The sequence below is a fragment of the Shewanella sp. SW24 genome (genome assembly GCF_025653395.1).
GTDB classification, from domain to species: domain Bacteria; phylum Pseudomonadota; class Gammaproteobacteria; order Enterobacterales; family Shewanellaceae; genus Shewanella; species Shewanella oncorhynchi.
The window spans coordinates 1-115343 of sequence record NZ_JAKKSH010000003.1 but is presented as its reverse complement, the minus strand read 5'-3'; the positions used below and the strand labels follow the sequence as shown (position 1 = coordinate 115343).

General features: G+C 46.1%; 101 protein-coding genes, 3 tRNA genes and 3 pseudogenes (1 of these 107 running past the window's edge). 38 read left to right on the top strand and 69 right to left on the bottom strand.

Going from position 1 to position 115343, the window contains the following annotated elements; all coding sequences use genetic code 11:
- Both L5M17_RS04600 and L5M17_RS04595 read left to right on the top strand, forming a co-directional pair.
- Positions 1 to 117, top strand: the 3' portion of a protein-coding gene (locus L5M17_RS04600) for a response regulator transcription factor (protein ID WP_131523983.1). 558 nt of this gene lie to the left of the window's left edge; only the last 117 of its 675 coding nucleotides appear in the window; its start codon lies off the left edge, out of view; the stop codon is at positions 115 to 117.
- Positions 114 to 1442 (top strand): ATP-binding protein, encoded by a 1329-nt coding sequence (locus L5M17_RS04595; protein WP_263145536.1) that lies wholly within the window; start codon positions 114 to 116, stop codon positions 1440 to 1442. The genes L5M17_RS04600 and L5M17_RS04595 overlap by 4 nt, the downstream gene beginning before the upstream one ends.
- A 100-nt stretch (positions 1443 to 1542) precedes the next feature.
- Here the strand turns inward: L5M17_RS04595 and L5M17_RS04590 are convergent, their stop codons facing one another.
- From L5M17_RS04590 to orn, 27 genes are all read right to left on the bottom strand, one after another.
- Positions 1543 to 2346, bottom strand: a complete 804-nt coding sequence (locus tag L5M17_RS04590; protein ID WP_263145534.1) for a DUF1338 domain-containing protein — start codon at positions 2344 to 2346, stop codon at positions 1543 to 1545.
- Positions 2347 to 2556: 210 nt separating this feature from the next.
- Complete coding sequence (gene astD / locus L5M17_RS04585; RefSeq protein ID WP_263145532.1) at positions 2557 to 4017, bottom strand: succinylglutamate-semialdehyde dehydrogenase; 1461 nt, start codon at positions 4015 to 4017, stop codon at positions 2557 to 2559.
- Positions 4018 to 4026: 9 nt separating this feature from the next.
- Positions 4027 to 5046 (bottom strand): arginine N-succinyltransferase, encoded by a 1020-nt coding sequence (gene astA, locus L5M17_RS04580; RefSeq protein WP_105250266.1) that lies wholly within the window; start codon positions 5044 to 5046, stop codon positions 4027 to 4029.
- A 127-nt stretch (positions 5047 to 5173) separates the two neighbouring features.
- Positions 5174 to 6391, bottom strand: coding sequence for an aspartate aminotransferase family protein (locus L5M17_RS04575; protein ID WP_263145529.1), 1218 nt, complete (start codon positions 6389 to 6391; stop codon positions 5174 to 5176).
- A 308-nt stretch (positions 6392 to 6699) separates the two neighbouring features.
- Positions 6700 to 7611: an alpha/beta hydrolase gene (locus L5M17_RS04570; RefSeq protein WP_263145527.1), complete on the bottom strand. Its 912-nt coding sequence runs from the start codon at positions 7609 to 7611 to the stop codon at positions 6700 to 6702.
- Positions 7612 to 7665: 54 nt separating this feature from the next.
- Positions 7666 to 8811 carry an HDOD domain-containing protein gene (locus tag L5M17_RS04565; RefSeq protein WP_263139774.1) on the bottom strand — a complete coding sequence of 382 codons (1146 nt, stop codon included), beginning with the start codon at positions 8809 to 8811 and terminating at the stop codon, positions 7666 to 7668.
- Positions 8812 to 9016: 205 nt separating this feature from the next.
- A complete protein-coding gene (locus L5M17_RS04560; RefSeq protein WP_263145525.1) occupies positions 9017 to 11497 on the bottom strand; it encodes a prolyl oligopeptidase family serine peptidase in 2481 nt (826 codons plus the stop codon).
- A 179-nt stretch (positions 11498 to 11676) separates the two neighbouring features.
- The gene (locus tag L5M17_RS04555) at positions 11677 to 12261 is read right to left on the bottom strand and encodes an anthranilate synthase component II (RefSeq protein WP_263145522.1); all 585 of its coding nucleotides are present in this window, start codon (positions 12259 to 12261) and stop codon (positions 11677 to 11679) included.
- Positions 12262 to 12439: 178 nt separating this feature from the next.
- The gene (locus tag L5M17_RS04550; protein WP_105250272.1) at positions 12440 to 12877 is read right to left on the bottom strand and encodes a ClpXP protease specificity-enhancing factor; all 438 of its coding nucleotides are present in this window, start codon (positions 12875 to 12877) and stop codon (positions 12440 to 12442) included.
- Positions 12877 to 13506 (bottom strand): stringent starvation protein SspA, encoded by a 630-nt coding sequence (sspA, locus tag L5M17_RS04545; protein WP_006080065.1) that lies wholly within the window; start codon positions 13504 to 13506, stop codon positions 12877 to 12879. Before sspA ends, L5M17_RS04550 begins: the two co-directional genes overlap by 1 nt.
- A gap of 96 nt (positions 13507 to 13602) precedes the next feature.
- Positions 13603 to 14301 (bottom strand): cytochrome c1, encoded by a 699-nt coding sequence (locus L5M17_RS04540; protein ID WP_105250273.1) that lies wholly within the window; start codon positions 14299 to 14301, stop codon positions 13603 to 13605.
- Positions 14301 to 15515, bottom strand: coding sequence for a cytochrome b (locus L5M17_RS04535; protein ID WP_105250274.1), 1215 nt, complete (start codon positions 15513 to 15515; stop codon positions 14301 to 14303). Before L5M17_RS04535 ends, L5M17_RS04540 begins: the two co-directional genes overlap by 1 nt.
- Positions 15515 to 16105 (bottom strand): ubiquinol-cytochrome c reductase iron-sulfur subunit, encoded by a 591-nt coding sequence (gene petA / locus L5M17_RS04530; protein ID WP_006080059.1) that lies wholly within the window; start codon positions 16103 to 16105, stop codon positions 15515 to 15517. Before petA ends, L5M17_RS04535 begins: the two co-directional genes overlap by 1 nt.
- A gap of 370 nt (positions 16106 to 16475) precedes the next feature.
- The gene (gene hflC / locus L5M17_RS04525; protein ID WP_113939145.1) at positions 16476 to 17369 is read right to left on the bottom strand and encodes a protease modulator HflC; all 894 of its coding nucleotides are present in this window, start codon (positions 17367 to 17369) and stop codon (positions 16476 to 16478) included.
- A gap of 3 nt (positions 17370 to 17372) precedes the next feature.
- Entirely contained in the window at positions 17373 to 18512 is a 1140-nt protein-coding gene (hflK, locus tag L5M17_RS04520; RefSeq protein ID WP_263145520.1) for an FtsH protease activity modulator HflK, read from the bottom strand.
- A 36-nt stretch (positions 18513 to 18548) separates the two neighbouring features.
- On the bottom strand, positions 18549 to 19856 hold the full coding sequence (hflX, locus tag L5M17_RS04515) for a ribosome rescue GTPase HflX (protein ID WP_028761769.1): 1308 nt from the start codon (positions 19854 to 19856) through the stop codon (positions 18549 to 18551).
- Positions 19857 to 19879: 23 nt separating this feature from the next.
- Positions 19880 to 20152: an RNA chaperone Hfq gene (hfq, locus tag L5M17_RS04510; protein WP_006084207.1), complete on the bottom strand. Its 273-nt coding sequence runs from the start codon at positions 20150 to 20152 to the stop codon at positions 19880 to 19882.
- 93 nt (positions 20153 to 20245) lie between these two features.
- Positions 20246 to 21172: a tRNA (adenosine(37)-N6)-dimethylallyltransferase MiaA gene (miaA, locus tag L5M17_RS04505; protein WP_263145517.1), complete on the bottom strand. Its 927-nt coding sequence runs from the start codon at positions 21170 to 21172 to the stop codon at positions 20246 to 20248.
- The gene (gene mutL / locus L5M17_RS04500) at positions 21165 to 23078 is read right to left on the bottom strand and encodes a DNA mismatch repair endonuclease MutL (RefSeq protein ID WP_263145514.1); all 1914 of its coding nucleotides are present in this window, start codon (positions 23076 to 23078) and stop codon (positions 21165 to 21167) included. The genes miaA and mutL overlap by 8 nt, the downstream gene beginning before the upstream one ends.
- Before the next feature lie 13 nt (positions 23079 to 23091).
- Positions 23092 to 24549, bottom strand: a complete 1458-nt coding sequence (locus L5M17_RS04495) for an N-acetylmuramoyl-L-alanine amidase (RefSeq protein ID WP_212599647.1) — start codon at positions 24547 to 24549, stop codon at positions 23092 to 23094.
- Between the two features lie 8 nt (positions 24550 to 24557).
- A complete protein-coding gene (tsaE, locus tag L5M17_RS04490) occupies positions 24558 to 25016 on the bottom strand; it encodes a tRNA (adenosine(37)-N6)-threonylcarbamoyltransferase complex ATPase subunit type 1 TsaE (RefSeq protein WP_263145513.1) in 459 nt (152 codons plus the stop codon).
- A 102-nt stretch (positions 25017 to 25118) separates the two neighbouring features.
- Positions 25119 to 26603 (bottom strand): NAD(P)H-hydrate dehydratase, encoded by a 1485-nt coding sequence (locus L5M17_RS04485; RefSeq protein WP_263145510.1) that lies wholly within the window; start codon positions 26601 to 26603, stop codon positions 25119 to 25121.
- Between the two features lie 268 nt (positions 26604 to 26871).
- Complete coding sequence (locus L5M17_RS04480) at positions 26872 to 27327, bottom strand: hypothetical protein (protein WP_028761762.1); 456 nt, start codon at positions 27325 to 27327, stop codon at positions 26872 to 26874.
- Positions 27328 to 28114: 787 nt separating this feature from the next.
- Positions 28115 to 28190, bottom strand: a tRNA-Gly gene (locus L5M17_RS04475).
- A 42-nt stretch (positions 28191 to 28232) separates the two neighbouring features.
- A tRNA-Gly gene (locus tag L5M17_RS04470) sits at positions 28233 to 28308 on the bottom strand.
- Between the two features lie 42 nt (positions 28309 to 28350).
- Positions 28351 to 28426: transfer RNA gene (locus L5M17_RS04465), tRNA-Gly, on the bottom strand.
- 189 nt (positions 28427 to 28615) lie between these two features.
- Positions 28616 to 29161 carry an oligoribonuclease gene (gene orn, locus L5M17_RS04460; protein WP_131523968.1) on the bottom strand — a complete coding sequence of 182 codons (546 nt, stop codon included), beginning with the start codon at positions 29159 to 29161 and terminating at the stop codon, positions 28616 to 28618.
- Positions 29162 to 29273: 112 nt separating this feature from the next.
- Between orn and rsgA the strand changes: the two genes are divergently transcribed.
- The 5 genes from rsgA (at position 29274) to L5M17_RS04435 (ending at position 36176) form a co-directional block, all read left to right on the top strand.
- On the top strand, positions 29274 to 30338 hold the full coding sequence (rsgA, locus tag L5M17_RS04455; RefSeq protein ID WP_105250279.1) for a small ribosomal subunit biogenesis GTPase RsgA: 1065 nt from the start codon (positions 29274 to 29276) through the stop codon (positions 30336 to 30338).
- Between the two features lie 62 nt (positions 30339 to 30400).
- A complete protein-coding gene (gene asd / locus L5M17_RS04450) occupies positions 30401 to 31279 on the top strand; it encodes an archaetidylserine decarboxylase (RefSeq protein WP_263145508.1) in 879 nt (292 codons plus the stop codon).
- 6 nt (positions 31280 to 31285) lie between these two features.
- Positions 31286 to 32167, top strand: a complete 882-nt coding sequence (locus L5M17_RS04445; RefSeq protein ID WP_263145506.1) for a DMT family transporter — start codon at positions 31286 to 31288, stop codon at positions 32165 to 32167.
- A 68-nt stretch (positions 32168 to 32235) separates the two neighbouring features.
- Positions 32236 to 35439: a mechanosensitive ion channel domain-containing protein gene (locus L5M17_RS04440; protein WP_263145661.1), complete on the top strand. Its 3204-nt coding sequence runs from the start codon at positions 32236 to 32238 to the stop codon at positions 35437 to 35439.
- A gap of 14 nt (positions 35440 to 35453) precedes the next feature.
- Positions 35454 to 36176: a glycerophosphodiester phosphodiesterase gene (locus L5M17_RS04435; RefSeq protein ID WP_168827369.1), complete on the top strand. Its 723-nt coding sequence runs from the start codon at positions 35454 to 35456 to the stop codon at positions 36174 to 36176.
- Between the two features lie 20 nt (positions 36177 to 36196).
- On the opposite strand, the gene L5M17_RS04430 is transcribed toward L5M17_RS04435, so the two are convergent.
- Positions 36197 to 36532 (bottom strand): DUF3392 domain-containing protein, encoded by a 336-nt coding sequence (locus L5M17_RS04430; RefSeq protein ID WP_113939153.1) that lies wholly within the window; start codon positions 36530 to 36532, stop codon positions 36197 to 36199.
- 92 nt (positions 36533 to 36624) lie between these two features.
- Between L5M17_RS04430 and L5M17_RS04425 the strand changes: the two genes are divergently transcribed.
- A complete protein-coding gene (locus tag L5M17_RS04425; RefSeq protein WP_263145502.1) occupies positions 36625 to 37560 on the top strand; it encodes a D-2-hydroxyacid dehydrogenase in 936 nt (311 codons plus the stop codon).
- 106 nt (positions 37561 to 37666) lie between these two features.
- Here the strand turns inward: L5M17_RS04425 and L5M17_RS04420 are convergent.
- Positions 37667 to 39241: pseudogene (locus L5M17_RS04420) on the bottom strand (PAS domain-containing methyl-accepting chemotaxis protein).
- 259 nt (positions 39242 to 39500) lie between these two features.
- Between L5M17_RS04420 and L5M17_RS04415 the strand changes: the two are divergent.
- Positions 39501 to 39692, top strand: coding sequence for a bacterioferritin-associated ferredoxin (locus L5M17_RS04415; RefSeq protein WP_076498521.1), 192 nt, complete (start codon positions 39501 to 39503; stop codon positions 39690 to 39692).
- Between the two features lie 275 nt (positions 39693 to 39967).
- Here L5M17_RS04415 and L5M17_RS04410 read toward each other — a convergent pair whose 3' ends face one another.
- The gene (locus L5M17_RS04410; RefSeq protein WP_263145499.1) at positions 39968 to 40624 is read right to left on the bottom strand and encodes a thiopurine S-methyltransferase; all 657 of its coding nucleotides are present in this window, start codon (positions 40622 to 40624) and stop codon (positions 39968 to 39970) included.
- 102 nt (positions 40625 to 40726) lie between these two features.
- Positions 40727 to 41068 carry a hypothetical protein gene (locus L5M17_RS04405; RefSeq protein WP_105250285.1) on the bottom strand — a complete coding sequence of 114 codons (342 nt, stop codon included), beginning with the start codon at positions 41066 to 41068 and terminating at the stop codon, positions 40727 to 40729.
- A 249-nt stretch (positions 41069 to 41317) separates the two neighbouring features.
- Here L5M17_RS04405 and L5M17_RS04400 point away from each other — a divergent pair, with 249 nt between their 5' ends.
- Complete coding sequence (locus L5M17_RS04400) at positions 41318 to 43126, top strand: protein kinase domain-containing protein (protein WP_263145498.1); 1809 nt, start codon at positions 41318 to 41320, stop codon at positions 43124 to 43126.
- A gap of 19 nt (positions 43127 to 43145) precedes the next feature.
- Here L5M17_RS04400 and L5M17_RS04395 read toward each other — a convergent pair whose 3' ends face one another.
- The 3 genes from L5M17_RS04395 to L5M17_RS04385 all read right to left on the bottom strand — a co-directional run bounded on the left by L5M17_RS04395 (position 43146) and on the right by L5M17_RS04385 (position 51009).
- Positions 43146 to 45554: a zinc-dependent metalloprotease gene (locus L5M17_RS04395; RefSeq protein WP_263145495.1), complete on the bottom strand. Its 2409-nt coding sequence runs from the start codon at positions 45552 to 45554 to the stop codon at positions 43146 to 43148.
- 128 nt (positions 45555 to 45682) lie between these two features.
- Entirely contained in the window at positions 45683 to 49399 is a 3717-nt protein-coding gene (locus L5M17_RS04390; RefSeq protein WP_173496262.1) for a response regulator, read from the bottom strand.
- Positions 49400 to 49614: 215 nt separating this feature from the next.
- A complete protein-coding gene (locus L5M17_RS04385; protein WP_105250289.1) occupies positions 49615 to 51009 on the bottom strand; it encodes a PhoH family protein in 1395 nt (464 codons plus the stop codon).
- Between the two features lie 406 nt (positions 51010 to 51415).
- On the opposite strand from L5M17_RS04385, the gene rapA reads away from it, so the two are divergent.
- Both rapA and L5M17_RS04375 read left to right on the top strand, forming a co-directional pair.
- Positions 51416 to 54322 (top strand): RNA polymerase-associated protein RapA, encoded by a 2907-nt coding sequence (rapA, locus tag L5M17_RS04380; RefSeq protein WP_263145492.1) that lies wholly within the window; start codon positions 51416 to 51418, stop codon positions 54320 to 54322.
- Positions 54323 to 54545: 223 nt separating this feature from the next.
- A complete protein-coding gene (locus L5M17_RS04375) occupies positions 54546 to 55448 on the top strand; it encodes an alpha/beta hydrolase family protein (RefSeq protein WP_263145658.1) in 903 nt (300 codons plus the stop codon).
- Positions 55449 to 55483: 35 nt separating this feature from the next.
- On the opposite strand, the gene L5M17_RS04370 is transcribed toward L5M17_RS04375, so the two are convergent.
- Positions 55484 to 56290 (bottom strand): crotonase/enoyl-CoA hydratase family protein, encoded by an 807-nt coding sequence (locus L5M17_RS04370; protein WP_263145490.1) that lies wholly within the window; start codon positions 56288 to 56290, stop codon positions 55484 to 55486.
- A 562-nt stretch (positions 56291 to 56852) separates the two neighbouring features.
- Here L5M17_RS04370 and L5M17_RS04365 point away from each other — a divergent pair.
- A complete protein-coding gene (locus L5M17_RS04365) occupies positions 56853 to 57848 on the top strand; it encodes a response regulator (protein WP_028759518.1) in 996 nt (331 codons plus the stop codon).
- 18 nt (positions 57849 to 57866) lie between these two features.
- Positions 57867 to 58841, top strand: a complete 975-nt coding sequence (locus tag L5M17_RS04360) for a sensor domain-containing diguanylate cyclase (RefSeq protein ID WP_113939163.1) — start codon at positions 57867 to 57869, stop codon at positions 58839 to 58841.
- 82 nt (positions 58842 to 58923) lie between these two features.
- Here L5M17_RS04360 and rraB read toward each other — a convergent pair whose 3' ends face one another.
- The 6 genes from rraB to L5M17_RS04330 form a co-directional block, all read right to left on the bottom strand.
- Positions 58924 to 59331, bottom strand: a complete 408-nt coding sequence (gene rraB, locus L5M17_RS04355; protein ID WP_263145488.1) for a ribonuclease E inhibitor RraB — start codon at positions 59329 to 59331, stop codon at positions 58924 to 58926.
- A 43-nt stretch (positions 59332 to 59374) separates the two neighbouring features.
- Positions 59375 to 60118 (bottom strand): 1-acylglycerol-3-phosphate O-acyltransferase, encoded by a 744-nt coding sequence (locus tag L5M17_RS04350; protein ID WP_219234754.1) that lies wholly within the window; start codon positions 60116 to 60118, stop codon positions 59375 to 59377.
- Between the two features lie 162 nt (positions 60119 to 60280).
- A complete protein-coding gene (locus tag L5M17_RS04345) occupies positions 60281 to 61081 on the bottom strand; it encodes a metal ABC transporter permease (protein WP_168827353.1) in 801 nt (266 codons plus the stop codon).
- A 4-nt stretch (positions 61082 to 61085) separates the two neighbouring features.
- The gene (locus L5M17_RS04340; protein ID WP_263145484.1) at positions 61086 to 61994 is read right to left on the bottom strand and encodes a metal ABC transporter solute-binding protein, Zn/Mn family; all 909 of its coding nucleotides are present in this window, start codon (positions 61992 to 61994) and stop codon (positions 61086 to 61088) included.
- On the bottom strand, positions 61978 to 63162 hold the full coding sequence (locus L5M17_RS04335) for a hypothetical protein (protein ID WP_105250297.1): 1185 nt from the start codon (positions 63160 to 63162) through the stop codon (positions 61978 to 61980). Before L5M17_RS04335 ends, L5M17_RS04340 begins: the two co-directional genes overlap by 17 nt.
- A gap of 81 nt (positions 63163 to 63243) precedes the next feature.
- Complete coding sequence (locus L5M17_RS04330; RefSeq protein ID WP_219234755.1) at positions 63244 to 63534, bottom strand: ABC-type zinc uptake system zinc chaperone; 291 nt, start codon at positions 63532 to 63534, stop codon at positions 63244 to 63246.
- A 288-nt stretch (positions 63535 to 63822) separates the two neighbouring features.
- Between L5M17_RS04330 and L5M17_RS04325 the strand changes: the two genes are divergently transcribed.
- A complete protein-coding gene (locus tag L5M17_RS04325; RefSeq protein WP_105250299.1) occupies positions 63823 to 63948 on the top strand; it encodes a hypothetical protein in 126 nt (41 codons plus the stop codon).
- 146 nt (positions 63949 to 64094) lie between these two features.
- Here L5M17_RS04325 and L5M17_RS04320 read toward each other — a convergent pair whose 3' ends face one another.
- A complete protein-coding gene (locus L5M17_RS04320) occupies positions 64095 to 64424 on the bottom strand; it encodes a hypothetical protein (protein ID WP_263145479.1) in 330 nt (109 codons plus the stop codon).
- Between the two features lie 235 nt (positions 64425 to 64659).
- On the opposite strand from L5M17_RS04320, the gene L5M17_RS04315 reads away from it, so the two are divergent.
- Positions 64660 to 66318, top strand: coding sequence for a mechanosensitive ion channel family protein (locus L5M17_RS04315; protein ID WP_263145476.1), 1659 nt, complete (start codon positions 64660 to 64662; stop codon positions 66316 to 66318).
- 84 nt (positions 66319 to 66402) lie between these two features.
- On the opposite strand, the gene L5M17_RS04310 is transcribed toward L5M17_RS04315, so the two are convergent.
- Positions 66403 to 68115, bottom strand: coding sequence for a formate--tetrahydrofolate ligase (locus L5M17_RS04310; RefSeq protein WP_263145474.1), 1713 nt, complete (start codon positions 68113 to 68115; stop codon positions 66403 to 66405).
- Between the two features lie 344 nt (positions 68116 to 68459).
- Positions 68460 to 69290, bottom strand: coding sequence for a MaoC/PaaZ C-terminal domain-containing protein (locus tag L5M17_RS04305; RefSeq protein ID WP_081729006.1), 831 nt, complete (start codon positions 69288 to 69290; stop codon positions 68460 to 68462).
- Between the two features lie 727 nt (positions 69291 to 70017).
- Here L5M17_RS04305 and L5M17_RS04300 point away from each other — a divergent pair.
- The gene (locus tag L5M17_RS04300) at positions 70018 to 70791 is read left to right on the top strand and encodes a methyltransferase domain-containing protein (protein WP_198571971.1); all 774 of its coding nucleotides are present in this window, start codon (positions 70018 to 70020) and stop codon (positions 70789 to 70791) included.
- A gap of 33 nt (positions 70792 to 70824) precedes the next feature.
- Here L5M17_RS04300 and L5M17_RS04295 read toward each other — a convergent pair whose 3' ends face one another.
- A complete protein-coding gene (locus tag L5M17_RS04295) occupies positions 70825 to 71727 on the bottom strand; it encodes a TraB/GumN family protein (protein WP_263145471.1) in 903 nt (300 codons plus the stop codon).
- A gap of 48 nt (positions 71728 to 71775) precedes the next feature.
- On the opposite strand from L5M17_RS04295, the gene L5M17_RS04290 reads away from it, so the two are divergent.
- Together L5M17_RS04290 and L5M17_RS04285 are read left to right on the top strand one after the other, a co-directional pair.
- Positions 71776 to 72084, top strand: coding sequence for a prephenate dehydrogenase (locus tag L5M17_RS04290; RefSeq protein ID WP_105250305.1), 309 nt, complete (start codon positions 71776 to 71778; stop codon positions 72082 to 72084).
- Positions 72085 to 72249: 165 nt separating this feature from the next.
- On the top strand, positions 72250 to 74007 hold the full coding sequence (locus tag L5M17_RS04285) for a GGDEF domain-containing protein (protein WP_168827332.1): 1758 nt from the start codon (positions 72250 to 72252) through the stop codon (positions 74005 to 74007).
- A gap of 43 nt (positions 74008 to 74050) precedes the next feature.
- Here the strand turns inward: L5M17_RS04285 and L5M17_RS04280 are convergent, their stop codons facing one another.
- Positions 74051 to 74575 carry a DUF3016 domain-containing protein gene (locus tag L5M17_RS04280; RefSeq protein ID WP_219251030.1) on the bottom strand — a complete coding sequence of 175 codons (525 nt, stop codon included), beginning with the start codon at positions 74573 to 74575 and terminating at the stop codon, positions 74051 to 74053.
- 278 nt (positions 74576 to 74853) lie between these two features.
- Between L5M17_RS04280 and L5M17_RS04275 the strand changes: the two genes are divergently transcribed.
- Both L5M17_RS04275 and L5M17_RS04270 read left to right on the top strand, forming a co-directional pair.
- Positions 74854 to 75162 (top strand): hypothetical protein, encoded by a 309-nt coding sequence (locus tag L5M17_RS04275; RefSeq protein WP_105250308.1) that lies wholly within the window; start codon positions 74854 to 74856, stop codon positions 75160 to 75162.
- Between the two features lie 135 nt (positions 75163 to 75297).
- Positions 75298 to 75612: a hypothetical protein gene (locus L5M17_RS04270; protein WP_168827330.1), complete on the top strand. Its 315-nt coding sequence runs from the start codon at positions 75298 to 75300 to the stop codon at positions 75610 to 75612.
- Between the two features lie 13 nt (positions 75613 to 75625).
- On the opposite strand, the gene L5M17_RS04265 is transcribed toward L5M17_RS04270, so the two are convergent.
- Positions 75626 to 76135 carry a DUF4240 domain-containing protein gene (locus L5M17_RS04265; RefSeq protein WP_212599624.1) on the bottom strand — a complete coding sequence of 170 codons (510 nt, stop codon included), beginning with the start codon at positions 76133 to 76135 and terminating at the stop codon, positions 75626 to 75628.
- A gap of 127 nt (positions 76136 to 76262) precedes the next feature.
- On the opposite strand from L5M17_RS04265, the gene L5M17_RS04260 reads away from it, so the two are divergent.
- The 4 genes from L5M17_RS04260 to L5M17_RS04245 all read left to right on the top strand — a co-directional run bounded on the left by L5M17_RS04260 (position 76263) and on the right by L5M17_RS04245 (position 78940).
- Positions 76263 to 76643, top strand: coding sequence for a hypothetical protein (locus L5M17_RS04260; RefSeq protein WP_105250311.1), 381 nt, complete (start codon positions 76263 to 76265; stop codon positions 76641 to 76643).
- An 82-nt stretch (positions 76644 to 76725) separates the two neighbouring features.
- Entirely contained in the window at positions 76726 to 77523 is a 798-nt protein-coding gene (locus L5M17_RS04255; protein WP_263145466.1) for a response regulator, read from the top strand.
- 159 nt (positions 77524 to 77682) lie between these two features.
- Positions 77683 to 77955 carry an HU family DNA-binding protein gene (locus L5M17_RS04250; protein WP_006079990.1) on the top strand — a complete coding sequence of 91 codons (273 nt, stop codon included), beginning with the start codon at positions 77683 to 77685 and terminating at the stop codon, positions 77953 to 77955.
- Positions 77956 to 78247: 292 nt separating this feature from the next.
- Positions 78248 to 78940: a TorF family putative porin gene (locus tag L5M17_RS04245; protein ID WP_263145465.1), complete on the top strand. Its 693-nt coding sequence runs from the start codon at positions 78248 to 78250 to the stop codon at positions 78938 to 78940.
- A 59-nt stretch (positions 78941 to 78999) separates the two neighbouring features.
- Here L5M17_RS04245 and rimK read toward each other — a convergent pair whose 3' ends face one another.
- From rimK to L5M17_RS04225, 4 genes are all read right to left on the bottom strand, one after another.
- Positions 79000 to 79905, bottom strand: coding sequence for a 30S ribosomal protein S6--L-glutamate ligase (gene rimK / locus L5M17_RS04240; protein WP_113939182.1), 906 nt, complete (start codon positions 79903 to 79905; stop codon positions 79000 to 79002).
- 179 nt (positions 79906 to 80084) lie between these two features.
- Positions 80085 to 81800, bottom strand: a complete 1716-nt coding sequence (locus L5M17_RS04235) for a putative bifunctional diguanylate cyclase/phosphodiesterase (protein WP_263145462.1) — start codon at positions 81798 to 81800, stop codon at positions 80085 to 80087.
- Positions 81801 to 81809: 9 nt separating this feature from the next.
- Entirely contained in the window at positions 81810 to 82244 is a 435-nt protein-coding gene (locus tag L5M17_RS04230) for a response regulator (RefSeq protein WP_105250317.1), read from the bottom strand.
- Complete coding sequence (locus tag L5M17_RS04225) at positions 82241 to 84394, bottom strand: CHASE domain-containing protein (RefSeq protein ID WP_263145459.1); 2154 nt, start codon at positions 84392 to 84394, stop codon at positions 82241 to 82243. Before L5M17_RS04225 ends, L5M17_RS04230 begins: the two co-directional genes overlap by 4 nt.
- Before the next feature lie 324 nt (positions 84395 to 84718).
- On the opposite strand from L5M17_RS04225, the gene L5M17_RS04220 reads away from it, so the two are divergent.
- Together L5M17_RS04220 and L5M17_RS04215 are read left to right on the top strand one after the other, a co-directional pair.
- Positions 84719 to 84895: a PA3496 family putative envelope integrity protein gene (locus tag L5M17_RS04220; protein ID WP_006079984.1), complete on the top strand. Its 177-nt coding sequence runs from the start codon at positions 84719 to 84721 to the stop codon at positions 84893 to 84895.
- 541 nt (positions 84896 to 85436) lie between these two features.
- Entirely contained in the window at positions 85437 to 86792 is a 1356-nt protein-coding gene (locus tag L5M17_RS04215) for a flavohemoglobin expression-modulating QEGLA motif protein (protein WP_263145456.1), read from the top strand.
- Positions 86793 to 86860: 68 nt separating this feature from the next.
- On the opposite strand, the gene L5M17_RS04210 is transcribed toward L5M17_RS04215, so the two are convergent.
- The 4 genes from L5M17_RS04210 to L5M17_RS04195 form a co-directional block, all read right to left on the bottom strand.
- Positions 86861 to 87004, bottom strand: a complete 144-nt coding sequence (locus L5M17_RS04210; protein ID WP_173496252.1) for a hypothetical protein — start codon at positions 87002 to 87004, stop codon at positions 86861 to 86863.
- A gap of 10 nt (positions 87005 to 87014) precedes the next feature.
- Positions 87015 to 88454: an MBL fold metallo-hydrolase RNA specificity domain-containing protein gene (locus L5M17_RS04205; protein ID WP_105250321.1), complete on the bottom strand. Its 1440-nt coding sequence runs from the start codon at positions 88452 to 88454 to the stop codon at positions 87015 to 87017.
- Between the two features lie 117 nt (positions 88455 to 88571).
- Complete coding sequence (locus L5M17_RS04200) at positions 88572 to 89441, bottom strand: DUF2927 domain-containing protein (RefSeq protein WP_263145450.1); 870 nt, start codon at positions 89439 to 89441, stop codon at positions 88572 to 88574.
- 338 nt (positions 89442 to 89779) lie between these two features.
- Positions 89780 to 90016, bottom strand: a complete 237-nt coding sequence (locus tag L5M17_RS04195; RefSeq protein ID WP_263145448.1) for a thioredoxin family protein — start codon at positions 90014 to 90016, stop codon at positions 89780 to 89782.
- Between the two features lie 567 nt (positions 90017 to 90583).
- Between L5M17_RS04195 and L5M17_RS04190 the strand changes: the two genes are divergently transcribed.
- Entirely contained in the window at positions 90584 to 92221 is a 1638-nt protein-coding gene (locus L5M17_RS04190; protein WP_263145446.1) for a lactate permease LctP family transporter, read from the top strand.
- A gap of 215 nt (positions 92222 to 92436) precedes the next feature.
- On the opposite strand, the pseudogene L5M17_RS04185 reads toward L5M17_RS04190, so the two are convergent.
- The 5 genes and pseudogenes from L5M17_RS04185 to L5M17_RS04165 all read right to left on the bottom strand — a co-directional run.
- Positions 92437 to 92778, bottom strand: a pseudogene (locus L5M17_RS04185) (radical SAM protein); the annotation flags it as partial.
- Positions 92779 to 93284: 506 nt separating this feature from the next.
- Positions 93285 to 93611, bottom strand: a complete 327-nt coding sequence (locus tag L5M17_RS04180) for a putative quinol monooxygenase (RefSeq protein WP_263145443.1) — start codon at positions 93609 to 93611, stop codon at positions 93285 to 93287.
- Between the two features lie 99 nt (positions 93612 to 93710).
- A complete protein-coding gene (locus L5M17_RS04175) occupies positions 93711 to 94166 on the bottom strand; it encodes a GNAT family N-acetyltransferase (RefSeq protein ID WP_131524255.1) in 456 nt (151 codons plus the stop codon).
- Between the two features lie 162 nt (positions 94167 to 94328).
- Entirely contained in the window at positions 94329 to 95957 is a 1629-nt protein-coding gene (locus L5M17_RS04170; protein WP_263145440.1) for a DHA2 family efflux MFS transporter permease subunit, read from the bottom strand.
- A gap of 1 nt (position 95958) precedes the next feature.
- On the bottom strand, positions 95959 to 97017 hold the full coding sequence (locus L5M17_RS04165; protein ID WP_263145437.1) for an HlyD family secretion protein: 1059 nt from the start codon (positions 97015 to 97017) through the stop codon (positions 95959 to 95961).
- A 94-nt stretch (positions 97018 to 97111) separates the two neighbouring features.
- On the opposite strand from L5M17_RS04165, the gene L5M17_RS04160 reads away from it, so the two are divergent.
- Complete coding sequence (locus tag L5M17_RS04160; RefSeq protein WP_263145434.1) at positions 97112 to 98056, top strand: LysR family transcriptional regulator; 945 nt, start codon at positions 97112 to 97114, stop codon at positions 98054 to 98056.
- Between the two features lie 203 nt (positions 98057 to 98259).
- Positions 98260 to 98670 carry a large-conductance mechanosensitive channel protein MscL gene (gene mscL, locus L5M17_RS04155; RefSeq protein ID WP_105250328.1) on the top strand — a complete coding sequence of 137 codons (411 nt, stop codon included), beginning with the start codon at positions 98260 to 98262 and terminating at the stop codon, positions 98668 to 98670.
- Between the two features lie 76 nt (positions 98671 to 98746).
- Here mscL and L5M17_RS04150 read toward each other — a convergent pair whose 3' ends face one another.
- The 7 genes from L5M17_RS04150 to L5M17_RS04120 all read right to left on the bottom strand — a co-directional run bounded on the left by L5M17_RS04150 (position 98747) and on the right by L5M17_RS04120 (position 106862).
- A complete protein-coding gene (locus L5M17_RS04150; RefSeq protein ID WP_113939195.1) occupies positions 98747 to 99070 on the bottom strand; it encodes an antibiotic biosynthesis monooxygenase family protein in 324 nt (107 codons plus the stop codon).
- 170 nt (positions 99071 to 99240) lie between these two features.
- On the bottom strand, positions 99241 to 102465 hold the full coding sequence (locus tag L5M17_RS04145; protein WP_263145431.1) for an efflux RND transporter permease subunit: 3225 nt from the start codon (positions 102463 to 102465) through the stop codon (positions 99241 to 99243).
- Positions 102466 to 102494: 29 nt separating this feature from the next.
- A complete protein-coding gene (locus L5M17_RS04140) occupies positions 102495 to 103760 on the bottom strand; it encodes an efflux RND transporter periplasmic adaptor subunit (RefSeq protein ID WP_263145428.1) in 1266 nt (421 codons plus the stop codon).
- 10 nt (positions 103761 to 103770) lie between these two features.
- Positions 103771 to 105264, bottom strand: coding sequence for a TolC family protein (locus L5M17_RS04135; protein WP_263145425.1), 1494 nt, complete (start codon positions 105262 to 105264; stop codon positions 103771 to 103773).
- A gap of 328 nt (positions 105265 to 105592) precedes the next feature.
- Positions 105593 to 106015: a hypothetical protein gene (locus tag L5M17_RS04130; RefSeq protein ID WP_263145655.1), complete on the bottom strand. Its 423-nt coding sequence runs from the start codon at positions 106013 to 106015 to the stop codon at positions 105593 to 105595.
- A 235-nt stretch (positions 106016 to 106250) separates the two neighbouring features.
- Positions 106251 to 106460, bottom strand: coding sequence for a DUF3012 domain-containing protein (locus L5M17_RS04125; RefSeq protein WP_113939200.1), 210 nt, complete (start codon positions 106458 to 106460; stop codon positions 106251 to 106253).
- Positions 106461 to 106496: 36 nt separating this feature from the next.
- Positions 106497 to 106862 (bottom strand): STAS/SEC14 domain-containing protein, encoded by a 366-nt coding sequence (locus L5M17_RS04120; protein ID WP_105250333.1) that lies wholly within the window; start codon positions 106860 to 106862, stop codon positions 106497 to 106499.
- 136 nt (positions 106863 to 106998) lie between these two features.
- Between L5M17_RS04120 and arfB the strand changes: the two genes are divergently transcribed.
- From arfB to L5M17_RS04100, 4 genes are all read left to right on the top strand, one after another.
- The gene (gene arfB / locus L5M17_RS04115; RefSeq protein WP_011787977.1) at positions 106999 to 107430 is read left to right on the top strand and encodes an alternative ribosome rescue aminoacyl-tRNA hydrolase ArfB; all 432 of its coding nucleotides are present in this window, start codon (positions 106999 to 107001) and stop codon (positions 107428 to 107430) included.
- Positions 107431 to 107717: 287 nt separating this feature from the next.
- Positions 107718 to 108158: a type II 3-dehydroquinate dehydratase gene (gene aroQ, locus L5M17_RS04110; RefSeq protein WP_028759381.1), complete on the top strand. Its 441-nt coding sequence runs from the start codon at positions 107718 to 107720 to the stop codon at positions 108156 to 108158.
- Positions 108159 to 108194: 36 nt separating this feature from the next.
- Positions 108195 to 108644, top strand: coding sequence for an acetyl-CoA carboxylase biotin carboxyl carrier protein (gene accB, locus L5M17_RS04105; RefSeq protein WP_263145420.1), 450 nt, complete (start codon positions 108195 to 108197; stop codon positions 108642 to 108644).
- Between the two features lie 81 nt (positions 108645 to 108725).
- Complete coding sequence (locus L5M17_RS04100) at positions 108726 to 109403, top strand: SDR family NAD(P)-dependent oxidoreductase (RefSeq protein ID WP_263145418.1); 678 nt, start codon at positions 108726 to 108728, stop codon at positions 109401 to 109403.
- Between the two features lie 54 nt (positions 109404 to 109457).
- Here L5M17_RS04100 and L5M17_RS04095 read toward each other — a convergent pair whose 3' ends face one another.
- Both L5M17_RS04095 and L5M17_RS04090 read right to left on the bottom strand, forming a co-directional pair.
- Positions 109458 to 110681, bottom strand: coding sequence for an MFS transporter (locus L5M17_RS04095; RefSeq protein WP_168827296.1), 1224 nt, complete (start codon positions 110679 to 110681; stop codon positions 109458 to 109460).
- 130 nt (positions 110682 to 110811) lie between these two features.
- Positions 110812 to 111609: a hypothetical protein gene (locus tag L5M17_RS04090; RefSeq protein ID WP_263145414.1), complete on the bottom strand. Its 798-nt coding sequence runs from the start codon at positions 111607 to 111609 to the stop codon at positions 110812 to 110814.
- Between the two features lie 159 nt (positions 111610 to 111768).
- Between L5M17_RS04090 and ubiD the strand changes: the two genes are divergently transcribed.
- From ubiD to L5M17_RS04070, 4 genes and pseudogenes are all read left to right on the top strand, one after another.
- On the top strand, positions 111769 to 113250 hold the full coding sequence (ubiD, locus tag L5M17_RS04085) for a 4-hydroxy-3-polyprenylbenzoate decarboxylase (RefSeq protein WP_263145412.1): 1482 nt from the start codon (positions 111769 to 111771) through the stop codon (positions 113248 to 113250).
- Between the two features lie 114 nt (positions 113251 to 113364).
- On the top strand, positions 113365 to 114075 hold the full coding sequence (fre, locus tag L5M17_RS04080) for an NAD(P)H-flavin reductase (RefSeq protein ID WP_063883664.1): 711 nt from the start codon (positions 113365 to 113367) through the stop codon (positions 114073 to 114075).
- A 536-nt stretch (positions 114076 to 114611) separates the two neighbouring features.
- Positions 114612 to 115127: a hypothetical protein gene (locus L5M17_RS04075; RefSeq protein WP_263145408.1), complete on the top strand. Its 516-nt coding sequence runs from the start codon at positions 114612 to 114614 to the stop codon at positions 115125 to 115127.
- 76 nt (positions 115128 to 115203) lie between these two features.
- A pseudogene (locus tag L5M17_RS04070) lies at positions 115204 to 115343 on the top strand (IS4 family transposase); the annotation flags it as partial.

Genomic DNA, 115343 nt, shown 5'->3' with positions numbered 1-115343 from the left:
GAAAAAGAGAGCAATGTGGTCGAGGTTTATGTCACCCATCTACGCAAGAAACTGGGTAAAACCACGATCGAAACCCGTCGCGGCCAAGGTTACATCTTCCACGGCATTATTGAATGATCTCGATCCGCACTAAGCTCAGTTTATGGTTAACTGGCTTACTCGTGTTAGGTACTGTAATTGGACTGATACTGTTTGAGTCCATGCTACGTCAGGCCTTCCACGACTCTATTATCAATCGCTTAGAAGAAGATCTCGAACATATCATGCTGGCAACCCATATCCATGATGGGGAGATCAGCATAGATCAAAGCCAGCTTTCCAGTTTCTACAAGCCCGCCTATTCAGGCCGTTATTTTCAGCTTAACCTGCCAAATGAAGTGATTCGCTCACGCTCCCTGTGGGATATGCAGTTAGATATCGAGCCACTAGCACCGAATCAAACCCGCGTCTGGCAAGCTAAAGGGCCAAAAAATAACGATATGCAGTTATTATCACTGGGATTAAATTCCAGCAGTGCCAATGTCAGCGCCACCTTAACCGTTGCGCAAGATTTGAGTATCGGTAGACGCGTGTTTAGTGAGGTTTATGGCACTAAGCTTGGTGTCAATCTGGCGATGTTAGTTGCTATGATCGCGGGGATATTCTTGATCCTACGTCAATCCTTTAAGCCAGTTAAGCACATACAGCACGCGCTTTCTCGGCTAAGACAAGGGGAAATTAACGCACTGGAGCTCAATAATATTCCCCCTGAAGTACAACCATTAGCAAAAACCTATAATGAACTACTTGAGTACACAGCCAAGCAAATTGAACGTAGCCGCAATAACTTAGGTAATTTGAGCCATGGGCTCAAAACGCCACTTGCCGTGATGCAGCAACAGGTTGAAGCTCTTGGCCTCAAAGATCCTGAAACTGCCATTGCCCTGCAGCAGCAACTTGATTCGATTCACAAGATGGTCGAGCGTAAACTGGCTGCGGCGAGGATCACTGGCGACATGCTCCCCGCAGCGCAATTGGTTATCCCTAGGGATTTACACAGCCTAGTCAACACACTAAATAAGGTTCACCGCAACAAATCCATTGAATGTGATTTCGAACTCGATCCCAATATTCTTAGACTGCCTATTCACAGGGAAGATGGTATGGAGCTCTTAGGCAACCTGCTAGACAACGCTTTTAAATGGGCCCAGAGCCGAGTCAGCATTCAGCTATCGCGTCAACAAGAGCGTCTCTGCCTTTGTATTGATGATGATGGTCCAGGGGTTGCTGATGATGAGCTAGATAAGCTCACACAAAGAGGAACAAGGCTTGATGAGTCTGTGATGGGTCACGGTTTAGGATTATCAATAGTGAAAGAAATTGCCGAGCAATACGAGATTGAGCTGCAGTTTAATCACAGCACTCGCTTAGGTGGATTGAGGATCGAGCTGACCTTTAGCTAGCCCCAGAGTATGCCAATCGTATTAAATGCCTTGTTTGAAATATCCATAAAAACGCCATCGAATTGATGGCGTTTTTTATGCTCAAAGCAATTTGAGGACGTTAGGCTTTATTCACATTGGTGCTTTCAAAAATCTTGTCGGCAGACGCCGCCACAAAGCCTGTGTAGAGCTCGCCATTAGCCATAGGATAACGTAGCGCAAACTCATAGAAACAGCTTGGGATTTCCACTGTCGCGTCAGTAAATTCAACACCAATCTTATCAGCCATAGTCGAAGACTGTTCTAACAAGACTTCTGGCGAACCTTTGATCTCGCCACCTGAACTATTGAGCACAAAGCCCGCTTGCTTCAGAGCTTCATTCACTGACTCTAAAGTCTCAAAACCATCGAGGTGATTGATAGACACAGTGAAATGGTTAGCGCGATAACCAAAAGCTGCTACCCAAGCTGCATATTCACTCTCAGTTAATAAGTCCTGATAGGTTTTAGCATCTAAAGACCAATGACGGCCTGAGTAAATAAAGCTGTCCGCCGTTGTCGCTGCAGCATCCACTTGGGCGATTAAGCCTTGAATAGTTTTTTGCAACGCAGGGCTAAATTCTTCAACCAACAGCTCAGAGATAAACACTTTAGGCTGAGTCGAATCTGGATGTTCAAAATGCTTAGCGATCAGTTTTTTCTGTTCAAACTTATAATCACCGCAAGGTACATAACCTAACGAAGTGAAATGCTTAGCGAGTACGTCCAAATTCACCTTAGCGATATTGAAAGTACGCAGGGCAATATGGTCGTTGATGATCGGCTTACCATGACCCAACAACGCGTGCACTTTTGCCGCAGAAGGGGTCATTTGAATATAGTCTTGCCACAGGGCGGCAAATAACGCGTTGATGTCGGTATGCATAAAAACTCCTTTTATTGTGCTGCGGTTATTGCTGTTATTTTGCCGCAAACACTAAATGTAACGACCTAAATGCCACTGTTGTAGCGTCACACATACCCACAGTAGAAACTCAAGTAACGTTACTGCTTGTTATTAAAAAGGAAGAACATTAGTCCTTCCTCCTCTTTCCCACATAATTATTTACCGCATAAAAGTCAAATCTCTACCCGCTTACAAGCTCAAACCTGGGCTTAATGTCGCGGGTAAACTCACGGCATCAGCCTCGACCGAAGCGACCGGATAAGCACAGTAATCGGCTGCATAGAAAGCACTCGCTCTGTGGTTACCCGAAGCCCCAACACCACCAAAAGGTGCCGCGCCAGATGCGCCAGTGATTTGTTTGTTCCAGTTAACAATGCCAGCACGAATACGCGCGAGGAAATAGTCATAATCTTCACGGCTATCGGCAAGTAATCCCGCAGACAAGCCGTAACGCGTTTGGTTAGCCAATTTGATCGCTTGATCGAAATCACTGTAACGCACTAGCTGCAGTAGAGGTCCAAAGTATTCTTCATCCGGCAATGCATCGATCGCTGTCACATCGATAAGGCCAGGAGACACTAAGCCTGTACCCGCTTCTAGATGGGTCAACTCGACCAAAGACACACCGCCTAAGTTCAGCAAATTCGCCTGCGCCGCAACCATACCCTTAGCGGCTGTTTCAGAAATCATTGAGCCCATAAAAGGTTGTGGCTGCGCATTCCAAGGACCGACTTTAATCTGTTTAACCGCATCGACTAACATGGCAATCAGCGCATCGCCCTGCTCGCCTTGCTCGACATATAAACGGCGCGCACAAGTGCAACGTTGACCCGATGAGATATAAGCCGACTGCAAAATATCGTGCACGGCAGCCTTAATATCCTGCACACCTTTGATGATCAGTGGGTTATTACCCCCCATCTCAAGTGCTAAAATCTTGCCCGGATGACCCGCATATTGTTGATGTAAAAAATGACCCGTGCGTGAGCTACCGGTAAAGAACAGACCATCGAGCTGTGGGTGAGAAGCCAGTGCCTTACCCGTATCCACCTCACCTTGAACTAAGTTAAGCACGCCAGTAGGCAGACCCGCTTTATCCCATAGGCTAACCATCAGCTCAGCGACTTTAGGCGTCAATTCAGAAGGTTTAAAAATCACAGTATTCCCAGCCAGCAGCGCAGGGACTATGTGGCCGTTCGGCAAATGACCAGGGAAGTTGTAAGGACCGAACACCGCCACAACACCGTGGGGCTTATGGCGGATAACCGCACGTCCTGCTGGCGTATCATTGGCTTCTGTGCCCGTACGTTTATTGTAAGCCGCGGCCGATAAAGCAATTTTGCCTATCATGGCGCCGACTTCGGTCGCAGTTTCCCACTGAGGTTTACCGGTTTCTTGGGCAATCGTTTCTGCCAGTTCCGCTTTATTGGCTTCGAGTTGGCTGCGATACGCTTCAACTATGGCTAAACGCGCATCGAAACCTAACATAAACCAATCAAACTGTGCGGCGCGCGCGGCATCAACGGCGGCATTAACTTGTTCTGCAGTGGCCGTTTTACCTGTCCAAATAGATTGTGCATTGGCAGGGTTAATTGAGGTCACGTCATGACCTTTGCCAGCATGCCACTGACCTTGAATATAATGTGTCATTTGTTATTCCTACATTGCCAAAATACGGATTTGATCGCCTTTTGCGAGTAACAAACCCGCTGCCAGCTCAGGGCTGATAATGATGTGTTCGGATTTGTCGTCCACGGCCAGTGCAGCAGACGTCGCTCGGTAATTGGCTAATTGGGTATTTGAGATAATAAATTGAGTGTCGGCTTCGACCATGTCACCAATATCGACGGTCAATAAACGACTTTCACGCACGCCGCGAATGTCCGATAAACGACACTCTACCGTTGGACCACCATCAAAAATATCCACGTAACCGCGGCATCTAAAACCTTCGGCCTGCAGCAGACTTAATGCCGGACGGGTATTGGTATGCACTTCGCCAATCACTTTCTGCGCTTCTTCCGGCAACAGACAAACGTAGACAGGATTTCGTGGCATCATTTCGGCCATAAATGCCTTTTTACCTAAGCCAGAAAGATAATCCGCCTGAATAAAATCTATGCCCAAAAAGTGTTTTTGCAACCAACCATAAAAAGGTGAATGCCCCTCGGCGTCGCTTACACCGCGCATTTCGGCAATCACAGTTTCGCCAAAACGCTTCGCATGTTGAGCTAAAAACAGAAATCGACTGCGGGATAACATGCGGCCATTGTTGCCCTTGCGATATGCTTCACGCAAAAACAGCGTACACATCTCAGCAGCGCCAGTGTAGTCATGGCAAAGGGTGAGTGTTTCGACCTCGTTACGCACGTCAATTTGCTCAGAATGATAGACTTCGGTACCGAGTCGATAATGGTAGAACGCATCTTCCATTCCCACCGCCGCTTCGATGGCGCACGTTCCCACCACTTCACGGGTATCGGTATCTTCCAGCACCATTAGATAACCTTCATCGAAGGGAGTCTCTACGGCTTTGACGAATGAGGCTTCTGCTCGAGCAATTTTATGTCTGAGCAGATCCGCATTCACAGGTAATGACGTAAAACCATGACCAGACTCTTCGGCAATTTGATATAAGGCCTCAAAATCACCAGCCTGAATAGGACGTATGATTAACATCTTAGTGTCTCCTCACTTTGGCTTACCGTGCATCAAGGCACCTCTCTTCAAAAAGACAGGTAGTGATGCAGGTAAGTATTCCCTGACAAAAAAGGAGTGCGAATAAATTCAGCACTCCTTTGGTCATTTAGGCGGCAGCTATGGTCGCCACAGCACGTTCAAAACGAGCTAGACCTTCAGCAATATCTGCCTCAGGGATCACCAGAGAAGGAGCAAAACGCACCACGTTAGCACCCGCCATCAGGCTCATTAAGCCTTCAGCGACAGAGGCCACCAAAAAGTCGCGTGAACGACCTTGGTATTGTTCATTAAGAACGGCCCCTAAGAGTAAACCTTTACCGCGTACTTCTGAAAAAACATGATATTTTTCATTGATTTTGTTCAAACCATCACGCAATAACTGCTCGCGATGTTTTACGCCATCTAACACTTCAGGTGTGTTCACTACATCTAACACTGCATTACCGATAGCGCAGGCTAATGGGTTACCACCATAGGTAGAACCGTGAGTGCCCACTTTTAAATGCTCGGCAATCTCAGCCGTTGTCAGCATAGCTGCGATAGGGAAACCACCACCGAGCGCTTTAGCTGTGGTTAAGATGTCAGGCACGATTTCAGTACCCATGTAAGCGTACAGTTCACCAGTACGACCCACACCTGTTTGGACTTCATCAAAAATCACTAGTGCATTGTGCTTGTTCGCTAATTCACGCACGGCTTTTAGGAATGCAGGATCGGCATCGATAATACCGCCCTCGCCTTGCAGCGGCTCAAGCATGATGGCGCAAGTCTTATCCGTTACTGCGGCTTCTAAGGCGGCAACATCGTTAAATGGCAGGTGAGTAATGCTCTGCGGCTTAGGACCAAAGCCATCGGAATAGGCAGCTTGTCCACCGACACTGACAGTGAAGAATGTACGGCCGTGGAAAGCTTTATCGAACGCTATGATTTCATCTTTCTCAACGCCATGTTTTTCTAAGGCATAACGACGGGCAAGTTTTAATGCGGCTTCGTTGGCTTCGGCGCCAGAGTTGGCAAAATACACTTTGTCGGCAAACGTGCTATTAACTAATTTAGTCGCTAATGCCAAGGCAGGCTCATTCGTCATTACGTTTGACAAATGCCATAATTTTTCACCTTGTGTCTTAAGAGCATTCACAAGGGCTGGATGACAGTGACCTAAGCAATTTACCGCAATACCGCCAGCAAAATCGATAAACTCGTTGCCCTCTTGGTCCCAAACTCGGCTTCCTTCGCCACGAACAGGGATTACGGCAGCAGGCGCATAATTAGGCACCATCACTGCGTCAAACTGGGCACGGTCCAACTTCATATCAACGCTCATTCTTCTTCGTCCTTTGTGTTTGTGTAACGGCGCCTTGCACCGTCAGAGTCCCATAGGTATCTTTATCTAGAGTTAGTGATACTGGGATTGCTTGTGTCTATTAATAACCATTATTAGCGAAAATGTGATCAAAATACCAGTTTTTCACAAACATCAATCCACGCACTTCCACCCAAAGTGCATAAAGATTGCAGTTTAAGAACTATACAAGCGTTTAAGCCCGTGGCTTGCAGCATAATTAGTCAGAAAAAAAGTTATTTACCCCTCATTTTGCTAGCTATTCACTGAATGTGAATAACTACACCATTTTAACGAATCAAGTGTGAAAGCACAAAATGGCCAATTTTCGACCTCACTTCAAGGGCTTCGGGTAATAAATTGAACAGAGGAAACACATGGGGCATGTTAGGGTAAAAGCAGCCCGTTATTTCACCACCACAGGCTTTTATTTGGGCGACTAAACGTTCAGAATCCTGTAATAATAACTCCCGCGTACCCGCAATCACTAAGATGGGCGGCAGATCTACCAAGTTCCCTTGTAAGGGGGAAACTTTTGCCGACATAGGATCGGCCCCAGCAAGATAAGCGCCACGTAAGCGCAGCAATGCCTCTATGGTGAAGAAGGGATCGTCGGCTGCGAGTATCAACTCAGTATCCCCCGTAAGCGCCAAGTCTAACGCGGGCGATAGCAAGATACAGGCGGTCGGTAAAGGCAGGGCTAAACGTTTTAATTCCAGCAACAAACTCAGTGCTAAATTGCCGCCCGCCGAGTCACCCATGAGGATCAAATTCTTCGTGCCTTTCAGCTCAATTAACCGCCTATAGGCTTCAAGCACATCATCAAATGGTGCGGGGAAAGGATGCTCAGGAGAGAGACGATAATCAGGAATATAAGCATCTAATTGACAGCGCTGGCAGATATCTGCGACCAATCTTGCATGGGCATGGGGCGTTTTAAAACAGAAGCCTCCGCCACGGATATAAAACAGACTTCCAAGGCGAGAAGGTTCGTTGAGAAGCACATAATGTAACAAGTTTGAGTGTTGTAAGGGGATGGTAGCGCTGACTAACTTATCCGGCCAAGGGAGCCAACGTCTATCAAGCTCAAGCAACTTTTCACGCACTTGCGCTAAGGGCATTTTGGCCTGTCCACGACTGATGGATGGCCTAGCGACATAGGATAAAATGGTATTTAGTACAGATGCTTGCCAGCTTGGCATATCCCTTCCTCTACTTAAACGCCGCAATCATGGCGCTACGTAGCAGACCGAGGATTACAGCAGATCTAACTTCCTATAGTTTTGTGCTTTTAAGCGCAGTACTTCTTGCTCATTTAACTCATAATAATCAAACATTAAGCGCTTTTCTTGGGGATCGATTTGACGCATTTCTTCGAGCAATACCACCTTAGCATAACAGTTTGCCCGCGCGACTAATGCCGACTGAGGCGACAATTCTCGATAGCTTAAGGTTTGGTCTAACTCCTTTAACAACCGAGTTAAGGGACTCGCTTCAAACTTAAGTAACTCTAATAATTGCCAATTAAGTTTAAGACCATGGCTTAGCACTTGTTCAAATACGGCCTTAGCAGGAAACTCAGTGGCAATCACCGCATCATACACTTCCTTATCACGGCTGCTACTGGCTTCTCTTATCCAAGATCCCCATGTTTGGTCGAATAAACGGGCACTTAAACTCAATACAACGGATGTACCTAACTGATTAAGTAAGGCACTACTATAAACCAAGGCTGAGTCAGTATTATGAAGCTGAGCTAAAGCATTGGCCGCTATGCCACTGACTATGCTGTAGCGCCATAATTTACGGGTAGTCCATAACAACTTAGCATTGCCACTAGGAAGCCAATTTCGCAAACAAAAGTAAGGGATAATGGTGCGAAGGTTTTCGATACCGATGTAATTCATCACTAATTTGATATCAGTGACCCGCACATCTGAGCTCTGAGACCGGCGAGCGCGAAAAGATGGGCTGTTGACCATGTTGGTTAAGTCGCGGCACAACCAACTTAAGTTACTGATCAGTGGCCTTAATCGCGTTGCATCGAGATTTTTTGCCAGCAATAATTCCAGCAAGAGGATTTGCGACTCATTGATATCTGACTTAGCCAGAACAGATTCAGGGGACGCGAGTTGATGCTCGATGGCGTTAATGACAGTTTCATGCAACTGGCTCGATACGGCTTCAAACACTTCTTTAGCTTTAATTTGTTTCATCAAACGCACCAAAATGGCTTCGCGTTCAACATCTAACTTATTTGCATCGGCCTCTAATTCAAGGTCGAGTTCATCCAAAAGAGTCGGGCTCGCTTTTTGCTTTCCGAGGATCAATTGTTGATAGAGTCTATGTTCTATCTCTATAATTTTGCCGGGTCTTACACCGCCCGCAACCGAAATCGCCACTATAAATCTTTCCTATATCGCTAATGCCCGAGTGACGTCAACACAATCAAACTCTCAAAATCATTACAATTTCAGCACATACACTTAATCTTAGCAATAATGCAAAGTCGCAGAACGCAAACAAAGAGTTATATCGGATATTTCCTAGTCAGTTACCCAATAAAAAGGCCTCGACTAGGAGACCTTTAACAGAAATCGAACTGATTTATTTAAGTTCTTGTTCAAATAACTTATAGATGCGGCGGTATTCATCTAACCAGCTAGAAGGTTGACGGAAACCATGGGGCTCAACAGGATAAATCGCCATTTCAAAGGTTGGTTTTTCCAATTCAATGAGGCGCTGTACCATACGTACACTGTCTTGGAAGAAAACGTTGTCGTCCATTACTCCACTCATTATAAGTAGTGGTTTAGTTAATCCTTGGGCATGCTCAATCGGAGAGCTGCGCTCATAGGCGATAGGATCAACTTCAGGCGTATTTAAGATATTAGAGGTATATGGCGCATTATAATGTGCCCAGTCCGCCACAGGACGCAATGCAGCTCCAGCTTGGAACAAGTCCGGCGCGGTAAACAAAGACATAAAGGTTAAGAATCCACCGTAAGAGCCACCATAAGTACCGACACGCTTAGTATCGACATGGGTATGAGTCGCCATCCACGTTACGCCATCCTTTAAGTCTTCCACTTCTGGATGACCCATATTGCGATAAATAGCGGTGCGCCAATCTCGGCCGTAACCTTTAGAGCCACGGTAATCCATGTCCATCACAACATAACCTTGTTGAGTCAGCAGGTTGTGGAACATAAACTCGCGAAAATAACCGCTAAAACCATAATCGGCATTCTGCAGATAACCTGCGCCGTGATTGAAAATCACCGCAGGATATTTCTCAGCGCGGGACTTATCATAGCCTTGCGGCAGATAAACTCGAGCGTACGCATTGCCAGCACCATGATTTGAAGGTACTGCTACCACTTCTGGCGCTTGCCATGGGTAATTTTTGAAGGCATCACTGGTATAAGACGTCAGCTGCTTTAACTCGCCGCCAATGGGTTGAACATAAAGCTCATTTGGCTGAGTACGGCGTGAAGCATTGAGTAATAGCTGAGTGCCATCGGGGCTTAAGCTGTAATCTAAGTTGCCATCCCACTGGGTTAGTTGCTCATTTTTACCTGTGGCAAGATTCACGCGGTGAACGTTATAAATGCCGGGGTGACTCTGGTTCGCTTTGTAATAGATGTAATTGGCATCCGGTGACAGCGTAATATCACTCACCACAAACTTGCCTTGGGTTAACGCACGCGGCTTTTCGCCTTGAGCTTTAATATAAAGCTGCGAATAACCGGACTCTTCTGACAAGTAATACAAGGTATCCGTATCCGGTAACCAACCGAATTGGTTGTAGTCGTAATTCACCCATGCATCATCATGCAAACGATGTTCGGTAATGAATTTACCCTTAGCAAGATCGACACTGGCGATCCAGCGATCTTTGTTATCAGTTGCTTCTAGCATCAGGGCTAATTTATTTTCCGACTCATGCCATTGAATCGCACTCTGAGTCCAGCCCCAATCCTGCATCAACTGAATTTTACGTGGCGATTTAGTGCTTTGATAAGTTTCGCCTTTTGCTTTAGCATTTTCAGCTTTCACTTTGGCTAGCACATCTTCATCAAAACCAGTAAGGCCCTCGATTGTGATATCGACTTTTTTATGTTGGTTTAAATCAAGCACCACAAAACGTTGCCCTGGTGGCGTATCTTCAGCCACGCGCGCGCGCACTGGCACTGGGTCGATATAACCTTCGCTACCTAAGTAATTAGGCATGATGTCGTGTTCGCTGCTACCTGTGTAATTTTTATCTGTAAGCGCGACTAAAATATAGCGGCCATCGGGTGATAAACTCAGCTCTGACACCACTTCGCTATCGCCTAAATACCAAGTGCTGGCGGCGAGCGTTGGATCGTTTTTTTGTAATTCATCTTGGTACTGCGCTTTAGCTTTAGCATTTTCTTGCTGCAGCGCTACATACTGAATCAATCTGTGCTGTTGTTTCGCAATATAAGACGTCGGCTCTTTTACCGCTTCTGGTGCTTTCGCCATTTTAATTTCAGCAAGTTGCTCGACTAAGCCTGAATCTTGATGAATTTGGAAAACATTGTCGCCCTGCCAATAGGCGATATCGCCATTATTGAGATAACGCACACCATCGATGGCGCTACGCTGGCGAGTCAGTTGGCTGATTTTACCCGTGCTTAATTGCTTAACAAAAATGTTGCCTTGATATAGGTAAGCCTTGTGGGACTTAGTGCGATCAAACACGCCAAACTGCTGATCTGCCGCATGTAACTTATCGAGAGCTAGCTCGACGGCGCGGCTGTCATTGATGCCTTGCTGATAATAGCTACGCAGAGGTGAAGCACTCGCTTGGCGGGCAAACAGCACGCTTTGGCTATCGTCGCTCCAGTAAGCCTCTTTGGCAAAGATCCCCATCCAATCAGGATTTGCCATAATTTGATTAAGCGTAAGCGCCTGTGAAACTTGTGGCGGTTGGGCTAAGGGAACTTGGAATGCTGGCGGAGCTATTACGGGAGTTGCAGTTTCAGTCGATGTCGCTGCGCACCCTGCCAATACGGCAACCGCTAACGCACTAAAACCCAAATTTCGCATTACGCTTCTCATTTATCCTTCCTTTTATTGTTATCGCAATGGCTAAATGACCCAGTCTACTTATCTGCTGGTTTCGCCTATTCGCGTAGTTTTGCGGCAGTTATAGCATAGTTAATCGCTAAACTTGCTTAAAAGAAGGATAAATCTTGTAACAGAAATTGATAGTGTGGAGAGTTTTTAAGGCGAGGAAATTATACGGACACAGCCGGTTGCGCTAAAAAATTGGCTAACAGTTCGAGACCTTGCTCAGTAAGAATTGATTCGGGATGAAATTGCACCCCATAAAGCGGTAAGTCTTGATGGCTCATGGCCATGATTTCTCGGCCGTGAATTGCATCGTCAAACCAAGCATCGAGTACAAAACCTTCAGGCACAGCATCAACCAGTAACGAGTGATAACGTGTCACGGTTAAAGGCTGATTTAATCCCTTAAATAACCGCTGTCCAGTGTGCGTAATTGCACTGACCTTGCCATGCATTACCCGTTCGGCACGCACTACATTGGCACCAAAAACCTGTGCCATCGCCTGATGTCCCAAACAGACACCTAAGATTGGCATGCGCGCAGCAAAATGCTCAATCGCCGCAAGGGAAATTCCCGCCTCATTGGGAGTGCAAGGGCCGGGCGAAATCACCAGATGAGTAGGCGCAAGTGCCTCTATGTCGGCTAGGCTAATTTCATCATTACGTTTAACTACTATCTCTTGCCCTAGCTGCTGAAAATACTGCACTAAGTTAAAGGTGAAAGAGTCGTAATTATCGATCATTAGCAACATACAAGATCCATTGGTCTAAATGGGTAAAGGTAACGCATATCTAACGGATGAATGCGGGCGCAAATGCTATCACACCTTGTACTTAAGGTTTAACCAATTACGGCGATAAAATACAGCGACAAAAAAGCCAGTCATTAGACTGGCTTAGTTTTTAAACGACTTGGGCATTTCACCACAGTTATTTAACCACAGTTAAATGACTGCGACGCTTAGGAGGCTCATCTGTCGGTTCAAACGCTTTATCTGTTGTTTCAACAACAGATAAAGATGAATCGACTTCATCGTCCATCAGGTAAGCATCTTCGATATCGAAGACAGTGCCAGCACCGTTTTCACGGGCATAAATAGCGACAATCGACGCCATTGGCAACATCACCTGCTGAGGAACACCACCAAAACGCGCATTGAACTCCACACACTCATTGCTAATTTGCAAATTGCCCACTGCGCCAGCAGCGATATTCAACACTATCTGGCCATCCTTCACGTATTGCTGTGGTACTTGAGTGCCTTCAACAAAGGCATCAACCACAACGTGAGGAGTCAATTGGTTGTCCATCAACCAATCATAGTAAGCCCTTAGTAAATAAGGACGATTTGGAGTCAAAGGTTTCATTACATACCCATGCGCATTTCGCGTTCGGCTTCAGTTAAAGAAGCTTTAAACGATTCACGCTCAAAAATACGTGTCATATACGCTTTGATATCTTTAGCTACACGGCTATCTAGCTCAATACCTAATACAGGTAAGCGCCACAACAATGGGCCAAGGTAGCAATCCGCTAGACCAAATTCTTCGCTCATGAAGTAAGGCACTTCACCGAAGATAGGCGCAATTGCGATCAGGCTTTCAGTCAACTCTTTACGAGCCGCTTCAACACGATCACCTTTACGGATACGGTCAACGAGCGAATACCAGTCAGTATCGATGCGGTGCATCATCAAACGGCTTTGGCCGCGAGACACTGGATAAACTGGCATCAAAGGCGGATGAGGAAAACGCTCATCCAAATATTCCATGATAATACGTGATTCGTATAAAACGAGTTCACGGTCTACCAAAGTTGGCACTGAGTTATATGGATTTACTTCGAGCAAATCCTCAGGCATTTCGTTAGGGTCGACCTGTAAAACATCAACAGTAACCCCTTTCTCAGCTAACACGATACGTACTTGATGGCTATACAGATCATCAGCACCTGAAAACAGTGTCATGATAGAGCGTTTGTTGGCAGCAACAGCCATTGATACCCTCCAGAATCGAAATAAAACAAAAGTAAACGAGGGGCAAAGCCCCCCGTTTACACTATGCGGATATTACATTTTACCCGTTATTGGTGCCTAGTGTACATCTTTCCAATACTCTTTCTTCAAGAGGTAGGCCACAATAAAGAATATAAATAGGAATCCGAGTACCCACCAGCCCATAGCTTGACGCTCTAGCTTAACAGGTTCAGCCGAATAAACTAAGAAGCCAGTGATATCACGTACTGCTTGGTCGTATTCTTCCGCATTCAATTTACCGCCAGTCACCACAATAGTGCCATCTTCTTGTTTAACTGGTGTGCCTTGTAACTCTTCGAGTACATGTGGCATACCAACAGATGGGAATACTGTGTTATTCACACCAAATGGGCGACTTGGATCTTTATAGAAGCCTTTCAGATAGGAATAAACCCAATCTTCACCACGCACACGAGCAACTAAAGTTAAGTCTGGCGGTGTAGCACCAAACCATTTAGCAGCATCTTTAGGTGGAATAGCGTTTTGCATCAACTCACCAATTTTAGCATCGGTGAACATATACTTATTACGCATATCATCCGCAGAGATACCGATATCGGTCGCTACACGTTCATAACGTTGATACTGAGTGCTATGGCAACCAGAACAGTAATGTTGGAACAGGTCCACACCACGCTCTAAAGAAGCTTTATCATGCAGATCAACATTGGCATCTTCTAAATGAATTTTATGTCCGCTCGCGGCCATAGCCAACGTCGGCAACAAGGTAACTAATGCAATCAATAATTTTTTCATTAGTGTGTCAACCTCGCTGGAACAGGTTTAGTTTTTTCATTCTTGCTGTATACCCACAGCGCTACAAAGAAACCAAAGTAAGTGAAAGTAAACACCTGTGCAACTATCGTCAGCGTCGGCGTGGCAGGCACTACCCCTAAATAACCCAATACTATGAAAGATATAGCAAATTGAGCAATGTTCAGCTTATGTAGCGTACTACGGTAGCGAACTGACTTCACTTTACAGCGATCTAACCAAGGCAATACGAACAGTACTGCAATCGACAGACCCATCATTATCACGCCACCCAATTTATCAGGCACAGCACGTAAAATGGCGTAAAAAGGAGTGAAGTACCAAACGGGTGCAATGTGTTCAGGTGTCTTCATCGAGTTAGCCGCTTCAAAGTTTGGCTTTTCAAGGAAGTAACCACCGCCTTCAGGAATAAAGAACAACACATAGCAGAACACTATCAGGAAGCCCGCGACGCCCATGATGTCTTTTACAGTGTAATATGGGTGGAATGGAATACCGTCAACTGGCCAGCCATTTTCGTCTTTGTTCTTCTTAATTTCGATACCGTCAGGGTTGTTAGAACCCACTTCATGCAGCGCAATTAAGTGTAAAAACACGAGTACGACTAATACTAGCGGCAGAGCAATAACGTGCAGCGCAAAGAAACGGTTCAGCGTTGCGCCAGAGATCACGTAGTCACCACGGATCCACAGGGTTAAGTCGTCACCAATAACTGGAATCGCACCGAACAGAGAGATAATTACCTGCGCACCCCAATATGACATTTGACCCCATGGCAGCAAATAACCCATAAAGGCTTCGGCCATCAACACGAGGAAAATTAACATACCGAACAGCCACAGTAGTTCTCTAGGTTTCTGATATGAACCGTAAATTAAACCACGGAACATGTGCAGATAGATCACGACGAAGAAGGCTGATGCACCCGTTGAGTGCATATAACGCAGCAACCAACCGTATTCAACATCACGCATTATGTATTCAACAGAGGCAAATGCGCCTTCTGCTGTTGGTACATAGTTCATCGTCAACCAGATACCTGTCAGTAATTGGTTAACCAATACCAACATCGCTAGCGAACCGAAAAAATACCAAAAGTTAAAGTTAGTTGGCGTAGCGTACTGGCCCACGTGACGGTTATAAGTCGCCGTCATTGGGATACGCGCATCAATCCAATTAATTAAATTCTTAACCATTACGCCACTCCTTTATCTACACCGATAATCACGGTGCCATCATCAACGTATTGATGTGGAGGGATAACTAGGTTCAATGGAGCAGGTACGCCTTGGAAAACGCGACCAGCCATATCGAACTTAGAGCCATGACATGGACAGAAGAAACCAGAAGTGACACCTTCAACTTGCTCACCAAATGAATCTGGCAAATAAGTAGGTGAACATCCGAGGTGGGTACAAATACCGACAGCAATAAAATACTCTGGCTTGATTGAGCGCAAAGGATTTGTTGCATAATCAGGCTGCTGCATCTCAGCAGAAGCAGGATCTCTTAACTTATCATCATGTGTTGGCAGTTCATTGATCACAGCATCTGTGCGACGGACAACCCATACAGGTTTTCCACGCCACTCAACACGGATCAGCTGACCTGGCTCTACTTTACTGATATTTACTTCGACCGGTGCACCTGCAGCTTTCGCTTTGGCACTCGGATTCCATGACTTGATGAAAGGAACCGCTACAGCGACGGCACCAGCACCACCTACTACGGCGGTTGCGGCTGTCAGGAATCTGCGACGTCCGGTATCGACTGGCGCATTGCTCATCCACTTATCTCCCAGAGGGTGTTGGAATTTTTATATTTCAAAGACTTTCAGCCCTTAGTCATCACTAGGGTCAAAAATCGAAGTTTGAAGCGGGGCTCATTATAGCTAAAAATTAGAAGCAGATCATAGTGAAAACACGCAAGTAAGTTAGGGAGATTGCGTGTTTTTTAAAAAAAGCCTAAAAAAGACCCAACTATTAACCCATTTTAATTCATTTGGATCATATTTTAAGCTTCTTGTCTGTGATATCGGCATAAAGCATGCATCGCTAATATAAATTAGCCCAGACTTTTCAAACTAAGTTAACAATCGCCAGATAAAAAAATAGGCCCTGAGTAACAGGACCTATTAAATCAATACTTTTAATGCATTACTTCTTGGGTGCAGTGCTCTTCATATACTTGAAGAACTCGCTATCAGGCTCTAACACCATAATATCGGACTTGCCTGAGAAGCTGGCTCGATAAGCCTCTAAGCTACGAACAAAACCGAAGAACTCAGCATCTTTGTTGTAAGCATCAGAATATATCTTCGCTGCTAACGCATCTCCTTCACCTCGAATGGTTAAGGCTTTACGTTCAGCTTCGGCAATCTTCACCGTCACATTGGCATCTATCGTTGCACGAATAATTTCAGACTGTTCTTTACCTTGCGCTCTATGCTCTTTTGCCACAGCTTGACGCTCTGCACGCATACGCTGGTAAATACTGTTACTGACGTTAGCCGGTAGATTGATTTGCTTTACACGCACATCAACAACTTCAATACCTAAGTCTTTTGCACTTTCTGAGGCATTGGATAACGCATCATTTTGCAGTTCATCACGCTTACCAGAAACAATCTCTCTAATAGTGCGACGACCAAACTCTGTGCGTAAATCGTTGTTGATCTTACGTTGTAATAGCGATTCTGCATTCGACTTAATACCACCGTTTGTAGACAGGTAATATTTTTCGAAATCCATAATGCGCCACTTCACATAGGAATCGACCATAAGGTCTTTCTTCTCTGAAGTTACAAAACGATCAGCTGCACCATCAAGTGTTTGAATACGAGCATCGAGTAATTTTACTTTATCGATCACAGGCACTTTCATGTGCAGGCCTGGGCCGTAGACGCGGGTGACTTGCTTACCGTCAACGTCGTCTTTTAAAATTTCACCGAAACGCGCCACAATAGCGCGCTCGCCTTCATTCACCACCATTAAAGATGACAAACCAATACCTAAGAGCACGGCGATAAGAATAACGCTTAATCTACCCATGGATTACTCCCTCCCTTGGCGAGTACGATCATCGCGGGATGGACGTCCACTCAAAGGCTCATTCGCGCGAGTCGTTGATACAGATGAAGAATTAACATTTTGCTGTGGCTTAGCTTCCAGCTCATTTGTCGCAGGCTTCTGCTGAATTAACTTATCTAGCGGTAGGTACATTAAGTTGCCGTTGTTCTTAGCATCAATCAGCACTTTATTCGTATCTGTCATCACTTGCTGCATTGTATCAATATACAAACGCTTACGAGTCACTTCAGGCGCAGCTTGATACTCTGGTAATAACAACTCAAAACGAGCCACTTTACCGCGAGCTTCTAAGACTTCACGCTCTTTGTAAGCATTAGCTTGTTGCGCCATACGTTCAACTTCACCACGAGCTTTTGGTTCAATTTCACGGGCATAAGCTTCAGCTTCACGAATAAAACGTTGTTCATCTTCTTGGGCAGAAATCGCATCATCGAAGGCGTCTTTCACTTCTTCTGGCGGACGTGCCGGTAAGAAGTTAACGTCAACAACAGCAAGACCCAATTTGTACGGTTCAAGAATGCGCTCTAACTCTTTCCACGTATCGCGACGAATAGCATCACGGCCCGTAGTCAGAATATCATCCATCTTGTTATGTCCAATGACATAACGCAGTGCACTGTCAGTCGCTTCACGCAAACTGGCGTTCGCATCGACGGCACTAAATAGATATGAGTAAGCATCTAAAATACGATACTGAACATCAAGCTCAACTTTCACGACGTTTTCATCGGATGTCAGCATGCTACCAGACGCAGGAATAGAGCGAACCGATTGAATGTCGACGGGATAAATTTGGTCGATAAATGTGGCTTTCCAATGAAGTCCAGGGCCAATTTCGCCAGCGTGTTTACCAAATCGCAGTGCCACACCACGCTCAGCTTCTTTAATTGTATAAAAACCCGAAAGTCCCCAAACAACTACAGCAACAGCAAGAATGATGATTAGGCTAAACGAACTAAAAGACTGGCCTGAGCCATTTCCTTTGCCGCCAAAGCGCTTTGAAAGATTACGAAAAACCTCGTCAAGGTCCGGTGGTCCTTTGTCGTTACCACCTTTATTTCCCCAAGGATCATTACCCTTGTTACCGGGCTCGTTCCAAGCCATTTAGCACTCCATAAGTGGATGAAATAAATTAGATTATTAACAAACAGCTTCATCTATCGAATCTTCGAAGATGAAGGTTTCTAACTCACCCTGACTCTGTTTTGTTAATCGGCGCCAATCGGCGTCCGATAAACGAACAGACAAAATACAGTTCCCCAGATCGTCGTACTCTTTCTGCTGTATCGCATCCAGTCGATAAAACTGGCCAAGATAATGTCCAGCAGTTGCCGGAATTCTAAGTGTTAGCTCTTTAATCACCTCACCAATAAGCTCAGTGATGGCTTTCAATAGCAAATCAAATCCTAAACGCTTCTGTGCTGAAACCCAAACTCGAACGGGTTTGCCTATGTCGTTATATTCAATTCTTGGCGTCACATCTTCGAGTAAATCGATTTTGTTACAGACCACGAGTTGCATTACTTCATCGGCTTGGATGTCTTTCAGTACAGATTGAACCTGATCAAAATTATCCGCCATGTTTTCATCTGCACAATCAACTATGTGTAGTAATAACTCAGCTTGCCTTGTCTCTTGTAAGGTTGCCTTAAATGCAGCAACGAGATCATGGGGCAAATGACGAATAAACCCTACAGTATCCGCTAATATCACGGCACCATCAGGTAAATCTAACTTTCTTAGCGTAGGATCGAGTGTGGCAAATAGCTGATCTGCAGCATAAACATCAGATGATGTTAGGGCATTAAACAGCGTTGATTTACCCGCGTTTGTGTAGCCGACTAATGAGACTGTCGACAAATCACTACGCTTACGTGCACGTCGACTCTGTTCACGTTGCTTATCAACTCGCTCTAAGCGTTTGTTGATATTTTTAATCCGTCCTCTGAGCAAACGTCTATCGGTTTCGAGCTGGGTTTCCCCTGGACCACGTAAACCAATACCGCCCTTTTGCCTTTCAAGATGCGTCCAACCACGGATCAGGCGAGTCGACATATGGCGCAATTGCGCTAGCTCCACCTGTAACTTACCTTCGTGAGTTCGCGCTCTTTGGGCAAAAATATCGAGAATAAGTGTCGTACGGTCGAGCACTCGACACTGACACACTTGCTCAAGATTACGCTCTTGGGCTGGACTCAATGCATGATTAAAAATCACCACATTGGCTTCAGTCGCCGCCACTAATGCAGCTAACTCTTCGGCTTTACCAGAACCCACAAAAAATTTGCGATCCGGTGAACGTCGACTTCCAGTAATCACCCCGACTGATCTTGCCCCAGCTGATTCTACTAATAGCTGCAGCTCGACTAAATCTTCTCGGCGTTCCTCATCGGAAAAGTCGATATGGACAAGAACCGCAGTTTCTCCCGCCTCATAACGATCAAACAAGAAGCAAACTCCTCAGATAATACTTATTCGCCACTAGGCGCATCATCTTGAGCACCATATCCGCCTTGGGCATTTTGGTGACCAGTAACGTTGAATGGGCGTGCTGGCACGACAGTAGAAATAGCGTGTTTATAAACCATTTGGCTCACTGTATTTTTCAACAGAATGACAAATTGATCAAACGACTCTACCTGTCCTTGGAGTTTAATGCCGTTAACCAAGTAAATTGATACAGGAACGCGCTCGCGACGCAATGCGTTCAAAAATGGGTCTTGTAAAGATTGCCCCTTAGCCATTTTATTATTTCCTTTTTTAATTTATATAAAATAAATCGATATCAGTGATAGTTTTTTGTTTAGTTTTAGTATTATACAGCAAGGGCTAATAAGCTAGCGGCATTGACGCATAAGTATAACTAAATTCCCCTCAGCACCACTTTCAAGCCAATTCAACTCTGGCCAACTCCGCAACCATGTTAATTGACGCTTAGCCAATTGCCTAGTAGCAGCAACCGCTTTTTCGACCATAGTATCATAGTCAAACTCACCATCTAGGTATTGCCAGCACTGTCGATAACCGACACAACGCATTGAAGGCAAGTCTAAATGCAAGTCTCCACGGGCTTTTAGCTCTGTGACTTCCTCAATAAAGCCCTGTTTGAGCATAAGCGCAAAACGTTGCGCTATTAAGTCATGTAACACTTTGCGCTCGCGCGGTGCAATAGCAAACTGCACTACGTCATAGGGCAAGGGGGCTGACTTGGTCTGAGTCAACTCAGTCATGCTCTTGCCGCTTATTCTATAGACTTCCAGCGCTCTTGAAAGTCTTTGTGGATCATTAGGATGAATTCTTTCTGCCGACACGGGATCTATCTCCCTTAATTGGTCATGCAGTGCTTCCCATCCCTTTTCATCCGCCTCCGCTTGGATCTCGGCCCTAATGGCCTCGTCCGCACTCGGTAAAGGTGACAAACCTTCGAGTAACGCTTTGAAATACATCATGGTTCCGCCAACTAATACTGGCGTTTTCCCCATGCTGACAATCTCTTCTATCTGGGCTATTGCATCGGCTCTAAAGTCGGCTGCCGAATAGCTTTCACTGGGATCACGAATATCAATTAATCTGTGCGGCCCACGAGCCAGTTCGTCTGCTGAAGGCTTGGCACTGCCAATGTCCATACCACGATAAATTAATGCCGAATCGACCGAAATGATTTCACAGTTATGCTTTTCGGCCAATTCTAATGCTAAAGCTGTCTTACCTGAGGCCGTTGGCCCCATCAAAAATAACACTTTAGGCTGTAATTCTTTATTCACTTGCTTGCTCTTCTAGCCACGATTGCCAAGGTAAGAATATCGCTTTGTTGGCAATAAGCTGTTTTTTCTCTTCAGCTAACTGCGAAAATGCTGCCCAGACTTCTGGTGCCGAAACGAATCCCGTTAAACTGTGTTTTGCCAACCAAAACGCCAATGCGCTCGGCGCAGGTGTTTCAAAACGTAGTGATTGTAGCCATTCAGGGATCACTTTGGCTAACTGGCTCTCTCTGATATATGGGGGCACTTTTTTAATAATCAACTGCTGGTAACGAATTGTTAGTTCTAAACCTAATTGGCGGATCAGCGTGTCATGTTCAGTGAGCACAGCCTGCCAATCCGCATCAGCCGCGACAGACACAGGCATCAATAAAGGCTGACCAATTAACCCAGTCGCTAGCTTAGCTTCAATCTCTTGGCATCGCGTCGCCAATGCTACTGATTTTATTGATAATAAACTGAGTTTATCTTCCGACGTCATCACCCAATATTGCCCATCTAATATCGATGGCATAGGTAACACAGACTGATAATCTTGATCTTTTACACTGTAAGAAGGGGTTTGCAGTAAAGCACCATAACTTGCTATTGCCGCCTTTGACGGTAATTCAGTACGTTGTCGAGATTCACCTACAGAATAACTGCCACGGCTGCTGTCTCTTGGCATTGTCATGCTGCCAAAAGCATTGGTTTGAGTGCCAAAACTGGCGCCTTCTCGTCCTGCGCCTACAGACTTTACTTGAACTGCTGGGGCTACTGAATCTTGAGCAGACTCAAGTGTATCAGTTTGCGCATTAACTAGAGCTGAATCAGCGCCAAGTGCAAAAGGAACAGATATTTCAGCTGCGCTTGTTGGGGCATCCACAAACACATCTTCAACCTCATCCAAAGAACTAGAGTGAACGAAGTTAAGCTCTCCTGCTTCTTCCAGCGCCGATTGCAATGCTTGCAGAATATAATCATGCACATAGCGACTCTGATGGAATCGCACCTCATGCTTAGCGGGATGCACGTTAACATCCACTTGATGGGGATCGATATCCAACATCAGCACGTAGCCGGGTTGTTCAAGTTCTGCTTTTTGAGCAAAGGCTTGACGCACTGCATGATTGACCAAGCGATCACGGATAAGGCGTCCATTGACATAAAAGTAATGGGTATCGCTGATAACTGGTGACCAAGGTGACTGCAAATAGCCACTGAGGCGTAAATCATCGTGTTGGCATTCAATCTTAAGCGCTTGCTCGGCAAATGGACGGCCACACACTTGCGTCAAACGCTGTAAATACTGGGCTTCATTCATGGCAGGACGATAATTACGTACTGTCTTGCCGTTATGCGTCAACGTGAAATGAATATCGCCGCGCACTAATGCAATGCGCTTTAACCATTCATCTATATGGGTAAATTCGGTTTTGTCACTCTTTAAAAAGCGTCTGCGAGCCGGTGTATTAAAGAATAAATCCACCACTTCAATCGTCGAACCTACTGGATGCGCGGCGGGCATCACTTTAACTGCCATGTCGGCACCTTCAGCATGGGCTTGCCACGCTTCGGTTTGCTCAGCCGTGCGTGAAGTTAAAGTTAAACGTGAGACTGAGCTGATACTGGCTAGCGCTTCACCACGGAAACCAAAACTAAGGATCGCTTCAAGATCGTCTAAAGTGTGCAGCTTTGAGGTCGCATGGCGCGATAAGGCCAGCGCGAGTTCATCTTTAGGTATACCAGAGCCGTTATCGCGAATTTTAATCAGCTTGCTGCCGCCTTTGTCGATTTCAATATCGACTCGGCTCGCTCCTGCGTCGAGGCTATTCTCGACCAATTCTTTGACTACGGAAGCGGGTCTCTCAACCACTTCCCCCGCCGCAATTTGGTTGGCTAATTGCGGAGGCAGGATCTGAATGCCCATAATGCTTTCCTATTTAACTCTGGGGTATGACTAGCGTTTGCCCTAACTGCACCACATCGGACTTCATTCCATTCGCTTGTTTGATGCTGGACATAGGCACACTGTAACGTTGCGCGATTGCAGATAAAGATTCTCCGCGACGGACCTTATGTTTAACCTTTGTCGATACCGCATCACCAACATAGGCTGTAGGCGTTCTTTCTGTTGAGGTTCTTTCTGCTGATGCTTTTGCTGTGGTTTTGGCCGGCTTAGCACTGCTAGAGCTTCCTCCCCTTCTTTGGGCAAGCAAAGTATCCGCTGGCGGATTGTTGTGATAGTAACGGCTCACACCCTTATAAATAGCATTGGCAATGCTCTCTTGATGGCGACTACTCGACAGTAAACGCTCTTCTTTAGGGTTTGAAATAAAGCCCGTTTCAACCAAGATTGAAGGAATATCCGGTGACTTCAGCACGGCTAAACTCGCGGACTCAGGGCGACTTTTATGCAATTGAGTCACGCCACCTAAATCTTTTAAAATATCCCCCGCTACAGAATGGCCAATTGCCATCGAACTGTTCATTGACATATCGAGCAGCGTCATAGCCAAATACTGTTCATTATCCGTGTTTTGGATAATCTCACCCGCGCCGCCCAGCAACTCAGAATGCTTCTCTTTTTGCTCTAACCAACGACCAATTTCACTATTAGCACGACGCATTGATAGCACCCATACGGAGGCGCCACGTGGATTGGGCGAGGTAAAGGCATCCGCATGGATAGAAATCAGCAGATCTGCCTTACTGTTGCGCGCCAGTTCAGAGCGTTTATTTAAATTCACAAAATAATCACCAGTACGGATCATCACAGCACGCATGCCTGGCGTGTCATTGATTTTGCTGGAAACACGTCTGGCGATTTCTAGGGCGACCTTTTTTTCATAAACACCAGAAGGACCAATGGAGCCAGGATCGTCGCCACCATGACCCGCATCAATAGCAATGACAATATCGCGGGATGATTGCGCCGCTTGGGTGACAGTTTTGACGGGTGTAGATGACACGATAGCCGTTGCCGTAGTTAACGTTTTATCTTCTAAATCAACCACTAGACGATTGCCATAGGGTGCAGTAACAGGCAAAGAAAACAAGCTTGCATTCAATGGCTTTACGAGATCGATCACTAAGCGCAAATCACCTTTAGTGGGTGACTTACTGATCCGCACGCCCTTAACTAACTTACTGTTGTTTTCAAGATTTTTAAGCACAACTTTAGCAGTAGTCTTTTTTAAATCCACCACTAAACGATTAGGGCCATCTAAAGAGAAATAGGTGTAATCAGGCACTCCACTCAAGTCAAACACGATTCGAGTTGACTCAGGCGCGGCCCAAATACGTACGCTTTCTAACTGATTAGCAGCATGGGCCACCACAGAGAAAAAAGAACATAAAGAAAGAATAATAATTTGAAAATACGGGTTATTTTTTATCATTTTAGTTTTTATTTTATCGCTTTTAATAACTTTTCACCTAGCTCAGACAAGGCCTCTATACGTATTTCTCGCCCACTATTTTGATAACTTAAATGCATATGGACATCGGCAGCGGGCAGTAAACCCTCTCCCTTATCTGGCCATTCAACAATGCACAGACTCTTATCCGTAAAGTAATCACGGATCCCCATAAACTCGAGTTCTTCTGGATCGTTTAAACGATACAAATCAAAATGATAAACTTCGACATCTTCTAGCTCATATGGTTCAACTAAAGTGTAAGTCGGGCTTTTAACGGCACCTTTATGGCCCAATCCCTGAATTAAGCCACGACTCAGCGTCGTTTTACCGGCTCCTAAATCACCCGTAAGATACAGAGTCAAAGGCGCTTGGACATGGCGGGCTAATTTTTGCCCAACCGCAATAGTGTCGTCTTCGTTGTCTAAGAAAAAAGTTAACTCTGTCATATCCGCTTATATCACTGCTGTTATTGATGGAGAAGCGACTCAATCCTAAAAAGGCACAGGGCACATAACAAAGTCCAGCCCCGCTTGAGTCTCACATTCCGCCTAGAGTAAATCACTATTCACTAATTGGCGAATAAAAGGCATTAAATCGCTCGCTAACATACCCCGTTCTCCCTGTATTGCCGCAAGATCAGCGGCGCAACCATGTACGACTACGCCAAGCACAGTTGCCTGCATATTATCCATTCCCTGAGCCATGAGCGCGCCTATAATACCAGATAACACATCGCCACACCCACCACTGGCAAGCCCAGGGTTGCCGACTGGTGCAACTACCATTTGCTGACCATCAAAAATGACCGTTCCTGCGCCCTTTAGCAATACAACGCCGCCGTACTTTTGCTGTATAGCGCGAACAGCGGCAAATCTATCCAGTTCAATATCGACCACGGTACAACCAAGTAAACGCGCGGCCTCGCCCGGATGTGGTGTTAGTACCCAATTCGCTTGGCGCCTTGGTTCATTACTGAGCAGATTCAACGCATCGGCATCTAAAACACAAGGCTTATCGCTCAAGCCCACGGCTTTAAACAAATTATACCCCCAGTCATGCTTACCTAAACCAGGGCCAAGCACGATAACCTGCGCCCAACCAAGGCGCAGATACACTTCCATATCGACTAAATCACAACCCCAAAACATCAGTTCAGGACGGGAGACATTCACCGTCAGTTGATGCTCAGGTCGACTGATCACAGTGACTAATCCCGCGCCTGCACGTAAGCAAGCCTCACTTGCCAGTCTCACAGCCCCAGCCATGCCTATATCACCGCCGATGACAGTGACTTTGCCCGATTGGCCTTTATGGCTATCCCGTGCTCGGGCGGCAAAATAGTCCTTAAGAGTCTCTCTTCCAACTCTTTGTGCGCTCGCTTCAGCAAAGAAAGGCGTTAATCCTAAATCTGCAAATTCAAGCTCGCCACTGTAATGCCGCGCCTTACCTGTTAACACACCTTGCTTTACACCACCAAAACATAAGGTAATATCCGCCATCACAGCAACACCTACTACGGCGCCTGTATCAGCAATGACTCCAGAGGGTAAATCAAGGCTCAATACCCAAGCCGAATTGTCATTGATGGCACGGATATATTTAGCCATATCGTCGCGCACAGCATCACGTACACCCGTACCTAACAGACCATCGACTATGATTTTCGCTGCGAGAATAGGTTCAACCTCTAACGGCAGTAATTTTCCACCTTCAGCAAGATAATGGGTCAATGCTTGCTGACACTCAGGCGTGCCTGCCGCTGACGTCATCATCACAGAAATGTCCATACCACTGGCACGGGCTAGACGAGCGCACACTAAGGCATCGGCACCATTGTTACCGCTGCCAGCAAGAATTAACACAGGTAAGACTTTGGAGCTATGTTTCGCTAAACACTCAAAAGCCGCCGCGCCAGCACGCTCGACCAATTCATAGAGACTAGATACTCCCTGAGACACTGCACTCAGTTCCGCTTCGCGAACTTGTGTTTGGGTGTATAGAGCTTTGGGAAATTGCGATAGATCTTGTGCCATGAAGGATCTCCTTAGACACCAATGACTCCATTTCACAATGAGTAATCTCACCATAGAAGTCTTGGCAGAATTGAGCAAGGCCAATAAAAATCAGCCAATAGATCAAGAAAGTAGCAAAAAAAGCAGCGAGAAATTATGACGTAAATCAGTTCAGGCGCAGAAACCCGCCCAAATGGAGCAAAGTAGAGTAAAAGTTGCCGATACAAAGTCGACATAAAAACCAAAGCCAGCGCTGGGCTGGCTTTGAGAATCAAGAAGAAATGACGGTTTAGATATCGTCCATCCGAATCGTACTGTGGACTAGACGTTGCTGCTGAGTTTTCTCTACTCGGATCAAATTGGCTAACGCATTGCGCGCATCTTCCGCCGTGGTTGAGTTAACTGTTTTTTCTAACAAACCAATCAGACGATTCTCTAGGTCTAAATGTAAGTTGAGCACATCATCTTCATTCATGTTTGCGGGCAACATAGTATCTTGGCAACGCTTAGTAAAGTCTTCAAAAGTGAAGTCTTTATACCAAGTATCAAGAATACGATGTGGTGCTTCATCCATATAATCACGCAGTTTTTCTGCCATGGTTTTTTGGTGTGATTCAAAATACTCCAACATCATTTTCACACGAGCCGAGTCAGCTTGATTGTTGAGTCGGCCATAGAGTTGCGCCATATCTAAGCGGCAATTTGCCACATACTCGAGTAGATCACGTAATTGTTGAATACGCATATAATGCACTCCATTGTCAGGCCAACTACTTGGCGCTATTAATTTTGTCTAATTCCATTATGTGAGTAAAAGCGTTACGAATATTTGAACAAGGTCATAATTTAACTTTCACGCAGCTATCTAATTTAGGAAAACTTGAAGAAACACGCTATAGATCACGCATCTTAATCCTATCACACTGTTTTGTATAAAAGAGAAAAGCCAAAAGAGATCTCAACGCACTTTTCCCAAAGGGTATTCGTAAGTCTTTGGTTGTGCATGGTGAATCTGAGATAGAGTGCTTGAAGTAGATGGCAGTGAATCAAGACAAATATAGATGAGCCAATTGAGGGAATGACACGAAAAAGTCATTGTTAGAGAGTTTAACGGAAGTACAGCGAAATGATTTTGATAGGGAGAGATTCGAGCAATGATCTATGCCTTAGTCAACGGCTAAGCATTGTAAGTAATAGCAATATGAGCTACACGATTGAAATGATCTTAGCTAAAGTAGTTTTTGGGGGATTTATTGAAATTGGAGCGACATGATTTTGATCAAGAGCGGTTTGAACCGATAACCTATACCTTGGCAAAAAAGAAGGTATCGCCATATCAAGTCCGCAACTGAGCTAATCCCAATTGAGTAATCTGATAGTGGAATATTTAGGAAATTGGAGCGACATGATTTTGTTCAAGAGCGGTTCGAACCGATGACCTATACCTTGGCAAAAAAGAAGGTATAGCCATATCAAGTCCGCAACTGAGCTAATGTCAATTGAGTAATGTGATAGTGGAATATTTAGGAAATTGGAGCGACATATCGGGTTCGAACCGATGACCTATACCTTGGCAAGGTATCGCTCTACCAACTGAGCTAATGTCGCATAATCTGTATTAATGATTTGGTAAATCACTAAGTTTTAATTTGGAGCGACATATCGGGTTCGAACCGATGACCTATACCTTGGCAAGGTATCGCTCTACCAACTGAGCTAATGTCGCATAATCTGTATTAATGATTTGGYAAATCACTAAATTTTAATTTGGAGCGACATATCGGGTTCGAACCGATGACCTATACCTTGGCAAGGTATCGCTCTACCAACTGAGCTAATGTCGCTTTTTGCATCGCTGCTACATTTACCTTCAACATTAACAAAGGTATCGCCTTTAACCTTTATCAACTGAGCTAATGTCGCATTCAATCTAAATGACCGAACATCTCTGTTCGCATCAAAAAGTTGAGGCCGCATTATATGAAAAATTCATGCGGCTGCAACCCCTTCTTGCATATTTATCTACTGATCGGTCAAATTTTAAATACTTTGCTGCGATAATACTGCAATTCAGCGATCGACTCTTGGATATCCTGCAGTGCTTGGTGAGTATTTTGCTTCTTAAAACCGTCCATCGTTTCTGGACTCCAACGCTTCACTAGCTCCTTAATCGTACTGACATCCACATTGCGGTAGTGGAAATAATCTTCCAGCTCGCGCATATAACGATTTAAAAAGCGTCTATCTTGACCAATGCTGTTACCACACATTGGAGAAGCACCCTTAGGAACATACTGTTCTAAGAAGGCAATAGTCTTAGCCACGGCTTGCGCTTCGGTTTCTTGGCTAGCACGAACGCGATCAATCAACCCAGACTCACCATGATGCTTTTGATTCCAATCGTCCATGGCGGCCAGCACATCATCTGACTGATGAATCGCGATAACCGGACCTTGACCGATAATATTGAGTTCTTGATCTGTCACTAAAGTGGCAATTTCAATGATCCTGTCGACGTCGGGCTCTAACCCTGTCATTTCCAAATCGATCCAAATGAGATTATTTACATCTGCCGTCATAAATCAGCCTTATCATGTCAGTTAGCCTAAATTCAGGCTTTTTTATTCAAGAGCGTGTATCATACTGCTTTTTTCCGACACAAAAAATCACCTAATTGACGAAGACGAATCAGTGAGTAAAAAGAAACCCCTAAGCCAAGGTCAATTACGCCGTATGCGCGCTAATCACGAGAAGCGACTCAATCGTGACAGTGGCGATAAAAATACGCCAGAGTTACAGGATAGTTCATTGGGGCAAGAACAGCCCGGTACTGTGATTTCACGTTTTGGCCAACATGCCGACATAGAAACTGAAAGCGGCCAAATTGTGCGCTGTAATATTCGCCGTGCCGTCACAAGTTTAGTGACTGGCGATAAAGTGATCGTACGCTTAGCCATTGAGAGCCAAGCCAATAGCGGCATCGCAGGTATTGTTGAAGCCGTTCATCCACGTCGCTCATCACTTACACGCCCAGATTTATACGATGGCGTGAAAATCATCGCCTCGAATATCGACCAGATTTTGATTGTCTCCTCGGTATTACCCAGCTTTACCACCCAGATCATCGACCGTTATTTAGTGGCTGCCGAAGATACCGATATTCCGCCTATCATCATTTTGAATAAAATTGACTTGCTCAATCCCGATGAAGCGCAGGCAATCGACGAAGCGCTACAGCGCTACAAAGACATTGGCTATCCGGTTTATAAGGTCAGCAGCAAGCTTGGCGATGGTATCGATACCATCAAAGGCATACTCAAAGATAAAGTCAGCGTGTTTGCCGGCCAATCTGGTGTGGGGAAATCATCGATCATCAATGCATTACTACCCGATGCAGAGCTTATTATCGGCGATGTTTCCGATAACTCAGGTTTAGGTCAACACACTACTACCACTGCTAAGCTGTTGCACTTGCCTAGTGGCGGCGATTTGATTGACTCCCCAGGCGTGCGCGAGTTTGCCCTATGGCATCTTCCTGCACAACGTGTCGGCTGGTGCTTTATCGAGTTTCGCGAGTATCTTGGCGCATGTAAATTCCGCGATTGTAAACACGGTGACGATCCCGGCTGTGCACTTCAAGAAGCCCTGAGCCAAGGTAAGATCAGCGCAGATCGCTTTAATAATTACCATAAAATTATCGCCAGCTTAGATGAACAACGTCATGCCCGCCATTTCCGCGCGGCCACTGACGAATAACGACTTATTGATAAATAACAACAGTCTCAGCAAAGATTGAGCAGTAAGAAAAGGAATTGAAATTGGATAAAGTCAAAATAGCGCTGCAGTACATGCTGCCAAAACACTTGTTATCTCGTTTAGTGGGTAAACTCGCTGCAGCCGAAGCTGGCGCCTTAACCACTGCCGCCATCAAGTGGTTTATCAAACAATATAAAATCGACATGAGCGAAGCGGCGCAGAGTGAGCCTGAAGCTTATAAAAGCTTTAATGCTTTTTTTACCCGCGCCCTTAAACCCGGTATTCGTCCGTTAGATATGGACGCCGATATCATGGTGCATCCCGTCGATGGTGCGGTAAGTCAGTTAGGCCCCATCAAAAACGGTCGCATCTTCCAAGCTAAGGGTCATCACTATTCATCGTTAACTTTGCTTGGCGATCAAACCGAAGATGCTAAACGCTTCGAAGGCGGTGATTTTGCGACTATCTATCTGGCGCCTAAAGACTATCACCGTATCCACATGCCGATTAAAGGCACGTTATCAAAAATGACCTATGTACCTGGCGAACTGTTTTCGGTGAATCCGTTAACAGCGAGACACGTACCCGGTCTGTTTGCCCGTAACGAACGCGTTGTGGCGATTTTTGAAACCGAATTAGGTCCACTGGCTATGGTGTTAGTTGGCGCAACGATTGTTGCCAGTATTGAAACCGTCTGGGCAGGCACAGTCACGCCGCCGACAGGTAAGCAAGTCTTCACTTGGGAATATCCAACCCAAGGCCCAGATGCCATCACCTTAGACAAAGGTGAGGAAATGGGTCGCTTCAAGTTAGGCAGTACTATAGTGATGTTGTTTGCTAAAGATGCTATCGCAACATTTGCTGAAGGTGTTGAAGCCGAAGCAGTAACGCGTATGGGACAAGCCTTCGCTAACCTGAAAGACGTTAAGCAAGCGGATTAAGCTTTCTTGAGTTCTGCTAAACCTTCGGGATTAATTGAATTGCATCTGGCTGTGCTGCTATTTGGCGGCACAGCTTTGTTTTCTAAATTAATCCCGCTCAGCGCCCTCGACATCACCTTCCTACGCTGTATCGTCGCAGCCACAGTGTTAGGTTTGCTAGTCAAATTCAGCCGCAAACGTTTAACGCTGGCAAGCAAACAAGATTATCTAGTCGCAATCGGGCTTGGGGTTATCGTAAGTCTGCATTGGGTGACCTATTTTGCGGCCATGCAATTATCGTCGGTCGCCATTGGCATGATTGCGTTTTTCACCTATCCGGTGATGACAGTGATTGCCGAGCCGTTGCTGACAGGTAATAAGATAAAATTACACGATATGATCAGCGGTGTATTAGTGCTGATTGGGGTGATATTACTGATCCCTGAGGCCAATTTAGGTAACGACACTACGCTGGGCATTACCATCGGCATAGTGTCCGCCATCTTGTTCACCGCCCGTAACTTATTGCACAAACGCTACTTTTCCCAGTACAGCGGCCCCCATGCCATGTTCTATCAAACTTTGGTCGCTGTGGTGTTCCTGATGCCTTGGCACCAAACGGAACTGGACAGTATCTCATTAGAAGTGTGGGGATTAATTATTTTACTCGGCGTTGTCTTTACCGCTGCGCCACATGCGCTATTTACTTCTGCGCTGAGGCAACTCAGCGCCAAAACGGTTGGGCTAGTCTCTTGCTTGCAGCCCTTTTATGGCGCCATGTTAGCGCTGATTATTTTAGGTGAAGAGCTCAATCTCAACACCTTAATTGGTGGCACTATCATAGTCGCTACCGCCATCTTCGAAACCCATCAATCGCACCAGTCACAGCGGCGAAAAAAGAACGCCTGAAACATACCAATCTCAACGCAATTTGGCTAATATGGAGCGTCTTTCGCCCCTAAATGTCTTTAGCCTATATGCCACGTATTTTATTGTTCATTATTGCTTTTTTCACATTTTCCGCACTTGCCAATTCGCCTTTGCAGTTGGACAAACGTCTTGGCATGAACAAGCAAGATCAGCAACAAAATCTCAGCATTGACGAACAAATTAACGAACTAAAAATTAACATAGAAAAACTCGCCGCCAACGCAGCCAGTTTCCAACAAGCTCAGATTGATTTTGAGCAACATAAGAAGCGCACTAACCAAGCACTGAAAGACGCCTATAAGCCTTTATCACTAGAAAAAGGTACTGACCTCAGCCAGCAGGCTTCCATGGCCTATATTCGCTTGTCTGAACTTAAAGAAAGCGAATCCACCCTTGGCCGACAAGTTAACGATTTATTGCTACGTCACAATGACTTACCTACAGTTATCGCCAGCGCGAGGCAAACTGTCGCCCAAAACAAAAAAGCAGAACTCGCCCCGCTAGATACCCCAACGGGAGAGTTACAGCAAACTCAACGACTCTTCTTTGAACAAAGCCTTGCCACCGATGAAGCAGAACTTGCCAGCAGCCAAAAACGCATTGAACTGACGCAATTACAATTGCAGCTAGTCCGCCAACAACTGGTGCAGCAAGAAGCCTTGATCGAAACCATCAACAAGGCAATCAATAAACAACGTCAGCAACAAACGGATGCTACCCTAGCCAAAAACTTAGTTAATACCGAAAAAGTCATCGATCCTATCACCCGTAATATTGCCGACACTAACCAGATTTACGGCCAAAAGCTGCAAACGTTAACTTTGCAGATCAATAATGTGGTCGAACAGCAGGAACAGGCAGAAACCCAATATCAATCCCAAGCTAAACAACTGGCAAACATCCAAGAGCAGATCACTTGGGTCAAAATGAACTCCGCCTTTGGTGAGCGCTTTTTGCAGATGTTGCAATCACTGCCTAAACCACCGAATCACGAAAAACTGCAAACGCTGATCGCCGATGCGCGCTTAGACAGATACCATTTAGAGCAGCAACAAGCCCTCAATGAGCAAGAATTAGAACAACCCGGCTTATACAATGAGCAGCAGATTAAGCTCTTACACTCGCAACAGAGTTTGATCTCGCAGTTGATGCAAAGCTATGACCAATACTTGAGTGAATTAGGCAAGCTGAAGGTCAATTACCAACAACTGAGTCAACAGAATCTCACCCTAAAAAATACCCTTAACGAACATTTGTTCTGGGTGCCTAACGCTGCAAGTATCAGTAAGTTATGGCTTACGGATCTTGAGCGCAGCACGGTTTGGCTTGTGCAACAAGCACAGTGGGATGAACTGGGAAAAGCCTGGGATGAACAAAACGATTATTGGTCTTGGTGGATCATATTGCTGGTACTGTGTTTAGTCGTACAGGACTTAATCACGCCTAAATTCAATCGCTTGCTAAATCATTACACCACTTATGTGGGCAATGTGACCCAAGATAAATTCATTTACACTCTCAAAGCGCTCGCCTGCAGTATCAGCTATGCGTTGATAAAACCTTTCCCAGTGATCATGGCGGGATTGATTTTCTATCATTCCGATCGCAATTTTGTGCAAGCAGTGGGTATGGGCATACTGGCGATTGGTTTAGTGTATCTCTTATATCGCTTCATCTTTATTCTGACGCTCGACAAAGGCGTACTCGTGGGCCATTTCAAACGCCCCTCAAAACTCATCCAAGCGGGACAATCACGGCTCAGACACTTTGTGCTGATTGCTAGCCCATTATTGGGTCTGATGGGCTTTACCGAAATGCTCGACACATCACTAGTGCGTAATAGCATAGGCCGCGGCGCATTCATTATTTTCTGTATCGTTTTATTCTTGTTATATAAAGATATTTTAATCCTCAGCCGTAAAAACTCAGATGCCAAGAAAGACGGTAAAAACAAAAAACTTGTTCAGAAAATGCTCTGGACCTTGCTGATTTCTGTGCCGCTTTTAAGTGCAGGCTTAGCCTTTAGGGGTTACTACTTCACCGCTTTCCAAATGCTGTTACAACTGCAATTGTCGATCGTACTTGGTCTCGGTTTCTTGCTGTTATACCAACTGATCAAACGGTGGATGTTAATCGAACGCAGGCGTATCGCCTTCGATCGCGCCAAGGCAAAACGTGCCGAACGCTTAGCCCAAAGAGAGAAAGGCGAAACCCATCATCTCTCCGCCGATGGACTCGATACCTATGAAGAACCCGTGGTCGATCTGGAAACCATTTCGAGCCAATCCCTTGGCCTAGTGCGTTCACTCTTATTATTGGCCTTTTTAGCCAGTTTGATTGGTCTGTGGACTCAAACCCATACGGCGCTGTTTTCTTTCCTCGATGGCATTACGCTGTGGACGACTAATACCAGTGTGAATGGCTTAGAGCAACAATTGCCCATTACCATGAAATCACTGATGTTTGGGCTGATAGTGGTGGGTTTCTCGTTAATGATTGCCACCAATTTACCCGGCCTACTTGAGCTAATGATCCTGCAAAGGCTTGATCTCTCGCCCGGAACGGGTTTTGCGATCACAACCGTCAGTCGTTATCTGGTGGTTTTCCTCGGACTATTAATCGGCTTCTCTAATCTCGGGATGGAATGGTCTAAGTTGCAATGGCTGATTGCCGCACTATCGCTCGGTTTAGGTTTTGGTTTGCAAGAAATTTTCGCCAACTTTATTTCGGGTCTGATCATTTTGTTTGAGAAACCCGTGCGTATTGGCGACACAGTGACAATTCGTGATTTAACAGGGACTGTCAGTAAAATCCAAATTCGGGCGACAACGATTATTGATTGGGATAGAAAGGAAATTATCATCCCTAACAAGGCCTTTATCACAGAGCAGCTGATCAACTGGTCCTTGTCAGATCCTATTACTCGGGTCATTGTTTATGTATCGGTGGCGCGGGATTCAGACCCTGCCAAAGTTGAAGCGACCCTGTATCAAGCGGTGCAAGAGTGTGAAGATGCACTTGCCAGCCCAGAACCTGAGGTCTGGTTTGCCGGCTTTGGTAAACATACCCAAGATTATGAAGTGCGCGCCTATGCAAAAGATATGTCGGCACGCTGGCCACTGCGCCATGATTTACATAAACGAGTGACTAAAAAACTCAAAGAAAACAATCTCGAACTCGCCTACCCGCAGATGGAAATCCATATTAAGAATGGTCAAAATCGCGAGCAACAAGGCATTATTAGAAGCTAATAGGATCGCAGACCATGCTTATTTTTGCTCACCGCGGCGCCAGCGGTTATCAGGCCGAAAATACCTTAGCCGCCATGGCTAAAGCGTTAGAATTGGGTGCACAAGCCGTCGAACTCGATGTACATAATGTCGAAGGTGAGTTAGTCGTGTTCCACGACAGACGACTCGATAATAAAAGCTCGGGCACGGGCGTCATTCACTTAGTGAGCAAGGACTACCTAGCAAGCATCAATGTGAAAGGTGAATCCATTCCGACGCTATGGCAAGTACTTGAGCTGATTGCGGGGCGCTGCATAGTCAATATAGAGTTAAAAGGCATTAATACCGTCACGCCATTAATCGACTTATACCCAAAGGCTATGAGTCAGCTTGGGTTTACCAAGGAGCAGTTACTGATTTCCTCCTTTAACCACCCCTATCTGCATGAACTTAAACAGGCGTTGCCGGATGTGTTAGTCGCACCATTGCTTGCCAGTATTCCACTCGATGGGGCTGGCGTGGTAAGCGAACTGAATGCCTATTCATTGCATTTAGATGTGAGTTTTATCAGCCAAGCGCTAGTAGATGACGCCCATAACCGAGGTGCCAAGGTTTATGTTTATACTGTCGATCATATTGATGATATTCATGCGCTTAAGCAGATAGGCGTCGATGGCGTGTTCAGCAATTACCCCGATCGCGCCATGCAAGCCTTAACTCAAAAGGCAATGGCCGATTACTCTGGCTACTTTGAGTAACGGCAAAAATAATAACGCTATTAAGCTTGGCTATTTCGCTGAGCCCAATAACCGATAAAAATAAACATGGCCACAATTAACAGAAACATCCAATGGGATGGCATAGCCACTATATGTCTTGCCACCCAAGGCGTGGCTTTCACGATCAATAGTCCATAGCCAAAGGCATTCACAATAATAAAAACAAATGTTCGCAGCACAAAAGAATGCCCCAACAAATGACGCCTTAAGATACGATTTACATCCGCTGAAAAAACCAAAATAAGACACACCACCATAGCGGTAGCAATATCGAAGGCCCAAGGGCGAAGCATATTGCCTAACTGGGCAATAATGGCGACTAATTGATCAAACATAGACTTAACCTAAAAAGATGCAGCGCAATCCATCTGAGTGGCCGCGACAGCGTATTGAAAAATAACAATAACCAAGCATAAAGGGAGACGCCATGGGGCACAAGTTACTCTTGCTAACAAAGGCAAATCAACAGTACCGCGACTTGATTGAGGCGCAGAGTCTCCCAGATTTAACGTTACTCGATGATAATCCAGCGAGCATAATTGATGCAGATATTTGGTTAGCCGAACCTAAACTCGCCGCGCCCCTATTACCCCATGCTAAAAATCTGCAATGGTTACAATCAAGCTTTGCTGGTATAGATGCTCTGATGAGTCCAAGGGGCAGAAAAGACTATCAACTCACCAATATTAAAGGCATTTTCGGCCCGCTGATGAGCGAGTATCTATTCGGCTATTTACTCGCGCATATCCGCGGCCATCGTTTTTATCGCCAGCAACAAGGACAAAAACAGTGGCTGATTCAACCCCTGCAGCGCCATTCAAGCCTACAGGGAATGCGATTACTCTTACTCGGTACTGGCTCAATTGCCCAGCATCTCGCGAAGACGGCAAAGCACTTTGGCATGCATGTCACAGGGATCAATCGAAGTGGTAATACCGTAGAAGGTTTTGATGCCATAGAAGCTATGTCCAATTTAGGCCAAGTGTTGACACAGGCCGATGTGGTTGCAAATCTACTGCCAAGCACTCCTGCAACGCATAATCTTCTCAATGCTGACATGTTAGCTATGTTAAAAGCTGATGCAGTGCTGTTTAATGTTGGCCGCGGTGATGTACTCGATCTCGATGTGCTAAATACCCAGCTGATCGCTAATCCTAGTCAGCAAGCGATCCTCGATGTATTTGCTCAGGAACCTTTGCCCAATAGCCATCCTATTTGGGAACGGGAAAATGCCGTGATCACGCCGCATATTTCGGCGCCAAGCCATCCTGCACAAATCGTCGATATCTTTAGCCAAAACTATCGCCGCTACATCATGGGTGAACCACTGCAGAATAGAGTCGACTTTAGTAAAGGCTATTAAGTTAACGATCAGGAATTGATTCAGAGAGCAGAAATTGAGTTAGAAATCAGAAAAAGAAAAGGCAATAGTCAGACTATTGCCTTTTTTTATTTTAAATTTTAGGCAGTTAAATCCTAAAGCTGCGCTTTAAGAATTGCTCGACTAATACCGAGTGAGAATCCATCTCGCGAGTCACTTCGTCATTCAAGCCGACCATTTCACTGCCGAGTTGATGACTAGAATGGGTAAATTGCGACACATTCACCACGCTGCGATTCATCTCATTTGCCACACTCGATTGCTCTTCAACCGCGCTGGCAATATGGTGCGTCATATCGGTAATGGTCGAAATGGCCTCACGAATCGTACGTAATGCCGTACCCGCTAAATCCGCCGTTGAAATACATTCGGAAGCGGCAACCACTCCTTGCTGCATACTGATAACAGCTTTATTCGTTCCCTGCTGCAACAGATTAATCATACTGTGGATTTCTTTGGTGGCATCGTGAGTACGTTGTGCCAGCGCCCGTACTTCGTCAGCAACGACAGCGAAGCCACGACCTTGCTCACCCGCTCGAGCCGCTTCAATTGCTGCATTCAATGCCAGCAAATTCGTCTGCCCCGCAATACTCTGAATCACATCGAGCACTGTGCCAATATCTTTACTGTGGGCTTCTAACTCAGTAATAACTTTTGACGTTTGTTGCAGTTGCTCCGCCATAGCTTGAATCGAGCGAATAGTACTCGACACCGTTTTATCACCATTAATAGTTTCAGCGGATGCCATTTGCGTGGCACTCGCCGCATCGGCACAATTGGAGGACATATCGCCTAATGTGGCGGTCATTTCCTGCATCGCTGTAGCAACTTGTTCTATTTCAGATAGTTGAGCCTGACTGGTACTCTGGATTTGTTTGCCCTTGGCGGCAGATATTTTGGCCTGTTCTGACACGTTATAACAGGAATCCGATGCACGCCCAAGAATCGACTTAAGCTCTGAATTCTGCATTTGCAGTGCTAAATCAATCGCGCCAAGATCATCACTGCTTCCACTATAAATATGCGCCATCAAGGGGTTATCGTAGATATGCTTCGCCTTAGTCACTAAAGCATAGTAACGACTCAGCACCAGATTACCGCCCACCAGCAATACTAGGACACTTATCGCTAGGGCAATAAAGCCCATTAAGCCAATTTGCAGAGCAAGGTAAAACATAGGTAGCATGGCAACCAATGCGAGTAACAGCAATTTAACTGGCATATCCAAGGTACGTTTTAACGCACTGACGCTGCCCTTTTTGTTCAACTCCGCATAGGCTATTTCTGCACGCTTAACCTGATCGCGTGTGGGTTTAGTGCGTACAGATTGAAACTCGACGACTTTGCCATTAACTGAAATCGGTGAGACATAGGCATCGACCCAATAGTGATCGCCATTGGCGCAGCGGTTTTTCACTATCCCTTTCCAAGGCTCGCCTTTTTTGATACATCACCACAGATCTTCAAACGCTTGCGGAGGCATATCTGGATGACGCACCATGTTGTGGGGCTTGCCTAGCATGGCATCGAGGTCGTAACCGGCAACGGTACAGAAAGATTGATTGGCGTAAGTGATATGACTTTGAGTATCCGTGGTCGACAATAAAATCCAATCCGCTGGATAATCATATTCTCGCTGTGTAACTGGTAAATTAGTTCTCATGAAACCTTATGGATCTTTGATTAATTCTTCGTTATTCATCCATGAGTTATCCATCCGTGAGGCATCATCACCCTGACTCTGTATTCCTAAACCCTTCTAAAACTGCCTAGCTTTTTAATGCTAAAACACACCTAGCATAGACGATAAAACGTGCGCCATGTAACAAAAACGTTAAAGTATGAAAATCACCCAAAAAACATGATTGCATTTGATAAGCGTTTTCATTTAGAATTAGCGCAATTCGATTGGAGACTAATATATGTACGTTTGTCTTTGCCATGCGATCACTGATACGCAAATTAAAAACGCAGTAAGCCAGGGCGATAGCTCGCTTGCTGACGTAAAAAAGCGCTTAGGTGTTGCCGATCAATGTGGTAAATGCGCCAGAATGGCAGTGCAGATCATTCAGAATCAACTAGAGCTTGAGCCTAATTATTACGAAGTCGCATAGAGTTCATCGCGAATAGCATGGTAAAGGGTAATTCACTCACGAACAAACTTCCGACAAGCTAAAACCACGCTGACTCAAGCAAACTTAATCCAGCTCAAGCAAACTCAATCCAAAAAAGTCCCGCGACAACAAAGCCTTCTATCCGCCACTTCGTCTTAAATAATCTTGCCAGTTTAGACTTTAGATATGATGTTTTAATGACAAGCCCACTGAACGCCAAGCTCGAAAGCCGCGAATAATTCAATGGGGTTACAGATCCAACTTCCGAGTCAAGCCTACTTACGTTTCAACAAATAGGCCGCTTCATTAAGCCAAGGCACGGCTTTCTTAATAAAACGGGGATTGTCGGCCAACACATCTTGTGACGCTAATACTTCAATATCAAAATCCTCACTCAGATGCTGCTCTACCCAAGTAGGGGATACCGCAAAAGGTGGGCCGATAAGGGATTCTTGCGGATAATCTAAAGTCACTAATAAACCGACACTGCCGCTAGGTAATAAGCTCGCTAAATGCTTGGCATATTGTGCACGCATACTTTCTGGCCATGCGATCAAAGCCGCGCGATCATAAAATGCCGTCACTTCTTGAGTGATAGCCTTAGGTAGGATGAAAATATCACCCTGATACAAGCTGATCTGTTCGGTTTGATAATGCTGATGTTCACCCACGGCCGTTTTCGTCATCTCGAGTTGGTTATCGCTAAAAAATTGCTGTACGGCCAATTCATTTAACTCACAACCTATGACCTGATGCCCCTGTTCTGCAAGGAAACACATGTCTAGCGACTTACCACATAAGGGCACAAAAATCTTGGTATCTGCGGGTAATGCAAGCTGCTGCCAATACTTAACGAGGAAAGGATTGATGTCTTGCTGATGAAAACCTATCTGTTGCTGCTGCCACTTTTCATGCCAAAAACCGGGTTCCATGGGTTTATCTCTATTCGCTAATGTTGTCCTTACTCTAATGACATTTTAAAGTGGATGCAAAACCTCCTGCCATTCGGCAAACTCAGCAATGTAAAGACTCACTTACTGATCTAACGTGGCTTGCACTTTACGCAGCCAAACACAGTTATCGCATTGGCATTGACGGCGTGATAAATGATGTGGGCTTAAAGATGAGTCGATAAAGTCCACGGCGATCAACAACTGCTGTTTTAACTCGGCAATCGATTTTTCGTTCACGGCCACCAGCTCGTCATTCTGGTTCATCCAGATGCATTCCATGCCCTGATGACAAGTTAAACATTGCTCGTCTCTATCATTAAAAAATACCGCATGCGGGCAATGGGTCACTTCCATTGACTGTAAAATACGCTTACGCGGATATTCCAAAAGTTCGATCAACAAGGCTTTATATTGGGTGGGCATACGCCCTCCTTAGCTGCACTTTGTCTGTGGGTTAATTAATAAAAATTGATTCCATCTAATGCCCCAAAGATTACCTATAGTCGCGAGGATTTAATTTGATGTAAGTCAAAGTCAGTGACGAAATGATCGTATAGGTAAGCCGCGCCTGACGCTGATCATCAATGCCATTCAAAATACTAAAATAAAGCCACCCGCTATTTGATTATCTCCCCCGCTTACTGGTTAAATGAACAAAACAAGGAGCACAATTTGCAAACACCTCAGCTGCAGCATTTTTATATTTCTGAAGAGCAATCTATTTACTTGCTCAAAGCAAATGATGCCCGTAAACACAAGGCGTGGATCCGCCTCTGTAAACAACAGCTGAGCAAATTAGGTTATACCGATATCGAATTGGTCGGCAAAGGCGCCTACGGTTTCGTGTTTGCGGGTATCAATCAAGCTGGCGATGCCCATGTGTTTAAGTTTTCACGGATTAATTTGCCACAACACATTCAAGATCGGCTCGAAGAAGAAGCCTTTATGCTCTCCTTACTCAAGCACCCTAATGTGCCGGGGGCGATCAAATTTGAGCGAGTAGGTAAACAAGGCATACTCGTGATGGAACGAGCAAAAGGGGAAGATCTCGACCAACTTTGCCGCCGCATGGGCGCCCTACCGACCGCTATGGTCATGAGCATCGCCCGCCAACTCGCCGATATCTTGTATTACCTGCGCACGGGCAAGCCTTTAGTGCACGGCGATATCAAACCTTCAAATCTGGTTTACGATATTGAACAACAACACTTATCGTTAATCGATTGGGGCTCAGCGGTATTTGCGCAGCGGGATGAACATAACAAACCCGTCGAAGACAATGTGATGGCGTTAATGTCTAGCGATCAACAACATACCAACGCCCGCATGGGTGATGTGTATTTTATCGGCGAAGAGCAACTCAATGGAGCACTCTCCAGCCCGCGCTTTGACGAGCAAGGAGTTGCCGCGACTCTGTATGCCCTCGCCTCTGGGCAAGCAAGCCGCTTCGGTGCACAGGTGATCTCGCCCACCAGCATTGGCTTACCGATAGAATTAGCCCGTACCTTAGAGGGCATGCTCAGCACAGATCCTGAGCAGCGTAATATCGCCGGCGATTATTTTTTAAAAAGTATGCGCCACAGCCACAGACTGCACTTACCTGAACTGCCCAAAGCTGATTTACAGGGTGAAATTCCTGTTTGGGTACAATCCCGCGACAAAGATGTTGAAACCGTCAGCTACAGTTCGCGTAAATCCTTTTTAAAGGAACACAACGCCCAAGATCCCATCGCTAAGATGGATGATATTCAGCTCGAAAAATATTACCGCAACTTCCTCGCGGGCATGGGTGATACCGAAAAAGGCTTTATCGCCGCAGTGGGTCGTTTAGCGCAATATCCGATCGTGGGTGGTCTGGCTATTCATTGGCAGGAAACCGGCGTGTTTATCGACTCCAATCTTGCGATTTACGATGCAAAGCAAAAAAGTGCGTTAATCATTGCAGTCAACAATATGGTGGATCTCGCGCGGGGAATTAAACGTATAGGGGTGTTTAAAGCCTGTTTCTTTAACGCCAAAGACACACTGCATATCGAACGAGCTGACACCAGCGAGCCTTTTGTCGCCAGTGCCGCACTGCAGTTGCCATTCGAAGTCGGTGACGTACCCACCTTAGAAGATAAGTCGCGGTTACATTCTTATTTTGAAGACGGTAAAGATCCCGATGAGAACCTCGAATTACCCCATGAAATCATGGAAGAATTAGCCCGCATCAACCAAATTCACCACACAGGCTGCATCATTTTTGAGGCGCTGCCGAATCACTTAAAAATTCACAGTTACTTGAAGCTGCTCAATCCGCGTAAGCAAGCGGCGTTTCGCGCGAGCCTCGATCGCATCTTGCATCATGTCGGAAAAATCCAAGGCCACGGCGTATCGGGCTTTATGAAACTGCCCTACAAAAACACCCGCCGCTTTACTCATCTAGAGCGTAAAGCCGAGCACTTTTATCCGAAAAACCCAAAAGAAATAGGCGCCTAATGGCGCCTTGTTCATCGGATTAAATCGGCGATCCCGGCGGTAAGGTTAACGGCTTAGGAATAAGCTTAACCTTAGCATCGGTCAAACCCGCAGTAAGACCCTGTTGCAACCAAGTATAGTGCGCCGCAAGACTCACATTCGCTCGATTCGACTTCGCTTTCAATTGCTTAATCACAAACTGAGCGCGATCGTTGATCGCAGCCCTCACTTCTGGTGAGGTTTGAGGATCGTGCAGCGTTGCCAGCACTTCATCAATCACCACAGCGTTCACTCGCATCCATACGCCTTCGACCAGCGCGAGCTTATCCTCTTGATACAAGGTCGCCGCAAATAACTTATCCAATAATGTCGTCACCGATAACTGCTCACTATCTGCCATGGATGCTTGGCTGACACGATTCAAGCGTTTAGGCATCAATAGCAAGCTCACAGTATGACGGCTAAACACTTCAGCCATACCGAGAGGGTCGTTAATTGCACCTAGACCTGAATCGAAGGATTCCCGCGTAACATGATAATTCCCCGCCTTTGGCACTAAACTGTCGAGCAAGGTTTGTGGCACAGTTAAACTCGCCGCATCGAGTGTGTTAAGTAGCGCGTCTAAGCCCGTTAACTGCAACTGCGGCGCAATATAGCTCCAGCGGCTGCCTTCACCAATAGATTGATAGTTATAGTCAGTGCCGCCAATAAACTTAGCGACCGCATCGATTTGATAACGCGTCAGCAAATAAATTGGCGCAAAGGCATCGGCTAGCTCGCCCAGTGGCTCATTGGGTAACAAGGCCGCACTGGAGAATCCCGCAATCGCCTTAGTGCGAATTGTATCTAACTTACCCAGCTGGTCGATCGGATTATCACCACTATCCCACAAACTGGCATAGGCCTGACTCGCATCCTTTTGGCGAGAATCAGCCTCACCGATATAACGTAAGCCACGTTTCGCCACATCGGCCAGCAAGTCGACTTGCAGTGCTTGTTGGGTACGGGCATCGCCTTGTTCGCTATAGCCATAGGCGATAGCGAAATCATCCCAAGGGCCAACACCTGTAGTGTAAGGTGCTGAAATATCAATATCATTGCCCTTCAACTGGATTTTCGGATGGGGATAATCCATCACAGAGGCATCCTGATTAGTCGAAGCGGCAAAGTTATGATCTAGCCCTAAGGTATGGCCGACTTCATGGGCAGCCAGTTGGCGAATACGCGCCAGCGACAAGGCTGTCGCCGCTTTCTCGGCCGCCACTCTATCCTGCCAGCCTGCGGTTAAACCTTTAGCAATCAAGTAATCCTGACGCACACGCAAGCTGCCGAGCGTGACTTGACCCTTGATGATTTCACCGGTGCGAGGATCGGTCAGTGCGGCGCCATAGGACCAACCCCGCGTCGCCCTGTGCACCCATTGGATCATGTTGTAGCGAATATCCTGCGGATCGGCATCTACAGGTAATAACTCAACTTTAAAGCCGTTGATAAATCCCACCCGAGTAAAAGCCGTCTCCCACCAGCGCGCGCCATCGAGCAACGCCGACCGTATAGGTTCTGGCACGCCAGGATCGAGATAATAAGTAATAGGTTTAACGACTTCGCTTGGCGCTGGGCCTGGATGCACTTTCTGTAAACGGTGGCGCAGGATAAAACGCTGCACTAAAGGTTGGTTAAAGGGCGTGGCATAATCGCGATACTCATCGGACAAATAACCACTCATAGGATGATAAGCCCGAGGCTGGTAATCCGCATCGGGAAGCTCAACAAAGGAATAACGCATCCGCACCGACATTAAGGTGCCATCGGGTGTTACCTGTGCAACCTGTGCGCCTGCTGCATCGCCTTTGAACGTCAGTTGCACATCCACATCGGCGTTTTTCTCAAAGGATTTAATCCCTTTGGGTAAGATGACAGAACGGCTCAAATCGAGCTGATAATTGCCCTGCTCTGTTTGTTGCAATACGGAAGACACTCCGTGTAAATCATTGAGTACCAGATCGTTGATCGCTACCAAATCTGGCTTGCCCTCAATCACTTTGCCTTGCCATAACACAGAATCGGCAAAGGCTTCTTCAACCGCTCTTTGCTCGGCGGCATCAGAGGTATTCGCACGATATTGGGTATTGAGTTGCTTAAGTAAAACATAGGGACCTTGGCGCTCAAACTGCACCATACGGGTCTGACCCAGTTGGCCGCGATCGAGACCAATGTCGTTTGAGCCTACGCCCTGTGGCAGGCTAGTAACTAAGATAAAAGGTTGATTTAAACGATTGACCTCAAGATATAACTCTCCCTCAGACTCCTCGTAATAGAGATTAAGAAACCCTTTCGCCTCTTGGCCCTGCTTAATGATCTTGGCGCTAGGCGCGGCTGCCGCGACCGTAACGGTGGAAAATCCTAACAGCGCTATAAATAAGGCTAAGGCTACACTTTGGGGTTTCATCTTTCCTCCTGATTCGGCTGGCTGCGTTATTTACCTTATAAGTCATTGGCATCTTTGATGACTGCTTATCTCAAGCGATTGATTTAAAGTAAATAACGCGAGGCCATCACTGGCCCCGAGCAAATAAATTAACGATTCTGATGCTGGTTCTTGTGTTTGATCCAGTGATTTAATGTTTCAAATAATTCGTTGAGCACTATGGGTTTAGTGATGTGGGCATTCATCCCCGCCGCTAAACTCTTTTCCCTGTCGCCCGACATTGCATGGGCTGTCATGGCAATGATAGGCAGTTCATCGGCACTAAAACGCTCACGCAATGCCCTTGCGGCCGTTAACCCGTCCATCACTGGCATTTGAATATCCATCAACACAGCATCAAACGGCCGCGAGTCGATAGTATCCAGCGCCACTTGACCATTGTCGGCCAGCACCACTTCGTAGCCAGCGCTCTTAAGGAGTTCGGTGGCCACTTGCTGGTTAATAAAGTTATCCTCCACCAGCAGCACTAAACCGGTGTGCTCTCCTTCCTCAACTTGAACTTCAACCATAGGCTGAACCACATTCAATCTCGGTTCATCGGCAAAGGCGGCAATGATCTCATCGAACAGACTCGATGCCTTAAACGGTTTTTGCAGTACGGCAAACACATTGGCACTATCGACTTCATGCTGCAAGGGCTCTGCCGCATAGGCCGTCATCATGATAATCACAGGGCGTTTAGCTAAGCGGCCTTCGGCGACCATAGTATCTATGGCGCTGACCACATCGCTACCGTCCATTTCTGGCATCATCCAGTCGAGCAATAACAGATCGATTGGTGCCCGCGACAGTTTGTAAAGCGCTTCGGCGCCACTGGCGGCAGTATCGACGTCGAAGTGGAAATCTCGCATCAAGGTCGAATAAATTTGCAGTGCCGTCGGGTTATCGTCAACGACTAAGGTGCGTAGACTATTGAGTTTTTCCGGCACGACCAAAGGCTCAATCTTAGCGGCTTCGGCAATTTCAAAACTGATAGTGAAGCTAAAGGTACTACCGACCCCAAGCTCACTCTGCACTTGCATCTTGCCGCCCATCATAGACACCAGGTGCTTACTGATCGACAAACCTAAGCCAGTACCGCCGTATTTACGGGTGGTCGAACCGTCGGCTTGGGCGAAGGCATCGAATAACTTATCCTGTTGATCTTTACCTATGCCGATCCCCGTATCGCGCACCCAGAACTTCAAGGTAATCCGATGATCCCGCTCGCCGACATCTTCACAGCCGAGCTCAATCTCGCCAGATTGGGTAAATTTCACCGCATTCGATAACAGGTTAATCAGCACTTGACCTAAACGTAGCGGATCGCCCTTAAGAATGAGTCCCGCCGTCACAGGAGCATATAAGAGTAACTCGACGCCTTGTTCCTGTGCCTTGAGCGCATTGAGATCCAGAGCGTGATCGAGCACTTTATCCAGCGGGAACGGCACCCGCTCAAGCTCCAACTTACCCGCCTCAATTTTAGAGAAGTCGAGAATATCGTTGATGATCCTCAGCAGCGATTGCGCCGAGAAACCGGCTTTTTCGAGGTAATCTTTCTGCTGCGCCGTTAACGAAGTGCGCTGTGCCAACTGCAACATACCGATAATGGCATTCATCGGTGTGCGGATCTCATGGCTCATGTTGGCCAAGAATTCACTCTTGTAGAGGTTAGCGAGTTCGGCGTCTTGCTTGGCTTCCAAAAGCGCCACTTCGTTACTCTTATGGCGGGTAATATCCTTATGGGTACCAAGCATACGTTTGGGCTGACCTTCGGCGGTGAACTCCACCACACGACCACGGGATAACACCCAGTGATAGCCGCCATTTTTACCTAACATACGGAATTCAATTTCGAAAGCACCGACGGGATCAGCAAGATACTGAGCACGGTATTCCTCGACGCGAATACGATCGTCGGGGTGGGATAATTCATCAATTGTCGATACTAAAGCGGGGAATTCATTGGTTTTATAACCCAACATAGAATAATAGGCTGGGTTACAAATGATCTGTTCAGAGTCTAAATACCAGTCCCACAGGCCATCTTCCACCGCATCCATAGCTAAGTGATAACGCTCTTCGGACAGGCGTAATTGTTCAGCGGATTCGTATTCCCGCGTCACATCACGCCACACGGCAATCAATCCCTGCAGTTCGCCGCGGCGATTGTAGAAAGGCAGCTTAAGGGTATCGAGCAGCACAGGTTTGCCCGCAAGCTCGACCTTTTCTTGGTAACGCAGCGGCGTGCGATCTTTTAAGACTTGTTCGTCTTCGGCGCGGATACGAATGCCCATTTCAGGCGAGGTCAGATCCTCAGATGATAAACCTATCATCTCGCTCTCTGTGTAACCCAGCATGCGTTCAGCCGCCTTGTTACAACCTAAATAGTTGCCTTCTTTATCTTTAAAGACAATCGCTTCGGGAATCGAGTCAAGCAGGGATCGCAGTAGCGCATATTCACGCTCACGCCGCTCTGTGGTGTCTTTTAAGCGCTCGGTACGCCGTGCCACTAGCTTATCGAGCCGCTTATTCTGCTCAGCCAGATGGTGGGTATATTGTTTATTTTCCTCAAAAATCCGACTCACCAGCAAGAACCAAGGTTCCCAGCCGCGAGTGATCTTCTCCGGTGGCTTACGCGGCTCTTGGGAGCAACCTTCAAGGTGCGACAGTAGTCGCGAGGCTGGACTCACAAAAGATCGACGCGTCTGCCAATGCACTATGGTCACCAACACCGACAGGGCGATAACCACTAAAATAAAGGTCAGCTGCAGTTTTTCCCACGAGTCTTGGAATAGGTCGTCTTCATCCTGCAAATACAGTAAACGCCAAGGCGCGTTATGCAGGGCAACCGAGTGAATGTAATAGCCGTTACGAATGATGCCATCGTGGGCATCGAACAATTCCGACTCAGGTAAAGAATGCAGCTCAGAGGGAATACGTTGGCTGATGTGATAGACCCGATTGATATCTGAGCTATCAAAATCGCTGTGGGATAAAATATTGTTCTGTTGGTCGAGCAAAATCACTGTGCCCGGCATCTTAAAGTAAACCCGAATTTGCCGCGCTAACGAGGCAAGCGTCATGTCTAAGTTGATTGAGCCAATGAACTCATCATCCAAATAAATGGGCACACCTAAAGTGGTCAATAAGCCTTTGCCCGTGGAGTCAACATAGGCTTCACTCCAAAATACACTGCGCTGCGGATTCATTGCTGGGGTGGCGTATTGGAACTGTTTCTTGTTGAGTAATTCGTCCCTAAAACGTTGATCGTCATTCGACCAAGGGAAGTAGGACATGATCCTACGTTTCGACAGGTAATAAATCGCCGAGGCTTTCGGGGCGGCTTCTTTGGCGACGGGGAATGACAGTGACAGCTCAAACAACATCTCAAGTTCTTGATAGAACTTGTCGTCGCGGCCGTCGAGGGAACCCGCACCAGTAATCCTACCCATGTTGGTAAAGGGCTCACCGCTCTGGGCGTAGCTAGGTTCTAAGGTAAAATACTGGCCGCTTTCGTTGAATTTACCGTATTGGGGTAAGCGTTCTTTACGCACGAGTTCGCCCAAACGTAAATGATCCACAGCAACGTTGCGTAAGCTTTTTACCGCTCTAATGCTCGACTCAAGTAGCAGATCGATTTGCAATACATGGCGCTGAACCTGCTCTTCACGCTGCTCCATCTGCTGTGCTTTTTGGCGGTCGAAAAACATCCATGCAGTCAACAAAGACATGACGATAACGCCGATGTACGTATAAAAAACGGCACGGTTGTAGTTCTTCTGGATCGGCGATTTTAGTTGGAGATCCGGCTCACTCGATTTCATCCACTACCCTTGATTGCAGCGCTTAATTTCAGCCTACGGCGGCAAAAACTATGAGCTCCATATAGTAGCAGGAAGGAACTGCCAATCACATAAAATAATTGTCAGATAAAGCCTACTCATACCACTGATAAGTCGATTAAAAATCTACTACTCCATAAAATTAAGGCCTCCATATCTGAGGCCTTAGTCATTACCCTAAATTAAACTGACCTGCTTTACAGATGCTCTTCAGCGTATTCCGCTAAGCGTGAACGCACCACGCCATTCAGATACACGTTGGCACTGCCTTCAAAGTCCTTAAAACGTTCGACAATATAGGTTAAACCTGAGGTAACAGCAGTTAAGTAGTTAGAGTCAATTTGCGCTAAGTTACCGCAACAAATCAATTTTGTGCCTTCGCCCATACGGGTGATCATGGTTTTGATCTGCGAGGCAGTGAGGTTTTGGCATTCATCTAATAGCACTATGGAGTTTTGGATCGACCGCCCGCGCATAAAGTTTATCGACTTAAACTGAATGTTAGCCTTCTCCATGATGTAGTTCATGCTGCCCGTGGGATTCACATCATTCTTATGCAGCACTTCGAGCGTATCGGTAATCGCGGCCAGCCACGGCATCATCTTCTCCTCTTCCGTGCCGGGCAAGAAGCCGATAGATTCGGCGATTTCAGGGGTGTTTCGGGTGACAATCACTTTGTCGTAGCGATTACGCTCGACCACCAGTTCCAACGCCGCCGCCATGGCGAGCAAGGTTTTACCGCAACCCGCAGGGCCGGTTAAGATAACCAGATCGATATCGGGATCGAGCAGCGCCTGCAATGCCATGCCTTGATAGACGTTTTTAGGTTTAACACCCCATGCCTCGAGGTTTTTCACCCGCTCACGGCCTAAATCTAAAATATGTAAATGGGTGTCTGTGCGCTCGATAACACGACCGCAAAAATCAGACTCTGTGTCGATAAGATATTGGTTGATATAAAAATTATCATTTTCGAGGTCTTTGAGCGGTACTTCATGCACTGTATGTCTACCGTGGCGCTCGGTGGAGACCTTGTTCAAGTGCTCCCAAAAATTACCTTCAAACTGGTAAAAGCCTTTACTGAGGAAGCGGATATCATCAATCAACTGGTCAGTTCGATAATCCTCAACCAATTGAATACCCGCACCTTTGGCTTTAAGGCGCATATTGATATCTTTGGTGACTAAGACAACGGTACGGGGATGATGTAGGTTTTGTAGATGTAGCGCGGTATTGATAATGCGATTGTCGTTTCCATCTCCTGGCAGTGCGCCTAAGGTAAAATCGACAAGGTGATCAGGGAAAATTGAGAGCGAACCGACGGCATCGGCATGACCCTCTCGGCTGGGTAAAGGGACGCCATTGATAATCTGCTCAGGGGTAGTTTCACCGCCTAGGGTATCTTCCAATGCCCTGATAGCAACCCGAGCATCACGACTCACATCACTCTTTCGATCTTTAATCTGGTCCAACTCTTCTAGCACTGTCATCGGAATGACCACATCGTGCTCTTTAAACGAATAGATCGCCAAAGGTTCATGTAGTAACACATTGGTATCCAGTACAAACAACTTTCTGTCGTCTTGTTCCATGGCGCCTCCAGAGTGCTTCATTAAAGTTTAAACACACTTTTGAGTCTCAATAAAAGTTACACGGCTCCTATTACTGGCAAAGCTTATGGCAAAGAATGATCATAAGGTTCAAGTTGATAGCACTTTACTCGCACTTAAACCTTAAGTTGATATTGGCACCAAACTCACGAGATAACAATACAGCAACCATTGTTTACCTTACAGACTCGAAGCAGTGTATAACCGCGGATGTGACATTAGCGTGACAGTTTCATGTACTGGCATGACAATTTTGTCGCTTGTACAATTTGTAATCTAGCACTCTGGGAATTAGGCTCTAACGGGTGAGAGGGCGATTTAAATATCACGAGTATTGGTATAACATACGCGCCCTTTGTTAGAGTCCGCCTAGAAATGAGAATTTAAGATGCCGTTCGCCTTAGGTCAACGTTGGATAAGTGATACCGAGTCAGAGCTTGGTTTAGGAACTGTGGTTCAAGTAGAAGGCCGTATGGTCACTGTATTATTCCCTGCCACGGGTGAGAACCGTATGTTCTCCCGAGCAGAAGCCCCTCTGACACGCGTTATATACAATCCCGGCGATTCGGTTGAAAGCCATGAAGGCTGGAGCCTTGCGGTCAGTGAATTGACCGAGAAAGACGGGATAGTGATCTATCACGGCATTCACAGTGAGACAGGCGAGCAAGCTACACTGCGTGAAACCCTGCTGAACCACAATATTCGTTTCAACAAACCCCAAGACCGTTTATTTGCTGGCCAAATCGATCGCCTCGACCGTTTTGGTGTGCGTTATCAATGCCAAATGTTGCGCCACAAACTGGCCTCATCGGATTTGCTGGGTCTGCAAGGTCCACGCGTTGGACTTATTCCGCATCAAATGTGGATTGCCCATGAAGTCGGCCGTCGCTATGCACCGCGTGTACTGTTAGCCGATGAAGTGGGTTTAGGTAAAACCATTGAAGCAGGTCTGATTATTCACCAACAACTGCTGACCGGCCGCGCCGAACGCATTCTGATTATCGTGCCCGATACTCTGCGCCATCAGTGGTTAGTGGAAATGCTGCGCCGCTTTAATCTGCGCTTTTCGGTATTCGATGAAGACCGTTGTGTAGAAGCCTATGCCGATCACGACAATCCTTTCTACACAGAACAGTTAGTGATTTGTTCACTCGAATTACTGCGTAAGAAAAAACGTCTTGATCAAGCCCTAGATGCCGATTGGGATCTGTTAGTGGTTGACGAAGCGCACCACTTAGAATGGACCGAAGAAGCGCCAAGCCGCGCCTATCAAGTGGTTGAAGCATTAAGCGAAGTAATCCCAGGCGTTTTACTGTTAACCGCAACGCCGGATCAACTCGGCCATGAGAGTCACTTCGCCCGTTTGCGTCTGCTCGATCCGGATCGTTTCTACGATTACGATGCCTTCCTAGCCGAAGAAGACAGCTATAAAGACGTCGCCATTGCCGCCGAAGCCTTGGCTGGTAACGCTAAATTACCCGATGCCGCCATCAACAGCTTGACCGAATTACTGGGCGAGAAAGACATCAGCCCAAGTATTCGTTTAATCCAAGCAGACGGTATTGATGCCGAAGTACAGCAAACTGCTCGCAGCGAATTACTGCAAGAATTACTCGACCGTCACGGTACTGGCCGCGTCTTATACCGCAACAGCCGCGCCTCGGTAAAAGGCTTTCCAAAGCGTTTCTTTAACGCTTATCCCCATGCCATGCCAGATCAATATCAAACTGCCGCACGTGTCAGCGGCATGATGGGCGGACACAAGTCATTAGAGGCGAAAGCGGCGCAAGCCCTAAGCCCTGAAAAACTGTATCAAGAATTTGAAGATAACAGCGCCAGTTGGTGGAAGTTCGATCCCCGTGTGGATTGGTTAATCGAGTTCTTAAAATCCCACCGTAGCAAAAAAGTGCTGATCATCGCCAGCCAAGCGGAAACCGCCCTGAGCTTAGAAGAAGCCCTGCGTACCCGCGAAGGGATTCAAGCAACGGTATTCCACGAAGGTATGTCGATTATCGAGCGCGATAAAGCCGGCGCTTACTTTGCCCAAGAGGAAGGCGGCGCACAGGCGCTGATCTGTTCTGAAATTGGCTCTGAAGGCCGTAACTTCCAGTTTGCCAGCCACTTAGTGCTGTTCGATCTACCACTAAACCCCGATCTATTGGAACAGCGAATCGGTCGTTTAGACCGTATCGGCCAGAAAAATGATATTCAAATTCACTTGCCATACCTTGAAGATACTGCCCAAGAACGTTTGATGCAGTGGTATCACCAAGGGCTGAACGCCTTTGAACTCACTTGTCCGAGTGGTCATGTGCTTTACAGTGAATTTGCCGAGGATCTATTAAACGTGCTTGTGGGTGATGACAGCGATGAGCTGACAAACCTGCTCAATCACACCCAGAGCCGTTATAAAGAACTCAAGCACGCCATGGAGCAAGGCCGCGATAAGCTGCTGGAAATCAACTCACACGGCGGCGAGAAGGCACTGGCAATCGTCAACCGCCTTGCCCAAAGTGACGGTGATACTCATTTAATCGGCTCAGTGATCCGTCTGTGGGATATTATCGGTGTTGATCAAGAAGATAAGGGTGAAAACTCGATTATTCTGCGCCCGAGTGAGCACATGATGTTCCCAACTTACCCTGGCTTGCCAGAAGATGGCGTAACAGTGACCTTTGATCGTGACACAGCGTTATCACGCGATGATATTACGCTGCTCACCCAAGAGCATCCGCTGGTGCAAACGGGACTCGATCTGATCACAGGTTCTGAAACTGGCACCACCAGCGTCGCAATTCTAAAAAATAAAGCCCTGCCAGCAGGTACCTTATTCTTAGAACTCATCTACATGGCCGATGCTTCAGCACCTAAGTCGAGCCAGTTGTACCGTTATTTACCGCCTACCCCCATTCGCGTGCTGCTGGATAAAAACGGTAACGACCTATCGGCAAAAGTGGATTACGCCAGTTTCGATAAGCAATTAAGCGCGGTGAATCGTCACATTGGCGGCAAGTTAGTCACGGCATCTCAGCCTATTTTGCATCCGCTATTTGCTAAGGGTGAAGAATATGCTCAAGTGGTTGTCGATGAAATGGTCGCCCAAGCCAGAGAGAAAATGACTCAGCAACTGGGCGCAGAGCTTGATCGTTTAGAGTCACTCAAGGCGGTGAACCCCAATATCCGTGAGGAAGAATTGGAATACCTGCGCAATCAGATGCAAGAGTTAAACACTTATCTAGATGCCAGCCAGTTACAACTCGATGCGATCCGTATGGTGCTCGTCAGCCACGTATAGACCCAAGCGGAACAGCAGGTTTCCATCAATTAGCCCAGCCTCAGCGTTGGGCTTTTTTATGCCCTGTGGCTTTCGATTCCAAGTGGCCTTTTATTACAAGTGACTTTTTATACTAAATAACAGGTGCAATTCTTTGGCGAGGAAAATTCACTTTTTGGTAATTGTTCAGGTTATACTCAAACACTGATGAATTTATGAGACTACACAGGTGGTTATCAATTCTATGCCGCGCATTCTTTCACTCCTCTTTTGCCTCATTCTCGGCATCACAACCATCGCTACCTACGCGGCAGACACGACAACAACTCCGCCAACATCTGTGCCAGCCGAAATCAGTGCCAAAAAGTCGAATCACAGCTATCTACCCACAAATGAAATTAAACAAATCACGATTGATAATCAGCCCTACGATTTGTTAGTGCGACCATGGGAAGGTAAAAAGAAACTTGGTGCGGCGATAATCCTGCCCGCCACCAATGGTACCGCAGACGCGCCGGGATTGATGGCGTTTGTACGCCGCAATATCAATCCTGCCGGTTGGGCCAGCTTAAGTTTAACTCCGCCAACTGAAATGCCCGCAGCTAACTTTGCTACCGCCGCCACTGAAGTGACCTCGCCTGGCGCCGCGCAATTAAGCTCACCGTCCAACAAACCAAGCCCTAAAATCAAGCCCGAAGATAACAGCAAGCATCTGCAAGAGCAGGAAGATTTTCTCGTCAAAAGCATGTCGCAGTTAGATGCCGTCGGTGCAGATTATGCGGGAAAACGTATTTTGATCACCGCCGACCAAAGTGCAGGATTATTGATTAGCCTATTAAGCCAGAAGAAGATTGCCGATCCTGATGTGCTGATCGTCATTAATCCCTATCGTGAGGACGAACAGCGTAATCAAGCACTCGCAGAACAACTAGCAAAACTTACGCTGCCCATTTTAGATATTCAATCGCCAGACGGTCACCCAGCCTCATTGGAGACGGCCGACAATCGCAAAAAACTCGCGGTGACCTTAGAAAGCCCTAACTATCGCCAAACTACCCTAGCGCTCAATTTAGATAACGAGAGCGCATGGCAAAATTGCTTAAATGCGATTAAAGGCTTTTCAGCCCGAATGAGCGGCGCGCAGTAAAAACGGCGATTTAAGCTAATTCAGACAAAATAGTATTACCAACCCGATTGGCGATCCCGATAGGGCTTCTGCGGATCTTTCAACTGACGCGTCGCCGCTATCTTGCTATTTTTGCCTAACAATAACCGAATCTGACTAATAGACTCGCGGCACAGCAGGCTACGAATAGAAGCAGTCCAACTGCGATTAATACTAAGTTTGATGGCCGCAGCCGCATCCGGTGAGGTTTGCATCAGTTGCCGCGCCAGTTGTTGCGCCGCTTCCATGGGCGTCTCACTCACTTGTGTCACGAGTCCTAAGGCCAGCGCTTCATGACTCTCCAGCACTTTTGCCGTCAGGCTAAGTAACATGGCTTGATCCTTAGGCATAATTTGCCTTAATGAGACTAACCCCGCCATATCTGGCACAAGTCCCCATTTCGCTTCCATGATAGATAACTTACTGTCGTGGCTAGCAATACGCACATCTGCGCCTAAAGCGATCTGCATACCGCCGCCATAGCAACAGCCCTCAAGCACGGCAATCACTGGCACAGGCAAGGTTTGCCAACCTAGTGACACCCGCTGTGCCAAATTCGCATTCCCTGGTAAGCCCTTAAACAGTAACTTAACTGCCTGCATCGGTGCCGACATGACGCTTTTGACATCGAGCCCAGAGCTAAAATGCCCACCCGCTCCCGAGAGGATCACGGCTCGCACCGCACGATTGGATTTAATACTTTTAATCGCGCAGTCAAGCTCACTAAACATTAAATAGTTAATAGCATTCATTTTTTCAGGACGATTAAGCAACACATAGGCGATGCCATCATCGATTTTAACTTGTACACTTTGGCCACTCATGAAATATTCCGTTACTGGTCAGTCCAGAATAAATGTTAACACGTTTGGCATAATTCACTAAAAGATATAACATGAGCCTGTTTTTTGACTTGAGTCAAAATATTGCCAATTCCATCATGGATTGAAGGCAACTTATGTTAGGCTGTCATCACTACGTGCAGTAATCCTAATGTATTTTTCGATTAGATAGCCTTAGCAAGCTCAATAATTAAGCGTATTTAACCGCTAGCTATTTAACTACTAATAATCGACACCAGTATCGCAATGCTACCTGCAGCGAAGGATGATTGGGCAGCAATATATGGATTCTATAGTCCTTTTTTAGTCACTATATCCTTGTTATTTACTCAACATTAGCTAGTTCGATTTAAGATTCTGCATGATTTGATTCAACAATGATTCAAATTTTAATGCCATCAGAAAATATAAATTTATCAATGATATCTATAAGTTACATATAAAAGATATTAATCAGACTTGCCCGAAGAACGCAATTCGTCAGTCAGACCTAAAAAATAAGTGTTATCTTCAATAAATGGGCAAATAAGGATCACTAGTCAGCATGTCAATATCTGTACTCATCTGTGACGATTCCGCCATGGCACGTAAGCAAATGGCCCGCACACTCCCCAAAGAGTGGGATGTGGAAATAACTTATGCGACCAATGGTGCCGAAGGCCTTGATGCCATCCGCGCTGGAAAAGGCGAAGTGGTGTTTCTCGATCTCAACATGCCTGTAATGGACGGTTATGAAGTACTGCAAACAGTGCAGCAACAGGACTTACCCGCGCTGATTATTGTGGTATCCGGCGATATTCAAATCAAAGCTCACGAGCGGGTTAAAGCCTTGGGTGCGTTAGATTTTATTCAAAAACCGGTGAGCGCCGATGCCATCAGCAACATTTTACAAGATTACGGCATCTTAACGCTGACGCAGAAAGATCTCACCGACGAAGTCCCGATGATCAAAGTCGACATGCGCGACGCTTGCCAAGAAATAGCCAACGTTGCCATGGGACGCGCCGCCGATCTATTAGCTAAGTTACTCGATGTATTCGTGTTACTACCTATCCCTAATGTGAACGTGCTTGAAGTCAGTGAGTTAACCATGGCGCTCAAAGCCACGGAAGAAAGCTCAACGGTATCCGCGCTCTGCCAAGGTTTTATCGGGGCGGGTATTGCGGGAGAGGCCCTGCTATTGTTCCATGATTCCAGCTTTAAAGACATGGCCAAGCTGATGGGATTAGCTAATCCAGAAGACAAAAATACTGAGATAGAAGTTCTAATTGATACTGGAAACGTACTGATAGGCGCTTTCCTTAACGGCATTTCTGAACAGCTCGACATGAAATTTAGTCAGGCTCACCCTGTCGTGCTAGGACGGCACTGCACGGTTAACGATCTGATCCATGATAATTCAGAGAAATGGCACCGAACTTTGGCAATGGAGATCAACTATCGGATTGAAGATCATAATATTCAATGCGATTTGCTACTGCTCTTCACCGAGGATTCTATCCCCACACTTAGCTATAAACTCGGCTATTTACTCGATTAACCAGTTGGATTTTATCCTATGTCAAATGACCAAAGCGCAATGAACGAACTACACTGGCTCATCGATATGGTACAAACCATAGAGGTGGGATTAGTGGTATTAGATCGCCATTACAATATCCAGCTGTGGAACGGTTTTATGGAGAATCACAGCGGTGTTTCCCCTAATTCGATCAAAGGTCAAAACCTATTTACCCGCTTCCCCGATCTGCCTGCCACTTGGTTAAAGCAGAAAATGGAATCGGTTTTCATGCTTAAAAACCGTGCTTTTATCAGCTGGGAACAACGTCCGTACGTTTTCCAATTTAAAAACTATCGCCCGATTACAGGCCGTGCAGACTATATGTACCAGAACGTGACCCTGCTGCCGCTGGCATCGCTCACGGGACAAGTGACCCATATCAGTGTGATTATTTATGACGTGACAGATATCGCCATCAACAAATTGCAACTTAAAGCTGCCAACGAGCAACTCGAACGCCTTAGCCAAACCGATGGTCTAACTCAGTTGCATAATCGTCGTCATTGGCAAGAGTGTTTAGACCACGAGTACGACTTGTATGCCCGCTACTCAGGTATGGCAAGTTTAGTCATGATAGATATCGATAACTTTAAACATATCAACGACAGCTATGGCCATGTGGCGGGTGATAAAGTCATTCAGCATATCGCCCACTTACTCAGCCAATCCTTACGTGATACCGACTGTGCAGGGCGTTATGGCGGCGAAGAATTTGCGGTTGTATTGCCTAAAACCAGCGGCGCAGATGCGATGAACTTTACCGAGCGACTCAGGGAGAAAATCGCCGCATCCGTCATAGTGTATGAAAGCCTGAAGATTACTGTGACGGTAAGTTTAGGCGTATGTGAAATTGGCTCCCATATTACCAGCAGTTCTAGCTGGATCTCCTGCTCCGATAAAGCCCTGTACGAAGCGAAACAAAAAGGCCGTAACTGCAGTGTTTTACATACGAGTAAAACAAGTAAATCCTAAGTATACCCAATAAAAATGCCCATCAATGATGGGCATTTTTATTTAAAACAAGTGAAGATTAAACTAGAGATCCGCCAACGAATTAATGAGGGAAACCATCGTCTTCATCTTCTTCATCTTCTTCGTCATCCATTTCATCGCCGACGAAATAGGTGCCCCAACCGTCATATTCCACTTTCTGTTTTACCGCTAATTGCAGCAGTTGTTCTGCGGCTTTATCCAGTAATTCAACTTCTAGTTTGTGGTGCGCGACAGCATCGAAACAGAAAATAATTGAACCATCTTCTAGTTCCATTTCTTCAGCGTCGTTTACCTCAAAACCTAATTTGAAGGCATCCACAGCCGCTTTTTCAAGACGGTCAAAATTGGTCGATGAAAAGTGATGCTCAATAATATATTCCGCATCAGGCTCTGAGCCATCGTCAAGCAGGGCTTGCACTATGTCACGATTCTCTGCAAGTTGGGCTTTTAACTGACTTTCAATAGACATGGATTTGTCTCCGTTAAGGTAAATCTGGCTCAAATTGGCGCTATTATACGTCATCACTCGCGAGAGTTTTACCCATAAGTGCTGCCGCTTCTTGATTTATCTCAGCAAATCTCGCCGACATGCTGGCATGGATTTGCGCAGAGAAGTTTTTCACATCGGCTTTATCTAAACTTGCGGTCGGCACAGGTGCCATCATATCGATGATGACGACACCATTATTCCAGCGATTTAACTTAATATGGCTCTGACACGAAGCAACCACTGGCACCACTGGCACTCCCGCCGCGATTGCAGTATGGAAAGCTCCCGCTTTAAAAGGTAACAGACCACGACCACGCGAACGTGTACCTTCAGGAAAAATCCATACGGATAGATTCTTCTGCTTAATTTTTTCAACCGTTTTAGCCATAGTATCAAAGGCACTGTGACGGTTTTTACGGTCGATAAGAATATTACCTGACAACCAATAAATTTGACCGAATAGCGGCATCCACGCCAAACTCTTCTTGCCCAAACTCACTGTACCTTTAGGAACTGCTGTCGTATGAGTAAAGAGATCAAAGTTATTCTGATGATTTGCTAAGAAAATATACGGGCCGTCCTGCACATCTTCGTGCCGGCGAACAATCACTTTAATCCCAAGGATTGGCGCAACCGATGAGAAGATCTTGGCGAACATATGTACATTGTCGCGATGGCGAGGCCTTAATAAACACACTAAGCCACCAAAAATAAAGGCAAGCAACAAAGATACCGCCAACAACATTGATCTGACGATTAAAAGCACGATTTACTCCGACTGTAAAAGTGGCGACAGTATAGCCACCATGGCTTTGGGACTCAATATATTGTTTACATCTGTAAGCTGACTTGCTAACAAGCAAGCAAAAAAAGCCCATCGATATACTGAACCTCCAGTGTATCGATGGGCTTTAAGATTAATATCGAACTAAGCGTGGTGCTTGGGTAGGATTTCAGACTCAGTTGCCTGAGGCGAGACTTTACTTAACACAAAGCGGATCACTAAGGCACTCACGGCCAAAGTCGCGACAATTGCCGCACCACTAGGGAGGTCTAAGGTCGCCGATAGAACTAAGCCCAAAACATAGCCCAGTAAACCGACGAGGTAAGCGTAAAATAGCCGACCTTTACCACGGTACTTGTTCAACGCTAAAGCTGGCAATATCAAGGTACTGAACACCAGATAAACACCTACTAATTCAACCGATAAGGTAATCACTAGCGCAAATAGCAGATAAAATCCTGCCCCGTCCAACATCTGGGGGCGCAGGAATATCGCTAATAACACCAGTGAATACACTACAGCCGGCAAAATCAGTTGTGACCAACTCACCCACAGGATCTGACCTGACATCAATTGCTTTAACAACTCCGCGCCGTGTGGGTCGTTTGCCAGCAACAGCATTGCGGCTACCGCAGACAAGACGTAAAAGCAGCCAATCATAGCCTCTAACTCACCCGCCATCCGCTTAGCTAACCAAGCGATAAAACCTGCACCAGCAAGGGCAAATACAGCGGGCATCCACACATTAGAAAAAGGGATATCTTCTAATCTGTGATCCATGTGAGCAACGATGGCACCTAAGGCTGCAACTTGCGCTATCGCTAAATCGATAAAGATGATGCCACGCTTAAGTACTTGTCTCCCAAGTACAATATGCGTCGACAACACTAAGATCCCCGCAGCCAATGCAGGCAACAGAATCGACATCAGCTCAAGATCAAACATAGGTTTATTTCACTCCATTTAAGAGGGAAATCACGCTGTCATACAGGCTAAATAAATCTTGGCTCTTATCATTCCCCCCCACAGACATAGGCAGCATTACCACGGGCAAGTTCGCTTTTTCACCCAGCCATTTTGCACCGCGCTCATCCTGATAAGATGCCACAACTACGGCCAGAATATCCCCCTGCTCGGCGCGCGTCAGCAGACTCGCTAAGTGGCCGCTAGTGGGAGCTAAACCCGGTTTTGGCTCTAAATCTGCCACTTGCTCGATACCAATCCAGTTGAATAAGTATCTGAAGCTTGAGTGGTAAGCGATCACTTTTTTACCTTGTAATCCCTTAGCTTGCGCTTCCCAACGCGGGACAGCAGCTTGCCAGCGAGTGGTAAAATCTGTCAGTGACTGTTGATAATCGGCCGCACCAGCAGGATCTAACTGAGTCAGCTTCGCACTCAATGCCGTGGCGACTTTTAACAGTCGCGTCGGGTCAAAATGAATATGTGGATTGCCTTGAGCATGCACATCACCCATGCTGCGATCGACAGTGGCCAGTTTATCTAAGGTCTCGATTTGATCGGCGGCGAAAAATAAGCCTTGATCGGTCGAGCGCACTTTTGCGTTTGCCGACTTCATCTGCAGCATAGGCAACCAACCCACTTCAAGATCGGCACCTGCGCACACCACAAGATCCGCCTGACGCATTTTAGCGATCAAACTCGGACGCGCCTGCACTTGGTGAGGGTCTTGTAATGCCGTCGTTGCCGAATAGATGCTAGCCGTTGGAGCAAGCTCCTTGGTCAATGCCGCGTATTCAGGTTCACAGGCAAACACATTCAGCTCGGCATGGGCCAAACCAGTATAAGTGACAGATAAGGCCACAGCGGCCAATTTAGCTAAATTAGAATTGATGCGCACCGTGAGCCCCCAGAGACATAATGTATTGAATAGTGAAGATGTTATCGTCTTCAATTCCGTCGAAGTTAGTACCCTTTTGATTGGTATACTGGAAACGAACCGTCGAGAAGTGGCTAGAATGCCAAGCCAAACTCACCTCAGATTCCTTCAACTTTTGCCCATGAAAATGATCGCCATGGAGCTCTTGCGTATCAGCTTCACCGTAACGCACACCCGCTGACCAGCTCGGCGTGAATTGGTACACACTGCTCAGATACCAACCTTGGTGGTAATCTTGGCTCGGAGCATCCTCAGGATGTAAATCGATAGGTGTAAAATCGCTCACGCGATAGTACTCACCGCTCACAGTGAGATTTTGATATTTGTAGTTACCGTTAGGCGCCCACTTATAAACAAAATCAGCACCATAGGTATTTTTACCTGTGTAAGATGCGGCATGGCTATGACCTTCGTGCTCATCACCATGGGCATGCTCATCTTCATGTTCCCCTTCTTCATGGGCAGTCACTTGGCCATTTTCGTTGCGCAAGTAACTCAACCCCGCTTGCCATGAGCTATTATCGCCTATGTCGCCACCTATTTTTGAGTACAAGGTATAAACACCGACCTTCTTAAACTCACGCTCACCATGCTCATCGGCAGCACGTAAACTATCGCCCTTAAAGGCTTCAACGCCCATGGTCCAATACAAGTCCGTCGGCGCTACGTAGTTAAAACGTATACCGTCATCAAAATAATGTCCCCCTAAAAATGCACGGTAAACCACAGGACGGTCGGTGAAGGAATCAGTATGTAAATGTTGGTTATTGAGGTAACCAATGTCCGATAAGAAACGGCCACCACGGATAGAAAACCCCGCTGGCATCGCCATGGTTTGAATAAAGGCTTCTTCCAGATTCAGTTCAGTCTCACCGTCATGCATTTCAACTACTGCGGTGATTTTACCGTAAAACATATCATCGATATTGGCACTCATCGCCAGTTCAGTTTCACCTAAACCAAAGCCATCTGGACTCTCGGCTAATGGGCGTTCTCCCGTCTGATAATATCCATTTAGCACACCACTGATATTAGGGTTGGTCAAGCTCGAGTCTTCTGCAAATAAGCTAGGCGAAACGAGCGCACACGCCAAAGCCACCAAAGAAATTCGGGTATTTAAAACAGTCATGATATCTCCAAAATACAACTAGCACTCGACGACCGATGTTAAGTCATCAAGAAATACAATAAGTTAAAATTTTAAGTTGATTTAGAGAGCGAAGGGAGGCGCACGACTGCGATAAACACTGACGTGTTCAAAAATAGAGGAGGGTAAAATAAATTCGACCACATCGAAATGCTGTATAGCTAAATTCAGCGTCAGCGGATGGGTCAATAAAATCTTGTTGAGTTGGTGCTGATGGAAGCACAGGGTACAGTGAGTCTTAGCGCCATCATCAAGATGGGTCACACTATGGGCTGAGGCAGCAAGAGACAGCAATATCAGTACGGCAGCAAGCCATACCGAAATTGTGCGTCTAATGTGACTTTTAAGTCTCACTCAGTCGTCCCCATAGTTAAAAAGTTGCATAAGTCTATGTCAGTGCAATAGCAAGTTGCAATAAGGTAATCGCTTTGCAAAAGGTTACAAGATATTTGAGGTACCCAGTCTTACCAATAACTCCTTGTATCAATAGCGGTAGGATCTTGCGAGAACTCAGGTAAAAAAACGCATTTAAGATTAGCTTAAGTGAGTGTAACTATAGTGTATTTAGTTTTTATGTCTGCGAGCACAATGACGAAATCAAGCTCGATATGGCTCCGTTTTATCCACCTAAAGGCAACTATTATGCTAGCATTTTTTCGTGAAAACTTAGGGCTTATCTTAGGGATAGTCATCTTCAGCGCGGTGATATTTGGTGGTATTTATTACGTTGAGCACTCCTTAACGAGTCAAGAACAAGTCGTGCAGTAAACAAAGACTCATTAAGCGCGCCTGCAGTTCGCCCCTTAAATCCTCTTAGTTGCATTTTGAGCGCCTGCTAAAGGCGCTCAAATGATGTTCATCTCTGGAAAATTGTACCGCTGATTTTCCTATCCATGACGAATCCACTTATTAGCCTAACGATACTTCTGTCTTTGATCGCTATCATCGACTTGCTCGGGCGCTTCAATGGTGATGACTTGATCCATAAAATGGCTCACAAACAACAACATCAACGAAAAAATCATTACAGGGATCGCAAAATACCGCACAGAGGCATCAAAGTAACTGTATCCCGCCGTAAACACACTCAAATAAAATCCTAATAACTTGAGTTTAGCCAATGTTGGACTGCGGCCTAACCAAGCCGCACAATGGGGACAACGCACTTGAGCGTCGAAACCTTTGCCTCTTTGCTTGCTAATGTCACTGACCTTGATGTATTGATTACAATGGGAACACAACATGAAAACACGATTCCTAAATAACGATGCGCAAGTTTACCAGATATCGACTAGAGTTCGGCCTGTAAATACCCAAAATGTCGGAAAAAGCAGATAAAGCACCGCACTCAAGGTTAAGCTCAAATCAACCCCACCCTAAAAAAGTTTAATTCCAAGGGCTATTTCACTCGCAGATATTTTACAGTAGATCCGGCAACATCTATCATACTCAGACATATTTCTACTTAAGATCACTCCTATGCACCGCTACCTCGCTCTCGTGTTTGCCCTGCTAATACCACTACTCAGCCTTTCATCCCAAGCGCAAACTGAACCTGTCGCTGCAACCGAAAGCCCATCCAGCACTCCTGTAACGCTCAAGGCTGAACTGGCAATGCTGCAACAGGCTATCGATACGGATATACGTAAACTAAAAAATGCCAAAGGCGAATTGAAGACAATTGTTGAATATCGAATTCAAAACAAAACCTTACAGTTACGTAATAAGATTAAAGATCTGCTCGAAGCAACGCCAATCGACAAAGCTTTTCTGCAACCATTAATCCAAGGACAACTTAACTACATCCAACAAATTGATGCTTATATCGATGACAACATTAGTAAATTAGAACAGCAATTAGGTTCGAGCACAGATGATGCGACTCTACTGGAAATATCAAAGCGCGAATTAGAAAAAGACACCTATTACAAGCAACAACTCGAGACGCTCACTTGGCTCGAACAAGTTGGCCAAGATATTAGCGAAGCACAAAAATCACTGATGCAAATTTTAGTAGCTCGTGCCGATACGCTAGAAAGTTTAGTGACTTATACCCAGCAGCAACTACAAGCAGCAATCGATACCGCAACCAATGCAGGTAAAGATGTCACTTCGGCGCAAACCAGCCACGTAATGATGTTAAAGGAACGCTTAGCACAAAATAGTCAGAGCTTAAATATCGACATCAGCCTACTCGACGCTTTAGGCCATGATACCGCCGCGCTGAAAAAGACACTCTTTAGTGTTTCAGGTGATATCACTCAAGATGTGTTGAACTTTGATGTGGCATCAAGTCTCGTTGAGCAGTGGCTAAATACGGCACAAGAACAAGCGATTAATCACGGCCCTACCGTCGTGTTTAAGTTATTTGTTTTCTGTTTGATCTTGTTTATTGCGGGTCTCGCCGGCAAGTTAGCCAAACAGATAGTGAAAAATACCGTTAGCAATTCTAAGTTGAATTTAAGTAAGTTATTACAAGACTTCTTCACCTCGCTATCAGGTAAAGCCGTCTTTACTATCGGGCTGTTAATTGCCCTTTCACAGCTTGGGATCGAACTTGGTCCCTTGCTCGCAGGCTTTGGTATCGCGGGTGTTATTATTGGTTTTGCCCTGCAAGATACCCTGTCGAATTTCGCCTCAGGCATGATGATCTTAATTTACCGTCCCTATGATGTGGGCGATTTGATCAACGCCGCTGGCGTCACCGGACGCGTCAGTCACATGAGTCTGGTCTCCACTACGATTAAAACCATGGATAACCAACGTCTTATTATTCCTAATAATAAGATTTGGGGTGACACAATTAACAACATCACAGCTGAGCATCAACGTCGAGTCGATATGACCTTTGGGATCAGTTATAGCGATAGCATCGAACAGGCTGAAGCGATTCTCAAGTCCATCGTCGAAGCGCATCCTAAGGTACAACCATTGCCAGAACCGACGATTAAACTACATCTATTGAGCGAATCTTCGGTCGACTTTATCGTTCGCCCTTGGGCAAAACCGGAAGATTACTGGGAAGTATATTGGGACATTACCCGCGAAGTGAAAATGCGCTTTGACGCCGAAGGGATCAGTATTCCCTTCCCACAGCGTGATGTGCATATCTATCAAACCACGAAATCACCGCTTTAAACCAGCGTTAAACGAGAGAAGAAGGGCGTTGCAATGAGCTCGCCCTTATTTTTATCTCTGGCCTATAAATCTCTGCATCAAGTGTTAGCCTAAGCCGACTATCTCACCTTGCGCATCAATATCAATTTTTAAGTAACCCGGTTTCAGCCCTAGTCCTGGCATAGTCATCACATTCCCCACCAAGGCGGTGATAAACCCCGCACCAGCATGCAAGACTAAACCACGCACTGGGATCTCAAAGTCCTGAGGAACGCCCTTTAAGCTAGGATCGTGACTAATTGATAACGGCGTTTTGGCCATACACAGGGGCAAATGTCCATAACCTAATACGGTCAGCTGCTGCGCCTGTTGTTTGGCCTCGATAGAAAGGCTAACGCCCGCTGCGCCATACCCCACCTCGGCTAAGGTGGATAACTTAGCCTCCAATGAGGCTTCATCTGAATATAACAGCTTGAACTGACTCTCGGTTTCAGCGGCGCGAACCACAGTCTGCGCTAAGGCGACAGCGCCAGCCTCCCCTTGGCTAAAAGCATCGCTGACCTCACAGCCAAAGGCGCTGCTCGCGTTGACGGCTTCAGTTAGCCATTGCAACTCGGCATCAGTGTCAGTGGCGAAACGGTTAATGGCAACCACCACAGGAATACCATAGCGAGCCACATTATTGATATGCCAGTTTAAATTTGCAAAGCCTGCTTCGAGTCGAGCCTGATCTGGTAGATTGATATCTGACTCAGACACCAAACCACTATTGGCCTTCAGCGCTTTTAAGGTGGTGACCAGCACAGCGGCGGCCGGCACCTGACCCGATTGACGCACCTTGATATTACAGAACTTTTCAAAGCCCATATCTGAGCCAAAACCAGCTTCAGTCACCACAAAATCCGCCAGTCTGAGGGCGATATCATCAGCAATAATGGATGAATTACCGTGGGCAATATTGGCAAAGGGTCCCGCATGGATAAGGCAAGGTGAACCATTTAAAGTCTGCATTAACGTCGGCTTTATCGCATCCGCCATGATGGCCGTCATCGCGCCAGCGACACCTAAGTCTTCGGCAGTGATCACTTGCCCTTGGGTATTTAAGGCCAGCACTAAACGACCGATCCGCGCCCGCATATCCGCCAAATTATGACTTAAGGCTAAAATCGCCATTAACTCTGAGGCGGCGGTGATATCAAAACTGGAGGCGTACTCTGGGCCATTATTATCGCCTAAGCCCACCTGGATTTGCCTAAGACAGCGATCGTTGTGATCGACCACTCGGTGCCAACGGATCTCACTGGGATCGATATCCAAAAACGCTTGCCCAGATTGCGCCTCAAATTCCGCCTTACCTAAGCGCGCTTCATGAAATAGCCGCGCCGCAATCGCCGCAGCCCCTAAATTGTGGGCACTGCTCACGGCATGAATATCACCCGTGAGATGCAAATTCATCTCCTGCATGGGCACCACTTGCGCATAACCGCCACCCGCAGCGCCACCTTTTACCCCAAATACAGGCCCCATGCTGGGCTGGCGAATACAGGCACAGGCCTTTTTGCCTATGGCATTTAACGATTGCGTTAAGCCAATGCTAGTCACTGTTTTACCTTCACCGTGAGGCGTAGGCGTGACTGCGGTGACGATAATCAATTTGCCTTTGCACTGCCCAGCCAAACGCTGCAACACACTGAGCTCGACCTTGGCTTTAGTGTGACCAAATTGCATCATCTCTTCGGGTAATAGACCTAAGTCGGCGCCCAGTTCATTAATGTCTTTTAGGCTAGCGCGATTCGAAATATCCATATCTGTCAGCATGCGTCGGTTTCTCCCTTTCAGATACACTCTGGTTTAGTATGAGAGTTCAACTAACAACACTCATTGAATAGGGCGGATATTAGGTGATTGGCTTTAAGATATATAGCCGTCGAAAGGGTTAATGAGCGATTCCTTAATCTGCATCAAATAATCTGCCCTGCGTTCGAGCGGCTCAAGAGCGCCGTCGCCGCCAATGAGATCGAGCTCAGTCATTAGCAATGGTTCAGTATCTGGTAGGCATCTATGGGTCACAGCGTACCTTGATTTTTGTTTCTCAAAAGCAACAACCATAAACAACAACGGCGCCAGAAGGCGCCGTGGTTGTATGTATTATTGAGTGCGGCTTAAAACTGCACATCGCCACTTAAATGAGGTCGACGGCCTTTGCTGTCACGTAATTCAAATACCATATTATTAGCATTCTGCTCATAGCCAAATCCAACATCGGCAGGCATCAAGAGTGGCAGCTTAAAGGTCACATCCACAGTGAATGGACGATCGCCAATACTTGGCATCAACTCTGCTAAACAACGGGCCTTAGACCACATGCCATGGGCGAGCACTCGATCAAAGCCAAAACGCTTTGAAAGCACGGGATGCAGATGGATCAAGTTATAGTCGCCAGATGCCTTAGCATAACGACGACCTAAATCTTCACTCAAACTCCAGCTTTGTGGTGTTTCCCATGCCATATCAATGGCTTTAGGTGGGCGAACGCGACGTCCAGCAACATCGATACGATATAAATAGGTGGATAGCGATTCCCAGACGAGTTCTTCACCCACAAACGCCTTAGACACAAATTCAAACTCTAAGCCAGAATCCGTCTCGCGGCTCGTGGTCAAAGCGCACTCGAGGGAGAAAGTCTCGTCCACCGTCACAGGCCGATACACTTGAATACGATTCTTAAGGTGGATCATCCCAAGCAGTGGGAAAGTGATCCCATCGTGGGTAAAGATCACCGCATGCAGGCGAAATGCCATCACGTAGAGATAGGTTGGCGGTAGAACTTTACCGTCAAATTGAAAACCACACACCTGCGCATATTGGCTTACTTTAGCTTCAGACACAGTCACATGCGGCGCGGTCACCTTGATTTGGGGCAACGGCTGTTGATCCCAACCAGGCTTACGGCCAAAGAAGATCTTGCGATAAAGAGAAAACAGCGACGGCATCGCGTTCAATTCAACACAATATGCATTATTCAAGTCTGAGTACCTTTTAATTAACTATCCCTTGGCACAAAAATACATTGCCATAAATTACCCCGCACAGACGAGTAACGTCTGATCAATCAAGCTGATAACGAGTGTAAAACAGGCAGTGCTGCGTCTTAATAAGGGCTGATGCTGACTCTCCGAATGGACAACTATACCCAAACAACCTGAAAATGCAGGATTCAGCGGGAATTTAACGCACTTTAGGCAAGGCCCTTTATTGCTCCTGCATAAATGGCATTCACGCCATCCATGGCGATTGCGGTTATTTGCGGACCTAGTGGACTAAGTTCAAAATAACCAACACAGCATAAAGTGCATTAAAACCCGCCGGGACGGAGCGCCTAGGGCACTTCACTTCCGTGTTGCATCAATTCAAAAGGTGGCCGACATTCTGTCATTGATGCACCTTGAATTGAAGCACCCTAGGCGCTCTGAAACTCGTATCTTCAGGTCGCTTGGGTATATAGAGTCAGGTTTGGCGAAAACGGCGTGATTATAACCCAGAGCACTGAGTTCTGTGTATCCCTAAGTTTAGTAGGAATAATTACTACTAATAAAATCAATACATTAAAAATTAACGATGCAAATTTATCCATCTCAACTCGGCAATAACATCTCCAGAGTGCGAAAAATTTACGACTGTGCCACACTATCGTTCCACTCTCTTTAACCTAGTTATCACGTGCAAGATAAGAATTTTGATAAGCTCGCGCAAAAATTTGCGAAAAACATCTATGGTACGCCCAAGGGCGAAATTCGTGCCGCAGTGCTATGGCGCGACCTCGTCCCCGCGCTGGCAAAACTGGGGGATAAAAAACTCAGAGTATTAGATGCGGGCGGTGGTTTTGGTTACTTTAGCCAAAGATTAGCGCGCCTCGGCCACGAAGTTGTACTCTGCGATATCTCTGCTGAGATGCTGGCTCAAGCCAAAGAACAAATTGATGCCTCCCCTGAACCATTAGCTATCCAGCTTATCCATGCGCCTATCCAAGCATTATCGGTCGATAACCATGGCTATTTCGATATCATACTGTGTCATGCAGTCGTCGAATGGTTAACGGATGCGAAGCCCACCGTAGCGGGTTTACTTACTATGCTAAAACCCGGCGGATTATTCTCTTTGATGTTTTACAACAAAGAAGCCATGCGCTTTCATGCTTTAGTATCGGGCAATTTCGATTACGTCGCCGCTGATTTAAAAGTGAAGAAGAAAGTGCGACTAACTCCTACTCATCCACTTTATATTCAAGAAGTTAAAGATTGGTTTAGCGAATGGCAAATGTCACTCATCAGCCAGTCTGGCGTACGTGTCATCCACGACTATTTGAAAAAGAGTCAGCCTGCGGATTTCGACTATCACAAGCTGCTACAAATGGAGCTGGAGTACTCGCAACGCGAACCCTATATTTCCCTCGGCCGATATGTGCACTTTTTAGGGCAAAGCTTTGCAGTGTGAACGCGCGTCGTTACAAACGCGCTGCCTAAACGATTACTGACAAGTCTGTTTCCAGCAGGCGCTCACTTTGGCGCCTGCTTGTTCTAGCAATTGCACCACGCTTTTATCTCCCACCACATGGCCAGCACCAACCACCACAAACAAAGGTGAAGTCACGTCAGTCGAGCCCATTAATTTTATAATGCCATCGGCCATCACATGGTTTCGCTGCCAGAGGATTTTCTCTAGCATTTTAGTGTCGCCCTCGCCGCCCATTTGCTCCTGCATTATGGCATCAAGCTCAGTTTCATTACCTGAACGCCAAGCCGTTATTAACGATAAAAGCTCCGCATCCGATGCGCTAATCGCCTCACGCACCATAGACCACTGCTCTTGGCTATTAAAAGACGCTAACAATTGAAATTGTGACTCGGCGGTTTCCAACGGATACACAGGCAAAGTCGCATATCGAGCCATCAACTGCATATCAACGCCATAATCCGTGCTGTAACCTAAGTCGTTATAACGCAATAAGTTAACTTGAGTAGCCTGCAGCCAAGGTGCAAAAGATTGTATCGACTGACAAACATTTGCCGTGGTCGCGCAATAGGGCGTCATGCTCTCGACCGTTTGCTTATCTCGGCTCTGCCAATCTAAACCCTTAGTTTTATCGGCGCGGCCGTATTGTTGCAGTAAGGCTGTGCTATCGACTTTATTGATATCGACTTCTACAACTAAGCCCTTAGCTTTACCCAACGCGGTTTCAATTTGGGTGGGTAAAGGATAAAAGTCGGCACGTCCAATATGAATCGAACCTAGCAAATACGCGCTCTTGCCTTGCCATTGCACTTGATAAAATGGTGGTTTATCGGTTTCTGCACCCACCACTTTTGCGCTCAAACCCGCTAACGCCATAAAACAGATTGATGTAATTAGTCGCCATTGGCTTGTTGCCATATCCTTTGCCCCTTATAATTCCTGCAAATTTTGCAATGAGACGCTGTTATGCCACATACCAAGGTTATAGAGCAACTGAAAGAAAATCTTCAAATCGCCTATCGCCAAGCCATAGACGCCGACGCTAAGTTAGATGAGCTAAAGAAAGCTGGCCATGGAAACTTCACCAGCATATTCACTGCAGAACAAGGTTTTATCGCTTCGAGTAATCGCTTTCTGCCCTATGTGCAAGAGTTGGTCGATGACTTAACTCGCATGGAAGAACATCAAACGCTCGATCCTAAAGAACTCGAAACCTATGTGCGTCAGTTAGGCGCATTACTGCAAACATTGCAGGCCTTTAAGAAGCAAAGCTAAACCGAGATTAGGGGCTGAAACTCACCTTAGATTTCAGCTCTTTCCATGGTATATCTAATCAAGCCCACCAACACAGATAGGTAGCACTAAGCTTCCCCAAAACTGTCATCATTTTGTCATTTCTAAGTCATAGACTCCGCTCACATAGACGAAGGGGCTAACGTAATGACAAGTTTAGATCTGGCTAAAGAGCTCGATAAAATAATCTCTAAAGCTGCAATCAGTCCCTTATTTCAGCCAATTTTCAATATATTAGAACATAAAATTCATGGTTTTGAGGCGTTAAGCCGTGGCCCTGAACACAGCCCGTTATACTCCCCAGTCCCGCTATTTCAGACCGCCGAACATCAAGGTAAATTAAGCGAGCTAGAAACCCTTTGTCGCCGTATTTCACTCGAGCAATTTAAGTTGCGTCAGTTTCAAGGCAAGCTGTTTATCAATATCTCGCCCAAGGCATTATTAGATCCCGCCCACCCCAAGGGCATGACCTTACAACTGTTGCAACAACTCGGCATAGCGCCATCACAGGTTGTGATTGAACTGTCAGAGCAATATCCCGCCGATGATATCGATTTACTCAAATCCTGCTTGAATCACTATCGTAGCCAAGGTTTTTTAACGGCGATCGATGACTTAGGTGCAGGTTATTCGGGTCTGAGACTCTGGTCAGAATTGTCACCCGACTATGTCAAAATCGACCGTCACTTTATCCATCAGATTGATTCGACTCCCGTCAAACAGGAATTTGTCCGCTCGATTGTGGAGTTATGCCAAAGTTTAACCTGCAAAGTGATAGCCGAAGGAATTGAAACGCAAGAGGAATTAGCCGTACTCAAACAACTGGGTATCGTCTATTGCCAAGGCTACTTACTCGGTCGTCCAGAAGTGCTCCCCTGCCGCGCGATGAAAGCGACCTTAGTGCCGAGCAATACTCAAATTCAACCTAGATACAGCGAATCGGCCGAGAGCCTGTGCACGAGTGCCATAACCGTAGTGCCCACGCTTAAACTCAAATTCTTAAGTGACACCTTTATCTCGCAACCTGCATTACAGGCGGTTGTAGTGGTCGATAACCAGTTGCCACTCGGTATTATCAGCCGCGCGACCTTACTTGAACTCTTCAGCACACCCTATGGTCGCGCCTTACATGAAAATCATGCAGTGAGTGAAGTGATGGATCCGCAAGTTATCCAGATTGAGGCCAACGAACCTTTATCCACCGTAAGTCAATTACTGACCTCAGAGAGTGCTAATACGGTAGCGCAACAGTTCATTATCCTTCGCCGTGGAAAACTACTCGGCATAGGCCATACCAAGGATTTGCTACAAAGGATCACAGAGCACAGAATTAAGATGGCGCGCCATGCGAATCCTCTTACAGATTTGCCGGGTAATGTGCCCATTCAAGAGGAATTAAAACGCCTTAAGATCCAAAAGAAACATTTTTATCTAGCCTATTTTGATCTGTGTAACTTTAAGCCCTATAACGATATTTATGGATTTTGCCGTGGCGATGAAGTGATTTGTGAAGTGGCGAATCTGTTACTGAAGTATAAAAGCGACAATTGCTTTGTTGGCCATGTCGGCGGCGATGACTTTGTAATTATCAGCACCTGTGAGCATATGATCAGCCGTTGCCAGCGAATTCTAGCGGATTTTGAAACCCATAAGCATTTGTTTTATAGCGCAGATCACTGGCTGGCCCAGGAAATGCTCGCCGACGATAGAAAAGGTGAAGCCTGTTACCATCAATTGATCAGTCTGTGTGTAGGCATTTTACCACCCGCACTCACCTTTAACGCCCATGAACACAGTCTATCGACCTTAAGCGCTAGGGCAAAAAAACAGGCAAAATCCGCAAATAACGGATTTTACCTGTTAGAAAATCATCTGATTATCGACACTCAGGCACTAACGGCATAGCTGAACAGCTTTAATACTCAGCATTAGCGACCGATATGAGTCATTAAAGTTGTGGTGCAATCGTCTTCTTTAACCACTCGGTTAACATTTTGGTTTCGTACATAAAAGGCTTATCATTTAAAGATTGGATCCCCCCCATGAACCCCATATCCGACAGTTTTTCATCGCCCGCGATAATCACTTTATCATTTTCTAAGACTTGATAAGAAAAAGTCATACGCGGCGGATAAATGTCTTTGATAATGCGTAAATCATTGGCGGTCGCACCAAATGTTGGACGCATATCACCCGCCAGATCAACATCGGTAATGGTCATTTCAAGCTTTTGATTTGGTTTTAAAATCTTCGCAGCTTCTTTATTGATGTTTTCTGTTAATGTTTCAAATAAGCGCTTCTCATAACGGGATTGGAGCTCCCCTGATGATTTTATATCGCGATAATCTTTAGGACTTTGCCAAACAATTTTAACCACACCATCTTCGGTGATGGGATCCACAGGCGCTTCATCGGCCGCCCAAGCCGCACTGCAACTTAATACACCTGCGAGTAAAAGGGACTGAATTTTCATGTTTGCCTCCAAGGCCTAGATAACTTTCTGAGAACCACAGTACAAAATCTAACCTGAACTAGAGCTTAACGCAAAACTGATATAAGTACAGCAAATGTGTCGTAAGCTTTTGTATAATTAAGTAAATATTATTTAACCATCACAATCGATACGTATCTTTTTGTATCGAAATTGCACCAAGTAAGTGCATAGTTATCAATTTGTGAACATTTCACGCGCATAACGACAAAAAAAGCGTTATCCTTCCGCTATTGTTTACATTGCCCACTTAATAAAAAATGAAATTCCCTGTTGTACCTGTGTTCATTCTTATCCTGTTTACCTGCGTCGTGAGTGCGATTTGGTTTATCTCCCCGAGTGACAAAAATACTGGCCCTAAAACTTGGTCAGCCTTTATCTACAACCATGGCTATGATTCAGGAAAATATAAAAAAACCGATAACTTTGACAGCTATAATACCTGCCGCGATTTTGCACGCGAACAATCTGCCTTCTACGACAATGTGCCTTGGGAATGTGGATCTATGTGCCAGTTCGATACTCGTAAGCAAGGATTTCAATGCGAAGAAATGAAGAATGAGCACTAACTAACCATTCAGCATAGGTTCAATATTTATACAATAAACTCAGCTCCTCACAGTAAAACTCGTTTTCTTTACCGTCTAAGGATGCACGATTTAGAACTAACGTGTTAAACGTAATTTTTAACTTGGAGCTTACCTATGAACCTAAAAACGGCTTATCTATTCAACCCATATTCACGAAAACTCGCTTTATTGGCACTGCTGACAATTGGAACGAGTATCAGCCTTTCAAGCCATGCTGCACCATTGACCATCAGCCAGCAACAAGCTGTTACTGTTCATTTGAGTAAATTGGCTCAGGCGCAAAATGCGGCTGAGCATCAAATGACAGAGCAGCTTAAGCAAGATTTTAGTCAACAATTAACCGTGCAAGAACATGAGTTTATGAGCGACATCTGCCCTAAATACGGCATGACCTTCGATGTCACTACCAACGCTTGCTTGCGCTCGTAAGGTATTGCCAAGACTAAAATGGAAAACGGGCACTCAGCTCAGGGTATTGCAGCTTTAAATCCTTGGGCTTAGTGCTAAATTTTTTACCTACGGGCGTCGCCTTGCCCGATGGCATAAAGGGCAGTTCCTCACCGGTTCTATCTTCGTATAATTGCCCTGCGATAAGGTCGTATTCATCCACAAAGGGATAAGCATAGGCATCTCGCTCTGGCCAAGCGACTAAACGTGCTAGGGTGTCAGGCTGATTAACCACACCTTCGAAAATTTCTTTACCAAGCGAAATCAAAAAACACCTAAACTCGGCAAAAGCATATTCAGAATCACAACCAGTAATAATGTAAGCCGCCCCCCAAACAGACCACAGATAACTACGGCGCATCTGCTGACCAAAGATTTTATCGAAAGCTTTTAACTCTTCATTACTCAATTCGGCAAGTTTCTGCTTCAGTGCTTGAGTCAAAGACTCCTGTGATTGCGCCGCTTCCATTCGCGTGACTAAACCCCAAAACTCAACTTCTGTCATAAACGTCACCTATTAGAGCCTCTAGCAAAAAGGCATATTCTACACGATATTACGGTTATACTGGACTCGGATTAGGGCATTTCCTACACTTGCTCATCTTCTTTGCTACTGGTGTGCACTTCAATCTATGCCTAAACGTCTTATACTACTGATCACGTTATATTGCCTCTTCAGCATTGCTGCACTTTGGCGTACTGTGATGACTCAATCCCTTGATGTATTCACCCTAGGCGTCCTCCCCGTACTCGTTGGCATACTCATACGAGCGCCGTGGTCTAGCTTAGTGTTGAAAATTTATATTGGCATGCAAACCTTAGGATTCTCGGCTCTGGGGATTACAGCAATTATTGCCTATCGCATTACCCCTGAGGATGTAAAAGTGGTTGTTTCTGGTCACAATATTCCTATGTTGCCACTCACAGTGAGCATTATTGTTATTTTACTCGTGCAGTATTGGATCGCATTTTCTAAGGTCACGAGACACTATTTGACCCGCCAAACTCAGTAATGGACTTTGTTGCTAAGCTGTTATCAACAGCGTAGCTTAGCGACCCAGTAAAATACTTACGACTTTTAACTTGAAGTAGACTATGAGCCATTTATCGCCCAGCGAACTTTCCATTCTTTTGGTAGAGCCTTCAGATACACAGCGTCGAATTATTATTCAGCGCTTACAACAAGAAGGCATTCTCAGCATTCAAACCGCAGAAAACATAGAAGCGGCTAAAGATATTATTGCTCGCCATAAACCTGACCTTATTGCGAGCGCCATGCATTTCGATGATGGCACTGCCACCGATCTCTTGGGCTACTTAAGGGCCAACGCTGACTGCAAAGATATCCAATTTATGCTGGTCTCGAGTGAGTGCCGCCGTGAGCAACTTGAAATATTCCGCCAATCGGGTGTAGTAGCGATTCTACCTAAACCCTTCAGTGCCGACCATTTAGGTACAGCATTGAATGCCACGATTGATTTACTCAGCCACGATGAACTCGACCTCAGTAATTTCGATGTACAAGATGTGCGTGTATTAGTGGTCGATGATAGCCGTATGGCAAGAAACGTCATTAAACGTACGATTGGTAACTTAGGGATGAAGCTGATTACCGAGGCCGAGGATGGCGCGCAAGCCATAGCGTTAATGAAACACAATATGTTCGACTTAGTGATCACGGATTACAATATGCCGAGTGTAGATGGGCTAGCTTTGACACAATTTATCCGCAATGAAAGCCAACAATCGCACATTCCCATCTTGATGGTGTCTTCCGAAGCCAACGATACCCACCTCAGCAATGTGTCCCAAGCGGGTGTAAATGCCTTATGTGACAAACCCTTTGAACCCAAACTTGTTAAAAAATTACTCTATCAACTGTTAGAAGAATAAAACCAGAATAAAACTTAAGTCACGAACTGAGTAAATATTCTGCGCTTTACTGAACATCCTGCTGCACGCTAGACGCAAAAGGCTTTCCAAGTGCTAAACCTTATGGCATGTTAGGCACGCTTATTTCAAATAAATCTACGGAAAGAAGAGACAATAAAAATGAACAAAACTGAACTAATCGCCAAAATTGCAGAAAATGCCGATCTAACGAAAGTAGAAGCAGCACGCGCATTGAAGTCTTTTGAAGCAGCTATTACCGAATCAATGAAAAATGGTGACAAAATCTCCATCGTAGGTTTCGGTTCTTTTGAAACAGCGACTCGTGCCGCTCGCACTGGCCGTAACCCACAAACGGGTAAAGAAATTCAAATTGCTGAAGCGACAGTGCCTAAGTTTAAAGCGGGTAAAACCCTACGTGACAGCGTAAACTAAGTTATAAAATTCAATACAACGCCTCCATTGTGAGGCGTTTTTTTTTGCCCAATCCCAGTGAAGCACTGAATGTTTTTTGCACAACAAAAGTGCGCCTCTGCCCCACAAACTGGCAAATAAAAACATTTCATTAACATTGCGAGTCCTAATACCTTGTTTTACATGGCATTGTAATAGTGGCATGTGATTAGCAAATCCTTCCTTAGAAAAAAACCAAGATGCACTAATGACCACAGCTGACTTTGAGTGTGCCAATGGTGAATCGATAAATAAGTCAATCGAGGGGATGAGCATGAAGAAATCACTGTACAGCGTTTTGGCCTTATCGACGGGAATGTTACTGGCAGGCAACGCCTTTGCAGCCGTATCAGGCAACATTGGCGGTACCTCTAATTATCTATGGCGCGGTGCGACCCAAACTAAAGATGCGGTCGCAATCCAAGGTGGCCTTGACTACAGCCACGATTCTGGATTTTATGCGGGAACTTGGGCATCTAATGTGGATTTTGGTGATGATACTAGCTACGAGCTTGATCTATATGCGGGTTATGGCGGCAGTATTACCGAAGACATCAGCTACGACTTTGGCTATCTCTACTACGCTTATCCAGACGCACCGGGCAGTATTGATTTTGGTGAGCTCCATGCTGCTGTCACGTGGAAATGGCTCGAACTTGCTTACTCCCAAGTCATCAATGCCGGTGACGATCTGGCCGCCGATCCTTTAGATAATAAAGATCTCAGTTATCTTGCCGCGACGGTATCCGTTCCTCTCACTGAAAAGCTGAGTTTATCAGTGCACTATGGTTACTCAAACGGTGATGTCGTCCAATCTTGGTTTGGCGAAGAGAATTATTCCGACTATAACGTGACTCTCAGTGCAGATACCAGCATAGGCACAGTGTCATTTATGGTCTCAGATACCGATCTCACCGATGATGATGCCAAACTAGTACTCGGATATTCCTACAGTTTTGATCTATAGGCTCTAAGCATAACAAAACGCCACCTTAAAAAGTGGCGTCGTTTTATCACAATCACCTACTAGGCAATAATTGACCGGTTTGTTTTACGGGCCGCAACCATTTTCTCGATATACTCAACAATGGGCTCAGTCACTGAAATCCCTGTTGTTTGCTCAATCCCTTCAATGCCAGGCGCCGAATTAACCTCAAGGATCAGTGGACCACGGTTAGAACGTAAAATATCTACTCCCGCGACAACCAATCCCATCGCCTTCACAGCGGCAATAGCCATTTTACGCTCAACAGAGGTGATTTTTACCACCTCACCACAACCACCTAAATGCAGATTAGAGCGGAAATCGCCCTCGGGACCTTGACGCTTCATCGAAGCAACAACCTTGTCACCGACAACAAAACAACGAATATCACTACCATTGGATTCTTTAATGTATTCCTGTACTAAGATATTCGCTTTGAGCCCCAAGAATGCTTCAATCACGCTCTCAGCAGCCGTTTTAGTTTCAGCGAGTACGACACCAATCCCTTGAGTGCCTTCGAGTAATTTAATGACTAACGGAGCGCCGCCCACCATATTGATGAGATCTGGGATATCATTTGGCTTATTGGCAAAACCCGTCACTGGCATGCCAATCCCTTTGCGGGAAAGTAGTTGCAGTGCCCGCAATTTGTCCCGCGAACGCGCAATGGAGATTGAATCATTCGCGGCATATACGCCCATCATTTCAAACTGACGAACAACGGCACAACCATAAAAAGTCACGCTAGCATGAATACGCGGAATGATGGCATCAAACCCAACTAATTCAGTACCTTCATAGTGAATGCTAGGTTTAATAGAATTAATATTCATGTAGCAATTCAGCGTATTGATCACGACCGCTTCATGTCCACGACTTTGGCAAGCCGCGACTAAGCGTTGTGTTGAATACAACTGGGGGAATTGGGATAAAATACCTATTTTCATTGCTGAGTGACCAACTTAAGCATGAGTGAATAAACCGTTCTGCGGCACCAAAAGCACAGCGACAGAAAAAGGGGCTGATATTTGTCTATTGCTCAGTGTAAAGCAAGAAAATATTCCTCACCAGACGAAATCATTATGCTAATGAAATACTTCAAGACCTATCACACTCGAAACTCGGTTTAAGTTAACAGCGGCAGAATATACTTAGCCTCAAACTCCGTTGCATCTAAGGGGCGAGAAAACAAATAACCTTGTAATACAGTACAATGGCGAGAAGTACAAAACTCAGCCTGCTCAATTGTTTCAACGCCCTCAGCTACTGATATGACATTAAACCCATGGGCGAAGTTAAGTAATGCAGCGAGCAAACGAGTGTCTTTATCATCCTTATCATAGGAAGCGACAAAGCTTTTATCGATTTTCAGCACGCTAATGGGAAATAATTTGATATGTTCTAAGGACGAAAAACCCGTCCCAAAATCATCGAGGGCAAAACGCACCCCTAACTCGGCGATTCTATCAAGCATTTTGGCATGTTCATGGGGATCTTCAATAAGGCAATTTTCAGTAATTTCAAGCTCTAATGCTACAGCAGGAAGTCCTGTCTTAGTCAGCGTACTCGCGATTTTATCAAACAGGTTCTCATTTCCAATTTGCGATGCAGACAGGTTAACGGCAATGGTGAATTCTCTCCCTGTCGGCTGTAATTGGGTTAGCCACACCTGTGCCTGAATACAGGCTTGTTCAAGCACCCAATCATCAATGTCCTCCATTAATCCAATTTCTTCGGCTATGGGTAAAAATTGATCTGGGGCGATAATGCCATCTACAGGATGCTGCCATCGGATAAGGGCTTCCATCCCCACCAACTGATGGGTTTTCGCATTCACTTGCGCTTGATAATGAACCTTAAATTCATTTCTTTTTAAGGCAATACGCAAACTCGACTCGATATGATTACGGTAACGCACCTCTTTATCTAAAGCTTCTGAGTAAAACTGAATCTGGTTTCGGCCCATTTTTTTAGCGCGATACATAGCAATATCGGCACATTTCATCAGTTCAGAACTATTCGAAGCCGCTTCATTATAAAAAGCCACACCGATACTGGCACCAATAAGCACATCGTTATCACCGAGACAAAATACGTCCTCAAACACTTTGAGCAATCGATTAGCCACAATCATAGGGAAATATTTATACTCATTATCAGTGACTAGGACGACAAATTCGTCCCCACCTAAACGTGCAATAATGTCACCATCTCTTAGTACTTCACTTAATCGAGCGGCTACTTTAACTAAAAGAATATCCCCCGTCTGATGGCCTAGAGTGTCATTGATCGCTTTAAAATCATCTAAATCGAGTAAGATAACGGCTAAATAGTCGTGACAACGTTTGGCCCTTGCTATCGCTCGATTAAGACAAAGTTCAAAACCATAGCGATTAACCAGCTTAGTCAACGAATCGTGTTCAGCTAGCTCTTTTAGTTTTTGGTGACTATTACGTAACGCCAACGCCATTGAAGATCTTTGTTTCGCATAACGAATTGCACGGGTTAGTATCCGCGAGTTGACCTCATCTTTAAGCAAGAAGTCCTGTGCCCCTAGTTCAATACAGCGCTGAGCCAGTTTCTCATCTTCATAGCGACTCAGCATAACGACTACGGTCTGATCTTGCGTCATGGCATTGAGCTTGATCAACACTTCTAAACCATTAGCATCGGGTAATAAATAATCCAATAGAATACCGTCAAAATGACGTTCTAATGCGAGATTTAAACCATCAAATGCACAATTTGCTTCGACCACATTAAAAGTCAACTTTGACTGTCTGAGTGCTCGGATGATCGCAGTTCTATCCACTTCATCATCATCGATCAGTAGTAAATCCATATACTCACCTTATGCGGATGGGAGCTCCACTATTCGCCAGTAACCTTCAAGCATATTAAAAATATTGTTAAAACCGTCTTTCATATCAGTTTTAACCATGTAACCAGCCACATGATGGCTATAGGCTTTCATCCTATCTTCATCGGTACTCGACGTGGTGAGCATAAAAACGACAGACGAAGAAAGAGAAGGATCTGAACGTATTCGCTCAAGGAACTCAAACCCATTCATTCTTGGCATATTAAGATCGAGCAAAATAAGATACGGGCCTTTGATCGTGTCTAAACTCGTTAGAATAGTTAATGCTTCGATCCCATCCCGAGCACGCACTAAGGGATTGAGTAACCTCAATTGTCTCATCGCCCGCTGCACGGCCATGTAATCCACGTCATCATCATCAACCAATAAAATGGTGACCTGTTGATAGTGATTTGCTGCGCTCATAGAAGCTCCTTTTTCACTATTTTCTTAGGCCAACTAAAGCAAAAACAACAACCTCGGCCCTGCGATTTAAGCTGAATCTCTCCACCTAAACTTTCAACTGTTTTCCTCACAAGTGATAAGCCTAAACCACTGCCTTCAACTTCATCCCTTGGTTTAAGTGTTTGAAACATCTCGAAGACTTTTTCATGATATGAGCTTGATATCCCCGGACCATCATCTATCACACTGAATCGATACTGCTGATCAACCGCCTCACATGAAACCGTAATCACACCTGTACCTAAGTCATGATGCTTTATGGCGTTACTGATCAAATTTCGTATAACTAATTCCAACAATGGTCTTACGGTATAAAAATTCGGAAATTCACCTTTTAGTACTAATTCAAATCCCTGTGGCGGCGCGACGAGCGCAAACATGTCTTCAGCCAGTTGCCGACTGTTGACCTCTGTGGTTTCAGTATCGACACGGCCAATACGGGAAAACATCAATAGCCCATCGAGCAGTAACACCATGCGATGAATACGACTTTGGATAAGCCCGAGATATTTCTGCACGTTTTCATTGGCGTTATCGGATAAATCCTCTGCTAACCAAGAAGTTAACTGCTCGATACCCCGTAGTGGGGATTTCAAATCATGGGAGGCGATATAGGCAAAGCGGTCGAGTTCTTGATTAATCCGCTCAAGCTCTTGCATGTGTTCTGCACGCTGAACTTCAATGCGCTTACGTTCAGACACATTGTTAATCGTCGCGAGAATGAAAATGCCATTACTGAAATGAATAGGCGTCAGCCCCACCTCTATCGCGAGTCGACTGCCATCTTTACAACAGCCAAATAAGTCATCCCGCATCGACATATTTTTCGCGATCGGCTGCACTAAGTAATTATTCATGTGCTGCTGGTGCACATCCCTCAGCGCGTCTGGCAATAACATATTGATAGAGCGGCCGAGTAACTCGTCTCTGGCATAACCAAATAAACGTTCCGCATGGGTGTTCACTAACGTAATAATCCCAGCCTTATCGACCATAAACAGTGCGCTTGGAGAGGCTTCAATGACGAGTCTAAAGCGTTTTTCATTCGCGATTAGCTCAGAGGTAAGCAATGACTCTTTATATCGATTACGCGCCATGATTAGCACAGAATAAAACAGCGCCAAAATGAATGCACAACCGATAAATTGCAGCCAGATACCTTGGGTCTCTTCCGATCTTGAGATAAAACGCGATTGTGATGAAATGTCCAAGCGCCACTGCCTACCGCCAATCAAGTCGGTCTGTGACTGATAAAACACATCTTTTTGATTTGGCAGAACTTTACTACTAGTAAACATTAAACTGTCGGCATTTGCCTGCGGGCTTTCATAAATGGCGAGCTTCAAACCTGAGAATCGATCCCCCATAATTCCTTGCATGAGGTCGTCCATCCTAAACGCCGCATACACGAGTCCAATCGCCTGCTGTTTCCGCTCTGCCTCCGTTGCCACAATCCCTTGATAAATTGGCAAATACATCAAAAAACCCGCTTTAGCATCTTCGGGCGTATCTTGCACTAAGGCGACCTTGCCAGAAATAGTTGGCTGACCAGTGCTAATGGCGTGCTCTATGGCTTTGCGCCGATTAGCCTCGGAGCACATGTCATAACCAAAAGCTCTTTGATTGCGCCAATCAAAAGGTTCTAAATACAAGATCACACAATACTGATCACGAACTCCTTCTGGGTACACTTTATAGTCTTTAAAGCCTTCGGCCTGAACTTGTTGGACGTGGGCATCTAATGTGTCAGGCTTAAGTAACTGAGCATAGCCAAAGCCTTGGAAACCCGGGTAATACTCGGATAAATGTGCATTGACAACATAGGTTTGCCATTCCTTGCGGGTTACACTATTGGAGGACAATAACAAGCCGACACCACCGCGTAAGACCTGCTCGTAGGCAAGCATTCTGCGATTCACCGCTTCGGTTAACTCTTGAACACTGTTCTCGAAACGCTCTTCACCACGATCTCTAAGATATTGCTCCAGCACATACCAAGAGATGCCCATAAAAAGTAAAGCAGCGACAATCATCAGCCAGCTAGAACTCAGCACGCTAAAGTAGATACTATTTGATGGGCTATGCGATTTAGAAAACTCATCCTTGTCCATATGAGCCAATTCCCTAGCAAAAGATTAGCAATAAACACAGCTACAAGTGTTGTTGCAATTATGCCTAAATTCAAGTTTATCCTACTATTTAACTCGGAATTAACCCGAATATATCGATGACACTGTTGTGCTCTCAATCACAAAATAAGCAAGAACTAAATTAATCCAATAGGCAATCCCAGTCTTGGCTTGACGCTAAACCGCAGCGGGCACAATTATCCGGCACACGGGAAGAATTTTTCACCCTGACTCACAAAATTATTTGCTTTTCTACCATACTCTTTTTAGTTAGAAAGTCGTTAGGAACAACAAGAGGAATTCGTTATGGCTCATATTACTGAAGTCGTGCCCAACGATACTGAACTTGAGGCAATGACCACACCAAGAAACAGCAAAGCCGCCGAGGCAATGCAGCATAGACGCGAAGTCAAAAAGCGTTTAGAAGACTACCTCGAGCGGGCGGAGTTAAAACGTGCATTGGGAGATGACGATTTTTTCTAGCCAATTCTATCTCGCTATCTCGTGGTCAAAATGATGGGATGATGATCTCAGTCGGTGATCATTTGTTTCGAACTCACTGAGTTTTGGCCCACTAAAATCGAATATCTCACCCAGCCAACAGTGCTGGGTGTGACTCTGCTCTAGCTCACTAACCTCCAGATTTAATATCGCGTCATCACGGTCATTTTTACCACTCTTGTCAGCTTGAGTTTTGATTAACAAGCATTCAGCCTTAACACACTCAAATAACTCATCGCTGTCATGTTTTGCTCCAATCAATCTATTTCTATATCAAGAACAAAGCAGCTTTAATGTCATATCAATAAAATATTATTAAACAGATGGTTACTTATTTATGTCCCATAGACATAGCGCTAGAATTATAACAAGTGCACCAAAATGATTCACAAAATCGATAACAGCTAATTTATTTAATCGGTATATTTTCTCAGCTAGCCTGCGAATCAATATGAATAAATGAGGTTTAAGGCTATGATTAGCCACATCTCTCTCGCTGAAATTACCTGCAGGATATACGGGAATGTCTGAGTCGTTAGCCCAATATCAACAAGATCTACGCCGTTTTTCCGATGAATTAATTCGCATTCAAACGCCAATAAAAATCTTAGATGCCATTAAATGGCCGCGGGAAATGGAGGAACGTTTTCTCTCCAATAAGGGCACGGTACTTCCGGCTATCAAGCAAGAGTTTTATCAAAACATTGCTTTACCTTTTGATCCTGTTAAAACCCAAGCTGAGCTAGCCTCCCTAAAACAGGACATCCATAGACGTTTGGGTAAACGAGACAAACTCGGCAAAATATTAGTGGCAAACGTCGATCAGTATCGCCTTGTCATCGATATGTTGGGGAACAGAGGCACGCCAACCTTTGGTAAGCTCAGCCAAGAATTGTACGGCAGTGCTAGCCATAAACTGCATGGCGATCGCCATACCTTGCGCCAGTTAGGCGATAAACTCAGCTACATTTTCTCGTTGCCCGCGGCGAGACACATGAATAAACATCACCCTAAAATTATTAGCGCGCCAGAAGCGGTTAACGTGCTCAGCCAACGTTTAGAAAAGTACTTCCATAGCGATGATATGCGTGTACGCCTTAGTGACGGTATCGTCTCTGACGCTGCAGTCGGTGGCGATACCGTTAAGCTCAATAGCAAAGCAATTTTCAGCGAATCGGATCTTAATGTATATGAAGTTCACGAAGGTTGGGTGCATGTCGGCACGACGCTAAACGGCCGAGCTCAACCCCACGCCACTTGGCTCAGTGTCGGTTCTCCGCGCGTAGCAGCAACCCAAGAAGGTCTAGCCGTTTTACTGGAAATGCTGACGCTAAGCTCAAATCCAGGACGGGCTCGGCGAATTAGTGACCGTGTTGCCGCGGTCGATATGGCTGAAAATGGTGCTGACTTTATAGAGGTATTCAATTATTTCAGAGGATTGAATCTAAGTGCGACAGACAGTTACCGTGTCACTCAAAGGGTTTTCCGTGGTGGTATGGTGGAAGGCGGCAGTTTCTTCACTAAGGATATTTCCTATGTGCGTGGCTATGTGGAAAACATTAACTTTATCCGCAGCGCCATCACCTCAGGCCTTCCTGAACTAATTCCTATGCTATTCCTTGGTAAATTGGCGATCGAAGATATCCCCGTGTTATACCAAGCTTGCCAAGAGGGCATTCTGACTACGCCTAAATATCTACCGCCCATGTTTGATAACTTTAGTGGCCTTTATGCTTGGTTTGGTTTTGCATCAGGTTTAGCAGGAATCGATTTGAAAGGTGTACAGCGCCATTTCACTCGCTTATTTAAAGACGTACCGAATGTCGTTCCCGCCTTTGAGTTACTCGATGATACTGAATTTGACAACAACTCGGACTAATACAGTAACTAGATTGATTTAAAATAAAAAAAGCTCACAACTATGTGAGCTTTTTATAAAACTAAACGCTAATCTTCGATAGAAAAACCTTCACCATTACATTCAAAATACAACTCACAGGCAGGATAACTCACTTTGCCACACGTGTAGAAGATAATGGCATTTCCACCCAACTTTTGAACTTGTACTTTCAACTCTTTTAAGGCTTCCACACTAACTGCTTTAAGGCTTCCACACTAACTGCGGCAGCGCATTTAAATCCAATCGGTCACCCTGGGTCGCGATTGCTATAGCCTTTGGTTTAGTCTGAGGATCTTGGTTAATCACATCGACTAATCCATGCTGCGCCTCGGGTTCTCCATGGACTAAAATTAACGGCGGCTGGCCTTCAAAATGGTGATACCAACGTAATAACTCTGCTTGATCCGCATGGGCTGAAAGTCCACCCACTGTGTGTAACTTAGCCGCTACTTTAATGCTGTTACCATGAATAGACAGTTCCTCAGCGCCATCGACGAGGGCGCGCCCCGGTGTTCCAAGCGCTTGATAACCACAAATAATCACATCACATTCTGGGCGCCATAGATTATGCTCTAAGTGGCTACGAATACGTCCACCGTTACACATGCCGCTCCCTGCGATAATGATCAATCCCTTATGCACATCGTTCAGCGCTATCGACTCTTCGGTCGTTTGGATAAATTCGACATTCGACAACAGTGGATGCTGCCCAGGATGTTGGCGGGTAAAGCGTTTAAAGTCCTCATCCATCAGCGGATAATTATTAACGTAGACGCGTGTCGCCTCAATTGCCATCGGGCTGTCTAGGCAGATTTTCCAACGGCCGAGATCCCATTCTTTAGCATATAAATGAAATAGATATAATAACTCCTGTGCTCGTCCAACCGAAAAAGCAGGGAGCAATATATTGCCTTGGCTCTCGTTGACTGTCTTAGCAAAAATGGCTTTCAATTCGGCTAAGGTATCCGTCCAACTGCGGTGAAAACGATTGCCATAGGTGCTTTCCATTAAGACTAAATCTGCCGTATCCACTAAGGTAGGATTACGTAAAATCGGCATACCTGCACGGCCAAGATCGCCACTGAAGACGATTTTCTTCTGGGATTTGCCCTCACCTAACCACAACTCGACTAAGGCGGAACCTAAAATATGCCCTGCATCTGAGAGGCAAATATCCACATGGGGAATAACGCGAGTCACTTGACCATATTCCAATGGTACAAATTGAGTTATCGCGAGTTCAGCATCTTCAACGGTGAATAGCGGTTCTAGGGGTTCAAGATCATGTTTAGCACGCTTTTTATTGACTCTTTCGGTATCGCGGGTCTGCAGCATAGCCGCATCTTTGAGCATGATAGCGCACAGCTCTGCCGTGGCTTTATGGGTGTAGATAGGCCCATCAAAACCCGCTTTGACTAAGAGTGGTAAACGCCCAGAATGATCGATATGGGCATGGCTAAGCACGACAGCAGAAATAGACTCAGGATCAAATGCGAAGGGATCATGATTACGCAACTCATCAGATTTACCGCCTTGGATCAAACCACAGTCGAGCAATAAGTGTTCATGATCAACCGAGAGTAAATGACACGAACCTGTCACTTCCTCTGTCGCCCCTAAAAACTGCAATGTCATTCGCATGGTGTCCCTCCAAGGTGTTTATCTCATATAAAGATAGACTATGCCCTTATTCCTAAAACAAAAAGGATTAATTAGTCACGTGCGAGCAATGTCAACTTTAGCTGTAATGCTTAGTCATCAATAACCTAACAATGGGTACAACTGACCTTGACGTACCGTTTTGCCAGCGTTAGCAATAGTGCCATCGCGCAGCCATTGTTCGAGCAAGATCTGCAAAGGCTGTTTGACTTCTGCCGCCGTCATTCCAGCGCTAATACTTGGGCTATAGAGTAATTTAAGCAAAATGAAATCGAGTCCGGTAAGTAAGTCCTGCGGGGTTTTGTCGTTAAAAATGGAGGGAAATACTTTCTCTGAATCATTGGGTAAACCAAGCACTTGGGTAATCTCTTCCACTACGCAAGCCACTAACTTACCGTGCATTTTGGCTTGATCTACAGGAATAATAATCCAAGCACGTTCAATCTCTTGCCGTGAATTGAGAGCAAACTTTGCCATACACACAGAGCCATGGACATTTTTCGCCGAGCTAGGTCCCATTAAGCGCATCACCTCACTTGCCCATAGGGATTGACGGGTAAACACTAAGTGCAGATTCGCCTCTGAGAGCGTATCGACCCGTTGAATATCGAGGCCGGTGATCTGGCCTAAGTGTGTTAAGTGCATCAACACTAATTGAGTGTGCAGCGCCTTATCACCCACTTGATGCTCAATAAACACTCGTACCGGTATGCGCCACTTACGCACGCTATGTTTAGCAAGGTCATACTCATTTTGTAGGGCGACTTCACTAAATGCTTGGGTGATATAAGCGGAGTTTTTCCAATCCGTAGCGGGCGTTAATACTTGGGTTAATTCGGGAGATGTTTGAGCAGCAAACAAAGGCAAAGCGAATAAACTTAGCGTTAGAAAAAGCCCTAAACGAAACAGACGTGCAGTAAAAAATAACCAACTGTAGAAACGTGTTAATACCCTAAGCCACTTTTGCATTGGCACTCATCCCGCAACTTGACGAGGTCACTGAATCAAAATCATAGCAGTGATACTGATAAAAGAAGTCGAAATCTGCAAACAACCTGATACAACATAGACTCAATAAACTCGCCCAGATAATGCAATGCCGACTAAACCGTTGCCAATAAAACCCCATAATAAAATTACTACACAAAGCATCAATACATTGTTTTTAAAAACATTATATTTAATATCATTAATCGTATACTGATGATATTACACCACCATTGCCAAGGATTCAGGATGACAATGGTGTGCATTTTTAGCTTAAGCGCTTTCTAACGAGCATAATCCGTGCAACTATTCAGCGAGCTCTAGTCCCTTAACCACCCCTCAACTTCATCGCGCGTCGGTACTGAGCCGCTATGTATGAGCTCACCATCGAGCACTACCGCTGGGGTTTTCATCACTTTAAATTTCAATAGGCTTTGAGGATCTGTGTCCTTTTTTACAATAACATCCACACCCATTTCTTCTGATATGTCCGCAATCATCTCAGCGGTTTTGCTACATTTAGCGCAACCACTGCCTAAGACTTTGACTTGTTTCATGTTACTTCCTTAACGAACTGTGCTGCAAAATTAAAAATTTCAACCTACTGTCATACTCGCAGCCACATATAGCAAGGTAAATTTCCAGCCAAGCAAACTCATAGACAAGAGTATGGCAACATCTATAGCTCAATTCAGGCCACAATAAGATAACTGCATTATTAGTTGCATTGCATTGATTGCTATTAATTTCTATATATAAATATAAACAAATATTTATAAACCATCTGTTATAAACACTACCAAAAAACTAAAAAAGTACAGCCTAGTTTTTCATAAAATCACAATACTTTAGTTAATTTCACAACTCACAAAAAATAATCTTGATAACACAACAAATATTAATACAACCTAAATTAGATGTTTGGTGAATATAGCTAAAACAATCAATATTTTACTTGATTATTATTTAGGTATTTCCCCGTCATCATTTATCCACACATCTCGTGACGCATATCACTTATTACAACATTTAAGATTGATCCTACATCACTAAACACTAGTATCTGCTATGTTGCGGCTGCGACACGATTTATCAACATATTATAACAATACGGAAACTTCCCTATGACCTGGACCCAAACATACACGCCACTCGGTAGCTTGTGGCTAACCGCAATGGTTGCTTTACTGCCTATTGTGTTTTTCTTCCTAGCCTTAACTGTGTTAAAACTTAAAGGCTATATCGCTGGGGCATTAACCTTATTAATTGCCTTAGCAGTCGCGATACTCGCCTACAAAATGCCTATTAGTATCGCGCTTGCTTCTGCTATATATGGTTTTAGTTATGGGCTATGGCCAATTGCTTGGATTATTATTACCGCAGTATTTTTATATAAAATCACCGTTAAAACAGGTCAATTTGAGGTTATTCGCTCGTCAGTCATCTCAGTCACGGAAGATCAACGATTACAAATGCTATTGGTTGGCTTTTCATTTGGAGCCTTCCTCGAAGGTGCAGCGGGTTTTGGTGCACCTGTTGCTATTACAGCTGCGTTACTTGTCGGGCTTGGATTCAATCCATTGTATGCAGCAGGACTTTGCTTAATCGCAAATACGGCACCCGTCGCCTTTGGAGCTATGGGTATCCCAATTATCGTAGCGGGTCAGGTTTCATCACTAGACCCATTCCATATTGGACAACTCGCTGGCCGTCAGTTGCCAATTTTATCGATTATTGTCCCCTTCTGGCTCATCGCAATGATGGATGGCATCAGGGGAATACGTCAAACTTGGCCCGCAACATTAGTAGCAGGCGTTTCATTTGCGATTACCCAATTTTTGACCTCAAACTTTATCGGCCCCGAATTACCCGATATTACTTCGGCGTTAGTCAGTCTAATTTGTTTAACATTATTTCTAAAGGTCTGGCAACCAAAAGAAATATTCACTTTCTCAGGCATGAAACAAAGAGTTACTACCCCTAAATCTACTTTTTCTAATAGCCAGATATTTAAAGCATGGTCTCCCTTTATTATTCTCACGGCGATTGTAACCCTGTGGAGTCTTAAAGATGTACAACTGGCATTAAGTTTTGCCACTATCAGTATTGAAGTACCTTACTTACATAATCTCGTTATCAAAAGTGCACCTATTGTCGCTAAGGAAACCCCTTATGCAGCAATATATAAACTTAATTTATTAGGCGCTGTTGGAACAGCAATTTTAATCGCAGCAATGATCTCAATTGCGGTCCTTAAAATGTCAGTAAGTAATGCACTGACATCCTTTAAAGACACTTTAATTGAATTAAAATTCCCGATATTGTCGATTGGATTAGTATTAGCATTTGCCTTTGTCGCTAACTATTCAGGTCTATCTTCAACCTTAGCACTCGTGCTCGCTGGCACTGGCGTAGCATTCCCCTTCTTCTCACCATTCTTAGGTTGGTTAGGTGTGTTTTTAACAGGTTCAGACACCTCATCAAATGCCCTATTTGGCGCGCTGCAAGCCAATACAGCAAACCAAATAGGTGTAACACCGGAGTTATTAGTCGCCGCAAACACTACGGGAGGAGTAACGGGCAAAATGATTTCGCCACAATCTATTGCCGTTGCTTGCGCTGCAACGGGATTGGCGGGTAAAGAATCAGATCTTTTCCGCTTTACGCTAAAGCACAGTCTATTTTTCTGTACTTTCATTGGCGTGATCACAGTACTCCAAGCATACGTAGTCCCTTGGACATTAGTGTTTTTCACTAAATAAAGCGATATCTAAGATATATTAAAAGCCGAGTGATAAACCACTCGGCTTTTTAGATTGAAATGGATATAAAACTCACTCTGCGATGAAGTTCGAATGGGTTCAATTAAGTAAAGTCGCAAGACAACTTTATTAATCCCAGTGAAGTCATACAATCAAAGTCTAGGTTGTCATTCTTGTCTTAGATAACTACTCGGTACATTGATGACAAATGCAACTTAAGCCAGCAATTTCGCCTTATCCTTACCTAATACGCGCTTGAGCACTAGGTAATTAGAGGCATGGTCTGATCTAAATATCGTCTGTTCTAATTCAAAATGATCCAATAAAGTATGCATTTCTTGGAACAAACCCATTTGATCCGGCAACTGAAATTGCCCGCCAAATACCGCGTCCATTCGCTCTGTGCCTAAGAGTAAAATCACTACTAAAGTAGAGAGATAATCCGGCTGGGCAGTATTCATTAGCGTAGCCGAATTAACTGCATGTTGCTGCGATAACGCGATGCCGCCTAAGCAATCGAGGAGCATCACAGATGACTTTATTCCCGCGGCGCTTAAGTAGTGCCGCCGTTAAAATAAAAAACGCCCGATAGGGCGCATCAGGCATTTTAGGAGTAAATAAGCTTCAGCTGATATCGGACAAGACGCTTAGAAGTGACTTATCCAGTTACACGAAACAAGCTAGCTTTGTGCGCAGATCAAGTAGAGCATACTTATAGACTAAAGGTGCGAGATGTTATTTCTTGCAACGTCCTATATTGGAACCAGTAGATGTGACTTTGTTACACTCCTTGGTAACTTTATTTTCGGAAGTGTTAGAGTCAGCATTATTTGTCGATGCACAACCGCTTAAACCGAGAAGAGCAAGGGGGATAAGTGTCATTGTCCATTTTTTTAGCATTGTATACATCCATGAGTTAATTATTGTTTAGCAATTTGTTATTGCCGTGTAAATAAACTAACTAATAAAATCTCCTGATACAATGCTATAACCTGCAAAACCAATGTAAATTAATACCTTCTGCTGACGATATAGCTTTATTAAGCGATATGACGGTAAAAACTTAAACGATGACTTGATGATAGGTTTCCACATGGTATGACTCGACTAATTCGGGCATCACTTGGTGGAAATAGTGTTGAATTGCATCTTTAGCGCAGTGCTCATCAAAGGCGGCAATATCGACAAACTTCTCTACAAACGTCACGCGGCGTGGTTCATCACGGCTCACATTGAGTTCGTAACGAATACAACCCGCTTCGCGGCGCGTATCGGGAATAAGGCTCGCGAGCGCAGCTATTAGTGCTTCGGTTTTGCCCTCTTTAGCCAGAAAACTCGCCACGCAGGCAATTTGCTGTTGATTGATTTTATAGTCCGTTGAAGTCGACATCTCAGTTCCTTATTGGCTTAATGTTGAATGTTTATGTGCCAAGCTTTTGTTGATCGCTTATGTTGATAATTGATGTAGATAACTCATATTGATAGCCGCTTATGCTGATTGGTAGCGCATATCTAAATGGGGAATACCATCTTCTAAATACATCTCAGAGCAGGCGACAAAGCCGAGTTTTTGATAGAAAGCTTTGAGGTAATCTTGAGCACCGATTTGGATCCCCGCATCGGGCCAAGTCGTCAATGCCGATTCAATGGCGTGCTGCATTAAAGGCATGGCTAGCCCTTTGCCTCGTCCCGCTGGCGATACCACCACACGACCGATACTCGCCTCTGGATAACTCAATCCCGGCGGCAAAATACGCGCGTAGGCAAGCAGTTCCCCGTCTGGCGATAAACCGATCAAATGCTGGGTTTCTGGATGCCTATCCTTATCGTCAAGCTCTGGATACGCACAGGCCTGCTCTACCACAAACACATCGACTCTTAGCTTCAATATGTCGTATAGCCTATTGGCATTTAATTGATTAAATGTAAGATTTTGCCACTGCAAACGATATCCCTCTGCAAATCATCGAAAAAGAGCTTTGAGTCTACCACAGCATAAAGACCATAAAAAAGCGCCTTAATCCGTGAGGACTAAGGCGCAAAGCTGTTGCGCAAACCAATAGATCTGGGGAAATCTATGGCGACAACAGGATAACGAAAAACGTTATTACTCGACCATGGCATCGTGGGCCACTGGCCCTGTCGGTTTACGGATCAGCAGCACAGCGAATACGGCGATGAGTAGCAGAGCGCCCATGATGTAAAACACATCGTTATAGGCCTGAATATAGGCTTGCTGACTCATGGTTTTGCCCAGCAAAGCTTTCGCCTGCGCGGCGGCGGTATAGGGATCTGAACCTCCCGCCTGCAACATACTTGCGCTTTGGGTTAAATAATCCTGTGCTTGCGTGCTCACTGCGGGTAAAGATTCCTTAATATGAGCCAAATGCCCGCGCGACAAAGTGTCAGTCAGGGTCGCTACCAGTGCGATACCAAAAGCACCACCTAAGTTACGCATCACGTTTAATACCGTCGATGCCGAGGCATTTTCATGGGGTTTTAAATGCATGGTCGCAAGCATTCCAATTGGCACCAGAATAAAAGGCTGACCTAATGCCCGTACTACTTGCGAAGCGATCATCTGCGGTCCGGCATAATCTGCGGTCATCTGGCTATTCATGTAATAGCTAATGGCGAACATTAAAAAGCCAAAGGCGGCGAGATATCGACTATCGAAGCGCTCCATCAATTTCGGCACTAAGGGCAAGACCAATAACTGCGGAAATCCCATCCACATAATCACGCCACCAATCTCTAACGGTGTGTAATCATGGACTTGTGATAGATAAAGCGGGATCAAATAAATAGCGCCGAATAGTGCCATCCCCAGTAAAAAATACGCCACGGTGGAGAGCACAAAATCACGCTTACCGAGCAGGCGCAAATTCACTAACGGTTCTTTACGCCTTAGCTGGATCCAAACAAACAACACCAAATTCACGGCGGCAATAATGGCCAGATTACGAATGAGTTCCGAGCCAAACCAATCCTTGCGGTTACCTTCTTCAAGCACCACTTCAAGGCAACCCATGCCCAGCGCCATAGTGACTATGCCCGCCAGATCGACATTCTTCAGCTTATCCCAAACGACCGACTGTTTTTCTAAACCGTAGGCCAACATGGCCATCACCAACAAGCCCGGTGGCACATTGATATAAAACAGATAATGCCAGCTAAATTGCTCAGTCAACCAACCGCCTAAGGTCGGGCCGATTGAAGGCGCAAAGGTCGCCGTCACGCCAAATAATGCCATGCCGACGGCACGCTTGTTATCGGGTAAAAACTCAAGGATAAGCCTAAAGGCCAGCGGAATAAGCGCACCGCCAAAGAAGCCCTGTAGCGCCCGAAAGGCGATCATTGCCTCTAAGTTCCACGCCATAGAACAAAGCACAGAAGCAAAGATAAAAGCAGCCGTGGTCCATAACAGATAACGCCTGACCGACAATCCTGTACTGAGCCAGCCAGAGAGCGGGATCGCGATCATTTCCGCCACCAGATACGCGGTTGAAATCCAACTGCCTTCTTCGAGCGTTGCCCCAAGACTGCCTTGAATCTCCTTCATCGATGCATTGGTGATTTGGATATCGAGGATCGCCATAAAGGCGCCGATCAACCCACCAAATACCGCAATCCATGAGCGGCGACTGCCACGCTCATAATCGGTAGGCTTTCTAGGTACACTGATGCCCTGCGCCTCCATATCGGCAGACGCAGTGATAGAGCCAGTTGCGCTCATACTAACGACCTGTATTTGCAGCGATTGCCGATATTGCAGTACCCGACGCCGTATCCACTTTCACGACCGCACTTAAGCCCGGTAGCATGTGTGCTTCTTCCTCAGACAAATCTAAGCGAATACGCACGGGAATACGTTGGACGATTTTAGTGAAGTTACCTGTGGCGTTTTCCGCCGGCAGTAAACTGAATTTGGCTCCGGACGCCGGTGACAGACTATCGATAACACCTATAAAGGTTTTGTCGGGAAACGCATCGAGACTGACCTGCACCGACTGTCCTGGTTGCATATGTTGGATCTGGGTCTCTTTAAAGTTCGCCGTGATCCACACAGCCCCATCCGGAACCAAACTGTAGAGTGCTTGGCCGGGCTGCACGTACTGCCCCACCATAGCGCCACGTTTACCAATCACCCCAGAAAAAGGTGCGGTCACACGGGTATCATTTAATTGAATTTTCGCCAATTCTAAGGTCGCATCGGCCTGTTCTACCACAGAACCTGCCTGATCTAATTGGGCATTAAAAACCGCTAACTCGCGTTGCTTTGCCACTAACACGGCTTGAGCTTCATCGAGACGGGCGGCGGCAGAATCGAATCCCGCTTGCAGTTGATCGACATCATCTTGGGAGCTGTAATTACTGACTTTAAGCTTTTTCGAGCGACTCAATTGTTGCTGTGCACGTATTTTATCGGCCTTTGCCGCCACCACGCCTGCGCTGGCTTGGGTGATTAACGCGCGTTGCAACTCCACCTTAGCGGCTAAGGTTTGCAAGTCCGCCTTCGAACTTGCCAGTGAGGCTTCGGCTTGGCTCACTTTGGCGCTAAATTGGTTATCTTCGAGCTGAGCTAATAGCTCACCCTTTTGCACATGCTGGTTATCGGTCACATCGCTTAACACAACGTAACCGGGCACTTTAACGCTGATATGGGAAATATCGGCCTCAACATAAGCGTTATCCGTGGTTTCAATAAAACGTACCTGTGTCCACCAGTAATAACCGCCTCCCGCAACCGCAGCGAGTAACAGTGGAACGGCGATAATGAGTTTACTTTTGGACATGAATGACTCCTTGATTAGTGATATCTAGTGTACTACTGTCTCACCAAGTTTATTAGCCAGTAAAAAATCAACCCACTGTTTCACAGGTGTAACAATGATAGATCTCAATCGCGTGCAAATTTTCGCTCAAGTCGTCGAGCAAGGCAGCTTTACGGGTGCCGCCAAAGCCCTTGGGATCACTAAGGCAACGGTCAGTCGCAAGATAGCCGAGCTCGAAGCCGATACCGGCACACAACTGTTATTTCGCACCACCAGAGCCCTAAAACTCACCGAGGCGGGATCGAGTTATTACAATAGGATCAATAAGATCCTCACCGATCTACAGAGCGCCGAAAATCAGCTCAGCGCCCAACAGCAATTGATTAAAGGCAATCTAAAAATTGTCTGCCCAATTGAATTAGGCCAATTGTTTTTAGGGCCGATTTTCGCGCAGTTTTTAACGCTTTATCCCGAAATCACCATAGAGGCTGAACTCACCAATCGAAAGGTTGATGTCATAGAAGAAGGCATAGATCTGTTATTTCAAATTGCCGATTCGGGTGACACTCGCTTGCAAAGCTATGCCTTAGTCAACGCCCATAAATCGCTCATGGCAAGCCCAGCTTATTTAGCTGCCCATGGAACGCCCAAGGTGCCACAGGACCTAGCCAAACATAAAGCGATTCGCTTGCAGTCGGCGCATATCGAAGGTGCGTGGAAATTATTCGATGGCAAAACTTGGATTGTCGCCGAGCCCAAGACTCAACTGACAGTAAACAATGTCACCCTCGCTCGCGAGGCCGCCATAGCGGGGCTTGGGATCACAGCGGTGCCATCCATCATAGCCCAAGTCGCATTAGAAAAAGGCGATTTAATCCCGCTACTAGATGACTATCCAATGGTGCAAACTAAGGTAGTGCTTAGCTATCCACAGCGGGCGTATCTACCGCGAAAATACCGCGTCTTTATCGAATTCATCTATAGCTCCCTATTTAAACGTTGGGGATCGCAAGTCTTAGAAGTCCCTGATTTTATCGGCCATGCCGATCTAGATGAATAAATCGAATGCCCAAAAAAGTAACAATTGTTACTTTGTAAAGTGTAAATCATTGCCTTGAGGATAAATCCTCTATGTCAGAATTGCCTTAATCCATAAGCCCCTATAAGCTTGGCAAGGTAACAGGCTGCAAAAGACCTTAGGTTTTCCTGATACAGTTTGCACAATAAAATTTAACATTTAATCTCAATTTTGGAGGAAACCTAATGAGCTTAATTAAAGAGTTCAAGGCTTTTGCGTCCCGTGGCAATGTGATCGACATGGCCGTTGGTATCATCATAGGTGCCGCATTCGGCAAAATCGTCTCGTCCTTCGTGGCCGATGTCATCATGCCACCGATTGGTATCATCCTAGGTGGTGTGAATTTTAGTGATTTGAGCATAGTGCTACAAGCAGCTCAAGGCGATGCGCCTTCTGTGGTCATTGCCTATGGCAAATTCATTCAAACTATTATCGACTTTACGATTATCGCCTTCGCCATTTTTATGGGTTTAAAAGCCATTAACACCCTAAAACGCAAGGAAGAAGATGCGCCTAAAGCGCCACCAGCACCGACCAAAGAAGAAGAGTTGCTGTCTGAAATCCGCGATCTATTGAAAGCTCAACAAGAAAAATAATCTCAAACTTAAGTGTCACGCATAAAAAACCCATCTCTAGAGATGGGTTTTGTTTTTACATCAGCGAGATAAGTGATTACTCAGCTTCAACATGCACAGTTTCACTGTAATCTTGCACTACTTCTGCCACCCGAATGCGATAAGAGTTAAACAAACAAGGCACTATACCCGTTTGCTCGGCAATACTGTGGGCCATCTGATTGCGCCATTGGGTAATAGAGGCTTGGTCCTCCCAGAACGACAGGCTCAGTACTTTGCCATCGTCGGTTAAGCTCTGAAAACGTTCGATCGAGATCAGCCCCGTACGACCTTCTAAATATTGGCGCATTTCAGCCGCCACGTGCAGATACTCTTCCTTCCCTTCCTTTGTCGGGATGACTTCAAAAATTACCGCAATCATAATGTTCTCCAGAAATGAATGTCCTTAATGTCGACTCTAAGACTAGCCCATCTATCACTCTTTAGCTCACTGATTTTTAGAGTTTTAGTCAATGTGATAACCCTGTCTACAACGAAGGCAATAACCCGAAACATAACAAGTTATTGCCCACGATGACGGCTTTCTTGTGATTAACCGAGCTCATCAATGCGCTTATCGCCGCGATACAGCCAGCGATACAAGGTCGGCAAGACGAGTAAGGTCAGCGCCGTCGAGCTAAACAAGCCACCGATAATCACCACTGCCAAGGGCTTTTGGATCTCACTGCCGACGCCCGATGATAATAAAATCGGGATCAAGCCTAAGGCCGAGGTGAGTGCCGTCATCAATACCGGCCGTAAACGCCCCACAGTGCCCTCATAAACACAATCATAGAGTGCTTCGCCGCTTTGCCTGCGCTGATTAATCGAATCCACCAGCACCACACCGTTGAGCACAGCCACCCCAAATAGAGTGATAAAGCCAATAGAGCTAGGCACAGATAAATAAGTACCACTGACATACAGGGCCACTATGCCGCCAATCAAAGCTAAGGGCACGTTCGCCATGATGAGCAACACTTGCTTGAATGAACCAAAGGATAAGTACAACAACAAGGCTATCAAGGCGATAGAAATCGGCACCACTAGCATCAACTTTTGCTGCGCTCGCTGCTGATTCTCATATTGGCCGCCAATGATCACTGTATATCCCGCTGGCAAATCCGCCTTTGGCACTAGGGCATAAATATCTTTTACAACCGAGCCCATATCGCGCCCCGCCACGTTGGCCTGCACCACAACACGGCGCTGCACATCGTCACGGCGAATATTCGGCGGCGCCATTTCCACTTCGACGCTGGCGACTTCCCCTAAGCGCACTGTGGCGCCATTTGTACCACTGAGTAATAAGTCTTTAATCGCATCAGGGCTTTGGCGAAACTCGGCCGCGAGTCGCACATTGATGTCGTATCTGGCATTGCCATCGATCACTTGCCCTGCACTCGCGCCGCCAATGCCTTGGCTGACGAGGCTCATCACTTGATCGACACTGATGCCGTAACGCGCCAATAGCTCGCGTTTGGGGCGCACGACTAATTGTGCCTCACCGCTCACTTGCTCAAGCGACACATCCACGGCGCCGGGGATTTTCGCAACGAGATCGGTAAGTGCTTGGCCTTTCTGTGATAATACAGCTAAATCAGGGCCGAAGATTTTAATCGCTAGCTGGGCTTTTACCCCCGAAAGTAATTCATCTACCCGAGTCGCAATCGGCTGCGAAAAGGTCAACAAGAGTCCGGGGAACACACTGAGCTTTTCCTCCATCAAGCGTTGCAGTTCCAAGCGCGAGCTTGCCGACTGCCACTCTGCTATCGGTTTTAAGCCAATATAGACTTCAATATTACTCACAGGCTCAGGATCGCCGCCCAGTTCAGGCGCACCAATGCGGCTCAGGGCATATTCCACCTCGGGAAATGCTAGCAAAATAGCCTCAAGCTTAGGTGCGACTTGGAGCGAAGTCCCTAAACTCGCCGTTGGTGCCAGCGTCACCCTCAAGTTAATCGTGCCTTCCTCCAGTTCAGGCACAAATTCGGTACCCAGCCTTGGTAGCAATAATAGACTCAAGCCGAACATCACCAAGGCGCTGAGCATCACCACCTTTGGCCTAGCAAGCGTTGCCGTCAGTAACTTGCGATAAGCGGCATCCAGTGGCGCTAAAATCACACTTTGTTTAAGCAGCACACCGTGCTTAAACAGATAAACAGCAAGGGCTGGCACGGCAATCAGCGCCACCAGCAGCGCCGACATCATAGCCAAAATAATACTGACCGCCATCGGCTGGAACAGTTTGCCTTCAACGCCTTCGAGGGCAAATAACGGTGCAAATACGACGATAATAATGGCGGTGGCGAAGAAGATTGGACTACATACCTCTTTTGCCGCGAGCATTATCCGAATAACCATATTCGATTCGCTGACATCACCACTGGCTTTAGCGCCATCCTCCTCACTGTGATAGGGATCATCCTCACCATCGGCGCGCGCCCTCGCCTCAGGTAAATGGCGGCGATCCGGTTGAGTTAAGTGTTTGAAAATATTCTCCACCATCACCACAGAGCCATCGACTAACATACCAATCGCCACAGCTAAACCGCCGAGCGACATCAGGTTTGCCGACAAACCATAATAGGACATCACCATAAGTGCGAGCCCGATAGACACTGGAATCGACAGCAGCACCAGCAAGGTCGCGCGGATATTGACGAGGAACAACGCCAAGATCACCACGATAAACACAAAGGCCATTAGCAGCGCATCGCGCACTGTCGTCACAGCCTTATCGACCAGATCCGCTTGGTCGTAAAACACCTCAAAGGACACGCCATCGGGCAATGCCTGCTCAATAAGGCTCACCCGCGCACCAATATCGTCAATCGTCGCCTTAGTGTTTGCCCCCATGCGTTTGAGCACGACACCAGCCACCACTTCACCGAGATTTTGCACTTGGCCAGATTCATCGCGGCGCGTCATAGTCACAGCCCCGACACGGATCTCGCTGCCGAAATCCACCTGAGCGATATCGCCAATACGCACTGGCGTACCCCTGGCTTCAGTCAGAGGGATCTGCGCGATCGCCGCTAATCCCGCGTCTCCTGCGGGCAACATACCATAGCCGCGCACCACAAGTTGCTCTTGGCCTTGGTCCATAAACCAACCGCCAGCGTTGCGGTTATTGCTCTCTAGCGCTTCGGTCACCTGCGCCATAGACAAGCCATAGGCACGCAGTTTATTCGGGTCGACCTGCACTTGGTATTGGCGCACATCGCCACCAAAAGACAAGACTTCAGTCACGCCGCCCACGGGCATCAATATCAACTTCACCAGATAATCATTTAAGCTACGCAGCTCGGCGGCATTAATGCCAGAGTTAGGTTCTGCGCGCAGAATATACTGATAAATCTGCCCTAATCCCGAGGTATTCGGGCCGATTTCAGGCACTCCGACGCCGCTTGGGATCATCTCCCGCGCCGCCTGCAACTGTTCAAACACTTGCTGACGGGCGAAGTAAATATCCGTCCCCTCGGCAAATACCACAGTCACAATCGACAAGCCAGTGCGCGATAACGAGCGCACCTCAGTCACGGCTGGCAAGGCGTACATGGCCGATTCCACCGGATAACTGATAAGTTTTTCCACCTCTTCTGCAGCTAAGCCTTCGGCCGCTGTATTGATGGTCACTTGCACGTTAGTCACATCAGGAAAGGCATCGAGATTCAACTTAGGTAACATGGCCACACAGCCCACAATCACGGCGAGCAGAGCCAATACCACTAACAGCCGATTTTTAATCGCGGCTTCGATTAACTTTTGCAACATAGAAAATCTCCAAAATAAGGGCGCTCATATTAGTGGGCGTGAATATCAAAGCCCGCTTTCGCCTGCTCGGATGCCAAGAAGAACGCGCCAGCCACCACAACCTTGAGCTGTGCCTGTTGGGCTTTTTCAAGCTCAGGTCCACGCACTAGACTCAGACCACGTTGACGCTGCACCACTTCTACCTCAATGGACTCGAAGCCATCCTCATCTTGAATAAAAATCTGCCAATCGCCATCGCCGCCACGGGTCAACGCTGCATCGGGCAGCACTATGCCACTGCCGTTTGGATCGGTAGTAGAGCCAGCAAAGTAAAGTTCGGCAAATTGCCCCGAATGCAACACATGATCAGGATTGGGCATACTCACCAGCACTTGCTCGGTGCGCGTTACGCTGTCGAGTTCATGGGAGCGACCGATTATCTTACCTGCCAACGTCTTATCCCCTACTTGCACTAAAGCTGAACTGCCAACCTGGATATGCGTAGTTTGAGTTGGGGTTAACTGCGCCTCAACCCATAAATAGGATTCATCGGTCAGTTGCATTAAGGGTGTGCCCGCGCTAAAAACTTGACCTAGCATGGCGATATCCTGCTGCACTCGGCCGTCAATTGGCGCTAAGAGTTGATAACTGCCTATGGCTTCAGGCGTCGATTCCAGTGCACGAATTTGCGCGGGCGTCATCTTAATGGCCTCTAAAATCGCCCGTTTAAGTTCGGCATCCACCTGCGCCTGCATCCGCCGACTGACGCTAACTGCACCTTCACTCATGCGTTTGACTCGACTCCATTCGGCAGCGGCATTAATGTAGTCCGCCTGTGCCTGCGCAACGGCTGCGCCACCCAAGGTAAGTAAAGGCTCACCTTTTTTCACTTCTTGTCCCGGCACCACATGGCGCGCCAACACACGCACATCGAGCTGCGGCGCAAGGGTCGCGGTTCGATCGCGATCCACCACTAAGGTCGCCGTCGCCCTAATATCGAGATTCAAATTGGCTAGGTTCAAGCTATCGCTCGACAAAGGTAACAAGCTAATCCCCGCCAAGGCTTGCTGCGCTTCGGTCAATTTCAGCGCCTGTTCGCCGTGTTCATCCGCCGGCGCCGTTTGCGTTACCGAATCGCCGCTTTCCTTAGCGATGGGTGCGTGATCACCGCCAGCCAATACAGGCTGAGCGAGAAAGGCCAGCGTGCTCAGCACGAATAATGCGAGCGCGATTTTTGATAGGTTAAACCGACGCTTTTCAGGCGTCGCTACAGCATCCAGTTGAAGGATATTTTCGTGGTGAGTATTTGAATTCATTATTGTGACCTCATGGGTTTACTGTGCGTGCGGCGGCATTAGATGTTATCGAAGGGACTGCATTTAGCTTTTCTATAATGAGCTTTTCGATAAAAGGCATAAGCTGGCCGCTTTCGCCCATCCAAGTTAACCAACTTTGATAGATAGCCGTTTCTAGGTTTAAGCCCACCAAATAACTGGCGGCTAACTGACGACGGCTCTGTAAGTACTCGCTAGTACTCACATCCCCCGCCTGCCATTGTTGGCTTAAGGATTTAGCGGCTTTAGCACCTGACACTTGCACTAACTCACGCCAGTCTTGGTAACGTTCGAGTAAACGCGGTAACGCATAGAGGAATTGTTTCTGCTTAGCGGTAAGCACTCGCTCACGGGCAAGATAGCCTTGCTCCGCGATAGCGATGCCCTTATCGGCTACGGCTTGCAACTCACTGTAGTTATTGCGAACTTGTAGAGGAATCGACACGCCGACACCGAGCTTATTGTCCGTGCCCTCCTTTTCAGCGCCTAGGCTAATAGTCGGGTCAGCCGAAGCTTCCGCTTTGACTTGCATGACATTAACTCTGGCGAGCAGCACTTGCTGATAAGCACTCGCCAGTGCTGGCAAGGCTGATGTAGAGGTGCCCAACTCGGCCGCTGGCGCTTGCTTAGCCTGAGTCACAAAGAAATGGATCTCTTTGATAAACTCACTAAAAGCGAAATTATTATCCCCAAGTAATTCAATTACTTTGCCATCGGCCACTAAGACCACCTGCTCGGCTAAGGCGTAGTCGGCAGTATTAGAGGCGACTTCGAGTTGTATCAATTGCAGCTCGACGTTAGACAAATCCCCCGCCGCCAATCGCTGCTCAGCAATATTGAGCTGCGCCTTGGTGAACCTTAATTGCTGCTCGGCAAAGGTCAGCGCCTTACGGCTTTGCGCCTGTTCTGCCAAGGCCAGTAAGCGTTCGGCCAACATTTGGCTACGCTCTAACCCTATGTCTGCTAAAAGGATTTGCGCTTCAAGCTCGGCACGCTGTGTCGCCACGCCGCGCTTGTCACCCCAATCGAGGGTTTGACTCAGCCCTAAGCTATAAGCATCTGTATCAGCATTTTGATAATTAAGCCCAAGTTCTGGGTTATACACAGCGCGATCTGCCGCCTGAATGGCCAGTTTGGCCTGTTGCTGCCTTACAAGCTGTGCCTGAACTTCAGGTAACTGATTGAACTGTGTGAGTAACTCAGGCAACCATTGGCCAAAGTTGACATGTGCCGTGTCGGTTTCTTTGGCGGGTAAGCCCAGTGATTGCGCCTTAAATGCCTCAACTTCAGCGGCTTTGATTTCAGGGGCATTAGCTTCAGAGGCTTTGGTTTCAAGGACCTTGACTTCAAGGACGTTGACTTCAAGAGAGTCATTTTCTGCCGCGAGGGCAAAGGCTACCAATCCGGCGGCCAATACTAACCCACAGCTAAACAAGCCCGATCTAAATAGACAAACTAAAGTACGGGCGAGAATCGTTTTTTTCATCGCAAATCCTAACAATATCGAATGTGGATCGGCTGGCTTTTGCGCCCAAAGCGAAACGGCTAAATGTGAGCTTCATTTAAATAGCTCAATGCAAAGCAATCATATCGTTCTGGGCATGGCAAATAAGCGCCGATCGAATCATCCCGCCAAGCAATACAGTAACGGCTAAAAAGCCAATGACGGCTCCAACAGTTAACGCTGCGAGCATCAGTTCAAGCGTATCTTTTGGGGGATGAACATAACGGGCTTATCACACGGCAAAATAGAATGAGATCCAATCAGATGAATCAATCGTCCTAGGCCGAGAAATAAGCCGAATATTGGAGAATTAAGCGATAGGAGGGCGGTATTTAGGTAAATTTTCAGGCGGAAAATAGGATACATCGGTAGGCAGATAGACGCTTTCTAACGCCTGTACAGGCTGACTCACTGCCTGAGATAACAGTGCCACATGACCGCCATGGCATTGGCAGTCGAGGCATAGGTCAAAATCTTGTATTTCAGTGGTTTTAACTAAGTGGGAATGAAATCCGCTGCTTTGGTTTTCACCCGTGGAGTCCGCAAAACCGAAGGCTTGCTCGCTTGGACAAACGCAATCGACACATTGGGCCAAAGTGGTCACTTGAGCACTAAATTGCAGATGGGGATGATTCTCAGCTTCTTCCGCACCATTGCCCGCATGTAATTGATGCGCACCCAAATTCGCGCCGGCAAATTGCAGCACGATAATGGCTATCAGTAGGGTCACCATTCGAGTAAAAAATGGCTTAGCGGTAGAATTCAAATATCACCTATAGCAAATAACGGATAACGGATAACGGATAACGGATAACGGATAACGGATAACGGAACATCTGACCCGTATGATAAACATAAGTTCACAGCTCGCAAGCAAAGTCTTTCAAGCTGTGATCTCTAAAGGCTAACGCTGACTTAAACACTCAGTGCTTATTTAAATACACTGCACTTATTTAAATACACAGCACTTATTTAAATACACAGTGCTTAGCATAATCAGCGGCTTCGTTAGCAGTCCAATCGCCAGACGGTTTATTTTTCATCTGTTTACACCAAGCATCACTGCCCACTTCTGGCGCGCAGGCACTCAGTCCAGCGGTAAATGCCAACACTAACGCAATCGCACTGACCTTAGAAACTGTCAGTGAAGAAAAAGAGCGCGATTTCAATAATGACATACTTAATTCCTTGTAAATATGGCCTAAATTAGACCATTAAATATTCGAACGCTTAGTGATCCAAGCAATAGCTTTGGCTTTCTGTTCGAGTGGAAACCAAGCCACTTCGCCCTGCATAAAAGGCCCGAGTAAGCGCACCGCATTTCCTACCCAATCAGGGCCGCCCACAAACACTAAGGCTTCAAAATTCGGTAACTGGACTTCACCACTACCAGTCAGCGACTCAAATTCCCAGCCTTCGAGTAACACATCCGCCTCAATATACAGGCAAACTTGGCCCCAATCCTTACGATAACTCTTAATCGCAGGCTGTAAACGGGTCCGATAATCGGTGGAGGATAGTCGGCCACTGGCAAAAAGACTGATAACACCCTTAGCAATATCGGGGATTTGGCATAACATAGAGGCACTCCGAATCGAGAACACTTTTGCAGGCAATGGCTTTAGCCAATGCAGCGGCAAAGAATGCGCCCGATGATAACAAATCTATTGGAAAGCCATAAGTCATTATTGATGGCTTCTCAATCCATGCTGAAAAATGCCTAAGTTTGCCATGATAAAAATCTCAAACCGTGTGGAACTTCAGGAAAATGAAATCGAGTGGCAATTTATCCGTTCGAGTGGTGCAGGCGGCCAGCACTTAAATAAAGTGTCCACCGCTGCGCAGCTGATTTTTGATATTAAAAGCTCATCATTACCCGAGTTTTACCAAGAACGTTTGCTCAACAAGGCCGATCACCGCATCACTAAAAGCGGCAAAATCATTATCAAATGCCAAGCGAGCCGAAGCCAAGATGCTAACCGCCAAACCGCCTTGGAGCAATTTATCGCCTTGGTTGCCAGTGTCGGTGAAGTACAGAAAAAACGCATCCCCACCCGCGCCACTAAAGGCAGCCAAACGCGGCGATTAGAGACCAAGAAACAAAAAGGTGCCACTAAGGCCATGCGTCAGCAGAAGAGTGACTATTAACTTAGGTGACAGTTAACTTAGGTGACAATTAACTCAACTGACAGCCAACTTAGGCAATTGCTAACTCAGTACCAGAGAAATAACCGCAGTTGAACCCAGCCAACAATGGCACAAGATGCCAAAGGTATAATCGGCTCGCACATGATCAGCTCGCACACAATCGACTAACGGATAATGCAAAATCGATTTGAACAGGTTAAGTTAGTGGCCTATGTAAAAAACTGAAATAAATTTTTCCAACTTTAATCCCAGCATTAATCCCAAGGCATGTCGTAAAGGAAAGCGCAATGAGTCACAAAATTTTGCTCGTCAATGGCCCCAATCTCAACCTCTTAGGCCGCCGCGAGCCCAGCGTTTACGGTCATCAAACCTTAGCCGACATAGTGGCGGAGTTAAATCAGCAGGCAAAGTTGGCGGGAGTTGAGCTCGAGCATATTCAGTCCAACGCCGAATTTGAGCTAATCAATGCGATTCATGCAACCGATGCCCAGATGATTATTATCAATCCCGCCGCCTTTACCCACACCAGCGTCGCCCTGCGTGATGCCTTGCTTGGGGTGGCAATTCCTTTTTTTGAAGTGCATTTATCCAATGTGCACGCCCGTGAAGCCTTTCGCCACCATTCCTATTTTTCCGATAAGGCGATAGGTGTGATTTGCGGTTTCGGTTCACAGGGTTATGAGTTTGCGCTGGCGGCGGCCATTAAGCGGCTCAACCAGCCACAGTAAATTCTATTCAATAGCGTGCTTTGCAAGGGCAGATAAATGGCAATGGATCTTCGTAAAATTAAAAAACTCATTGAGTTAGTACAAGAATCTGACATAGCAGAACTGGCGATCACCGAAGGTGAAGAATCAATTCGCATCACCCGCTACAGCCCTATGCCAGCCAATGTGCAATCACAGCAAGCGATCCCCAGAGCACCTGTGGCGCCTTTGAATGAACAGGCAAAGCAGACAGGCATTTCGCCAAGTACAGAAGGTTTTTTACAAGTCTCACCTATGGTCGGCACTTTTTACGCGGCGGCAGAACTCGATGATGTGCCGCTGGTTAAAGTCGGTCAACGTGTGAGCCAAGGTGAAGTGATCTGCATTATCGAAGCGATGAGAATGATGAATCCCATCCAAGCCGAGCGCGATGGCGTGGTCAGCACTATTTGGGCCAAAGACGGCGATGAAGTGGTATTCGATCAGCCACTATTTACCTTAATCTAACCGCTCGCCTTCCCATGAATTGAAGCGCACTTAGATTTAAGATGCGGTTTTCAAACCAAGACAGCATTAACCGAGGTCACTATGATATTAATTACCGGCGCCAGCAGTGGTTTAGGCGCGGCGCTCGCATCGCTCTACGCCAAAGAGAATGAAGCACTGACACTCACAGGTCGCCATGCCGAGCGCCTGCAAACCGTCGCCAATGCATTAACGCCTTTCTCCAACAAAACGATCGCTGCTATCACCGCCGATCTCGCCAGTGAATCGAGTCTCGAAGCCCTGTTCGATGGCCTAACGCAAGCCCCTAAAACCGTGATCCATTGCGCGGGCAGCGGCTACTTTGGTGCAATTGAAACCCAAGGGGCGAGCGATATCCAAAGCCTGCTCAATAACAATGTCACTTCGACGATTCTGTTAGTGCGGGAATTAGTGAAACGCTATAAAGATCAAGCAGTCACTGTGGTTGTGGTCATGTCCACCGCAGCACTGGCCGCCAAGGCGGGAGAATCCACTTACTGCGCGGCAAAATGGGCGGTGCGGGGATTTATCGAGTCGGTGCGATTAGAGCTTAAACAAAGCCCAATGAAGTTGATTGCCGTGTATCCCGGCGGCATGGACACAGGCTTTTGGCCCAGTAGCGGTAAGGCTTTAGATACCTCAAGCTTTATGTCCGCCGATGAAGCGGCAGGCATGCTCAAACAAGCCTTAGTTGCCACAGAGCATGGTTATATCGCCGATATCACCATACAAAGGGGCTAAATGTGCGGATTCGAGACGCAGAATATGACCACTGCGTCTCTTCCTTAGCACTCGCTAGTCGGCGCAGTTTGCTGTGTTTAGAGTAACGACGCGACGGCTTTCTCTGTGGGTCAGCCACCACATCAACAGTCCTCCCAATGACAACAAAGATGCCGCATAACCTGTCGCGGCAATGCCTTGTCCAGACAGTATCACTAAACTGCCCACCCAAGGCCCAATTGCATTGGCAAGATTAAAGGCGCATTGCACTAAAGCGCCTGTCATGGCTTGCCCATCAGGTGCAACATCCATCAATCTGGCTTGCACAATAGTGGCGAGCCCTAACCCACAACCGACAAAAAATACCACGGGCATCAGCGCCCAGTAATGTCCGGTCAAACTCGGGTAAATAGCCAACACCACAGTGCTTAACACTAACGACCAAAACGCCGCCGCTAAGGCCGACTTATCCGCCGCCCAGCCACACACTAAGGTCCCAAGTGTTGCGCCAATACCAAATACCGCCATCATGATTGGGATCTTAAACGGCTCGACTTGCGTCACTTGGATTAAGGTTTCAGCCAGATAGGTATACACGCAGAAGATACCGCCAAAGCCAATGGCCGCGATACCGAGCGTCAGCCAGACTTCACGATTTTTAAGGGTTTGTAGCTCTTTTTTGGGACTCGCATCAGCGGGCACGGCTTGATTAGGTGCTAAAAAATACACCATTATCGCGGTAATGGTCGCCAGAATTGCCACTATGCCAATGCCAGAGCGCCAGCCCACAGTTTGCCCCATCCAAGTCGCAAACGGCACACCGATAATCGTCGCCAGCGTAAGGCCAATAATCACCCGCGATACGGCGCGGGCCTTCATTTCTGGCGGCACTAAAGAGGCAGCGAGCAACATAGCCACGCCGAAATAAGCGCCGTGGGGCAAGCCGCTGAGAAAACGAAAAAAGATTAACCAATTCAATGATGGTGCTAACGCACTTAAGCCATTGGCCACCGCCATTAACCCGGCTAAAGCAATCAAGAGTGTTCGCCGTCTGACCCTAACGGCCAGCACCATGATAATCGGCGAACCGACCACAACCCCCAACGCATAGGCACTAATGGCATAACTCACATGGGCAACCTCTACCCCTAAATCGCTCGCGATATAAGGCACTAAGGTCATGGAAGCAAATTCTGTGGTGCCTAAAGCGAATGTTCCGAGTGCTAAGGCAAGTAACACCCATAATGTACTGGCGCCCTTATGCTGGTTTTGGGCAGCCTGATTTCTAACAGTATCCAAACCTCTTCTCCGTTATGCTATAAAACGACAACTAGCTAATAAATAACTAATAAAAAGATAATAAAAGATGATAAATAAATTGGAGCCCACTAAGGGGCTCCAATTTCTCAGTCATTTACGTAATGTAAATCTATCTGACTAACTGTTCTTGATAGGTTTGACTGTTCCAGTCGTAGGCGTAAAGCGTGCCTTGCCACTCGTAAAGTGTACGACCATCCTGCTGCACAACCCTAGCATTGCTCGGCAAGCTAGACACACTGTGCGGTGCGCGTGGGCGCGGAGTCGCAACTGTTTTGCCTGTGCCGTTACTAGTTTGCGACACCAGTTGCCCAGTCGATTGTCCGGCCATATTTACAGGCATACTCGACACCATACGGCCTTCACTCGCAGAATACTGCATACTGGTTGTTACCCGTACAGGTGCAGAAATGGCCACAGGTTCATCGTCGTAGGCCATAGGAATCGACAAACCTATGCCCGAATAGGGCGAGTTCCAGTAATTTCGAGCGTAGGCGTCACGCGATGTATTCCAACCCCAATCATTGTTCCAATGGGTGTTCACACCGTAACCAACATTCCAACCCGATCCCCACCCCGTAGCGAGCCCTAAACCCCAAGGGTAATAAGGTCGATAATAGGGACGATAATGGCGATTATCTTTGCGCACATGGCGGTTGTCATAATAATTGTCATGACGATTGTTGTAATGACTCTCGCCACGACTGTGGCTATCACGATGACCGTGGCGTTCGTCTTGATCCGAATAGCCTCTATTTCCGGCCACCGCCACAGTCGGCACACTGAGCGCCCCCAAAAGTGAGATCCCCACGGCAAGCGATAAAACCAAGCACTTTAGCGACCGCTTATGCGCGCCATGTGATTGACTTTGAAAACACTTTTCTTGAGCAAACCATACAGGAATATTCATATAAACCTCGAAATAAAGGGCGTAAGCGAGATCTATCGCGACTTACTGGTAACCATTTTACGCTTCCTAAGCTTGAAGATCACTGAATTGGTTAACCCTAAAACAGAAAAATGCTATAGTGCGCGCCACACGGATTTTCACCGCAGAGGCTATTTCCACATGAGTTTTAAGGATTTACGCAGCTTTATTGATCACTTAGAAGCCAATGGCGAACTCAAACGCATTAGCTACCCAGTTGATCCTCATTTAGAAATGACAGAGATCGCCGATCGCGTATTACGCGCTCAAGGCCCTGCGCTATTATTTGAAAATCCCAAAAATCATCACATGCCCGTGTTGGTAAACCTGTTCGGTACGCCAAAACGTGTGGCCATGGCACTCGGCAAAGACGACCCATTAGCCCTGCGCGAAGTGGGCGAACTGTTAGCCTTTTTAAAGGAACCCGAACCACCTCGGGGTTTTAAAGACGCGATCGCTAAGATCCCTATGTTCAAGCAAGCCTTGAATATGCCGCCAAAGACAGTGCGTAATCCGCCTTGCCAACAAGTGATCAAAACCGGCGATGAGGTCGACTTAACCCAATTGCCTATTCAGCATTGCTGGCCGGGCGATGTCGCACCACTAGTGACCTGGGGCTTAACCATCACCAAAGGCCCGCGTAAGAGTCGTCAGAATTTAGGCATTTATCGCCAACAATTACTGGGTAAAAACAAGCTGATCATGCGCTGGTTGTCCCACCGTGGCGGCGCGTTAGATTTTGCTGATTTTAAACAACAATTCCCCGGTGAGCGTTATCCGGTTGTGGTCGCACTCGGCGCCGATCCTGTGACCATTCTAGGCGCCGTCACCCCAGTCCCCGATTCCATGAGCGAATACGCTTTTGCCGGTTTACTGCGCGGTGAACGTACCGAAGTCTGTAAGGCATTAAGCTGTGACTTAGAAGTGCCCGCCACCAGTGAAATCATCCTCGAAGGCTATATCGATCCTGAGGAACTGGCGGAAGAAGGGCCCTACGGCGATCACACGGGTTACTACAACGAAACCGATAAGTTTCCAGTATTTACCGTTACTCACATCACTCACCGTAAAGATGCCATCTACCACAGCACTTACACTGGCCGTCCACCGGATGAGCCCGCCATGCTGGGGGTTGCATTAAACGAAGTGTTTGTGCCGATTTTGCGTAAGCAATATCCTGAGATCGTTGATTTTTATCTGCCACCTGAGGGCTGTTCGTACCGCATGGCAGTGATCTCCATTCGCAAACAATATCCGGGACATGCCAAACGAGTGATGATGGGCGCTTGGTCTTTCCTGCGCCAATTTATGTACACTAAGTTTATTGTCATAGTGGATGAAGATGTGAACTGTCGTGACTGGCAGGATGTGATCTGGGCGATCACCACCCGCATGGACCCTAAACGCGATACTGTGATGATCGAAAACACCCCGATCGACTACCTCGATTTTGCTTCACCCGTTGCGGGCTTAGGCTCAAAAATGGGACTCGATGCCACCAATAAGTGGGAAGGTGAAACCAACCGCGAATGGGGCACGCCAATCGTGATGGATCCAAAAGTAAAACAAAAGATCGACTCAATCTGGGATGAGTTAGGCATAGACGACAGCCCAACCCTATAATTCAGCTTAAGCCATTACTCAAGTATCGGCTTTAGCCAAGAGAATAGGCCAATAACAGGCCTCTAAAGCGACACCTAGACACATACTGTTGAAGAAAGGTGCAAAGGAAGTTTGATGAAAACCATACGTTGTAAGATAGAGAAAGTTAACCCATTTAACGATGCCGTATATCAAGTATTGTTAAGGCCTGAAACCGCCTTCGATTTCCAAGCGGGGCAATACTTATGTGTTGTCATGGGTGAAAAAGATAAACGCCCCTTCTCTATCGCATCAGCGCCAAACGCCGAGCTGATCGAATTACACATTGGCGCCGCTGTGAGTGAAAGCTACCCAATGCAAGTGGTCGAGCGCCTGAAAGCCTGCGCCATTGATGGCAGCACTATCGACATCGAAGCCCCAGGCGGCGAAGCCCACCTGCGTCACGAAAGCATTCGCCCTCGCCTGTTAATCGCCGGCGGCACAGGTTTCTCTTACATTAAAAGTATCATCGAGCACCAAATCGCCCTCGGCCAACAGGTTGAAACAATGCTGTATTGGGGTTGTCGCACCCAAGATGCCATGTACTTTGAAACCATCGCCCGCGAGTGGCACGACGCTCACCCTTGGTTACACTTCGTCCCAGTCATCGAAGAAGCTCCCGCTAATTGGCAAGGCAAAACCGCCAATCTGTTAGCGCAAATCAAACAAGATTTTGTCAGCCTAAATGGCTACGACATCTATATCGCCGGCCGTTTCGACATGGTGGGTGCAGCACGGGAAATTTTCCGTGAGATTGGTGTAGAGGAAGCGCATCTCTACGGTGATGCGTTCGCGTTTATCAAATAACGCGATAATTTGTTAGCTTGGCTGGCTAACCTTTGCCAGCATAGGCTTAAATAATAAACCCCAGTTTTTACTGGGGTTTTGTTTTTACGTTACGCCGTATTTCACTTTTTGTGGATACATCCACTAAGTAAATCTGCTTATCCAAAGGTTATTTGCTGCTTAAGCAAAAGATTAAAGTCGTGGGTCTTCAACCCACACCCGACCAAGAGGGGATCAACAGCAATCCCCTCTTGGAACTCCCTTGCCGCCCCTAGCGAAGTTACATGCATTAGATACTAGCCTTGGTCTTATGGATAAATTGCTATCGCTTCCGATGGTACATCCTGTACCCCGAAAGCTAGCCGGTCATCCATGACCGGACTCACGCAATTTATTCCAACGCCCCGCAGCAACTTCGCAGGGGATTGGTGTAACCTGCAGCCAATACGCTAATAAAAAATTTATCAGTAACTGTATCTTCTATTTAAATACGATTAAAGCAAGATTGTGATAAAGTCTAGCTAGATCATAAATAGAAAAATATAGAGACTGCTTGAATGGACACTCGTAAATATGCAGACGAGCTAGATGTATCTAGCGAATTTATTGATAATTTCAAATTTGAAATCATTCCTAAAAATATAATCATCGATTCACAGTATTACAAGTTGTATAAATTGGCAGAATGCGCGGAAAAAGAAGGGGATCTAAAATCTGCAAAAATACTATATCTATTAGGTTCTATCAGTTCATTAAAACTCAAACCAAACAGTATAAATGCACCATACGCCCCACTATTCAATCAGTCATTTAGCATAGAACACCTAACACATAATGACTTGACTTTATTAAGGGACTTATTGAAACACATTGTAATCCCAGAATTAAAATCTCGAATTACTGATATCTTATGGCTTTTAATTCGCCCCAAAAATTTAACTTATGCCTATGATGCTATAGATAGTTACTCTTCAGGAGAAATTGATGAAAAATCATGGAAATTTGGAGTAAACCACTTTTATGAACGAGGAGTAAGATTAGCTCTGAAGAATCCCCTGATGATTTACAAATAAATCATCAAATTAGGGTGGAAGCGCATCTTGTTGCATGATCAAATGGTTTCGCTAAAAACTACACTTGGACAACAAGATGCGCGAAGCCAATATCCTACAACATTCTTTACACCAATACTGCCCAGAACTTCACCTAAAACGATTAAACAGCTTGATGCTGGCCTCTAAGGCACTGATTGAATGTAAGACACTGACCTTGACTGAGTTAGGTCGAAA

Coding starts and splice junctions, on each gene's coding strand:
- L5M17_RS04595 (WP_263145536.1), top strand. CDS start 114: ATGATCTCGATCCGCACTAAGCTCAGTTTATGGTTAACTGGCTTACTC.
- L5M17_RS04590 (WP_263145534.1), bottom strand. CDS start 2,346: ATGCATACCGACATCAACGCGTTATTTGCCGCCCTGTGGCAAGACTAT.
- astD (WP_263145532.1), bottom strand. CDS start 4,017: ATGACACATTATATTCAAGGTCAGTGGCATGCTGGCAAAGGTCATGAC.
- astA (WP_105250266.1), bottom strand. CDS start 5,046: ATGTTAATCATACGTCCTATTCAGGCTGGTGATTTTGAGGCCTTATAT.
- L5M17_RS04575 (WP_263145529.1), bottom strand. CDS start 6,391: ATGAGCGTTGATATGAAGTTGGACCGTGCCCAGTTTGACGCAGTGATG.
- L5M17_RS04570 (WP_263145527.1), bottom strand. CDS start 7,611: ATGCCAAGCTGGCAAGCATCTGTACTAAATACCATTTTATCCTATGTC.
- L5M17_RS04560 (WP_263145525.1), bottom strand. CDS start 11,497: ATGAGAAGCGTAATGCGAAATTTGGGTTTTAGTGCGTTAGCGGTTGCC.
- L5M17_RS04555 (WP_263145522.1), bottom strand. CDS start 12,261: ATGTTGCTAATGATCGATAATTACGACTCTTTCACCTTTAACTTAGTG.
- L5M17_RS04550 (WP_105250272.1), bottom strand. CDS start 12,877: ATGAAACCTTTGACTCCAAATCGTCCTTATTTACTAAGGGCTTACTAT.
- sspA (WP_006080065.1), bottom strand. CDS start 13,506: ATGGCTGTTGCTGCCAACAAACGCTCTATCATGACACTGTTTTCAGGT.
- L5M17_RS04540 (WP_105250273.1), bottom strand. CDS start 14,301: ATGAAAAAATTATTGATTGCATTAGTTACCTTGTTGCCGACGTTGGCT.
- L5M17_RS04535 (WP_105250274.1), bottom strand. CDS start 15,515: ATGGTTAAGAATTTAATTAATTGGATTGATGCGCGTATCCCAATGACG.
- petA (WP_006080059.1), bottom strand. CDS start 16,105: ATGAGCAATGCGCCAGTCGATACCGGACGTCGCAGATTCCTGACAGCC.
- hflC (WP_113939145.1), bottom strand. CDS start 17,369: ATGGGTAGATTAAGCGTTATTCTTATCGCCGTGCTCTTAGGTATTGGT.
- hflK (WP_263145520.1), bottom strand. CDS start 18,512: ATGGCTTGGAACGAGCCCGGTAACAAGGGTAATGATCCTTGGGGAAAT.
- hfq (WP_006084207.1), bottom strand. CDS start 20,152: ATGGCTAAGGGGCAATCTTTACAAGACCCATTTTTGAACGCATTGCGT.
- mutL (WP_263145514.1), bottom strand. CDS start 23,078: ATGGGCATTCAGATCCTGCCTCCGCAATTAGCCAACCAAATTGCGGCG.
- L5M17_RS04495 (WP_212599647.1), bottom strand. CDS start 24,549: ATGATAAAAAATAACCCGTATTTTCAAATTATTATTCTTTCTTTATGT.
- tsaE (WP_263145513.1), bottom strand. CDS start 25,016: ATGACAGAGTTAACTTTTTTCTTAGACAACGAAGACGACACTATTGCG.
- L5M17_RS04485 (WP_263145510.1), bottom strand. CDS start 26,603: ATGGCACAAGATCTATCGCAATTTCCCAAAGCTCTATACACCCAAACA.
- L5M17_RS04480 (WP_028761762.1), bottom strand. CDS start 27,327: ATGCGTATTCAACAATTACGTGATCTACTCGAGTATGTGGCAAATTGC.
- orn (WP_131523968.1), bottom strand. CDS start 29,161: ATGACGGCAGATGTAAATAATCTCATTTGGATCGATTTGGAAATGACA.
- L5M17_RS04440 (WP_263145661.1), top strand. CDS start 32,236: ATGCCACGTATTTTATTGTTCATTATTGCTTTTTTCACATTTTCCGCA.
- L5M17_RS04435 (WP_168827369.1), top strand. CDS start 35,454: ATGCTTATTTTTGCTCACCGCGGCGCCAGCGGTTATCAGGCCGAAAAT.
- L5M17_RS04430 (WP_113939153.1), bottom strand. CDS start 36,532: ATGTTTGATCAATTAGTCGCCATTATTGCCCAGTTAGGCAATATGCTT.
- L5M17_RS04425 (WP_263145502.1), top strand. CDS start 36,625: ATGGGGCACAAGTTACTCTTGCTAACAAAGGCAAATCAACAGTACCGC.
- L5M17_RS04415 (WP_076498521.1), top strand. CDS start 39,501: ATGTACGTTTGTCTTTGCCATGCGATCACTGATACGCAAATTAAAAAC.
- L5M17_RS04410 (WP_263145499.1), bottom strand. CDS start 40,624: ATGGAACCCGGTTTTTGGCATGAAAAGTGGCAGCAGCAACAGATAGGT.
- L5M17_RS04405 (WP_105250285.1), bottom strand. CDS start 41,068: ATGCCCACCCAATATAAAGCCTTGTTGATCGAACTTTTGGAATATCCG.
- L5M17_RS04395 (WP_263145495.1), bottom strand. CDS start 45,554: ATGAAACCCCAAAGTGTAGCCTTAGCCTTATTTATAGCGCTGTTAGGA.
- L5M17_RS04390 (WP_173496262.1), bottom strand. CDS start 49,399: ATGAAATCGAGTGAGCCGGATCTCCAACTAAAATCGCCGATCCAGAAG.
- L5M17_RS04385 (WP_105250289.1), bottom strand. CDS start 51,009: ATGGAACAAGACGACAGAAAGTTGTTTGTACTGGATACCAATGTGTTA.
- rapA (WP_263145492.1), top strand. CDS start 51,416: ATGCCGTTCGCCTTAGGTCAACGTTGGATAAGTGATACCGAGTCAGAG.
- L5M17_RS04375 (WP_263145658.1), top strand. CDS start 54,546: ATGCCGCGCATTCTTTCACTCCTCTTTTGCCTCATTCTCGGCATCACA.
- L5M17_RS04370 (WP_263145490.1), bottom strand. CDS start 56,290: ATGAGTGGCCAAAGTGTACAAGTTAAAATCGATGATGGCATCGCCTAT.
- L5M17_RS04365 (WP_028759518.1), top strand. CDS start 56,853: ATGTCAATATCTGTACTCATCTGTGACGATTCCGCCATGGCACGTAAG.
- L5M17_RS04360 (WP_113939163.1), top strand. CDS start 57,867: ATGTCAAATGACCAAAGCGCAATGAACGAACTACACTGGCTCATCGAT.
- rraB (WP_263145488.1), bottom strand. CDS start 59,331: ATGTCTATTGAAAGTCAGTTAAAAGCCCAACTTGCAGAGAATCGTGAC.
- L5M17_RS04345 (WP_168827353.1), bottom strand. CDS start 61,081: ATGTTTGATCTTGAGCTGATGTCGATTCTGTTGCCTGCATTGGCTGCG.
- L5M17_RS04335 (WP_105250297.1), bottom strand. CDS start 63,162: ATGACTGTTTTAAATACCCGAATTTCTTTGGTGGCTTTGGCGTGTGCG.
- L5M17_RS04325 (WP_105250299.1), top strand. CDS start 63,823: ATGCTAGCATTTTTTCGTGAAAACTTAGGGCTTATCTTAGGGATAGTC.
- L5M17_RS04320 (WP_263145479.1), bottom strand. CDS start 64,424: ATGTTGTGTTCCCATTGTAATCAATACATCAAGGTCAGTGACATTAGC.
- L5M17_RS04315 (WP_263145476.1), top strand. CDS start 64,660: ATGCACCGCTACCTCGCTCTCGTGTTTGCCCTGCTAATACCACTACTC.
- L5M17_RS04310 (WP_263145474.1), bottom strand. CDS start 68,115: ATGCTGACAGATATGGATATTTCGAATCGCGCTAGCCTAAAAGACATT.
- L5M17_RS04305 (WP_081729006.1), bottom strand. CDS start 69,290: ATGCCGTCGCTGTTTTCTCTTTATCGCAAGATCTTCTTTGGCCGTAAG.
- L5M17_RS04295 (WP_263145471.1), bottom strand. CDS start 71,727: ATGGCAACAAGCCAATGGCGACTAATTACATCAATCTGTTTTATGGCG.
- L5M17_RS04290 (WP_105250305.1), top strand. CDS start 71,776: ATGCCACATACCAAGGTTATAGAGCAACTGAAAGAAAATCTTCAAATC.
- L5M17_RS04285 (WP_168827332.1), top strand. CDS start 72,250: ATGACAAGTTTAGATCTGGCTAAAGAGCTCGATAAAATAATCTCTAAA.
- L5M17_RS04280 (WP_219251030.1), bottom strand. CDS start 74,575: ATGAAAATTCAGTCCCTTTTACTCGCAGGTGTATTAAGTTGCAGTGCG.
- L5M17_RS04275 (WP_105250308.1), top strand. CDS start 74,854: ATGAAATTCCCTGTTGTACCTGTGTTCATTCTTATCCTGTTTACCTGC.
- L5M17_RS04270 (WP_168827330.1), top strand. CDS start 75,298: ATGAACCTAAAAACGGCTTATCTATTCAACCCATATTCACGAAAACTC.
- L5M17_RS04265 (WP_212599624.1), bottom strand. CDS start 76,135: ATGACAGAAGTTGAGTTTTGGGGTTTAGTCACGCGAATGGAAGCGGCG.
- L5M17_RS04260 (WP_105250311.1), top strand. CDS start 76,263: ATGCCTAAACGTCTTATACTACTGATCACGTTATATTGCCTCTTCAGC.
- L5M17_RS04255 (WP_263145466.1), top strand. CDS start 76,726: ATGAGCCATTTATCGCCCAGCGAACTTTCCATTCTTTTGGTAGAGCCT.
- L5M17_RS04250 (WP_006079990.1), top strand. CDS start 77,683: ATGAACAAAACTGAACTAATCGCCAAAATTGCAGAAAATGCCGATCTA.
- L5M17_RS04245 (WP_263145465.1), top strand. CDS start 78,248: ATGAAGAAATCACTGTACAGCGTTTTGGCCTTATCGACGGGAATGTTA.
- rimK (WP_113939182.1), bottom strand. CDS start 79,905: ATGAAAATAGGTATTTTATCCCAATTCCCCCAGTTGTATTCAACACAA.
- L5M17_RS04235 (WP_263145462.1), bottom strand. CDS start 81,800: ATGGATTTACTACTGATCGATGATGATGAAGTGGATAGAACTGCGATC.
- L5M17_RS04230 (WP_105250317.1), bottom strand. CDS start 82,244: ATGAGCGCAGCAAATCACTATCAACAGGTCACCATTTTATTGGTTGAT.
- L5M17_RS04225 (WP_263145459.1), bottom strand. CDS start 84,394: ATGGACAAGGATGAGTTTTCTAAATCGCATAGCCCATCAAATAGTATC.
- L5M17_RS04220 (WP_006079984.1), top strand. CDS start 84,719: ATGGCTCATATTACTGAAGTCGTGCCCAACGATACTGAACTTGAGGCA.
- L5M17_RS04215 (WP_263145456.1), top strand. CDS start 85,437: ATGTCTGAGTCGTTAGCCCAATATCAACAAGATCTACGCCGTTTTTCC.
- L5M17_RS04205 (WP_105250321.1), bottom strand. CDS start 88,454: ATGCGAATGACATTGCAGTTTTTAGGGGCGACAGAGGAAGTGACAGGT.
- L5M17_RS04200 (WP_263145450.1), bottom strand. CDS start 89,441: ATGCAAAAGTGGCTTAGGGTATTAACACGTTTCTACAGTTGGTTATTT.
- L5M17_RS04195 (WP_263145448.1), bottom strand. CDS start 90,016: ATGAAACAAGTCAAAGTCTTAGGCAGTGGTTGCGCTAAATGTAGCAAA.
- L5M17_RS04190 (WP_263145446.1), top strand. CDS start 90,584: ATGACCTGGACCCAAACATACACGCCACTCGGTAGCTTGTGGCTAACC.
- L5M17_RS04180 (WP_263145443.1), bottom strand. CDS start 93,611: ATGTCGACTTCAACGGACTATAAAATCAATCAACAGCAAATTGCCTGC.
- L5M17_RS04170 (WP_263145440.1), bottom strand. CDS start 95,957: ATGAGCGCAACTGGCTCTATCACTGCGTCTGCCGATATGGAGGCGCAG.
- L5M17_RS04165 (WP_263145437.1), bottom strand. CDS start 97,017: ATGTCCAAAAGTAAACTCATTATCGCCGTTCCACTGTTACTCGCTGCG.
- L5M17_RS04160 (WP_263145434.1), top strand. CDS start 97,112: ATGATAGATCTCAATCGCGTGCAAATTTTCGCTCAAGTCGTCGAGCAA.
- mscL (WP_105250328.1), top strand. CDS start 98,260: ATGAGCTTAATTAAAGAGTTCAAGGCTTTTGCGTCCCGTGGCAATGTG.
- L5M17_RS04150 (WP_113939195.1), bottom strand. CDS start 99,070: ATGATTGCGGTAATTTTTGAAGTCATCCCGACAAAGGAAGGGAAGGAA.
- L5M17_RS04145 (WP_263145431.1), bottom strand. CDS start 102,465: ATGTTGCAAAAGTTAATCGAAGCCGCGATTAAAAATCGGCTGTTAGTG.
- L5M17_RS04140 (WP_263145428.1), bottom strand. CDS start 103,760: ATGAATTCAAATACTCACCACGAAAATATCCTTCAACTGGATGCTGTA.
- L5M17_RS04135 (WP_263145425.1), bottom strand. CDS start 105,264: ATGAAAAAAACGATTCTCGCCCGTACTTTAGTTTGTCTATTTAGATCG.
- L5M17_RS04130 (WP_263145655.1), bottom strand. CDS start 106,015: ATGGTGACCCTACTGATAGCCATTATCGTGCTGCAATTTGCCGGCGCG.
- L5M17_RS04125 (WP_113939200.1), bottom strand. CDS start 106,460: ATGTCATTATTGAAATCGCGCTCTTTTTCTTCACTGACAGTTTCTAAG.
- L5M17_RS04120 (WP_105250333.1), bottom strand. CDS start 106,862: ATGTTATGCCAAATCCCCGATATTGCTAAGGGTGTTATCAGTCTTTTT.
- arfB (WP_011787977.1), top strand. CDS start 106,999: ATGCCTAAGTTTGCCATGATAAAAATCTCAAACCGTGTGGAACTTCAG.
- aroQ (WP_028759381.1), top strand. CDS start 107,718: ATGAGTCACAAAATTTTGCTCGTCAATGGCCCCAATCTCAACCTCTTA.
- accB (WP_263145420.1), top strand. CDS start 108,195: ATGGCAATGGATCTTCGTAAAATTAAAAAACTCATTGAGTTAGTACAA.
- L5M17_RS04100 (WP_263145418.1), top strand. CDS start 108,726: ATGATATTAATTACCGGCGCCAGCAGTGGTTTAGGCGCGGCGCTCGCA.
- L5M17_RS04090 (WP_263145414.1), bottom strand. CDS start 111,609: ATGAATATTCCTGTATGGTTTGCTCAAGAAAAGTGTTTTCAAAGTCAA.
- ubiD (WP_263145412.1), top strand. CDS start 111,769: ATGAGTTTTAAGGATTTACGCAGCTTTATTGATCACTTAGAAGCCAAT.
- fre (WP_063883664.1), top strand. CDS start 113,365: ATGAAAACCATACGTTGTAAGATAGAGAAAGTTAACCCATTTAACGAT.
- L5M17_RS04075 (WP_263145408.1), top strand. CDS start 114,612: ATGGACACTCGTAAATATGCAGACGAGCTAGATGTATCTAGCGAATTT.